Annotated in this window: 98 protein-coding genes and 1 tRNA gene (2 of these 99 running past the window's edge); 41 read left to right on the top strand and 58 right to left on the bottom strand. The window is 65.1% G+C overall.

Annotated features, from left to right (window positions below):
- The 6 genes in view from KP010_RS14560 to KP010_RS14535 are tightly spaced (at most 23 nt apart) and all read right to left on the bottom strand, a layout consistent with a single transcriptional unit that may run on beyond the window.
- On the bottom strand, positions 1–1,970 hold the 5' portion of the coding sequence (locus KP010_RS14560) for a bi-domain-containing oxidoreductase (RefSeq protein ID WP_142861897.1). It extends 151 nt beyond the left edge of the window; the window shows 1,970 of its 2,121 coding nt (coding positions 1–1,970); its start codon is at positions 1,968–1,970; its stop codon lies off the left edge, out of view.
- A gap of 17 nt (positions 1,971–1,987) precedes the next feature.
- Positions 1,988–3,646 (bottom strand): heparinase II/III family protein, encoded by a 1,659-nt coding sequence (locus KP010_RS23345; protein ID WP_371824238.1) that lies wholly within the window; start codon positions 3,644–3,646, stop codon positions 1,988–1,990.
- 23 nt (positions 3,647–3,669) lie between these two features.
- Positions 3,670–4,962 (bottom strand): glycosyltransferase family 4 protein, encoded by a 1,293-nt coding sequence (locus KP010_RS14550; protein ID WP_246659727.1) that lies wholly within the window; start codon positions 4,960–4,962, stop codon positions 3,670–3,672.
- A gap of 8 nt (positions 4,963–4,970) precedes the next feature.
- Complete coding sequence (gene wecB, locus KP010_RS14545; protein ID WP_108916109.1) at positions 4,971–6,131, bottom strand: non-hydrolyzing UDP-N-acetylglucosamine 2-epimerase; 1,161 nt, start codon at positions 6,129–6,131, stop codon at positions 4,971–4,973.
- Entirely contained in the window at positions 6,131–8,023 is a 1,893-nt protein-coding gene (gene asnB, locus KP010_RS14540; RefSeq protein ID WP_253203633.1) for an asparagine synthase (glutamine-hydrolyzing), read from the bottom strand. Before asnB ends, wecB begins: the two co-directional genes overlap by 1 nt.
- Positions 8,007–9,359 (bottom strand): nucleotide sugar dehydrogenase, encoded by a 1,353-nt coding sequence (locus KP010_RS14535; protein ID WP_142861931.1) that lies wholly within the window; start codon positions 9,357–9,359, stop codon positions 8,007–8,009. Before KP010_RS14535 ends, asnB begins: the two co-directional genes overlap by 17 nt.
- 763 nt (positions 9,360–10,122) lie before the next feature.
- On the opposite strand from KP010_RS14535, the gene KP010_RS14530 reads away from it, so the two are divergent.
- Genes KP010_RS14530 through KP010_RS14515 form a run of 4 tightly spaced genes read left to right on the top strand, consistent with a single transcriptional unit; the run spans position 10,123 to position 14,161 of the window.
- Positions 10,123–11,622: a UbiA family prenyltransferase gene (locus KP010_RS14530; RefSeq protein ID WP_142861893.1), complete on the top strand. Its 1,500-nt coding sequence runs from the start codon at positions 10,123–10,125 to the stop codon at positions 11,620–11,622.
- A gap of 17 nt (positions 11,623–11,639) precedes the next feature.
- Positions 11,640–12,971: an FAD-binding oxidoreductase gene (locus KP010_RS14525; protein WP_142861892.1), complete on the top strand. Its 1,332-nt coding sequence runs from the start codon at positions 11,640–11,642 to the stop codon at positions 12,969–12,971.
- Complete coding sequence (locus tag KP010_RS14520) at positions 12,968–13,717, top strand: SDR family NAD(P)-dependent oxidoreductase (RefSeq protein WP_108916115.1); 750 nt, start codon at positions 12,968–12,970, stop codon at positions 13,715–13,717. Before KP010_RS14525 ends, KP010_RS14520 begins: the two co-directional genes overlap by 4 nt.
- A 9-nt stretch (positions 13,718–13,726) precedes the next feature.
- A complete protein-coding gene (locus KP010_RS14515) occupies positions 13,727–14,161 on the top strand; it encodes a GtrA family protein (protein ID WP_142861891.1) in 435 nt (144 codons plus the stop codon).
- An 83-nt stretch (positions 14,162–14,244) separates the two neighbouring features.
- Here KP010_RS14515 and KP010_RS14510 read toward each other — a convergent pair whose 3' ends face one another.
- Complete coding sequence (locus tag KP010_RS14510) at positions 14,245–15,909, bottom strand: hypothetical protein (RefSeq protein ID WP_142861890.1); 1,665 nt, start codon at positions 15,907–15,909, stop codon at positions 14,245–14,247.
- Positions 15,910–16,279: 370 nt separating this feature from the next.
- On the opposite strand from KP010_RS14510, the gene KP010_RS14505 reads away from it, so the two are divergent.
- Both KP010_RS14505 and KP010_RS14500 read left to right on the top strand, forming a co-directional pair.
- Positions 16,280–16,471, top strand: a complete 192-nt coding sequence (locus KP010_RS14505) for a twin transmembrane helix small protein (RefSeq protein ID WP_185966405.1) — start codon at positions 16,280–16,282, stop codon at positions 16,469–16,471.
- Positions 16,472–16,482: 11 nt separating this feature from the next.
- A complete protein-coding gene (locus KP010_RS14500; protein WP_142861889.1) occupies positions 16,483–17,061 on the top strand; it encodes a cob(I)yrinic acid a,c-diamide adenosyltransferase in 579 nt (192 codons plus the stop codon).
- Positions 17,062–17,064: 3 nt separating this feature from the next.
- On the opposite strand, the gene KP010_RS14495 is transcribed toward KP010_RS14500, so the two are convergent.
- Positions 17,065–17,643, bottom strand: coding sequence for a TlpA disulfide reductase family protein (locus KP010_RS14495; protein WP_246659726.1), 579 nt, complete (start codon positions 17,641–17,643; stop codon positions 17,065–17,067).
- Between the two features lie 189 nt (positions 17,644–17,832).
- On the opposite strand from KP010_RS14495, the gene KP010_RS14490 reads away from it, so the two are divergent.
- The 6 genes from KP010_RS14490 to KP010_RS14465 all read left to right on the top strand — a co-directional run bounded on the left by KP010_RS14490 (position 17,833) and on the right by KP010_RS14465 (position 24,508).
- Positions 17,833–19,236 (top strand): cation diffusion facilitator family transporter, encoded by a 1,404-nt coding sequence (locus KP010_RS14490; protein WP_142861888.1) that lies wholly within the window; start codon positions 17,833–17,835, stop codon positions 19,234–19,236.
- A gap of 102 nt (positions 19,237–19,338) precedes the next feature.
- Positions 19,339–20,004, top strand: coding sequence for a hypothetical protein (locus tag KP010_RS14485; protein ID WP_142861887.1), 666 nt, complete (start codon positions 19,339–19,341; stop codon positions 20,002–20,004).
- Positions 20,005–20,069: 65 nt separating this feature from the next.
- Positions 20,070–21,056: a hypothetical protein gene (locus tag KP010_RS14480; protein WP_142861886.1), complete on the top strand. Its 987-nt coding sequence runs from the start codon at positions 20,070–20,072 to the stop codon at positions 21,054–21,056.
- 9 nt (positions 21,057–21,065) lie between these two features.
- Positions 21,066–22,691: a hypothetical protein gene (locus tag KP010_RS14475; protein ID WP_142861885.1), complete on the top strand. Its 1,626-nt coding sequence runs from the start codon at positions 21,066–21,068 to the stop codon at positions 22,689–22,691.
- A gap of 143 nt (positions 22,692–22,834) precedes the next feature.
- Positions 22,835–24,190: a cytochrome P450 gene (locus tag KP010_RS14470; RefSeq protein ID WP_142861884.1), complete on the top strand. Its 1,356-nt coding sequence runs from the start codon at positions 22,835–22,837 to the stop codon at positions 24,188–24,190.
- Positions 24,191–24,259: 69 nt separating this feature from the next.
- Positions 24,260–24,508 carry an exodeoxyribonuclease VII small subunit gene (locus KP010_RS14465; RefSeq protein ID WP_108916125.1) on the top strand — a complete coding sequence of 83 codons (249 nt, stop codon included), beginning with the start codon at positions 24,260–24,262 and terminating at the stop codon, positions 24,506–24,508.
- Between the two features lie 7 nt (positions 24,509–24,515).
- On the opposite strand, the gene KP010_RS14460 is transcribed toward KP010_RS14465, so the two are convergent.
- The 3 genes from KP010_RS14460 to KP010_RS14450 all read right to left on the bottom strand — a co-directional run bounded on the left by KP010_RS14460 (position 24,516) and on the right by KP010_RS14450 (position 29,522).
- Positions 24,516–25,793, bottom strand: a complete 1,278-nt coding sequence (locus KP010_RS14460; RefSeq protein ID WP_142861883.1) for an efflux RND transporter periplasmic adaptor subunit — start codon at positions 25,791–25,793, stop codon at positions 24,516–24,518.
- Positions 25,790–28,978: an efflux RND transporter permease subunit gene (locus KP010_RS14455; protein ID WP_142861882.1), complete on the bottom strand. Its 3,189-nt coding sequence runs from the start codon at positions 28,976–28,978 to the stop codon at positions 25,790–25,792. Before KP010_RS14455 ends, KP010_RS14460 begins: the two co-directional genes overlap by 4 nt.
- A 67-nt stretch (positions 28,979–29,045) precedes the next feature.
- Positions 29,046–29,522, bottom strand: coding sequence for a MarR family winged helix-turn-helix transcriptional regulator (locus tag KP010_RS14450; RefSeq protein ID WP_108916128.1), 477 nt, complete (start codon positions 29,520–29,522; stop codon positions 29,046–29,048).
- A gap of 230 nt (positions 29,523–29,752) precedes the next feature.
- On the opposite strand from KP010_RS14450, the gene KP010_RS14445 reads away from it, so the two are divergent.
- The gene (locus KP010_RS14445) at positions 29,753–29,995 is read left to right on the top strand and encodes a cysteine rich repeat-containing protein (protein WP_108916179.1); all 243 of its coding nucleotides are present in this window, start codon (positions 29,753–29,755) and stop codon (positions 29,993–29,995) included.
- 6 nt (positions 29,996–30,001) lie between these two features.
- On the opposite strand, the gene KP010_RS14440 is transcribed toward KP010_RS14445, so the two are convergent.
- Entirely contained in the window at positions 30,002–30,310 is a 309-nt protein-coding gene (locus tag KP010_RS14440; RefSeq protein ID WP_108916129.1) for a hypothetical protein, read from the bottom strand.
- Positions 30,311–30,598: 288 nt separating this feature from the next.
- On the opposite strand from KP010_RS14440, the gene KP010_RS14435 reads away from it, so the two are divergent.
- Complete coding sequence (locus KP010_RS14435; protein WP_142861881.1) at positions 30,599–31,453, top strand: hypothetical protein; 855 nt, start codon at positions 30,599–30,601, stop codon at positions 31,451–31,453.
- Positions 31,454–31,591: 138 nt separating this feature from the next.
- A complete protein-coding gene (locus tag KP010_RS14430) occupies positions 31,592–31,966 on the top strand; it encodes a hypothetical protein (protein WP_108916131.1) in 375 nt (124 codons plus the stop codon).
- A 72-nt stretch (positions 31,967–32,038) separates the two neighbouring features.
- Here the strand turns inward: KP010_RS14430 and KP010_RS14425 are convergent, their stop codons facing one another.
- Positions 32,039–32,920: a response regulator transcription factor gene (locus KP010_RS14425; protein WP_142861880.1), complete on the bottom strand. Its 882-nt coding sequence runs from the start codon at positions 32,918–32,920 to the stop codon at positions 32,039–32,041.
- A 755-nt stretch (positions 32,921–33,675) separates the two neighbouring features.
- Here KP010_RS14425 and KP010_RS14420 point away from each other — a divergent pair.
- Positions 33,676–34,077: a DUF1190 domain-containing protein gene (locus KP010_RS14420; protein ID WP_142864617.1), complete on the top strand. Its 402-nt coding sequence runs from the start codon at positions 33,676–33,678 to the stop codon at positions 34,075–34,077.
- A 33-nt stretch (positions 34,078–34,110) separates the two neighbouring features.
- On the opposite strand, the gene KP010_RS14415 is transcribed toward KP010_RS14420, so the two are convergent.
- Positions 34,111–34,953 (bottom strand): DUF3108 domain-containing protein, encoded by an 843-nt coding sequence (locus KP010_RS14415; RefSeq protein WP_142864618.1) that lies wholly within the window; start codon positions 34,951–34,953, stop codon positions 34,111–34,113.
- Between the two features lie 97 nt (positions 34,954–35,050).
- Positions 35,051–35,467 (bottom strand): hypothetical protein, encoded by a 417-nt coding sequence (locus KP010_RS14410; RefSeq protein WP_166140877.1) that lies wholly within the window; start codon positions 35,465–35,467, stop codon positions 35,051–35,053.
- Between the two features lie 141 nt (positions 35,468–35,608).
- Between KP010_RS14410 and sseA the strand changes: the two genes are divergently transcribed.
- From sseA to glnA, 4 genes are all read left to right on the top strand, one after another.
- Positions 35,609–36,481 carry a 3-mercaptopyruvate sulfurtransferase gene (gene sseA / locus KP010_RS14405; protein ID WP_216280980.1) on the top strand — a complete coding sequence of 291 codons (873 nt, stop codon included), beginning with the start codon at positions 35,609–35,611 and terminating at the stop codon, positions 36,479–36,481.
- Between the two features lie 334 nt (positions 36,482–36,815).
- Positions 36,816–37,835, top strand: a complete 1,020-nt coding sequence (locus tag KP010_RS14400) for a glutamine synthetase beta-grasp domain-containing protein (protein ID WP_142864603.1) — start codon at positions 36,816–36,818, stop codon at positions 37,833–37,835.
- A gap of 249 nt (positions 37,836–38,084) precedes the next feature.
- Positions 38,085–38,423: a P-II family nitrogen regulator gene (locus KP010_RS14395; protein WP_108916135.1), complete on the top strand. Its 339-nt coding sequence runs from the start codon at positions 38,085–38,087 to the stop codon at positions 38,421–38,423.
- A gap of 99 nt (positions 38,424–38,522) precedes the next feature.
- Positions 38,523–39,932: a type I glutamate--ammonia ligase gene (glnA, locus tag KP010_RS14390; RefSeq protein WP_108916136.1), complete on the top strand. Its 1,410-nt coding sequence runs from the start codon at positions 38,523–38,525 to the stop codon at positions 39,930–39,932.
- 255 nt (positions 39,933–40,187) lie between these two features.
- On the opposite strand, the gene prfB is transcribed toward glnA, so the two are convergent.
- The 8 genes from prfB to KP010_RS14350 all read right to left on the bottom strand — a co-directional run bounded on the left by prfB (position 40,188) and on the right by KP010_RS14350 (position 50,328).
- Positions 40,188–41,319 (bottom strand): peptide chain release factor 2 gene (prfB, locus tag KP010_RS14385; protein WP_166140875.1). Its coding sequence is split into 2 segments (ribosomal slippage): positions 40,188–41,249 and positions 41,251–41,319, totalling 1,131 coding nucleotides; the frame shifts between segments, so codons are not numbered across the junction.
- A 137-nt stretch (positions 41,320–41,456) separates the two neighbouring features.
- Positions 41,457–43,085, bottom strand: coding sequence for a rhomboid family intramembrane serine protease (locus KP010_RS14380; RefSeq protein WP_142864648.1), 1,629 nt, complete (start codon positions 43,083–43,085; stop codon positions 41,457–41,459).
- Between the two features lie 90 nt (positions 43,086–43,175).
- Entirely contained in the window at positions 43,176–44,732 is a 1,557-nt protein-coding gene (locus KP010_RS14375) for a pyridoxal-dependent decarboxylase (RefSeq protein WP_142864649.1), read from the bottom strand.
- Positions 44,733–45,105: 373 nt separating this feature from the next.
- Complete coding sequence (locus KP010_RS14370) at positions 45,106–45,795, bottom strand: fumarylacetoacetate hydrolase family protein (protein ID WP_142864650.1); 690 nt, start codon at positions 45,793–45,795, stop codon at positions 45,106–45,108.
- A 10-nt stretch (positions 45,796–45,805) separates the two neighbouring features.
- Complete coding sequence (locus tag KP010_RS14365) at positions 45,806–47,002, bottom strand: DUF1624 domain-containing protein (RefSeq protein ID WP_142864651.1); 1,197 nt, start codon at positions 47,000–47,002, stop codon at positions 45,806–45,808.
- A gap of 188 nt (positions 47,003–47,190) precedes the next feature.
- Entirely contained in the window at positions 47,191–48,156 is a 966-nt protein-coding gene (locus KP010_RS14360) for an Hsp33 family molecular chaperone (protein WP_142864652.1), read from the bottom strand.
- A 37-nt stretch (positions 48,157–48,193) separates the two neighbouring features.
- Complete coding sequence (argF, locus tag KP010_RS14355; RefSeq protein ID WP_142864653.1) at positions 48,194–49,144, bottom strand: ornithine carbamoyltransferase; 951 nt, start codon at positions 49,142–49,144, stop codon at positions 48,194–48,196.
- Positions 49,141–50,328 carry an aspartate aminotransferase family protein gene (locus KP010_RS14350; protein WP_142864670.1) on the bottom strand — a complete coding sequence of 396 codons (1,188 nt, stop codon included), beginning with the start codon at positions 50,326–50,328 and terminating at the stop codon, positions 49,141–49,143. Before KP010_RS14350 ends, argF begins: the two co-directional genes overlap by 4 nt.
- A gap of 613 nt (positions 50,329–50,941) precedes the next feature.
- Here KP010_RS14350 and KP010_RS14345 point away from each other — a divergent pair.
- A complete protein-coding gene (locus KP010_RS14345; RefSeq protein WP_108916144.1) occupies positions 50,942–51,478 on the top strand; it encodes a GcrA family cell cycle regulator in 537 nt (178 codons plus the stop codon).
- 15 nt (positions 51,479–51,493) lie between these two features.
- On the opposite strand, the gene KP010_RS14340 is transcribed toward KP010_RS14345, so the two are convergent.
- The 4 genes from KP010_RS14340 to pdxH all read right to left on the bottom strand — a co-directional run bounded on the left by KP010_RS14340 (position 51,494) and on the right by pdxH (position 53,613).
- Complete coding sequence (locus tag KP010_RS14340; protein ID WP_246660009.1) at positions 51,494–52,000, bottom strand: hypothetical protein; 507 nt, start codon at positions 51,998–52,000, stop codon at positions 51,494–51,496.
- Between the two features lie 22 nt (positions 52,001–52,022).
- A complete protein-coding gene (locus KP010_RS14335) occupies positions 52,023–52,280 on the bottom strand; it encodes a hypothetical protein (RefSeq protein WP_108916145.1) in 258 nt (85 codons plus the stop codon).
- A gap of 81 nt (positions 52,281–52,361) precedes the next feature.
- Positions 52,362–52,787: a TIGR02301 family protein gene (locus KP010_RS14330; RefSeq protein WP_246660010.1), complete on the bottom strand. Its 426-nt coding sequence runs from the start codon at positions 52,785–52,787 to the stop codon at positions 52,362–52,364.
- Positions 52,788–53,004: 217 nt separating this feature from the next.
- On the bottom strand, positions 53,005–53,613 hold the full coding sequence (gene pdxH / locus KP010_RS14325) for a pyridoxamine 5'-phosphate oxidase (RefSeq protein ID WP_142864655.1): 609 nt from the start codon (positions 53,611–53,613) through the stop codon (positions 53,005–53,007).
- Between the two features lie 60 nt (positions 53,614–53,673).
- On the opposite strand from pdxH, the gene KP010_RS14320 reads away from it, so the two are divergent.
- On the top strand, positions 53,674–54,183 hold the full coding sequence (locus tag KP010_RS14320; protein ID WP_142864656.1) for an RT0821/Lpp0805 family surface protein: 510 nt from the start codon (positions 53,674–53,676) through the stop codon (positions 54,181–54,183).
- Positions 54,184–54,387: 204 nt separating this feature from the next.
- Positions 54,388–55,356 carry a DnaJ C-terminal domain-containing protein gene (locus tag KP010_RS14315; protein ID WP_142864672.1) on the top strand — a complete coding sequence of 323 codons (969 nt, stop codon included), beginning with the start codon at positions 54,388–54,390 and terminating at the stop codon, positions 55,354–55,356.
- Positions 55,357–55,377: 21 nt separating this feature from the next.
- On the opposite strand, the gene KP010_RS14310 is transcribed toward KP010_RS14315, so the two are convergent.
- The gene (locus tag KP010_RS14310) at positions 55,378–57,501 is read right to left on the bottom strand and encodes a S9 family peptidase (protein ID WP_142864657.1); all 2,124 of its coding nucleotides are present in this window, start codon (positions 57,499–57,501) and stop codon (positions 55,378–55,380) included.
- A 238-nt stretch (positions 57,502–57,739) separates the two neighbouring features.
- Between KP010_RS14310 and KP010_RS14305 the strand changes: the two genes are divergently transcribed.
- Genes KP010_RS14305 through KP010_RS14285 form a run of 5 tightly spaced genes read left to right on the top strand, consistent with a single transcriptional unit; the run spans position 57,740 to position 63,846 of the window.
- Entirely contained in the window at positions 57,740–58,837 is a 1,098-nt protein-coding gene (locus KP010_RS14305) for a formylmethanofuran dehydrogenase (RefSeq protein WP_216280979.1), read from the top strand.
- Positions 58,831–60,465: a formylmethanofuran dehydrogenase subunit A gene (locus KP010_RS14300; protein WP_142864659.1), complete on the top strand. Its 1,635-nt coding sequence runs from the start codon at positions 58,831–58,833 to the stop codon at positions 60,463–60,465. Before KP010_RS14305 ends, KP010_RS14300 begins: the two co-directional genes overlap by 7 nt.
- Positions 60,466–60,505: 40 nt before the next feature.
- Positions 60,506–62,140 (top strand): formylmethanofuran dehydrogenase subunit A, encoded by a 1,635-nt coding sequence (locus KP010_RS14295; RefSeq protein WP_142864660.1) that lies wholly within the window; start codon positions 60,506–60,508, stop codon positions 62,138–62,140.
- On the top strand, positions 62,128–63,033 hold the full coding sequence (gene fhcD, locus KP010_RS14290) for a formylmethanofuran--tetrahydromethanopterin N-formyltransferase (RefSeq protein ID WP_142864661.1): 906 nt from the start codon (positions 62,128–62,130) through the stop codon (positions 63,031–63,033). Before KP010_RS14295 ends, fhcD begins: the two co-directional genes overlap by 13 nt.
- Complete coding sequence (locus KP010_RS14285) at positions 63,034–63,846, top strand: formylmethanofuran dehydrogenase subunit C (protein WP_142864662.1); 813 nt, start codon at positions 63,034–63,036, stop codon at positions 63,844–63,846.
- Between the two features lie 39 nt (positions 63,847–63,885).
- Here the strand turns inward: KP010_RS14285 and KP010_RS14280 are convergent, their stop codons facing one another.
- Positions 63,886–64,368 (bottom strand): MarR family winged helix-turn-helix transcriptional regulator, encoded by a 483-nt coding sequence (locus KP010_RS14280; RefSeq protein ID WP_108916155.1) that lies wholly within the window; start codon positions 64,366–64,368, stop codon positions 63,886–63,888.
- Positions 64,369–64,451: 83 nt separating this feature from the next.
- Here KP010_RS14280 and KP010_RS14275 point away from each other — a divergent pair, with 83 nt between their 5' ends.
- From KP010_RS14275 to KP010_RS14260, 4 genes are all read left to right on the top strand, one after another.
- Entirely contained in the window at positions 64,452–64,847 is a 396-nt protein-coding gene (locus KP010_RS14275; protein WP_158271759.1) for an ester cyclase, read from the top strand.
- Between the two features lie 279 nt (positions 64,848–65,126).
- Positions 65,127–65,210, top strand: coding sequence for a pyrroloquinoline quinone precursor peptide PqqA (pqqA, locus tag KP010_RS23340; protein ID WP_036292796.1), 84 nt, complete (start codon positions 65,127–65,129; stop codon positions 65,208–65,210).
- Positions 65,211–65,579: 369 nt separating this feature from the next.
- Positions 65,580–67,019 carry a PepSY domain-containing protein gene (locus KP010_RS14265; RefSeq protein WP_142864663.1) on the top strand — a complete coding sequence of 480 codons (1,440 nt, stop codon included), beginning with the start codon at positions 65,580–65,582 and terminating at the stop codon, positions 67,017–67,019.
- A gap of 106 nt (positions 67,020–67,125) precedes the next feature.
- A complete protein-coding gene (locus tag KP010_RS14260) occupies positions 67,126–68,163 on the top strand; it encodes a cytochrome-c peroxidase (RefSeq protein ID WP_142864664.1) in 1,038 nt (345 codons plus the stop codon).
- A 61-nt stretch (positions 68,164–68,224) separates the two neighbouring features.
- On the opposite strand, the gene KP010_RS14255 is transcribed toward KP010_RS14260, so the two are convergent.
- Positions 68,225–68,590, bottom strand: coding sequence for a TIGR02300 family protein (locus tag KP010_RS14255; RefSeq protein WP_142864665.1), 366 nt, complete (start codon positions 68,588–68,590; stop codon positions 68,225–68,227).
- 241 nt (positions 68,591–68,831) lie between these two features.
- Between KP010_RS14255 and KP010_RS14250 the strand changes: the two genes are divergently transcribed.
- Positions 68,832–68,905, top strand: a tRNA-Gly gene (locus KP010_RS14250).
- Positions 68,906–68,921: 16 nt separating this feature from the next.
- On the opposite strand, the gene KP010_RS14245 is transcribed toward KP010_RS14250, so the two are convergent.
- From KP010_RS14245 to KP010_RS14230, 4 genes are all read right to left on the bottom strand, one after another.
- Positions 68,922–71,237, bottom strand: coding sequence for a Tex family protein (locus KP010_RS14245; RefSeq protein WP_142864666.1), 2,316 nt, complete (start codon positions 71,235–71,237; stop codon positions 68,922–68,924).
- 107 nt (positions 71,238–71,344) lie between these two features.
- The gene (locus KP010_RS14240) at positions 71,345–72,877 is read right to left on the bottom strand and encodes a hypothetical protein (RefSeq protein ID WP_142864667.1); all 1,533 of its coding nucleotides are present in this window, start codon (positions 72,875–72,877) and stop codon (positions 71,345–71,347) included.
- Positions 72,878–72,883: 6 nt separating this feature from the next.
- A complete protein-coding gene (locus KP010_RS14235; RefSeq protein ID WP_142864668.1) occupies positions 72,884–73,822 on the bottom strand; it encodes a glycosyltransferase family 2 protein in 939 nt (312 codons plus the stop codon).
- Positions 73,819–74,247 (bottom strand): GtrA family protein, encoded by a 429-nt coding sequence (locus KP010_RS14230; RefSeq protein WP_142864669.1) that lies wholly within the window; start codon positions 74,245–74,247, stop codon positions 73,819–73,821. The genes KP010_RS14235 and KP010_RS14230 overlap by 4 nt, the downstream gene beginning before the upstream one ends.
- 477 nt (positions 74,248–74,724) lie before the next feature.
- Between KP010_RS14230 and KP010_RS14225 the strand changes: the two genes are divergently transcribed.
- Positions 74,725–77,976, top strand: a complete 3,252-nt coding sequence (locus tag KP010_RS14225) for a helicase-related protein (protein ID WP_142864673.1) — start codon at positions 74,725–74,727, stop codon at positions 77,974–77,976.
- A 254-nt stretch (positions 77,977–78,230) separates the two neighbouring features.
- Positions 78,231–79,637 carry a mannose-1-phosphate guanylyltransferase/mannose-6-phosphate isomerase gene (locus KP010_RS14220; protein WP_216280978.1) on the top strand — a complete coding sequence of 469 codons (1,407 nt, stop codon included), beginning with the start codon at positions 78,231–78,233 and terminating at the stop codon, positions 79,635–79,637.
- 42 nt (positions 79,638–79,679) lie between these two features.
- On the opposite strand, the gene KP010_RS14215 is transcribed toward KP010_RS14220, so the two are convergent.
- The 12 genes from KP010_RS14215 to KP010_RS14160 form a co-directional block, all read right to left on the bottom strand.
- Positions 79,680–80,180, bottom strand: a complete 501-nt coding sequence (locus tag KP010_RS14215) for a hypothetical protein (RefSeq protein ID WP_142862196.1) — start codon at positions 80,178–80,180, stop codon at positions 79,680–79,682.
- A gap of 2 nt (positions 80,181–80,182) precedes the next feature.
- Complete coding sequence (locus tag KP010_RS14210; protein WP_142862199.1) at positions 80,183–80,668, bottom strand: SRPBCC family protein; 486 nt, start codon at positions 80,666–80,668, stop codon at positions 80,183–80,185.
- A gap of 47 nt (positions 80,669–80,715) precedes the next feature.
- Entirely contained in the window at positions 80,716–81,714 is a 999-nt protein-coding gene (locus tag KP010_RS14205) for a vWA domain-containing protein (RefSeq protein ID WP_142862195.1), read from the bottom strand.
- The gene (locus tag KP010_RS14200) at positions 81,711–82,313 is read right to left on the bottom strand and encodes an MxaK protein (RefSeq protein WP_142862194.1); all 603 of its coding nucleotides are present in this window, start codon (positions 82,311–82,313) and stop codon (positions 81,711–81,713) included. The genes KP010_RS14205 and KP010_RS14200 overlap by 4 nt, the downstream gene beginning before the upstream one ends.
- Positions 82,310–83,341 (bottom strand): vWA domain-containing protein, encoded by a 1,032-nt coding sequence (locus KP010_RS14195; protein WP_142862193.1) that lies wholly within the window; start codon positions 83,339–83,341, stop codon positions 82,310–82,312. The genes KP010_RS14200 and KP010_RS14195 overlap by 4 nt, the downstream gene beginning before the upstream one ends.
- Positions 83,338–84,249 (bottom strand): nonribosomal peptide synthetase MxaA, encoded by a 912-nt coding sequence (locus KP010_RS14190; RefSeq protein WP_142862192.1) that lies wholly within the window; start codon positions 84,247–84,249, stop codon positions 83,338–83,340. Before KP010_RS14190 ends, KP010_RS14195 begins: the two co-directional genes overlap by 4 nt.
- Positions 84,250–84,255: 6 nt before the next feature.
- Positions 84,256–85,104 carry a DUF58 domain-containing protein gene (locus KP010_RS14185; protein ID WP_142862191.1) on the bottom strand — a complete coding sequence of 283 codons (849 nt, stop codon included), beginning with the start codon at positions 85,102–85,104 and terminating at the stop codon, positions 84,256–84,258.
- 13 nt (positions 85,105–85,117) lie between these two features.
- Entirely contained in the window at positions 85,118–86,149 is a 1,032-nt protein-coding gene (locus tag KP010_RS14180; RefSeq protein WP_216280977.1) for a MoxR family ATPase, read from the bottom strand.
- Positions 86,150–86,306: 157 nt separating this feature from the next.
- A complete protein-coding gene (locus KP010_RS14175) occupies positions 86,307–86,558 on the bottom strand; it encodes a methanol dehydrogenase [cytochrome c] subunit (RefSeq protein WP_244594534.1) in 252 nt (83 codons plus the stop codon).
- 130 nt (positions 86,559–86,688) lie between these two features.
- On the bottom strand, positions 86,689–87,270 hold the full coding sequence (moxG, locus tag KP010_RS14170) for a cytochrome c(L), periplasmic (RefSeq protein WP_142862188.1): 582 nt from the start codon (positions 87,268–87,270) through the stop codon (positions 86,689–86,691).
- A gap of 36 nt (positions 87,271–87,306) precedes the next feature.
- Positions 87,307–88,200, bottom strand: a complete 894-nt coding sequence (moxJ, locus tag KP010_RS14165) for a methanol oxidation system protein MoxJ (protein ID WP_142862187.1) — start codon at positions 88,198–88,200, stop codon at positions 87,307–87,309.
- A gap of 120 nt (positions 88,201–88,320) precedes the next feature.
- Positions 88,321–90,186, bottom strand: coding sequence for a methanol/ethanol family PQQ-dependent dehydrogenase (locus tag KP010_RS14160; protein ID WP_142862186.1), 1,866 nt, complete (start codon positions 90,184–90,186; stop codon positions 88,321–88,323).
- A gap of 444 nt (positions 90,187–90,630) precedes the next feature.
- Between KP010_RS14160 and KP010_RS14155 the strand changes: the two genes are divergently transcribed.
- Positions 90,631–90,876 carry a hypothetical protein gene (locus KP010_RS14155; protein ID WP_142862185.1) on the top strand — a complete coding sequence of 82 codons (246 nt, stop codon included), beginning with the start codon at positions 90,631–90,633 and terminating at the stop codon, positions 90,874–90,876.
- Between the two features lie 435 nt (positions 90,877–91,311).
- Positions 91,312–91,905: a phosphatase PAP2 family protein gene (locus KP010_RS14150; RefSeq protein WP_108915243.1), complete on the top strand. Its 594-nt coding sequence runs from the start codon at positions 91,312–91,314 to the stop codon at positions 91,903–91,905.
- On the opposite strand, the gene KP010_RS14145 is transcribed toward KP010_RS14150, so the two are convergent.
- Positions 91,876–93,273, bottom strand: coding sequence for a VOC family protein (locus tag KP010_RS14145; RefSeq protein WP_142862184.1), 1,398 nt, complete (start codon positions 93,271–93,273; stop codon positions 91,876–91,878). The two genes, KP010_RS14150 and KP010_RS14145, sit on opposite strands and share 30 nt — an antisense overlap.
- A 24-nt stretch (positions 93,274–93,297) precedes the next feature.
- Positions 93,298–94,830: an aldehyde dehydrogenase family protein gene (locus KP010_RS14140; RefSeq protein WP_142862183.1), complete on the bottom strand. Its 1,533-nt coding sequence runs from the start codon at positions 94,828–94,830 to the stop codon at positions 93,298–93,300.
- A gap of 213 nt (positions 94,831–95,043) precedes the next feature.
- On the opposite strand from KP010_RS14140, the gene rocD reads away from it, so the two are divergent.
- Both rocD and KP010_RS14130 read left to right on the top strand, forming a co-directional pair.
- Complete coding sequence (gene rocD, locus KP010_RS14135; protein WP_142862182.1) at positions 95,044–96,276, top strand: ornithine--oxo-acid transaminase; 1,233 nt, start codon at positions 95,044–95,046, stop codon at positions 96,274–96,276.
- 79 nt (positions 96,277–96,355) lie between these two features.
- On the top strand, positions 96,356–97,219 hold the full coding sequence (locus KP010_RS14130; RefSeq protein WP_142862181.1) for a dimethylarginine dimethylaminohydrolase family protein: 864 nt from the start codon (positions 96,356–96,358) through the stop codon (positions 97,217–97,219).
- Here KP010_RS14130 and KP010_RS14125 read toward each other — a convergent pair.
- A complete protein-coding gene (locus KP010_RS14125; RefSeq protein WP_142862180.1) occupies positions 97,194–98,324 on the bottom strand; it encodes an ATP-binding protein in 1,131 nt (376 codons plus the stop codon). The genes KP010_RS14130 and KP010_RS14125 overlap by 26 nt on opposite strands.
- Positions 98,325–98,394: 70 nt before the next feature.
- Positions 98,395–100,659: a response regulator gene (locus tag KP010_RS14120; protein ID WP_142862179.1), complete on the bottom strand. Its 2,265-nt coding sequence runs from the start codon at positions 100,657–100,659 to the stop codon at positions 98,395–98,397.
- 188 nt (positions 100,660–100,847) lie between these two features.
- Here KP010_RS14120 and KP010_RS14115 point away from each other — a divergent pair, with 188 nt between their 5' ends.
- Positions 100,848–105,182, top strand: a complete 4,335-nt coding sequence (locus KP010_RS14115) for a DEAD/DEAH box helicase (protein WP_142862178.1) — start codon at positions 100,848–100,850, stop codon at positions 105,180–105,182.
- Between the two features lie 27 nt (positions 105,183–105,209).
- Here KP010_RS14115 and KP010_RS14110 read toward each other — a convergent pair whose 3' ends face one another.
- The 3 genes from KP010_RS14110 to KP010_RS14100 form a co-directional block, all read right to left on the bottom strand.
- A complete protein-coding gene (locus KP010_RS14110; RefSeq protein WP_142862198.1) occupies positions 105,210–106,196 on the bottom strand; it encodes a sulfate ABC transporter substrate-binding protein in 987 nt (328 codons plus the stop codon).
- A 144-nt stretch (positions 106,197–106,340) separates the two neighbouring features.
- Complete coding sequence (locus KP010_RS14105) at positions 106,341–107,276, bottom strand: extensin family protein (protein WP_142862177.1); 936 nt, start codon at positions 107,274–107,276, stop codon at positions 106,341–106,343.
- Between the two features lie 152 nt (positions 107,277–107,428).
- Positions 107,429–107,917, bottom strand: coding sequence for a DUF2852 domain-containing protein (locus KP010_RS14100; RefSeq protein WP_108915252.1), 489 nt, complete (start codon positions 107,915–107,917; stop codon positions 107,429–107,431).
- 204 nt (positions 107,918–108,121) lie between these two features.
- Between KP010_RS14100 and clcA the strand changes: the two genes are divergently transcribed.
- Entirely contained in the window at positions 108,122–109,708 is a 1,587-nt protein-coding gene (clcA, locus tag KP010_RS14095) for a H(+)/Cl(-) exchange transporter ClcA (RefSeq protein WP_142862176.1), read from the top strand.
- A 95-nt stretch (positions 109,709–109,803) separates the two neighbouring features.
- On the opposite strand, the gene KP010_RS14090 is transcribed toward clcA, so the two are convergent.
- The 5 genes from KP010_RS14090 to KP010_RS14070 all read right to left on the bottom strand — a co-directional run.
- The gene (locus KP010_RS14090; RefSeq protein ID WP_142862175.1) at positions 109,804–110,415 is read right to left on the bottom strand and encodes a TetR/AcrR family transcriptional regulator; all 612 of its coding nucleotides are present in this window, start codon (positions 110,413–110,415) and stop codon (positions 109,804–109,806) included.
- A gap of 128 nt (positions 110,416–110,543) precedes the next feature.
- A complete protein-coding gene (locus KP010_RS14085; RefSeq protein WP_142862174.1) occupies positions 110,544–111,236 on the bottom strand; it encodes a hypothetical protein in 693 nt (230 codons plus the stop codon).
- Between the two features lie 164 nt (positions 111,237–111,400).
- Positions 111,401–112,924 (bottom strand): SpoVR family protein, encoded by a 1,524-nt coding sequence (locus KP010_RS14080; RefSeq protein ID WP_216280976.1) that lies wholly within the window; start codon positions 112,922–112,924, stop codon positions 111,401–111,403.
- Positions 112,924–114,231, bottom strand: coding sequence for a YeaH/YhbH family protein (locus KP010_RS14075; protein WP_166143561.1), 1,308 nt, complete (start codon positions 114,229–114,231; stop codon positions 112,924–112,926). The genes KP010_RS14080 and KP010_RS14075 overlap by 1 nt, the downstream gene beginning before the upstream one ends.
- A 33-nt stretch (positions 114,232–114,264) precedes the next feature.
- A protein-coding gene (locus KP010_RS14070) for a PrkA family serine protein kinase (protein WP_108915256.1) crosses the window boundary here: on the bottom strand, positions 114,265–115,343 show its 3' portion. It continues 865 nt past the right edge of the window; the window shows 1,079 of its 1,944 coding nt (coding positions 866–1,944); its start codon lies beyond the right edge, outside the window; the stop codon is at positions 114,265–114,267.

The raw sequence follows: 115,343 nt of genomic DNA, 5'->3' as shown, positions 1-115,343 counted from the left end.
CCTTTGTCCTGCGCGCGCTTGGTGACGATGCTCTTTCCGCCGTTGGTCACCGTCAGCCGTCGAAAATCGTCGAGCTGAATGGCCTTGCCATCGGCGAAGGCTTCGAGAAATTCTTTCGCCACGCCCGGATCGCCGATCGATGTGTAGATGATCGAGCCGGTCGAGCCGTCGGCGAAGCGAATGAGGATCGAAACGGCGTCGGCATGGTCGCGCGCCGTGATCGCCTGCGCCTCGATCGGAAGACTTCCCGATAGAAACGTGAGCGCGTCGACGAAGTGGCAGATTTCGCCGACGATACGCCCCCCCCCCTCCTCGCGCTGGATCCAGCTGTCGCCGGGAATCACACCGGCGTTGATCCGATAGAGCATCACGAGAGGTCCGGTGCGCGGCTCCAACGCGGATTTCGCATCCCGTAACAGCGGCGCGAAGCGTCGATTGAAGCCGACTGTCAGCACGCCCGACGAAATCTCCGCCGCGGCGAGCACATCGGCCAGCCCCGGCGCATCGATCGCGAGTGGCTTTTCGCAAAATACATGCTTGCTGGCGCGAAGGCCGGCCGCCGTCAATGGCGAATGCGTGTCGTGCCTGGTCGCAATGAAAACGGTATCGGTATCGGGATCGTCCAACGCCGCCGCCGGATCGGTCGCCGCGACGGCGAATCCGTGCTTTTGAGCGGCATGTCCTGCGCTCACGCCGGTCGTCGTGACCACCGTGGTCAGCGACGTCTTGCCGACCTTGCGCACGGCGGGCGCGAGCACGCCTTTGGCGTAATTGCCGAAGCCGATGAAGGCGACGCCATTCGCCGCTTTGCGGGGAGGCGGCGCGAGCCGCAATCGTCTCTCGAACTGGCGCGCCTTCGGCTCGGGATATGTAATCAGGATCGCGAGATGGGGCGCTCCGCTGCCCATCAGCGAATAGGCCTTTTCCGCCTCTTCGATGCCGAAACGATGCGTCACGAGCCGCTTCGGCGTGACCTTTCCGTCGGCGACAAGGGCAAGAAATGTTTCCATATTGCGCTGCTCTGTCCAGCGCACATAGGAGAGCGGATAATCGACGCCGCTCTGCTCGTAGCTCGGATCGTGGCGCCCTGGACCATAGGACAAGGACAATTTCAATTCGAGCTCGCGCTTGTAGAAGGGTTCGCGATCGATCGTCATTCCCACCATGCCGACCACGACGATTCGACCTTTCAGGCGACTGATCTCCGCCGCGACATTGATCGGCTCATTGGATTTGCTCGATGCGGTGAGGATCACTGCGTCGGCGCCGTAACCGCTCGTGAAACCACCCGCCGCCTCGCGCAGCCCGTCACGCACAGCAACGTCTGCCCCCAGCTCCTCGGCGAGCTTCACGCGGTCCGCATTGGGATCGAACCCCAGCACACGGCAACCATTGGCCTTCAGCAACTGCACTGTCAACAGGCCGAGCAGCCCCAATCCGATGACCACGATCCTTTCGCCGAGCGTCGGCGCAGCGAGCCGCACGCCCTGCAAGGCGATGGCGCCGAGCGTCACGAAGCTCGCGTCCTCGTCGTCGACGGAGCCGGGGATCGCCGCCGTGAGATTTTTCGGCACAGCGTTGATCTCGGCGTGATTGGCGAGCCCCGCACCTGCGCAGGCGATGCGATCACCGACGGCGTGTGCGCCGCCCCGACGTCCGATATCGATCACCTCGCCGGCCAAGCTGTAGCCGAGCGGAATCGGCGTGTCGAGCTTTGCGAACACTTTTTCGATCGTCGGTCGCAGGCCGTCGCGCTGCACATTGTGAAGCACGCGGCGCACGAGATCGGGACGAGCGATCGCCTTGCCGGCGAGCGACGCCTTGGCGAGATCGATCAGCTGCTTCTCGGTCCCGGAACTTATCAATGACACGCGCGTCGCCACCAGGACGCCACCCTCCGGCGCGCGTGGCGCAGGAACTTCGGCGATTCTCAGCGCGCCGGTTCGATAGTTTTGCTCGACTTGCTTCACGCTATCTCCATTCGCTTCTAGGCGCCTACCGAATGCGACGACACGCGCAAAATGGTCGTAATTTCGCTACGATCCGATCCGAGCCGCACGCGCAGTCGCGTCGTTTCGCGCTCGCGCCCCATGTCGGGCCACCACACCGCTCTTTCGATCTCGATTTTCTGCGCGCAGATCATGAGAATTTCGCTTCCGCCGCGCCTGATGCGCGCGCCATTGTCAGCAACTTCCGCCAGCGCCTCTGGATGCAGGAGAAAGCCGAGCGCCGCCGGTCGTTTCGAGAACGGCTCGATTCGATCACGAATGACGACCTCGCTCGACCTCACCGACAAACGACGGACATGGATGGGGCCGCCGGGAAGGTTCGCGAAACCATTGTGCGATCCCTCGAGGACGAAGCCGTCCTTTGTCCTATCGTAGAATCGCACGTTCAAATCAGGTCGGCGGCCACATCGAAAGGCGCTGAAAAAATCGGCCTGATCGGCATTCTCGAAACAAAGTGTGTTGTGATTGGCGGCCGAGCGTGCGCGCCGGCGTTTCTCGCCCGCGACATATTCGAAGACACCTTGATCGACGAAGATGCGCTCGCCTGCGACCGACCATTCGAAACTGCCGATGTCTCCATGAGCGTGGGCCGGCAGATCATCTGGACCGATGCGGCCGAAATCCGCGACGAAATAATCCGCGCCATTGCGCAGGCCGAAGTAGCCGCCCTGCGGATAGGCGAAAACGCGTTGCGGCGTCGGTCGGCTGCCGAACAATCGCGCATAGACCTCGAGACATTCACCGGGTTCATATGACATGGACAGTCCGGCGTCGTTGAACAAGGCGACGCGGCCGTCTGGATGCGCCAAATCGGCGGTGGCCTGCGCCATTCGTTCTAGCGCCTCGTCGATTCGGCCGGTCGATGGACCCACGCCGAGAGCGCGCCGGCACTCGAGAACGTCAGCGAAGACCTGACAATGATAGGATGGCGAGCGTTCATAATGTACGCCGTCGAGTGGGATTTGCCGCGCCAATTCGTCGATCAGCAAACGCGTTCCGAGCGCACGCCAGCGGTCGGCCATCGGCCCCGCGAAAAATGCAGAGGCCCAGATCAGAGCCTTGATATTCTTCACGAGGTGATTGCCGCCGAGGTCCGTTTCGAGATTCTTCTCGAGATGGCAAATTTGGCTCGCCAAAGATGTGATCAACGGCGCCGCGGCTTCGGAGAGGCAAAGGCGCCGGGCGGCGAGCTGTTGCATCCAGACGACGACCCGCAACGAAAGAGAATAGCTGTTCCAGCTGTCCTTCCAGCACTCGGGTTCGTCTCCGAGATTGCCGCCGATCCACTGGCGCGCCAAATCTGTGAAGAGCGCGTCGTCGACCTCCTCGAGATATTCCATATAGTGCAGATTCATCCGCCAGAGCTGACTGGCGGAGTCTTCATGCCGGCAGCGCCAATCGACATTCGGCCCCGTCTCGAACGACTGTCCGAGAAATATGAGCAGAAACTTGTCGCCGACGCGCTCTAGCCGTCCATGCCTCGGAGCGAACAGAGGGAGTGGGGGTCTCGCCGCGAGCGGCGGAACGACGACGGGCGCTGGCGACCTCCTTGGAGCCCGGCGCCGTAGATCCCTTTCTATGCGACTCACCAGCTTGCGAAGAGGGACGCGTCGTCCGAAGGCGATCGCGCGCGTCATTTTCTGGAAGGGACCGACATCTTTCATCGATCCGCAATCCTTTCCAGCGCGACGCGGCGTCGCCGAGCGCCAGGTCGAGCCGTAGCGATCGCATCATTGAGCACGTCGATATATTTCGCGGCCAACTCGGCGCGATCGAAGTGCCGTCGCACATGCGCATAGCCGGCGGCGCCGAGCCGCTTCGCCAATTCACGATCCTGCGAGAGCCGCATCACGGCCGCCGCCAGCTCCTCGGCGCTCTCTGGAGTGATCGCGACTCCAGCGCCCGCCTCCTCCAGAAGCGTGCAGGCTTCGCCTTCCACTCCGAGAATGATAGGTCGACGCATCGCCATGGCCTCGAACATTTTGGATGGCAACACGGTCCTGAACAAATCGTCTCGACGAAGAACGATGAGGCTCGCATCAATGGCCTCCCAAACCCCCGGCATCGCCTCCTTGGGCTGCTGCCCGAGCATTACGACATTGCTCAATTGCTTCTCGTCCCTGATCTTCTGCAAATGGCGCCGCGCCGCTCCGTCGCCGACCAGGAGAAACGCGATCTGCGGGCGATCTCGAAGGATTTCGGCCGCATCCAGCACGGTTTCCAGACCATGCGCCATCCCATGCGTGCCGACATAGGCGGCCACGAAGCAGTTTTGGAGCCCGAGGCGTCGCTTGACGTCGCTTGCTCCCTCCGAAGGCGTGAAGCGCGTGAGATCGGCGCCGTTCTTGATCACCGATATCTTTTCGGGAGTCCCACATCGCGACGAAATGTGCGAGACGAAGGACTCGGTCACGGAAACGATCCGGTCCGCGCGACGATAAGCGATCCGCTCCAGCCACTCCAGACAACGCACGACGACGCCGTTGCGTATCGCCCCGACAGCGACGATGCTCTCCGGCCACAAATCTCTGATCTCGAGCACCCAGGGCGTGCGTTTGAAAGTCTGCGCCACCAGGCCGATCAGACCACAAAAAAATTGTGGGGATGTCGTGACGACGACATCGGGGCGCCCGAGCCAGAACATCGCCAAGCTGGCCGACGCCGCATAGGAGAGATAATTGATCGTGCGCAGCATGACGCCTTCATTGGCTGCGATGCAGGTCCACACTCGGACGACGCGCACCCCATCGACCGTCTCGCTCTGATAGAGCGCGTTCCTGTGGCCAGGATAAACCCGGCCCTCCGGATGGTTGGGGGCGCATGTGACCACGACGACATCGTGTCCGCTGCGGGCCCAAACGCGCGCATGTTCCGCGGTCCGGGACGCCGGCGCATTAACTTCCGGGGGATAGTAATGGGTGAAGAACATGATGCGCACGTCGTGATCTCGCAATATGCCATTCACGCCGGCAATAGAGCGTGTCTACCGCCGAGATGAGCATCGATCGCCGCGACAATTCGTTCCGCCGCCTTGCCGTCCCACATCGGCGGAATTTGTCCCCTCTTTCCGCCGCCCGCGAGCGTATCGTCGACCGCGCTCGCGAGCGCCTCGATGGATGTTCCCACCAGAATATTCGTTCCCTGCTGGACCGTGACGGGACGCTCGGTGCTGTCGCGCACCGTCAGACAGGGAATCCCGAGCGCTGTGGTCTCCTCCTGGACGCCGCCGCTGTCCGTGATCACGAAACGCGCCTCCTTCATCAATCCAATCGCACGAAGATAGCTGAGCGGCGGCGTGACGATGATGGAGGAGGTCAGCAGCAGCGCATCGAGCCCCGCGCTCTCGATCATCGCCCTGGTGCGAGGATGCAACGCGAAAACGAGCGTGATCTTCCGCGCTATGCGCGCCAATGCGTTCAACAGTGATTCGAGCCTTTCGGGGTCGTCCACATTGGAGGGACGATGAAGGGTCACAAAGGCGAATCCGAGCGCCGCCGCCTGCTCGCTCAGCGCGGGGTCCGCTCCCGCTCCCGACAGCGTCGAACGCACGGGAGCAGCTCTCGTCGAGCAGGCGCGCAGAGTGTCGATCATTACATTGCCGACGAAGACGATGCGCCGAGGCGAGACGCCTTCGGAAATCAGATTGTCGATTGCGGACTGCTCGCTCGTGAACAGCAAATCGGAAAGCCTGTCGACGACGAGACGATTGACTTCCTCCGGCATCGAGCGATCTCCGCTGCGCAGCCCTGCCTCGACATGTGCGAGCGGAATGCCGAGCTTGGCGGCGACGAGAGCCGCCGCCAGCGTCGAATTCACGTCGCCGACGACAATCGCCATATCGGGCGGGCGCGTCGATAGGATTGGCTCGAGCCCCAGCATGATGCGCGCCGTCTGCTCGGTCCCCGTGCCGGAGCCCACCTCGAGATTGATATCCGGCCGTGGAATCTCGAGCTCGTCGAAGAAAATCGAATTCATGGCGACGTCGTAATGCTGCCCGGTGTGAATGAGTTGAGGAGTGAGTCTGTCGCAGTCCGTCAGCGCGCGCATGATCGGCGCGATTTTCACGAAATTCGGCCGCGCTCCGACGATGCAGCAGATGGTTCGCGCTCGCGGATCCGACATTATCGCTCCGTCAATTCGATCGGCGTCGACGCATGCATCGACGAAACGCATCGCGCCCAGACCCGGCTCCAGGGAACGCCACGCTCCGCGGCGAATTTCAAAGGATCGTTCCCTGCCGAGGCTTCGCGCATCCACGCATGGACCGGAATTCCGAAGCCCGTTTTCGGTCGATTCACGATTTCTTCCGGCAGCGCCCGACTTGGCGCATTCGCGAGCAGCGACTTTCCGTTCGGCCGATGGCGACGCCCGAGCAATGGCGCGACGCGACGCAAAAGCCTGCAGTCCACCAATGGCGTGCGTATCTCCAAAGAGTGCGCCATGCCGGCCCAATCCGCGTCGCGTAGCAACTGATTGCGGAGATAGAAGCTCGACTCGAGCGTCGCGACCTCGCCGAACGACGATGTCGGCCCATCCTCGAGCGCCGCGGCGACATGCGCGAGCGGATCCAGCCGCACGAGCCCCTCGCGCAAAAAGTCCACGTCGGCGATCTCGCTGTCGAGCTCTGTCGGAAGAAACAGACCACGAGAGAGCAAATAGGCTCCGGCCGCGCTGCCGCCGTAGGCCAGGAGGCCGATCGCCTTCGGATGCAGACGCACGCCAGATCTGCGCGCCGTTTCCACGAGACGCGCGAAAGCCGTCCCCTTCCCGGCGATGCGCGTGGCGAGGCCGAACCATTTGACGCAATGCGGCACCCTATGGAAGGTGCTATAGCCGCCGAGCAGCTCGTCGCCCCCGACGCCTGAGACCGCCACTTTCAGTCCGAGCTCATGCGCCGCTTTCGCGACGAACCAGCAGTTGATTCCATCGACGCTCGGCTGATCCATCGCTGCGATGATCTGCGGAAGATCGCGCTTGAATTCGGCGGCGCCGATCCGCCTTTTCGTATGATCGGCGCCGTATCGCCTCGCGAGCCGCTCTGCAGCGGGGGCTTCGTCGCTCGCCCCGCCTACGAATTCATCGAACTCGAGAGTGATCGTCTTGATTTGCGTCTGACCGAGATCGCGCATCAGACCGAGCAGCGCCCCGGAGTCGACTCCGGCCGACAGGAAGGCGCCCACCGGGACATCTGCGACGAGGTGATGCCGGACGCTGTCGAGAAGCGCTTCCCGAAACCATTCGTCGCATTCTTCGTCGCTCGCTTTGAGCGCCTCATCCTCGGCGTCCCGAAGAATGCGAGCGATCGAGGCGTAGCGCCGCTCCTTCACACCATCGCGCCCGACAATGATCGTCGTCCCGGCGGGAACAGCGCTGATCGCGCGGTAGACGGTGAATGGCTCCGGCACGCTGCCGAACACATAGAAGCCGATCACGCCCGCAGGATCGGGAACACGCGACGTCAGACCGCCGGCGATCAGCGCTTTGACGCTCGATGCGAACTGAAACACTTTCCCGTCGTCCGCATAATAGAGCGGCTTGATCCCGTAAGGATCTCGCGCGAGCAAAAGCACGCCGCGCTCCGAGTCCCAGAGAGCGAAGGCGAACATCCCACGTAGCTCGCGGACCATCGCTTCGCCCATTTCGGCATAGAGATGCAGCAGCACCTCCGTATCTGATCGGCTGACGAACCGACGCCCCTTTTTCTCGAGCCTGTCGCGCAACTCGAGATGATTGTAGATTTCGCCATTGAAGGTGACGACGAGCCTCCCGTCCGCGCTCGGCATCGGCTGCGCTCCGGCGGGCGAGAGATCTATGATCGACAAGCGACGATGACCCAAGCCGACGCGCTGGTCGCCGGAGATCCACTCGCCGGCCCCGTCCGGCCCACGTTCGGCCATATGGTCCCGGGTGCGAACGAGCGCTTCCCGATCGATCGGGCCGGCGCTCGCCGCGTAAGCGTAAATGCCGTTGACGCCGCACATAGGAGAATGATTCTCGTCAGGCCAGAACGACATTCGAGCTGGTCACGCCCGCCCGCCGGCAAGCGTTGCGCGTATCGACAATCAGCTTTGCGTTCGACGCGAGAGCGGCGTAGTCCACGTCGTCGTGATCTGTTGCGATGAGAACCGCGTCATAATCGGCGAGTCGAACCAGATCCCAGATCTCGGAGCGCCGGCCAGACAGCGATTTGTGCTCGCGTGAGTCCGGAAGGACGCTCACGAAGGGATCGTAGAACCGCACCTGCGCGCCGCGCGCCTCGAGCAATTCGATCATTCGAAGCGCAGGGCTCTCGCGTGTGTCGTCGACGTTCTTCTTGTAGGCGACGCCCGCGACCAAGATCCGCGACCGGCTCAAGCCGCGACCAGATGCACGATCCAACGCGCCCGCCAGCTCGTTGACGATATGCTGCGGCATACTCGAATTGATCTGCCCCGCGAGTTCGATGAACTTCGTCGCGACGCCATATTCACGCGCTTTCCAGGTCAGGTAGAACGGATCGATCGGGATGCAATGCCCGCCGAGACCGGGCCCCGGATAGAAAGGCATGTAGCCGAATGGCTTCGATTTTGCGGCTTCGATGACTTCCCAGACGTCGACGCCCATCGCGCCGTAAACGAGCTTCAGCTCGTTGACGAGCGCGATATTGACGGCGCGGAAAATGTTTTCGGTGAGCTTGACCGCCTCGGCCGTCGCGCTCGACGACACGACCACCGTTCGCGGGACGAATTGATCGTAGAGAATGGCGGCGAGATTGGATGCGTCGACGCTGTCCGCGCCGATCACTTTAGGAATGCGCGAGGTCGAGAATTCGAGATTGCCGGGATCTTCCCGCTCGGGGGAAAAGGCGAGGTAGAAGTCACGATCGCAGACGAGACCGCTGGTCTCCAGAATGGGCCGCAACACCTCGAAGGTCGTGCCCGGATAGGTGGTCGACTCGAGGATCACGATCTGGCCGCGGCGAAGGCGGGGCGCGATTTGCTCGCCTGTCGCCACGACGAATGACAGATCGGGATCGAGATGCGCGTCGAGCGGCGTCGGCACGCAGATCAGCAATGCGTCCGGCTCCGACAAGCGATCGAAATTGGTCGTCGCATCGAATCGGTTCTCGCTCAGCAGCGATCGAATGCGGTCGTCGGGAATATGCTTGAGATAGCTTTTGCCGCGGACCAATGCGTCGGGCTTGGCCGGATCGACGTCGAAACCCAGCACCATCGAGCCCGCCTCAGCGGCGGCGATACAGATCGGAAGGCCGACATAGCCGAGCCCGATCACTCCGATCACCGCCTGCTTGTGTCGCAATTTGTCTTCGAGAATCTGAATGGGAGCGCGTTGCAATGTCGTATTGAGCATCGTTCCGTCCTGTAGGAGCGTTTCGATAGGCATTTCGCGTGCGTAAGGACATCTGGCGCAGGGGCTGGCCGGTCGAGAAATTTTCGATCCGCCACGCTACCGCACTTCGGGTGAATCACATCCCCGAGCGTCGACCTTCGTCGTCGCGCCGCCGATTCGGCGCCGTTGCGCGGCGATCGCACGCCCTATGATCGTGCGTCGCCGAAGAGAGAAGCCGTCAGGCGACCGGGATTCGTCGGTCTGCGATAGAAATTATTCATCGGTCGATTCTGCCGCTTAATCGATTTCGACCGGCCGCGGTTCGCGCAGAGAGTGTCGGAGCGCGATCGATGTCGAACTCCAGCGATGTTTCCCTTACGCGCGAGGCGGCTTCGCGATCAAAGCGAGAGCGATGATCAGCAGATGTGATTGTCGCAACTCCGTATCCTCGAAGCGAAACGAATAATTGTAGAAAATATATGCTATCGATAAAGCTCAGCGGAATGATAGGGGCTCTGCTCATCGTCTTCATTGAAGAAGATACTGCACATCGGCGTTAAGCGCTCGTTAGGAAAATTACTCGGTGGGCGCAATCGCGAAATCGCTTATTAATTCGTTGCGACGCGGCGTTCGGCGCACGCAGGCGGAGGCGATCGCGGCCTCGGCCGGTGGATGAGATCGAATGCGCGGCGCCGGCGTCGGAGGCGTTTCGAGACGCCGGCGCAGATTGGATCGTGAACGGTTTCGATGAATTTCATGTCCGATTTCGTGCAGGAGAGACGAAATGGCGCAAGCATCGGCAGTTGCGGCGGGCGCGGCCATCGAAATGGACAGCCTCGACATTCCCGCCCTGCGTCATGATCTCAGCGTTCCCCTGGTCATCGATCTCGACGGCACTCTCGTCACCACCGACACGCTTCACGAGGCGCTGCTGCTGCTCATCAAGCGAAAGTGGTGGCAGGCGTGGCGGGTTCCGGCTTGGACATTGAAGGGGCGCGCCGTCGTCAAAGAGAAATTGGCGGCGATCGTCACCGATGACGATGTCGCCGGCTTTCCTTGCAATCCCGCGCTTCGAACCTTCGCGGAGCGTGAAGCGCGATTTGGGCGACCGATCGTGCTGGCGACAGCCGCCGATCATGCGATCGCCGAAAAGGTCGCGAGGCGTTTTCCCTTCATTTGCAAAGTCGTCTCTTCCGACGGGCGGATCAATATGAGAGGACGCGCGAAAGCCGATGCATTGACGCAGCTCTACCCGAACGGCTTCGTCTACGCTGGCGATTCCTTTCCGGACATCCATGTCTGGCGACATGCTTCGGCGGCGGTGTTCGCGGGAGCTTCGCCGCGCATCGTCGAGAAGGCGCGCGAGGTGACGGAGATCGTGGCCTCCTTCCCGAGGCGCGCGCTCGGCCTGAAGGGAATCCGGCGCGGTCTGCGACTGCACCAATGGGCGAAGAACGCGCTGGTCTTCATTCCGCTCATACTCGGCGGTAAAGCCCTCGACATCGGCGCTTGGATCTTCGCATTCGAGGCCTTCCTGGCCTTCGGCCTGCTCGCATCGGGCGCCTATCTGCTCAACGATCTTTGCGATCTGGCCGACGACAGGCGGCATTGGTCGAAGAAAAATCGTCCGCTCGCCAGCGGAGAGCTGCCGATCGTCTGGAGCATCGGACTTATCGCGGCCTGCGGCGCAGCGGCGTTCGGACTGGCGTGGATCGCCGGCCAGGCGTCGGTCATCCTGCTCGCGATCTATCTCGTCGTCAGCCTATCCTATTCGTTCCGCTTGAAGCGCGAGCCGATCATCGACGTCTTTTTGCTCGCCTGCTTGTTCACCATGCGCCTCGCTCTCGGAGTCGTCGTCGCCGATGTGGCCTTCTCGCCATGGCTGTTCGTGTTTTCGATGTTCATCTTTCTTTCGCTGTCCCTGGCCAAACGGCAAACGGAAATCACGCGAATGGCGGCGCATGGGCAGGAGCGCACGCCGGGCCGCGGCTATCACGCCGGCGATGCGCCTTTCGTGCTGGCGACGGGAATCGGCGCCATGATGGCGACGATCCTCGTCATGGTCATCTACCTCGTCGAAGACGCCTTTCCCAAGGGCTTCTACAAGCATCCGGATTTCCTCTGGGGCTTTGCGGTCGTCATCTTCCTGTGGCTCGCGCGCGTTTGGCTGCTGTGTCACAGGGGCGAGCTCGACGACGATCCGGTGGCGTTCGCATTGAAGGATCGCGTGAGCCTGCTCTATGCGGCTGCGATGGGCGCAATTTTCGTCGCCGCGATCTGGTGACAAAGGGAAGCAATTCCATGTCCTCTGATTTCGCGAGGCGCGATGGCGTGTGGTCCTGGGGGCGCACGTCGAATCATTCGCAGCATGTGGCGCGTCCGCGGTTCCGCGACGAGCTGAACAGTCTGATCGGCGACGCCGAAGCGAGCAGCCGTCTGGCGTCGGGCCTGCGTCGGTCTTATGGAGATTCATGCCTCAATTCGGACGGGGCGCTGATCGACATGCGCGGCCTCGATCGATTGATCGCCTTCGATGACAGAACCGGAACGCTCTGCGCCGAAGCCGGCGCATCGCTCTCGCAGATTCTGGCCTTCTCGGCGCCGCGTGGCTGGTTCCTGCCGACGACGCCGGGAACGCGGTTCGTCACATTGGGCGGCGCGGTCGCCAATGACGTGCATGGCAAGAATCACCATGCGGCCGGATCATTCGGACGACACATCGAATCGATCGGGCTATTGCGCAGCGACGGCAGTCGGCGCATCCTCTCGCCAACTGCCGAGCCTGACCTGTTCGCGGCGACGATCGGCGGCCTGGGCTTGACTGGAATCATCGAATGGGCCGAGCTCCGGCTCGAGCGGATCGCGAGCGCTTATCTCGATGTGGAAACCATTCCCTATCGCAGCCTCTCCGAATTCTGGGCGCTCGCCGAGCAGAGCGCCGAAAATTTCGAACACACGGTCGCCTGGATCGATTGCGTGTCTCGCGGGACGAAATTCGGTCGCGGCCTCTTCTCCCGGGCGAATTGGCGCGCCGACGATGCGCTGGACGCCCATGACGATCGCACTTGGAAAAGCATTCCATGCGATGCGCCGGTCTTCCTTCTCGATCGGCTCGCCATCGCCGGCTTCAACGAACTCTACTACAGGACGAATCGCGCCCGCAGAGGACTGAGGCGACAGCATTATGCGAGCTATTTCTATCCGCTCGACGCGCTCCGCGGTTGGAACAGGCTCTATGGACGGCGCGGAATGTTCCAATATCAATGCGTCATTCCGAGAAGCAAGGCCCGCGAGGCCATCGCTATCCTGCTCGACGAGATCACGCGTTCGGGCCAGGCCTCCTTCCTCGCCGTTCTCAAGACTTTCGGCGAGCTGGCGTCGCCGGGCCTTCTGTCCTTCCCGCGGGCGGGCGTGACGCTGGCGCTCGACTTCCCCAATCGTGGAATGGACACATTGCGCCTGATGTCGCGGCTCGACGCGATCGTCGAAGAGGCGCGCGGCGCGCTCTACCCGGCCAAGGATGGTCGGATGACGGGAAAAATGTTCCGACATTCGTTTCCCCGATGGCGGGAATTCGTCGTTCACAGGGATCCCGCCATGAGCTCGGATTTCTGGCGAAGGGTGAGCTCGTGACTCGAGCGGGCAAGCGTATCGTAATTCTGGGCGCCGCCTCTGCGATCGCCGAAGCGACGGCGCGGATCTGGGCGCGCGAAGGAGCGCGCTTCATTCTCGTCGGCCGCGAAAAATCTCGACTCGACGCGATAGCGGATCATTTGAGACTTTTAGGCGCAGCGCAGGCGCATCCGCTGGTCCTCGATTGCGCGACGGCCGATGCGGGCGCGGAACTCGCCGCCATGCTGAAAGCCCTCGGCGGTCTCGACGTCATGCTGCTCGCCTATGGTCTGCTCGGCGAGCCGAAGCGCTTGGAGACGGAGCCAGCTGCGGCGGCCGAGCTGATGCAGACGAATTTTTGCAGCGCCGCCGCCTGGTGCCTCGCGGCCAGCGCCATTTTGGAGCGGCAGCGCTCCGGCGTTCTTCTCGTCATCGGCTCGGTCGCCGGCGACCGCGGGCGCCGATCGAATTTCGTCTACGGCGCCAGCAAGGGCGGACTCGCGCGGCTCGTCGAGGGGATAGCGCACAAGCTCGCGCCTGTCGGAGCGCGCGCGGTCGTCGTCAAGCCCGGCTTCGTCGATACGCCCATGACGGCCGGCGTCGCGAAGAAGGGCTTGCTATGGGCCGATCCCGACACGATCGCGCGGGTCATCGCGCGAGCGGCGGAGAGAGGCGGCCCCACCGTCTATGCGCCGGCCTTCTGGCGCTGGATCATGCTGGCGATTCGGCATCTTCCAGCCCCGGTTTTCAACAAGCTCGATATTTGAGGTTCGTCCATGACGACGCAAAGCGACAGCGACATGAGAGCCGATGCGAACGCGCGGCAATTCGCCTGCTTTATCGCGCTCGGCGGCTGCGCCGCTCTGGCGAATTGGCTTTCGCGCTTTGCGCTGGAGCGGATCGTGAGCTTTCCGCTCGCCGTCGCCATCGCCTATATGATCGGCATGGTCGTCGCCTTTGCGCTGTTTCGTCGTTTCGTCTTCCCGGCCTCGCCTCAGCCGCTGGAGCGGCAGGTGAAGTTTTTCGTTCTCGTCAATCTGGCGGGCGTCGCTCAAGTGTGGGCGGTCTCCATGGCGCTCGTCTATTATGTGTTTCCCGCCCTCCATTTCGCCGGCGCGCTGGCCGAGCCGATCGGACACGGCGTCGCGATCGGCGTCCCGACGCTCTCGAGCTATTTCGGGCACAGACTCCTGACCTTCAGAGCGGCCTGAAGCCGCAGGCTCCGCTAAAACACCATCACATCATCATGCTCCGCGCGCAGGCAAAGCTCGCGGAACGAATGCGCGAGCGGAGCTTATTGCGTCCCGTGACCCGAGGTCGGCTCGGTGGTCCGGCTGGTTGAGCACGCGTCGCCGGGACGCGAGGAGGAGCGATCGACGGTTCGCTGAACTTTCACGATCCTCGGCCGGATCTTCGTGTAGGTGACGCCCGGGCGCGCCACCGACTCCCCCACCGCGAGCTCCGCGAGATCGGCGATCGACCAGACGGATCGAGCGCGGTCGAGGCTCGGGAATTCCAGCAGATAATCGATCTTCGTATCGATCACATAGCCGTCATGATCGACCCAGCCGTCGCAAAGATAGCGGAGCAGGCGAGAATCGGTGATGCCGTCGAGAGAGCGAACTTCGAAATTATCCGTCAGCTCATAACGTGTATCCACTTCCTGCAGGCCGAGCGTCGCCCGCGCTCCGACCGCGAGCCCGAGCGACTGCGCGAGCTTGGCAGAATTGGCTTCGCGCCGCTCGGGCGCCGCCTGGACCGAATAGAGGCTATCGGAATTGCGCGAGACGTCGCGCCGCAAGCCGAGCTCATAGATGGCGACTCCGACAAAGCCGAGGCTCGATGTCGCGATCATGCCCATGGCGAGCCCGCGCCGCGGCCAATGCGACTGCGCGACGGCCTGCAATCCGAGCGCCGCCGCGAGCATTCCGAACGGCCATATGAAGATCGTGTAGCGCGCGAAATGAAACGACGGCAGCACATTGAACAGATAGGCGGCGAGAAAGCCGAAGAAGGCCGCGGCTAGCGCTATGATCGTCAGGCGCTCGCTCCGGTCGGACGAATTGCGAAACAGCGCCCATCCGACGACCGCGAGCGCGGGGACGACAATGCTGAAATAGGCGGCGATCCGAACCAGGACTTTGATGTTGACCGGGACTTTCCCGATCCAGGCGCTTTCCAGATGCGACGACATCAGCCGGCGCGCCTGTCCGGCGCCATAGGGAAGTTCATGCGAGAAATGCACGAAGATCGCGATATAGGCGAGGATGGCGGCGCCGAAGACGCCGAGGAGAACGCCGAGCTGGGCGAGCTCCCGAACCATGCGCCTCCCGAACCAATGGGCTCCCGCGAGCCGCACGGTCACGAGAATGAGCAGCAGCGGAAGCGCTTCCGGGCGCAGCCAGAAGAGCGCGCCGGCGAGCAGGCCCGCGATCGCGTCCTGGCGGAGCGTCGGCCCCTGTCTCTCATCGTACCAGCGAAATAGGAGCGTGAGATAAAAATAGGCGCAGGCGAAGGCGGCGAACACCGCATTCTCGGTGCCGCTCATGCCATTGTAGACGCTGCCCGGCAACCACAGAGTGAGGAGCGCCGCGAGCTCGCGCCAGGGGCGGCGCAGACCAATTCGCCCGGCGACGAGAAAGGTGACGCCGGCAGTCGCATAGAGGCCCGCGAGGCAAATGATTTTCACGGCGAGCGGAGTCATGGCGGCGCCGACGACCCACATGGCCAGAGCGTCGATCAGCATGAACCCCATGGAGGTTTCGCCGCTGTTAGGCTGATCCAGATTGAATTCCAGCGGATGGCCGCGCAAGAGATTGCGCGCATAGACGAGGTGAATTTCCGCATCGCCGGAGAATACGGACCAATACAAGAGAGGATGGAGCAATCCGACGATCGCCACGAAAGCGATCAGATAGGCTTCCCCCCTGAAACGGCGTTCGTAAAAAGACGCGAGCATCTCATTCTCCAAATTGAAGAATTGCCGGACGATGAACCGGCCCGTCGAATAAGGATTATGGTCCTCTTCGTCCATTCCGAAGAGACGAATTGCGCTCGGAGCGCAGCGGAGAAATCAGCTTCGCTCTTTGGGCCGATCAATGTCGCGCGGATGGCCGCTCCGCCGAAATGCGGACTATTACCGGTGAGCCGAAAAGCGGGAGCCGAGACGCGGCGCGCGGCTCCTCGGCAGGCCCGGGCGAGCCGGTCGAGGCGCCGGAGTGCGAGCGGCTGCGGCGTCGTCGAGGGGCGCCGTTCCCCGCTTGCTCATCGCCCTGCGCTCCATTAGTCATGAAAGCGCAACAGAGCGCATCCGGGAGGGCGCGGGCCCCATGATGTCCAGCTGGTCCAATATCGCCGTCATGGGCGCGGTCGCCGCCGTCGCGATCGTCGTGCTGCTCGGCCTCGGCAATGTGCTGCGCGGGGGCGACGGCAATCTCTCGCAAAAGCTGATGCGCTGGCGCGTGGGCTTGCAATTTTGCGCGCTGCTGCTGATCCTGGCGATCCTCGCCTTCCGTCATTAGAGGAGCCGCCGATGGTCCGCCTCGACAAAATCTACACACGCGGCGGCGACGCCGGCGCCACCTCTCTCGTCGGCGGCCAGCGCCGCCGCAAAGACGATCTGCGCGTCGAGGCCTATGGCGCCGTGGACGAGACCAACGCCGCCGTCGGCCTCGCCCGCCTCGCCACGGGCGAAGATGCGGCCCTCGACGCCATGCTGGCGCGCATCCAGAACGACCTCTTCGATCTCGGCGCCGAGTTGGCGACGCCGGTCGCGCCCGGCGAGACTTTGCCCGAGCACAGCCTCGCCATCGTGCAATCGCAGGTCGATCGGCTGGAGCGCGAGATCGACGCGCTCAACGCCCCGCTCGCGCCGCTCAAATCTTTCGTGCTGCCGGGCGGAACGGCGGCGGCCGCGCATCTCCACCTCGCCCGCACGGTGAGCCGCCGCGCCGAGCGGATAATGGTGGCGCTCGCCAACGCCCCGGACGAATCCGTCGGCGAGACGGCGCTGCGCTATGTCAACCGCCTCTCCGATTTCCTCTTCGTCGCCGCGCGCTACGCCAATAAGGACGCGGGCGATGTGCTGTGGACGCCGGGCGCGACGCGATGAAGCTCAGCGCTCGGCCTTGTCCGCGAGCCAGCTCGCGAGCTTCAGATCGGAGAGCGCGCCGATCTCGGTGACCAGTCGGCCATTGGCGGCGACCAGCGCGGTGAAGGGCAATTCGCCCGCCCAGGCCTGATCCACCTCGAAATAGAGCCGCTCCACGAAACGATCGGCGAAAGCGAAATTGGCGGCCTGCCGCAGCCCCGCCTTCTCCATGCGGGACAAGGCGCGATGGCGGTCGCTCTCCGGATCGGCATTGACGAAGACGAAATCCACGCCCGATGTCTCCCGGGCGAGCTTCGCCCAATCGGCCAGCTCGGCGACGCAGATGGAGCAGGTCACCGACCAGAAATGCACGATGAGCGGCCGGCCGGCATGGGCCTTGCGGATGGCGTCGAAAGAGCCGCGCCCGAAAGGCGCGATCTCCGGCTTCGAGACCGCCTGCCCCGAGGCGGCCTCGCCGGTTGCGATTTGCGGCGCGGTGGCCTGCGACCAGCCGACTTGCGACCAGCCGACTTGCGGCCAACCGACTTGCGCCGTGGCGCAGGCGACGGCGGCGAACAGCGCCCGTCTCATCCTCGCGCGCATGTCTGACACTCCTGTTTCTGCCGCTCTTTTCCACCACATAGCGGAAATCACAAAGAGATGCGAGCCCGAGACGGCGCGGCGGCCACGACGCGGAAAAGGGCCGCCGACCATCGATTTGCGCCCGTCGCACTGTGTTGTTAAGTCTGGGATCAGCGGCGCGGCGGCGCGCCGACCAACCGATCCGCCCCCATGTCCGACACGACCCATACAGCCACCGACCCGGCCGCCCGCAAGGCCGCGGCCGCAAAAGCCTCGATCGCCGCCAGCGCCGCGCTGACGCTCGCCAAGCTCGTGGCCGGCCTCGCCTCGGGCTCGCTGGCGCTGATTTCGGAGGCCGGCCATTCGGCCGCCGACGTCGCCGCCACAGTGCTCACCTATGTCGCCGTGCGCCAGGCCGAGAAGCCGGCGGACGAGCGGCACCATTATGGCCATGGCAAGGTCGAATCGCTCGCCGCGCTGATCGAGACCGGGCTGCTCTTCGGCCTCGCGCTGGTCGTCGCCGGCCAGGCGGCGCGCCGGCTCGGCGAGCCGGAAGTCGAGATCGACGCCGGCTGGCCGATCTTCGCCGTGCTCTTCTTCTCTATCGTCGTCGATTTCGTGCGCGCCCGGGGCCTTCGCGCCGTGGCCGAAGAGACGCAGAGCGACGCGCTCGCCGCCGACGCCCTGCATTTTGCGAGCGATCTCGTCTCCTCGGCTCTGGTCATTCTCGGCCTCGCCGCGACGCGCGCCGGCTTCGCCCAGGGCGATGCGCTGGCCGCAATCGGGGTCGCCGCCTTCATCGCTATCGCCGGCTACAGGCTCGGCCGCCGCACGGTGGCGACGCTGCTCGACGCCGCGCCGCAGGAGCTGGTGCCGCAAATTCAGGAAATTCTGCGCGCCACGCCCGGCGTCATAGCGGTGGAGAGCCTGCGCCTGCGCACCGCTGGACCGAAAGTGATGGGCGAGGCGGTCATCGGCGTCGCGCGCACGCTGCCTCTGGAGCGCGCGGCGCGCATAAAGGAGGACGCCAATTCCGCGATTCTGCGCGCCATTCCCGGCGCGCAGATCGCGCTCGCCACACGTCCGATCGCGCTCGACGACGAGACCGTAATCGAGCGCATTCTGCTCGTCGCCGCGCGCCGCCGCATTCAGGTGCATCACATCATCGCGCAAACGGTGGGCGAGCGCCTCTCCATCACGCTGGATATGGAGCTCGACGGCGGCATGTCGCATGGGCGCGCGCATCAGATCGCCTGCGATCTCGAGCAGGCGATTCGCGAGGAATTCGGCGAATCGATCGAAATCGAAACGCATATCGAGCCTTCGGAGCCGCAATTGCTCGCCGGCCAGGATGCCGAGCCGCAGACGCAGCGCGCGATCGCCGACGCCCTCGCGCGTCATGCCGCGCGCGGCGGAAAAGTCAGCGACGTCCACGATGTCCGCGCGCGCGAGACGGCGGAGGGGCTGGTCGTCAATTATCATTGCTGCGTCGATCCGCAGCTCTCCGTCGACGCCACGCACGCGGCCGTCGACGAAGTGGAGCGCGCCATGCGCGGCGAATTTCCGAACATCCTGCGAATTGCGGGACATGCGGAAATAAACGACCATTCTTGAGCGCGCCGGAGCGATTTGCGCCGCGCTTCGCATATTGTCTTTTGGAAAAAATGCGGCTATCCGTAGCCGGAAATAATCGAATATTTTTTCGAGGCCGCGATCATGTCGAATGTCACGGGCAAAGCCTATGGAATGAACGTCATTACGCCGATGAAACCCTGGCGGACATGGTTCAATCGTTTCAGCTTCATGATTTCCCGATCGATTCCCACCTCCCTCGGCGGTTTGCTCGGCCTCTCCTTCATTCATTTCGCGCGCTGGGCCATCGTCAAGCGCGACCAATGGCCCGATCTCGGCCAGGGCAAGCAAAATCTCGCCAATGACTATCTGCTGTTCTGCAGCAATTTCAACGGCACCTGGGATCAATATATCGACGCTTTCGCCGACGGCCTGCCCAACGGCCTCGATCTTCTGTGGTACACGAGCACGAAATATCCGCATTCCGTGCCGATCACGCCGTTCAAGAATTATATTCGCGCCAATCAGATCGACACGAATTATTACTACAATTCCGTTCCCGGCGCCGCGCAGCCCGATGTGAAGGCGGCGCTGCGCGTGCGGCGCGCGCTGCTCGCGCTCGCGCAAGCCCACGCCTCTTCGACGCCCGAGCAGTTCCGCGCGCTCTATGTGCGCCACCTCGTCTCCGTGCAGAACGACCTCGGCTATGAGGGCTATGCGCCGGTCGCCAGCAACGACACCGAGAATGCGGAAAGAGACCGCGCGGATTATCTGGCCAACGCCGGCGCTCTCGCGCTGGCCGCCCGCTGATCCATTTCGTTCGACGATCAAGAACTCCCTCGCGACGATCGAGAATTTTTCCGAAAGAGGACGCCATGCCGACCTTCGACAGCGGAGCCTATTTCCTCACGACCCTCATTCCGATCAGCACCGCGCCGATCTTCGAGGAGAGCGGCGGCTCGGCTTCTCCCGCTCATGCGCTGCGCAAGCGGCTGTCGCTGCTGCCGCGCGGAGAGCGCAGCCCGTTCGCGCGCAGCTCGCGCAATCATTTCGCCCGTTTCGTCGTCATCGACGATGTCGCCTATAATGGCCGCGAGCAACCCAACACGCTGCTGGTCGCCGCCGCTCCGGCGCTGTCCATCGACCAGAAATACAAGGATATGCTCAATCCGGTGATCGCGCAGCCGCAAGATCGCCTCTCCTGTCCCTTCCTCTTCTTCTCCGCTGATTTCGACGCGGCGAGCGGCGCGGATTCCGAGCGCGACGCCTATCTTCGCGATCTGTGGATTCGCTCGGAAGCGGAGCTGAAGGAGATATTCAAATATTGCCTCGGCTTCGAGGCGCGCGTCACCGACGCCGCGAGCTTCGCCAAATATATCGCCGACTGCCAGATCGAGACGACGATGCCGTTCCACGATTACTGGCTCGACGGCGTGCCGGCGGACCAGCTGCCGAATCTGTCGCTACAAAAGCTCGGCCTCGTCGGGCTGGGCATTTTGGCGGCCGTCGCGGCGCTCGTCTATTTCTGGCTGCTGCCCGCTTTCCTGCAGGGTTTCCTCGGCGCGCTGATCGCGCTCGTCGCCGGCGTCGCGGCCGCTGGAGCCTCCATCTATTTCTACGTTCTGGACTTCGGCAAGAAGCCCTTTCCAGCGGCGCCGAACTCCACTCTGCCGGAGGTTCTCAAGGCGCTCTATCTGCGTCGCGAATTCACGCGCTTCGCCATCGATCGCCAGTTCGACGCGGCGGGCTCGGACGAAGCCTCGGCGCAGAGCCTCTACGACTCGTTCAAATCTTTCATCGACGCCAACAAGCCGGACGACGTCGCAGAACCGACGCAAAAGGCCGGGGCCATCGGAATCTAGGGGCGGAAAATGTCAGTCGTTCTCGACCTCGCGGATATTCAGGGCAATATTCTCGAAGCCTATCCCAAGCAGGGCTATTTCAAAGGCCGCACCATATTGCTGAACATCGGCGGCGACGCGGCCGATCGCGCCGCCAATGGCCGCCATTTCGTGACGCAGCTGCTGCCGCGCGTCACCTCGGCGCTGGACAGCAAGGGATCGGGCGGCGCGGTGGAGCCGCCGGCGATCACGGTCAATATCGCCTTCACCTTCTACGGCCTGCTCATGCTCGGCGTGCCGACGCGCACGCTGCGCGGCCTGCCGGACGAGTTCATCGACGGCATGGCCAAGCGCGCGCGCATGTTGGGCGATGATTTCTCCGGCAGAAATTGGCAGGACAAATGGGACAAGGTCTGGCAGCCGGCCTCGCCGGAGACCGCCGTCCACATTCTCATCGTGCTCAACCAGCGCTATACGGCGAGCGCCGCCGATCTCGACGCGGCGACGGAGTCGATCGTCGCCCTCGCCGCGGAAAATCAGGTGAGCGTGCTCGGCGGCCATAATCCGCCGGACTATCCGCACCAGCCGCTCTATCAGGACCTCACCGCTCTCTTCGACGCGCAGGGACGGCCGACGCCCAAAGAGCATTTCGGCTTTTCCGACGGAATCAGCGATCCTGTGTTCGAGGGACAATATCCGGCGGACAAGGAACAGGCGGCGGCGGTCGGCCAAGGCGCGGTCGACGGCAATGGCGTTTGGCGGGCTTTGGCCGCCGGCGAATTCCTGCTCGGCTATCCCGACGAAGCGCAGGAGATTCCGGGCGCCGCCATGCCGCTCTCCTTCAGCCGCAACGGCACTTTCCTCGCCTATCGCAAATTGCACGAGAACGTCGCCTCCTGGCGCAAATTCATCGACGATCAGGCCGAGAAATTCGCCGCCGTCCGCGGCCTCACAGTAGAGGTGGCGCGCGAGACCCTGGTCGCCAAAATGGCGGGCCGCTGGTCCGACGGCGTGCCGCTGATCAAGGCGAAGGATTTCGCCGCCTGGCAGGCGTTCAACGAGAAATATCCAGAAGGCTCGCCGGAGCGCGAGCGCGAGCTCGTCGATTTCACCTATCGCGACGACCCCGACGGCGGCGCCTGCCCGATGACCTCGCATACGCGCCGCGTCAACACGCGCGACGCGCTCGACCCTTGGGTCGCGGCCGGCCAGCCCAAGCAGGCGGCAGGGTCCGTGCTCAACAATCGCCGCCGCATCCTGCGTCGCGGCCTGCCCTATGGCTCCTCCGGCCCCGACACGACGGATGCGGACGAGCATGGCATCGTCATGCTGGTCGTCTGCTCGAGCCTCGCCCGCCAGTTCGAATTCGTGCAGCAGCAATGGATTCACTATGGCGTCGACGCGCGCGCGGGCAATGACACCTGCCCGATCGTCGGCAATCATTCGCAAGGCGCCGACACGCCGGACGATTATGCCCGCGATCGCAATGGGCCCAAGGCGAAATTCGTGGTGCCGTCCGACCCCGCGTCGGGCAAGCCGCCTTATATCGCCGAAGGTCTGCCGCAATTCGTGGAGACGCGCGGCGGCGAATATTTCTTCGTGCCGAGCCTCACCGCTCTGCGCATGATCGGCATGGGCACGGTCGATCCGACCTGACGAGTAGGCAGGCGCTCGGGAGCGGGGTGACACGTCCCCAAGCTCTGGGAACAACCCCACCCCGGACGGCTTCGCCGTCTCACCTTCCCCCAGAAGGGGAGGGTGAGACGGCCTTTCCGGCGATAGACAGCGGGACAGAGACGATGACTTTGCTGAAAAACATTATGGCCTCTCTGCGCGCCTATGCGCTGACGCTCGCGGACGCCGTCGTCGCCTTTTTCTCGCTGCTCGCGGTGGCGGCGCGCGCTCTCCTCTCCAGCAAGGGACCACTGAAGGAGCGACTCGTCGGCGCGCTCACTCTTCCGAGTTCGCAGATCAAGGTCTTTGCGGTGCTGCGCGCCGTGCTGCCCAATTTCTTCATCGCCAAGCAATTGATCATTAGCTACGAGAACAATGGCACGGCCTTCGTCACCCGCGCCACGGATGTGATCGAGGTGCTCGATCGAGAGGAAGATTTCGCCGTCGTCTACGAGCCGAAGATGCGCGCCATCACAGGCGGCCCCAATTTCTTCCTCGGAATGCAGAATACGGCGCAATATCAGCACGACACCTCGCTGATGAAGCTCGCTATGCGCCGCGACGACGTCGAGACGCTGGTGACGCCGCTGGCCCGCGCCCGCGCCGAGGCCTATGCGAGCGCCTTTCCGACGCGCATCGACGTTCCGCAGGAGCTGACGCTGCGCGTCCCCTCCGCCATCGTCGCCGAATATTTCGGCGTCTCGGCGCAGGCCGAGACCGACGCCATTCATTGGGCGACGAGCCTTTTCTGGTGGCTGTTCGTCGATCTCAAAGGCGATCCGGCGATCGAGACGAAGGCGTTGATGGCGGCCGCCGAGCTGCGCAAGGCGATCGACGCCGCCATCGCCGCGCGCAAGGCGAGCGGAGAGACGAAGGACGATGTGCTCGGCCGCGCGCTCGAGCTGCAGAAGGGCGCGCCGGAGTTCGACGATCTCGCCATTCGCAACAATCTCATCGGCCTCGTCATCGGCGCGATCCCGACCATTTCTAAAGCCTCGGTGCAGGCGCTCGACCAATTGCTCGACCGGCCGGAGGCGCTGGCCGGCGCCCATGCCGCGGCGAAAGCCGGCGACGAGGCGCTGCTCGGCGCCTATCTCTTCGAGGCGCTGCGCTTCAATCCGGTCAATCCCGTGATCTATCGCCGCGCCAACCGCTCCACGGTGATCGCCGCCAATACCTTCCGCGCCCGCAAAATTCCCGAGGGCGCCATGGTGCTCGCCGCCAATCTCTCGGCCATGTTCGATCCGCTGAAGATCGAGAAGCCGAACGAGTTCCGCGTCGATCGTCCCTGGGGCGAATATATTCTGTGGGGCTATGGCCTGCACACTTGCTTCGGCGCCTATATCAATCGCGCCGTGATCCCGGCCATTCTGCGCCCCGTGCTGGCGCGGCCCAATCTGCGCCGCGCCGCCGGGGCGGCGGGCCAGATCGACGGCGGCGGCACGCCCTTCCCGCAGCATTTCGTGGTAGAGAGCGACTGATCGCCAGCCGTCTCTCGCCCGGCGGCGCAACCGTGAGCCGAAGGGAAGACCCAATTGTCCGCAAGCCAATTGTCCGACGCCAATTCCGATATCGCGGCCCTGCCCTTCGAAAAGGCGATACAGGAGCTCGAGGAGATCGTCGGCAAGCTCGAGAAGGCGAGCGTCTCGCTCGACGATTCGGTGAAGCTCTATGAGCGCGGCGAGGCGCTGAAGAAGCGCTGCGACGCGCTGCTGCGCGAGGCCGAGGCCCGCATAGAGAAGATCACACTCGGCGCCGATGGCGCGCCCAAGGGAACAGCGCCGCTCGACGTCGAGTGACTCCCGCTCACTTGCGGATCGTCACCTTGCGGCCGTCGCGAATGTCGGCGGGCGGATCGAGCGCGATGGTCTCGTCGCCGGTCAAGCCCTGATCCACATCGACATTCGTGCCGAAATCGCGCGTGATGCCGATCTTTGCCATTCGCACCACATCGTCTTTGTCGATCACCGCGACGCGCGGTCCGTCGGCGCCGAAGAGGATCGACGGCGCCGGTATGTTCACCAGCGGCCGCGGCCGCGGAATGTCCAGCACCACGCGCACGAACATGCCCGGCCTCAGCTCGCCGGTCGGATTGGGCACGTCGACCTCGGTGAGCAGCGTGCGCGAGGCGGCGGCGAGCGAACTGGCGTTGCGCGCGATGCGCCCCTTGAAGCTCTTGCCGGGCATTTCCGGCGGCAGCACCTTGGCTTCGAGCCCATCGACGAGACCGGCCGCCTCCGATTGCGGCACCGACACCTGCACGCGCATGATATCGTCGCGCGCCATGGAGAACAGCGGCGTGCCGCTATTGGCGTCGGCGCTGACGAGATCGCCGACCTCTATGTTGCGCGCCGTCACCACGCCCTTGAACGGCGCGGCGACGTCCTTGAAGCCGACGAGCTCCTTCAGCCGATCGACATTGGCCTGCGCCGCGGCGATATTGGCCTGCGCCACCTCGACGCCCGCCTGCGCCGATTGCAGACTGGCGGCCTGCGTCTCGACATTGGCGGCGTTGATGTCGTTGTTCTGCTTGCTCTCGTAATTGTTTTTGACGAGTTGCGAGCTGCGCCCATAGGTGAGCTTGGCGAGGTTGAGATTGGCCTTGTTCTGCTCGACCTGCGCCTTGGATTGCAGGAGCTGCGCCTTGTTGAGCGCGAGCTGCGCCAGCGCCTGCGAATATTGCTGGTCGAGATCGGGCGCGGAAATGCGAACGAGAAGATCGCCCTGCTTCACCTTGCTGCCGATGTCGACGCGACGCTCGGCGATATAACCCGTCGCGCGGGCGAAAAGACGCGCCTGCTCCCAAGCGAGCGTCTGGCCCGGCAGCTCGACATGCACGGGGCCCGCGACTTTCGTCACTTTGGTCGCGCGCAGGCTGAGCGGGGCGTTGGCCTGCTCCTGCTGAAACATTTGCGCATCGTGCTCTTGCGCCGCATGGCGGCGAAAGCCGATGAGCAGCACCAGAGCGAGCAGCGCGAGCACAAGAAAGAAAGGCAACCTTCGCAGGCGCGGCGGCGGCGCCTCGCGCACGCCGACGCCGGTCGAAGCGAATCCGCGTCCCTGCGGCTGCAACGTCTCGGTCATAGATAATCCCTCGGAGGTTGCGCCTCTCCACGCCGCAGCAGCGAATAGAGGAAAGGCACGAAAAGCAGAGTCGAACATGTGCCGAAGGCGATGCCGCCCATCACCGCGCGAGCGAGCGCGGCGTTCTGCTCGGCGCCCTCGCCGAGCCCGAGCGACATGGGCAGAAGGCCGACGAACATCGCCGTCGCCGTCATGATCACCGGACGAATACGCGTCAGCCCGGCCTCGATCGCCGCCGCTTCAGCGGAGACGCCGGTCTCCTCGCGATGCTCGCGCGCGAAAGTGACGAGCAGGATGGAATTGGCCGAAGCGACGCCGACCGACATTATGGCGCCCATCAATGACGGAATGGAGAAGGTCGTGCCGGTGACGTAGAGCGCGAAGACGATTCCGCAAAAGGCGATGGGCAGCGCCAATATGACGACGAAAGGATCGCCCCAGCTCTGGAAGTTCACCACCATCAGCAGATAGACGAAGATCATCGAGGCGACGAGGCCGAGGCCGATGCGCGCGAAAGCCTGATTCTTGCTGTCGATCTGGCCGCGGATGACGATGTAGTTGCCGGGCTTCAATTCCGGCTCGATCTCGGCGATCGCCTTGCGCAAATCCCGCTCCACGCCGCCGAGATCGCGATCCTGAATATTGGCGTAGACGTCATAGGTCGGCTGCGTGTTGGAGTGCGTGGCGACGCTCTGCTCCACGCCGCGCTTCCATTGCGCGACATTGGTCAAAAGATCGACCTGCGCCGAAGAGCCGCCGGTGAGATCGGAAATTGGCGTATTGGCGAAGGCGTTGAGCGAGGCGATGCGATATTCCGGCGTCTGCACCGCCACCTGATAGGGAATGCCGGTCGTCGGATCGGCCCAGAAATTGGGCGTCACCTGGAAGGAGGAGGAGAGCGAGATATTCACATTATTGGCGACCTGCTGAACGCTGACGCCGAGCTGCTGCCCCTTCCAGCGATCTATATCGACGAAGAATTCCGGCGCGTCGAGAATCTGATGAATATGCGCGTCGACGACGCCGCGCACTTCCTTGACGCGATCCAGCAGCTTGCGCACGATCACCTTGTTGCCGGGCGCATCGCGGCCGACGACGCGCAGCGCGATCGGCGCCGGCAGGCCGAAGTTCAAAATCTGCGTGACGATGTCGGCCGGCTGGAAATAGAAGATCGAGTCTGGAAAACGCAGCGGCAGAACTTCACGCAGCTTGCGCATATAGACCGCCGTCGGCGCATGGCCATGGGCGAGCGAGATCATGATCTGCCCGTCATTGTAGCCGACCGTCGTGCCGTCCGAGAAGGCGTAATTATAGGTGATCTGCGGCAGGCCGATATTGTCGATCAGCAGAGCGAGCTCATGCTGCGGGATCACCTCGCGAATGACGCCCTCGACCTTTTGGAAGAGACGCTCGGTCTCCTCTATGCGCAGGCCGGAGCGGCCGCGCACATGCAGCGTCATCTGGCCGGCGTCGATCTGCGGATAATAATCCTCGCCGACGGAGACGAACAGAAAGGCGCCGAAAGCGAAGACGCCGGCGACAAAGGCGAGCGTGCGGCCCTTGTGGCGCAGCACCGCGACCAGCAGCAGCGCATATTGGCCGCGCAGCTTCTCGAACCCATGCTCGAAGCCGAGCTGAATGCGCGTCAGCGCCGCCGAAAATCCGAGACCCCGCGCGTCACTCTCGCGTTCGCGCTCCGCGTGATGCTCATGGATGAGCAGCTGGTCCATCAATATGGGCACCAGCGTTCGCGACAGGAAATAGGAGGCCAGCATGGCGAAGACGACGGCCAGAGCCTGCGGCACGAAGAGAAAGCGCGCGGCGTCGGTGAGGAAGAGCACGGACACGAAGGCCGCGCAAATGGCGAGCGTGGAGATCAGCGCCGGCTTGGCGATGCCGGCGGCGCCTTCCGCCACCGCATGGCGGAAATCCTTGCCCTCCTCGAACAGACGATAGGTGTTCTCGATGGCGACTGTGGCGTCGTCCACCAATATGCCGACCGCGAGCGCCATGCCGCCCAGCGTCATGATGTTGATCGTATGGCCGAGCGCGCTGAGTATGGCGAGCGAGGTGAGGATCGACAGCGGGATCGAGATGACCACGATCAGGGTCGAGCGCCAGGACCCCAGGAACAGAAGGATCATCAGCGCGGTGAGGCCGGCGGCGATGATTCCCTCGTGCAGCACGTCCGATATTGCGTTGGAGACGAAGACCGACTGGTCGAACAGCTCCGCTATGTTGGTGTCCTTGGGAATCGCCTCGCGCAGCTTGGCGATGCCGGCCTTCACATTCTCGACGACATTGAGCGTCGAGGCGTTGCCGTTCTTCAATATGGTCAAGAGCACGGCGCGCGAGCCGTCGACGCGCACAATATTCTGCTGCGGCGGGCTGCCGTCGCGCACTTGCGCCACGTCCCGGATCAGCAAGGGCGCGCCATCGGCCACGCGGATCGGAATGCTGTTGAGCGTCGACAGCGCGTCGGGCGTCGAATTGAGGCGCACGACATATTGCAGATCGCCGAATTTCACGAGGCCCGACGGCACCACCAGATTGCCGGCGGTGATGGCGTTGACGACATCGAGCGGCGTCAAGCCCCGCGCCTGCAGCGTCGCCGTGTCGAGATCGACCATGATCTGGCGCTGCTTGCCGCCCCAGGGCGTCGGCAGAGTGACGCCGGGAGTCGTCGTCAGCTGCTGGCGCACGCGATAGAGGCCCATGTCGTAGAGCTGCTGCTCGTTGAGACTCTTGCTGGAGAGCGCCAGCTGAATGACCGGCACTTGCGAGGCCGAATAGCGGATGACGGTCGGCGGATTGATGCCGGGCGGCATCAAGGCGCGAATGGAGTTCATCGCCGAGACGACCTGCGTGATGGCGAGCTCTATGTTCACATCCGGCTGGAAATAGATCTTCATCACCGCGACGCCTTGCAGCGTCTGGCTCTCCATATTGCGAATGCCGTTGACGTTGTTGCTCGTGGAGAGCTCGGCGTAAGTGGTGACGCGGCTCTCCATCTCGGCGGTGGAGAGGCCGGTGTAGGACCAGATGACCGTCACGACCGGGATGTCGACGTTGGGAAACACGTCCTTGGGCGTCGAGACGATCGCCGCGCCGCCGAGGAACGTCATCAATATGGCCAGGACGTAGAACGTCAGCCGAAATTTGAGAGCATATTTGACGAGTTCCATGAACGTCTTCCACTCTCACCCGACGCGGGCCGCTGTCCGCATCGCTCTCGCCACGTAACGCTTCCGCTCAGCCGACGGCGCTCCGCGCTTTCGGCTTCTTCGCGGAACAGCTCATTTTTTCGATCAGATTGGCGCGCGCGGTCCCCAGCACGCGCATCAATGTGGCCCGGTCCTCGTCGCTGACGCCGGCCAGCGCCTCCAGGCGCGTCGCCTCCGAGATGGGCGCGATGGCTTCGACCAGAGGCCAGGCCGTCTCGGTCAGAAACAGCAGCCAGACGCGCCGGTCGCTCTCATGCGGCCGCCGCTCGACGAGGCCCATCGTCTGCAGCCGATCCACGGTGCGGCCGAGGGTGATCGGCTCGAGATCGAGCATTTCGGCGAGCACGCACTGGCTGACGCCCTCATTGCGCGACAGATAGGCCAGGGCCTGGGTCTGCGCGCGCGTCAGGCCCAATTGGCGGGCGTTCTGCTCGAAACGCTTACGCATCAGCCGCGCCGCATCATGCAGCAGAAAACAGAAGGTCGTCGGCGGCGGCGAGGGCATTGGACACGCTTTCTATAGCCGTGCTTCTGATAAGTATGCTTATTAAATAGACGCGCCGCGCCGATTTCAAGCCCCGTCCGAGGCGGCGCCCGCCCCCGAGAGGATCACGGCCCTATTTAGGATGATCGCACGGGCCGATTGCCGCGCAGCGTCTCGCGCCTATCGTAATTATGGCAATTTCGCGCCGAGACGGGCGCGCAACGGCGCCACGCCACAGGGAGGATGACGGGATGAGGCTGCTATTGGCTTGCACATTCTTGCTGATCTGCGCGGCCTCGGCCGACGCGGCGACGCGCGGAACGGCCCGCCAGCGCTCGGCCTGCACGGACGACGCCTATAAATTCTGCGAGCGCTACGTGCCCGACGAGGCGGCGGTGGAAAGCTGCTTGAAGGCCAATTTCGGCGGGCTCAGCCGCGCCTGCAAGGCGCAGATTCGCGGGGCCGCGGCCGGCAGGAAGCGCGGCCGCCATTGACGCGGCTCACATCCGCCGCGCGGCGAAACGGCGAATGTCGACGCCGTTCTGAGCGAGAAGATCGCGCAGGGCCGGCGGGACATTCACCACGCGCGTGGCGCCGCCGTCATATTGGCAGGCGCTGCGCAGGCTCACGTAATGGCCGTAGATGCGATTGGTCTCGTGGTCGCCGATGACCGAACGCGCCTCGCTCAGAAGATAACCGACTTGATCTTCGCTGTATTGCGTCACCAGCTGACATCCGAACGCTACTTTTTCAGCGCAGGCGGGAAAAGAGATAAAAGTCACGACAGCCGCCGTTGCGAGAATCTTCATGCCACTTCCTCGAGGTTTACCGGATGAGAGCGACGTCGTGTCGCGCCTATGTCGATCCGGACGCTTCTCTTTTGCGGAGCTTCTTGTCCGAAGTTTGTCTCGACGTCGCGACTGGCGGCGCAAGCCCTGCGCCTTTGCGCCGCCCGTCCCCGCGGCGAGCGGAAACTCCGCCATGCTCAACGGAATGTTTACGCTTAACGCCAATGTTCATCGGCAGATTATGTCTCGGGACAGCGCGCCCGATCCGTATGTGAAGCCCGCGAGACGTCGGGCCGTTGGAGTTGCGTCATGAGTTTGTCGGTTTCCGGCGATGACCTCCCTTATGCCGCCGGCCCGTTGAGGGCCCGCCCGCTCGGCAATCTCGCCGCAGTGTCGATGGGCGTCGTGGCGCTTCTCGTGCTCGCCGGCTCGCTCGCCTTCGTCCGCGCGCCGCAGCAGCAGCCCGCGCCGTCGCCCGCCGCCACGCCGATGGCGCGCGCGACGCCCGCCGCCGCAACGGCGCCCGCCGCCGTCCCGGAGCGGACCGCCGCCTTTCGTCTGGAGGCGCCGGAGATCGACAAGGACCCGAAAATCGCCTTCGATCCGCCGCTGCCCTCGGGCGGGCGTCAGGAGACGCACACTTTCGGCGCCTTCGACAATGGCAGGCCCTATCTGCGGCTCGACATTCTGCAGCCGGCCGGCGAAAAGCTCGGCAATTCCGATTTCTTCCTCGATGTGGCGCGGCACGCCGCCCGGGCCGGCCTCGGCGTGGTCCGCATCGGCCAGCCGACGCCCTTGGTGACGCGCGCGGGCGCTTTCGAAGCCGCCGAAATCAAATTGTCGCTGCGCGAGGGCGGCGTCGCCGCGGCCGCCGCGGCCGCCGCGGCCGCCGCGGGCGAGCGCTCCTGCCTCGCCGTGCGCCTCGTCAACGCCAGCCTGTCGATGGAAATGGCGGGCGTCGCCTGCGGCGTCGGGACCAAGCCGATGGATCGCCGCGCCTTGGGCTGCCTGCTCGATCGGGTCTATTATCTGCCATCCGGCGACAATAGAGCGCTGGCTCGCTCCTTCCCCAGGCTCGAAGGGCCGGGATGCCTCGCCGCCGCCCCTGCGGGCGAGGCGGAGGCCGCCAAGCCGGCGCCGAAAAAACGCGCCGCGCGCCACTGAGATCGACGTTGCTTAGGGGCGATCCGGCGCTTTCGCCGGGCCGCCTTCAGCTTTCATGAGGCGCGCCGCACGGCGGCCCGTATCGCCCGGCGGCGCGATTGGTTATGATCGCGTCGATATCGGAATCAGGAGATGAGGATGCGTCATTTCGTCAATTTGTCGGCCGGACTCGCCTGCCTTCTCGCCCTCGCGACGGCGGGCGAGGCGCTCGCAAAGACTCATCGCGCGGCGCATCGTCATCCCGTCATCGCGCCGGCGGGAGTCATCGTGGCGACCGGCCCCATCCCCTATGTGCGCCAGCCGCTCGTCGTTCCGCGCCGCAGCTGGCTCGATCCGGGCCCGGTCGTGCCGGTCGGCTCCACCAATCGCTATATGGTGGAAGCGACCTATTTCGCCTATCAGCCGATGGAGGACAATCAGCGCAGCTGGTTCATGCAGGAGACGCTGCCGAACCGCCGCCGCTTCGAGGTTCTGCCCTATCGCGACGGCATCGCGCCGATCTGGTGGCCCTGATCGCCTCGTGAGGAAAAAGCTCATCGGGCCGGCCCGCGACGCGCGAGCCGGCCTCGCACGGCCCTGGAAACGCTAATCGCGCGGCGGCTTCTTGCCGCGGGCGCCGGCCGTCTCGGCGCGGCCGCCCGGCGTCGCCGCGCTCCAGGAGCCGTGCTTCATCTCGAGGAAGAGCGCGATGGCCTGGGCGCGATTGCGCACCTCGAGCTTCTCGAACAAATTCCGCAAATGGAATTTGATCGTGTTGATTGAGACGCCGAAATCCTTGGCGAGCTGGTTGTTGGTGTGTCCCGAGCCGAGCGCCGACAGCAGGCTGCGCTCGCGCAGAGTGAGATTCTCCAGCGGATCGGCGCGCATCTTGCGGATATCGACGAAGGGAAACACCATGTCGCCGGCCGCCACTGAGGCGAGCACGTCGAGCAGACGCTCCGGCGGGGCGCGCTTGCTGACGAAACCGGCGCCGCCCAATTGCAGCGTCTCCGCCGGCGCGGCCGGATCATTGGTGCCGCTATAGACGACGATCTTGGGCGCGGAGGGCTGGCGCGACAGCGCGCGCAACACTTCCCGCGCGTGAAGCGTCGGCAATTGCCAGCCGATGATGGCGATCTGAAAGCGCTGCAGCTTGGCGGCGTCGAGAAATTCCTCGCCGTCCGTGACCTTCAGCACGAGATTGAAGCGGCGGTCGTCGGCGAGCAGCGCCTCCAGTCCGGCGAGGATCAGCGGGCTCTTGTCGGCGATGGCGACGTCGATCGGGAAAGCCGCGCCCGCCTCGCCGCGGTCGTCGCCCGCGCGCTCGGCCTTTTGTCGCAGAGCGCTCGGCGCGCCCTCGGCCGCAGCCTGCGCCGCAGGGCGTCCCGAAGGACGCTCCGGGGAACGTTCGGGCGCGCGGATCGGGCCGGGACGTCCGACGGCTCGCGGTCGTTCGTCTCCGGGCCGCGTCGAAGACGTCGTGGCCATGGACCACTCCAATTGAAAGCTCCGGGTGAGAGCGCCGCCGTCGCGGACAGGATAGGCTCGGGCGGCGCGAGGCTCCCCGAGTGGGTAGGCCGGACTATATCGCCAGAGGCTGCCCTTGGAAAGCCTCGCCGCATATTTCAAACCGCCGGCAGCGGACTCTTTCAGAGGCCACGCGGCCGGGATTCGCGCCGGCAAAAAGAAGCGGCGCATCGATCGAGCCGATGCGCCGCGTCATATCCGTAGACCGGTTCTGAAGCGTCAGTCGCTCAGGACCCAGCGAGCGGCGAAATAAGCCGCAGCGCCGAGCGCGATGATCGCGATCATGCCAACCGGCGTCGCCGCATAGCTCGTAAGCTCGAGAATTGCTCCCATAACGCTTCCTCCTTTTTTAACGCCCGACCTCGTTCAGGCTGCCTATCGCGCCACGATATCACCCAAGACAGGCGATGTCTCGCCTTTGAGTGCGATACGTTCTGGTGGATATCGTCGCCGGCTCGAATTCCGAGAACGCCCTCTAGGGGCCGACCGCGATCCGAGACGCGCCGACGGTCTTTTGCGTTCGGCGCGAACTCGCACGAACCGCCGAGCGAAGCCGCGATCCACGCCCGCGACACGTTGTTGGCAATTATATTAGCCTTTGATCCTCGTCAAGATGTGGCGCCGCCGCCATCGCGGCGGAGAGGGCTTGCCGAGGCGCGCTCGGCGCGGTTATTGAAGCTGCGGCTCGACGAAGAAGAACGGAAAAAACCAAAGCCATGGCCCGCCCTTCGCTCACCTTCATCGCCGTCGCCGGCGTCGCGGCTCTCGCCGGCGCCGTCTGGTTCTTCGGCTATCGCCGCACGCCCGCCTGTTCGGGCGACGGACGCTACATGGCGACGGTCCAGCAGTGCCGCGCCTATGGCGTCGACGCCGGCATTTGCGCGAGCGCCGTCGAAAAAGCGCGCGCTCTCGCGACGAAAGTCGCGCCGCGGACCGACGCCGCCTTCGATTGCGAGGTGCGGTTCTCCGAATGTTTCGCCGGCGCCGACGGCCGCTTCACGCCGACGCCCTCCTTCTGCCTCGCGCCGGGATCTGCGGAGCCGAAGGAAGTGCGTTATCTCGAATACGAGTCCGACCGGCTGAACCGCAAGAAGACGCGCGAAATCCGCATCGACTGAAAGGCGGACGCCGAGCGCCTGTCTGTCCGCCGCCTATCTGTCCGCAGCTTGGCGCCGCCCGCTGAGGTGGAACTCGGCCGGCTCGACGGTCAACATGCCGACCGTGGTGCGCAGCGCCATGCGATAGGGCACCACGGCGTGCGCCATGGGCAAAGGCGCGAGCCAGACGGTGATGTCGTTGTTCTCCGCCATGAAGCGCGTGGAGACGCTGTCCGGCCGATGGCCGGCGATCGGATGATAGCGCGCCGCGCAGACCGAGACCGGGCCGGAATAGCCGCGCGTCTCCACATTGCGCATCTCGACGAAAGCGAGCGTCACGTCGAAGCGCGTCACGCCGTCGAAGACGGGAATGGTGCGATTGCAGGCGGCGGGGCCGACCAGCGGCTCGCTCGCCGGAACGCTCATGATCAGCGCGCTCACCGGATCGATGATGTTGGATTTGTTGGCGTCCGTCACCGGGATGCGCACAGGCATGTCCCAGGGCGTCGGCTCCACATGCACGGCGCGCGCGATATTGTTGGCGAGCGCCATGCGGACCGTGCGCGTCTCGTAAGTGTTGGAGGTGGTGTTGGCGTAGCTCGCCGGCGCGAGCCCGTCGCGCGAGAGCGCGCCGGCCGCGGTTGCGGCGCCGCGCGTGTCGTTGACGAGCGAGGCGAGGCCCGTGGTGCGCATCGAAATGTCGATGCGATAATTGCGGCCCTCGATGACGCCATTGGCGGAAGCGTGGCCGATGGAGAGGCCGAGCAGGCTCAGCGCGAAATTGGCCCTGAGCGTCTCCGCCCGGCAGGGCGCGGCGGCGATGAGCAGAGCCAGCGCCACGACGCTGCGGGTCGAGCCGCGTCCGGCCCCGCCCGGAACAGATGTGAGAAACGCCATTCTCGTGACCTGCGATCGATCGAATCAGTCCTGGGCACGATGAGCCAGGCGCGGGCGCTTGTCGATGCTCGGATCGCGCCGGAGGAGACGGCCGGGCTCAGGCCCATTCCTGCCAGCTGCCGTCGGCGAATATGCGCCAGGCGCGCAAACCCGCTTTGGCGACCACGATGCGGTCGGCCTTCGCCTCGCTCACCAGGTGCTTGAATACGAGAGGATTGCGCCAGGAAAACGGCTTTTCGGGGTCGCAGACCGCGTGATATTCGTCGCTGTCGGGATCGTCCATCAGCAGCGTGCCGACCTTGTCCGGCCGCAATTGCGCGCCGAGCGAGCGCTCTTCCTTCCAGCGGCAATGATAGTCGCGGCACACATCCGGGCGCGTGGCGTAGACGCCGCAGCCATTGGTCTTCGTGCAATGCTCGCACCAGACGCCGGCCTTCTTGGTGAACTCCTCGATCTCCAGCACCTTGCAGCAGAAGGCGCAGGGACCGCAGGCCTTGCCGGGAATCTCGAGCATGTGGCGGTTTTCGTCTTTTGGGGCGATGTCGGGAGCGAATCGATTCTGATACATTGCTACAACGATCGCGAGGTCGACGCCATCGCCGCCGCAGCGGCGGGATCGGCAGGAGAACTGCCGGGATCGACAAGGAGAACCGCCATGCCGACAGCCGCTCCGAACATCGATCAAGAGACGCTGTTCGTCTCGACGCAATGGCTCGCCGATCATCTCCATGCGCCGGACGTCGTCATTTTCGACGCCTCCTGGCACATGCCGGCCGCCGGCCGAAACGCCCATGCGGAATATTTGGACGCCCATATTCCCGGCGCCGTTTTCTTCGACATAGACGCCATCGCCGACCATTCCACCGATCTGCCGCATATGCTGCCGGACCCGGTCGCCTTCTCCTCGGCGGTCCGCAAGCTCGGCCTCGGCGACGGAATGCGCGCGATCGTCTATGACAGTCTCGGCCTGTTCTCCGCGCCGCGCCTATGGTGGACCTTGCGCGTCTTCGGCGTCGCCGACGTCTCCGTCCTCGATGGCGGACTGCTGGCCTGGAAAGCGGAAGGACGTCCGCTCGAGCAGGGTGAGACACAACGCAAGCCGCGCCATTTCACCGCGCGCATGGATCACGCCCTCGTCGCCGACGCCGCCGATGTGACGCGCGCTCTGGCGGACGGCTCGGCGCAGGTGGTCGACGTGCGATCGGCGGAGCGTTTCGCGGGAAGCGTTCCCGAGCCGCGCCCGGGCCTGCGCGCCGGCCATATGCCCGGCGCGCTCAATCTGCCCTTCGGCAATCTCCTCGCCGATGGGCGCATGAAGCCGGCCGAGGCGCTGGCGGAGGCCTTCGCAAAGGCGCAGATCGACCCTGATCGGCCAGTGATCGCGAGCTGCGGCTCCGGCCTCACCGCCTCCATCCTCAGCCTGGCGCTGGCCGCCTCGGGACGTCGCCCGGCCACTGTCTATGACGGCTCCTGGTCGGAATGGGGCGCGCGCGCCGAGCTGCCCGTCGTCGTCGGCCCGGCCGGCTGAAACAGCCTCTGCGACAAAACAAGGCGATGAGCCTAATTCGGGGGCGCCGTCGCGAATGCCGGCGCCGCTCGACGATGCGCCGTCGGCTCGCGCGCGGCGCGGCGGAGCCTCGGCTGCAATCTACGTAAAAATACTGAAAAATAAGTCATTGCAAAAAACCGCGCGCGCCGATGACGGCGCGTCCTCCGCCCTGCGACGCCTGCCGATCGGGCTGAATTCGGCTTTGGCACGAGCCGTGCTGTGGCCCAGCGCCGTCGACGGCCTCGGCGAGACCGCCGACGAAGTCGAACGGCGCCGCTTCGAGCGTCGATCAAGGGTAAGGAGGCGAATAAAAATGCCCAAATACAAGCTCGAATATCTCTGGCTCGACGGCTACACGCCCGTGCCGAACCTCCGAGGCAAGACCCAGATCAAAGAATTCGAGAGCTTCCCGACGCTGGAGCAGCTCCCGCTGTGGGGCTTCGACGGCAGCTCGACCAAGCAGGCGGAGGGCAGAAGCTCGGACTGCGTTCTCAAGCCCGTCTCCGTCTTCCCGGACATCACCCGCACCAATGGCGCGCTGGTGATGTGCGAGGTGATGATGCCGGACGGCGTGACGCCGCATGCGTCCAACGCGCGCGCCACCATTCTCGACGATCCGGGCGCATGGTTCGGCTTCGAGCAGGAATATTTCTTCTATAAGAACGGCCGTCCGCTCGGCTTCCCCGAGGCGGGCTTCCCGGCCCCGCAGGGTCCCTATTACACCGGCGTCGGCTATAAGAATGTCGGCGACATCGCACGCCAGATCGTCGAGGAGCATCTCGACATCTGCCTCGCCGCCGGCATCAACCACGAAGGCATCAACGCCGAAGTGGCCAAGGGCCAGTGGGAATTCCAGATCTTCGGCAAGGGCTCCCGCAAGGCGGCCGACGAAATGTGGGTGGCGCGCTACATTCTGCTGCGTCTCGCCGAGAAATACGGCATCGACATCGAGTTCCACTGCAAGCCGCTCGGCGCCACGGATTGGAACGGCTCGGGTATGCACGCCAATTTCTCGACGAGCTACATGCGCGAAGTGGGCGGCAAGGCCTATTTCGAGCAGCTGATGAGCGCCTTCGAGAAGGCCAAGGACGATCACATCGCCGTCTATGGCCCGGACAATCACATGCGCCTGACCGGCCTGCACGAGACGGCGTCGATCCACACCTTCAGCTGGGGCGTGGCGGATCGCGGCGCGTCGATCCGCGTGCCGCACAGCTTCATCAAGAACGAATATAAGGGCTATCTGGAAGATCGCCGCCCGAACTCGCAAGGCGACCCCTACCAGATCGCCTCGCAGATTCTGAAAACCATCTCCACCGTGCCGACCCACTGAGGAGCCCGGCGTCGCTCCGAAACGCGCTTTCCGAAGCGCGAGCTTCGGGCGGCGCCTCCGAAGCCGGAGCGGGACATGCGAGCAGGCCGACCGCAGGCGACGCCCAGAATTTAGGCGTGGCCCGCGGTTGGCCGCACAATTTTATCCGTGGAACATTTTTGCAGCAAATGCTATGAGCCCCATCGGTTCCTCGGCCGGATCGAACTTGGATTTCGGCGCGAGGGACATGAGCGATGCGGGGAAAGGTGAATGAAGAAAATCGAGGCGATCATCAAACCCTTCAAGCTCGATGAAGTAAAAGAGGCGCTCCAGAGCGCCGGCCTGCAAGGCATTACTGTCACCGAGGCGAAGGGTTTCGGTCGCCAGAAGGGGCATACGGAACTCTATCGCGGCGCGGAATATGTGGTCGATTTTCTTCCCAAGGTGAAAATCGAGATCGTGCTCGCCGACGACGCGGTGGACAACGCCATCGAAGCCATCCGTAAAGCCGCGCAGACCGGACGCATCGGCGACGGAAAAATCTTCGTTTCGAATGTCGAAGGCGCCATCCGCATCCGCACGGGAGAGACCGGCGCGGACGCCATCTGATTTCGCCCGGATATCGCCGACGCCCCGCCGCCCCCCGGCATTCATTCTCGTCTCCCGCGCTGGACTCGACCGTCCACATCGAACTGAAGGCTCCACGACATGACCACGGCCAAGGACGTTCTCAAGCAGATCGCCGACAATGACGTAAAATATGTGGATTTCCGCTTCACGGATCCGCGCGGCAAGTGGCAGCACGTCACCTTCGACGTGTCGATCATCGACGAGGACGCGCTGAACGAAGGCATCATGTTCGACGGCTCCTCGATCGCCGGCTGGAAGGCGATCAACGAGTCGGACATGACTCTCCTGCCCGATCTCTCGACGGTCACGCACGACCCCTTCTTCGCCGCCTCCACCCTCTCCATCGTTTGCGACGTCGTCGAGCCCACCACCGGCCAGCCCTACAACCGCGACCCGCGCGGCATCGCCAAAAAGGCCCAGGCCTATCTGCAGTCGACCGGAATCGGCGACACCTCTTTCTTCGGTCCGGAAGCCGAATTCTTCGTCTTCGACGACGTGCGCTTCTCGACCGATCCCTACAACACCGGCTTCACCGTCGACTCCGTCGAGCTGCCCACCAATTCCGACACCGCCTATGAGGGCGGCAATCTCGGCCATCGCGTGCGCACCAAAGGCGGCTATTTCCCGGTTCCGCCGATCGACTCCGCCCAGGACATGCGCGGCGAAATGCTGGCGGCCATGGCGGCCATGGGCGTCGCCGTCGAGAAGCACCATCACGAGGTCGCTTCCGCGCAGCATGAGCTCGGTCTGAAATTCGCGACGCTCGTCACTGTCGCCGACCATCTGCAGATCTACAAATACGCCATTCATCAGGTGGCGCATTCCTACGGCAAGACGGCGACCTTCATGCCCAAGCCCGTCTATGGCGACAATGGCTCGGGTATGCACGTCCACCAGTCGATCTGGAAGGAAGGCAAGCCGGTGTTCGCCGGCGACAAATACGCCGGCCTCTCCCAGGAGTGCCTGTGGTATATCGGCGGCATCATCAAGCACGCCAAGGCGCTGAACGCCTTCACCAATCCGTCGACGAACTCCTATAAGCGCCTGGTTCCGGGCTTCGAGGCTCCGGTGCTGCTCGCCTATTCGTCGCGCAACCGCTCGGCCTCCTGCCGCATCCCCTTCGCGACCAGCCCGAAGGCGAAGCGCGTCGAGGTTCGCTTCCCCGATCCGACGGCTAATCCCTATCTCGCCTTCTCGGCCATGCTGATGGCCGGTCTCGACGGCATCGCCAACAAGATCGATCCGGGCGCGCCGTCCGACAAGGACCTCTACGACCTGCCGCCGGAGGAGCTGAAGGCGATCCCGACGGTCTGCGGCTCGCTGCGCGAGGCCCTCGACAGCCTGAAGGCCGATCACGCCTTCCTGACCGCCGGCGGCGTCTTCAACGAGGATTTCATCCTCTCCTACATCGACCTCAAATATCAGGACGTCTATCGCTTCGAGATGGCGCCGCATCCGGTCGAGTATGACATGTATTATTCCTACTGATCGCCTCGCGATCTTGTAGAAACGAAAGGGCGGCCGAGAGGCCGCCCTTTTTGTTTGTCGTATCGTCGAGAAACAAAAAACCTCGCCCTCATGCTGAGGAGGTCGCGAAGCGACCGTCTCGAAGCACGAGGGCGAGATCCAGTAGTCGGCCTGCTGAAGGTCACGCGCGTGAAGCTTCCTCGTCCTTCGAGACGCGGCCTTCGGCCGCTCCTCAGGATGAGGAAGCTTCAACCCATCGTCACTGCCGCCGACAGATTAATCGACGTCCTCGACCTTCTCCGGTCCGCCGCCGAGCACGCGCTGAGCGAGCGAGGCCTGCATGAAATCGTCGAGCTCGCCGTCCAGCACCTCGTCCGGCGTGCCGGAGGTGTGGCCGGTGCGCAAATCCTTCACCAGCTGATAGGGCTGCAGCACATAGCTGCGAATCTGATGGCCCCAGCCGATATCGGACTTCGACGCTTCAACGGCATTGGCCTCCGCCTCGCGCCTTTCCAGCTCCACCTCATAGAGGCGGGCGCGCAGCATGTTCCAGGCGGTGGCGCGGTTCTTGTGCTGCGAGCGCTCCGCCTGACAGGCGACGACGATGCCGGACGGAATATGGGTGATGCGAATGGCCGAGTCCGTCGTGTTGACGTGCTGGCCGCCCGCGCCGGACGAGCGATAAGTGTCGATGCGGCAATCGGATTCGTTGATCTGAATGTCGATCTTGTCGTCGATGACCGGATAGACCCAGACCGAGGCGAAGCTCGTGTGCCGCCGCGCATTAGAGTCGAAGGGCGAGATGCGCACGAGACGATGCACGCCCGATTCGGTCTTGGCCCAGCCATGGGCGTTCATGCCCTTGACCAGCAGCGTGGCCGATTTGATGCCGGCCTCGTCGCCGGCCGTCTCCTCGATCACCTCGACCTTGAACTTCTTGCGCTCCGCCCAGCGGGCGTACATGCGGAACAGCATTCGCGCCCAGTCGCAGCTCTCTGTGCCGCCGGCGCCCGAATGCACCTCGATGAAAGTGTCGTTGCCGTCGGCCTCGCCCGAGAACAGCGCCTCGATCTGGCGCTCGCGCGATTCCTTCAGCAGCGCCACGAGCTGCGCGATCCCTTCCTTCTCGGTGTCGGCGTCATTCTCGGCCTCGCCGAGCTCGACGAGGGTGATGGCGTCCTCGAGGTCGCGGTCGAGCCGCGCGATGGAGGAGAGCTGATCCTCGAGCTGGGTGCGCTCGCGCATGATCTTCTGCGCGGCTTCGGCGTCGTTCCAGAGATCGGGGTCCTCGACCCTGGCGTTCAGCTCGGCGAGACGTCGCGTTGAAGTCTCGACGTCAAAGATGCCTCCTCAGCAGTCCCATGGACTGCTCGATCTGTTCTTTCAGCGCAAGCGGCTCGGCGCGCATGTCTCTCATCCCTTTTGGGCTCAGGGCCGGCGGCCCGAGGCCGGAGGTATTAGAGCAAGACGCGCAAAAGATGAAGCCCCGGCGGAAGCGCGGCGCCGGCCGGCCGCGACGACGGCGCCAAACGGCGCCGTTCACGGTCAGGGACAGAGCCCGGTCGATTTGCGGTAATTCGCGAGAGAATCCGGCAGCGCCGACGCGCATATCGGCGCGGCGATGTTGCGCGCCTGCTGCGGCTGTCCATCGTGGAGCAGCGCAGCGAGCATCAGCCGGACACGCGCCTCCATATGGTTCAAAACGGGGATGGTCAGCGCCTGCTTATCGGCGAGCGCTTCGCGCAATTCCTTTTGCGCCGCGGCTGCCGATCCATGATCGATCAGCCAGGCCGCGTGCGCGAGACGCGCGCGCGGGTCGCGCGGATGGCGCGCGAGCGTCGCAGCAGCGCCCGCCTTGGCCTTTTCCCAATCGGCAGGAAAGTCGGGAGCGAGAAGTTGGACTTGCGCGAGGCGCGGCGGGATGAGCGTTGCGGAGCCGAGCGCGACGGCGAAGAAAGCCGCGGCGAGCGCCGCCGGCAATTTGTCGAATGCCGGCCGCGGCCGATCGATCGGCCAGAGCGGCAAAAGCGCCAGCCCGCAGAGCAAGCCGCCGGCCGCGCCGCCGAAATGCGCGGCATAATCGATATGCGCGCCGTGACTGATCGAAACGAGCGGCAGCAAGGAGGGCAGCAGAATCTGAAACGAGCCGGTCAGGAGATTGTTGCGCTCCGGCCCCGGCGGAAAGCGAAAGCTCGCAACCGCGGTCGCCGCGAACAGAGCCACGACGCCGCCGGACGCGCCGACGCCGACGATATCCGGCGGATTGACGAAGATGGAGGCCGTCGAGCCGGCCAGCGCGCCGACGCAGAAAACGCCGGCGAACCAGGCCGCCCCGACGAGGCGCTCCAATTGCGAGCCGGCCGCGATCAGCGCGACGACATTGAGCAGCAGATGAAACAACCCGCCATGCAGCAGCGGCGCGGTGAACAATCGCCACCATTCGCCGTCGCGAACAACGGCGAGCGACGAGCCGCCCATGGCGACCAGAGTTCCGACTGCCGGCGTGATGGCGTCCGTCGCCGGAAAGGGCGCGAAGGCCAGCTCGCAGGCGAAGATCGCAGCGAGAACGACCGCGAGCGCAATCGAGAAATAAGGCGCGACGAGCGCGACTTTCGGCTCGGCGGGCGCGCTCTCGCGCGCGAGCGCCGCCGCTTCCGGCGTCTGCTGCGCCTTGGCCTCCTCCACTCTCGCCGCGACGAACATCGTCAATTTGTCCGGCTCGACGTCCAACATGGAGAGCGTAAAAACGATCTCGCGGCTGCGCCAACCGAAAAGTCCCCCGAGCCACGCTAAAAATCCGGCGCGCTCCAGCCGATCCGCGGCGACCGGATAGAGAGTGAGATGCAAGAGTTTCTGATTGTTGGCGACGCTCGTATAGATATTTTGCACGTCGCCCCAGGAAACCGGGCCGCTCACGATCGAGGGGCTGGAGAAATCGCGATCCGTGAGAATGAAGGCGGGCTTTCGCGCCTGGATCAGCTGCCAGAGCGCGGCCAGCACGCAGAGAGCGGAAAAGGCGAGAACCAGCACGCCCGCCGCGAGGCCGTGACGTTCGTCCGGGTGAAGCGTCATGAAGACGCCGCCTGCGGTGAAGACCAGGCTGCCGACGAAGATCAGCAAAAGCTTTTTGGTCGCACGCCGGATCTCGACGCGCGTGGATTGTTCGACCGTCATGAAATACACTCGCCGCTATATAGATGTGACGTCGGCGTAAGCTTAGCCGAAATATCTCGGGCCGCCTAGACGGCGGACTCGCGGCTTCCGTCAATCCTGCGACAGCGGCTCGCCGTCCTCGCGCGGCGCCGGCAGCGGCTCCAGCGGCGGCTCGCCCCTCGCCCGCTGCGCGGCGCGCTCCAGCATCTGCATGAAGGCGTCTATGTCCTCCTCGCGCGTGCGGTGATTGAAGATCGCCGCGCGAATCGTCGGATGGCCGTCAAGCAGCGTCAGCGACGGCGCCGCCTCGCCGCTCTCATGCAGCTCCATCACGATCTCGCGATTGAGGCGGCCACTCTCGTCGTCGTCCTTCACGCCGAAGCAGACGACATTGAGCGCCACCGGCGCGCGCATCTCGAAGGCGCCGGAAGCTTCGATGTGGCCGCGCAGCCGCTGAGCCAGAACGCAGCTTTTCTCTATGCAGGCGCCGAGACGCTCCGTCCCGAACACCTCTATCGTGAACCAGGTCTTCAGCGCGCGAAAGCCGCGCGAGAGATCGGCGCCGAGATCGCAGGGCCAAATCTCGCCCGCCGCCAGCCCGCGCGGCGCGCGCGTGAGATAGGCGGCGTTGGCGGCGAAGGCGCGGCGGTGGACTTCCGGGTCGCGCACCAGGAAGAAGCCCGCATCATAGGGGACATGCAGCCATTTGTGGAAATCGAAGGCGATGGAATCGGCGCGCTCGAGGCCCTTCACCAGCGGCTTCAGCGCCGGCGAGAGAACGGCGAGCGCCCCGAAGGCGCCGTCTATGTGGAACCAGAGATCTTCCGCCTCGGCGATATCCGCGAGCGCGTCGAGATCGTCGATCGCGCCCGTGTCGACCGAGCCGGCCGTGCCGACGACGAGAAACGGATGCAGCCCGGCGGCGCGATCCTCGGCGATGGCGCGCTTCAGCTCGTCCACGCGCAGCGAGCGGGCGCCGTCCGATTCGATGAGCCGCAAATGGCGCGCGCCGAGGCCGGCGAGCTCCATCGCCTGCCGCACGCAATTATGCGCCTCGCGCGAGGCATAGGCGACGAGCTGTTCCTCGAGCGCCTTCAACCCGTTCTTGCGCACATTCTTCTCGCCCAGCGCATGTTCGCGCGCGACCAGCAGCGAGAGGAAATTGGCGATCGACGTGCCGGTGACGAAGACGCCGCTGGCGTCCGAAGGAAAGCCGAAAGCCTCCGCCATCCAGGCGGCGATCTGCCGCTCGACATCGAGCGCGATATGATTGCGGCCGCCGCAATTGGAGTTGAGCCCGGCCGCGAGCATTTCCGCGACCATGCCGACCGGCGTGCCCGCCCCCTGCGCCCAGCCCATGAACAGCGGATGGATATTGCCATTGGCGTAGGGCTGGATGAAACGCTCGAAATCCGCGAGGGCGGCCGAAAGGCCCCGGCCCTCGGCCGGCAGCGGGCGCCGGAAGCGCTCGCGCGCCTCGGTGGAGGGCTCGCGCCAGACCGGCCGCTCGCGCAGCGTCGCGAGATGGTCGATCATCTGGTCGAGCGCGCGATGGCTCTCGGCGCGAAACGCCTCCCAATCCGTCGGATCGAGATCCGCGGGCGAGGCGTCGGCGGGCGCCGGGACGGCCGCGCCGATCGACTTCGGCGGCCGCTGTGAGTGGTTCATTCCCGCTTCATCCCCGGGAGCTTCGTAAGTGGGACGGACTAATCAGCTTTCGCGCTGCGAAGCAATGAAGCAATATCGCCGCCGGAAACGGCGCGGCGCGGCGACCCTCCCGCTCGAGGACGATCGGATTCACTGCGGCCGTCCTGGCCGGGCTTGTCCCGGCCATCCACGCCAAGCAGCTGAGATACCCAAAGAAATGGCCCGCCATCGACGGATTCGTCCCCCGGCGGGCGCCGGCGGAGCTTCGGCGTCACGCGAAATTTCCGAGACGCCTCGGCGCACGGTGGCGTGGATGGCCGGGACAAGCCCGGCCATGACGCAGCGGTGGCGAAGAAGAGCCGCGGTGGCGAAGAAGAAACGTGCATTCATAAACTTACGCCACCGTCAGCGCGACCGTCCCGACGCCCTCGATCTCGCCCGTCACATGGTCGCCCGCGACGATCGGCCCGACGCCGGCCGGCGTGCCGGTGAAGATGAGATCGCCCGCCTCGAGCCGCACAAAGGCCGACAGGATCGCCACGATCTCGGCGACGCTCCAGATCATTTCGGAGAGATCGGCGTCCTGCCGCACGGCGCCGTTGACGGCGAGGCTTATGCGCCCGGCGGCCGGATGGCCGATGCGCGCGGCCGGGGCCAGCGCCCCGAGCGGGGCGGAATTGTCGAAGCCTTTGGAGAGGTCCCAGGGCCGGCCGGCCTTGCGCGCCTCGCTCTGCAGATCGCGGCGGGTCAAGTCGATCCCCGCCCCATAGCCGAACACATGGGCGAGCGCATCCGCCCGCGCTATGTCCGCCCCGCCGCTTCCGATCGCTGCGACCAGCTCGATCTCGTGGTGAAGGTCCGAGGTGCGCGGCGGATAGGGGATGGTCGCGCCACTGGCGACGACGGCGTCGGCGGGCTTGGTAAAAAAGCACGGCTGCTCGCGCGAGGGGTCCTTGCCCATTTCCCGCGCATGAGCGGCGTAATTCTGCCCGACGCAGAAAATACGCCGCACCGGAAAGCGCCGCGCGTCTCCCGCTATGGCGAGCGAGGCCGGCGCCGGCGGCGGAAACAAAAATTCGCTCATCGCGCTCCCCTCACAAATAGCTCAGCCACCAGTCGCGCCGCCGCCGCTTGACGCCGGCGAACCAGACGCAGGCGGGATAGATCGCCGCCATGATCAGCATCCACATGACATAGGCGCCGGCGAGGCCGAGGCCGTAATTCTCGGGCGGCGGGCCGCCGCTCTCGAGGCCTTTCAGATCGACGCCCTTGGCGAGGGCGACGATGAGAGCGGCGACGAGAATGACATAGAGATGCAGCACATAGGCGAAGAGCGGAACGCGGCCGAATGTGGCCAGCACGCGCCCCACGGCGCCGCCCGCCCGCTCCAACGCCGGCAGCAGCAGCAGGCCGACGCCGAGCGTGACCAGCGCATAATGCAGCGAGGGCGGATATTTGCTGACATTGAGGAAGGAGAGCGCGGTTCTGGCGCTGTCGGGATAGGTCAGCCAGAGCCGCGCGTCGCCATAGACGCCGGCGAAGCGCAAGGCGGCGAATCCCGCGAGAAAGGCGATGCCGAGCGCGACGAACGCCCGCGTCCGACGCTCGTGCGGCCACAGGAAGATCGGCGCGAGCCCATAGCCGAGCGCGATGACGCCGATCCAGGGCAGCACGGGATAATAGACCTGGCCGCTGAGGCCGAAAGGCAGCGGCCCTTTCTCGTGCAGCACATTCCATAAGGGCGCGAGATCGCCCAATTGCGCCGCGTGAACGCCGTCGAAGAGATTGTGCAGGAGAAGGATCGCCGCGCCGATCGCCAGCACGGCCCGCGTCGGCAGAGAGACGAGCGCCGAAAGCGCGATCATGCCGCAGCCGATCGCCCACAGAGTCCCGAGCTCGATCGCGCCCGAGCCGACCGTCCACACCGGGCTGACGACGAAAATATCGAGCAGGATCAGCCATAGCCCGCGCGTCCACAGAAAGCGCGCGCTCTCGCTGCGATCCGCGAGCGAGAGACCGTGCAGATAGGCGGAGACGCCGGCGAGAAAGGTGAAGGTCGGCGCGCAGAAATGCGTGACGAAGCGCGTGAGGAACAGCGCCGGATAGGTGTGGTCGAGATCGGTCGGATCGAAACGCAGCGCATCGGCGTCGAAGAAATCGCGCACATGGTCCAGCGCCATGACGATGATGACCAGCCCGCGCAGGCGATCGATGGAGAGGAGACGCGCGCGGGCGGGGAGCGAGACATGCTCGCGCGTTGCGCTCGGGGCTTCGTCCAGCATGATCGTCATGACGTGTCTCCGATCGTCGACGGCCGAAAATTCGTCGCATGAAACAGCGGCCACACCCTCCCCTTCAGGGAGAGGGTCGGCCTGCGAAGCAGGACGGGGTGGGGTGAACATCCCCAGTCTGCGGGCGTCACCCCCTCCCGAGCGCCTTCGGCGCTCGACCTCCCCCCTCGAGGGGGAGGTGGGGCGCGCTAATCGAAATCGACCGGATCGAACTCGCGCAGCGTGCGGCAGAATTCGCAGGTCACGCCGATGCGGCCATTGTCGCCGATCATGTCATGGCGATCCTGCGGCGTGAAGCTGCGCAGCATATTGGCGATGCGATCGGTCGAGCAGCGGCAGGATTCGACGATCTCGCGCGTCGGATAGACGGTGACGCCGCGCTCGTGAAACAGCGAATAGAGCAGGCGCTCGCCCGAAAAGCCCGGATCGACGAGCTCATGATCCTGCGTCGTCGCCGCCAGCGACAGGCCTTCCACCCAAGCGTCGTCCTCGCCCTCTTCCGGCAGGCCCGCGCTTTCGGGCGCGTCGCCGGGGTCGAGATCGCGCGGGCGCAAAGGCGCCTCGGGCAGATATTGCAGCAGCAAGCCGCCCGCGCGCCAGCTGCGGCCGGCGGGCGTCACGCTCTCGGCGACGGCGAGACGCACATAGCTCGGGATCTGCTCGGACTGGCGGAAATAGCGATGCGCCGCCTCGGCGAAGCCGTCGCCCTCCAGCGGCACCACGCCTTGATAGCGCGCGGCGTCGCGGTCCCGCTCCATCGTCAGCGCCAGATGGCCCTGGCCGATGAGCGCGCCCGGGCTCATGCCGGCGAGAATGCGGCTCTCGTCATAGCGCGCGAAGCCGCGCAGCTTTCCCGGCGCGTCGAAATCGACGACGATCATATCGACCGGCCCATCGCTGCGCGTCTGCAATTGAAAACGCCCATGCGACTCGATGAGCGAGCCGAGCAGCGCCGTCAGCGCCGCCGCCTCGCCGAGCAGGCGCGCCACGGCGGGCGGATAATCATAATGGGTGAGAATGGAATTCACCGCCGGCCCGAGCCGCACCAGACGCCCGCGCAGATCGAGCGGCTCGACGGCGAAGGGAAGCAGATTGTCGTCCTCGGCGAAGGGTGACGCCGGCCGGACGTTGGCCTCGTCCGCCCGCCCGATCATCTGCTCGCCTGTTCGTTCAATTTGCGCGCATGTGCGTTCATGGCGAGCCCGCTCCGAACACCCAGGCGAGCACGCCCTTTTGCGCGTGAAGTCGGTTTTCCGCCTCGTCGAAGACGACCGATTGCGGGCCGTCGATGACCTCGTCGGTCACTTCCTCGCCGCGATGCGCCGGCAGGCAATGCATGAAGATCGCGTCCTTATTCGCCGCGTCCATCAGCTTGGCGTTCACCTGGAAAGGCGAGAGCAGCGCATGGCGGCGCGCCTCCTCCTCCTCGTCGCCCATCGACACCCAGCAGTCGGAGATGACCGCGTCGGCGCCGGCGACGGCCTCGAAAGGATCGGCGGTCAGATTCATCCGCACGCCATTGGCGCGCGTCCAGGCGATGAGCTCCTCGCTGGGCGCGAATTCCTTCGGCGTCGCGACATTGATGGTGAAATCGAAAGGCTTGGCCGCATGGACCCAGCTCGCCAGCACATTATTGGCGTCGCCGGTCCAGGCCACTGTGCGCCCCTTTATGGGGCCGCGACGCTCTTCGAAAGTCAGCACATCGGCCATCACCTGGCAGGGATGCGAGAGCTTGGTGAGCCCATTGACCACAGGCACGCTGGAAAAACGCGCGAGCTCAGTGAGATCGTCATGCGAGAGAATGCGGATGACGATGGCGTCGACGAAGCGCGACAGCACGCGGGCGGTGTCCGCTATGGTCTCGCCGCGGCCGAGCTGCATCTCCTGTCCCGTCAGCATGATGGTCTCCCCGCCGAGCTCGCGCATGGCGAGATCGAAGGAGACGCGCGTGCGGGTCGAGGGCTTGTCGAAGATCATCGCCAGCGTCTTGCCGGCCAGCGGCTGGAAGCTCGAGCGCGCGCCGCGCACGCGCGCCGCCTTGATGGCGGCGGCGGTGTCGAGAATGCGTCGCAGCTCCGCGGCCGGAACTTGCGAAATATCGAGGAAGTGACGGACTCCCGTCACCGGCGTATGGGCGGTCATCGCGCAGCTCCTGCGCTCTCGAGCTTCACACAAGCGGCGTCGAGCCGCCGCGCGGCCTCGGCGAGCTCGCTCTCGCCGATGATGAGCGGCGGCAGCAGGCGCACGACATTGTCGCTCGCCGGAATGGTGAGCAGCCTGGCCTCGCGCGCCGCGGCGGCGAACTCGACATTGGGAACGCGCGTCTTGAGGCCGAACATCAGCCCCTCGCCGCGCACGCTCTCGATGATGGCGGAATGGCGATCCTCGAGTTCGGCGAGCTTTTGACGAAAGAGCACGCCGAGGCCGGCGACGCGCTCGATGAAACCCGGCTCCAGCACGACGTCCAGCACGGCGTTGCCGACCGCGGTGGCGAGCGGATTGCCGCCATAGGTGGAGCCATGCGCGCCGACGGTCATGCCCTTGCCGGCCTCCGCCGTGGCGAGACAGGCGCCGAGCGGAAAGCCTCCGCCTATGCCTTTGGCCAGAGCGGCGATATCCGGCGTCACGCCGGAATGCTCGACCGCGAGGAAACGGCCGGTGCGGCCGATCCCGGTCTGCACCTCGTCGACGATGAGCAACAAGCCGAGCTCGTCGCAGAGCTCGCGCAGGCCGGCCAGGAAGCGCGGCGGAGCCGCGCGCACGCCGCCCTCGCCCTGGATCGGCTCCAGCAGCACGCCGGCCGTCTGCGGGCCGACGAGCGCGCGCACGGCTTCGAGATCGCCATAGGGGGCCTGATCGAAGCCGTCGGTCGGCGGGCCGAAGCCGTCGAGATATTTGGGATTGCCGCCGGCGGCGATGGTCGCCAGCGTGCGGCCGTGGAAGGCGCCCTCGAAAGTGATGAGGCGGTAACGCTCCGGCCGGCCTTCCACAGCATGGAATTTCCGCGCCGTCTTGATCGCGCATTCGACCGCCTCGGCGCCCGAATTGGTGAAGAAGACGAGATCCGCGAAAGTCGCCTGGACGAGGCGGCGGGCGAGGCGCTCGGCCTCCGGAATCTGAAAGAGATTGGAGACGTGCCAGGGCTTCGCCGCAGCGGCGGAAAGCGTTCCGACGAGATGCGGATGGCCATGGCCGAGCGAATTGACCGCGACGCCGGCGCCGAAGTCGAGATAGCGCTCGCCGTCGCTGGCCGTGAGCCAGGCGCCCTCGCCCCGCTCGAAAGCGAGATCGGCCCGCGCATAAGTCGGAAACAGCGCCGAAACCACCTGGCGTCTCCCCTCGGAGAGACCCCGCTCGCAGGCGCCGCGGACAGCGCCGGACCCATGCAGCGAGGGTCTATGCAGCGAGGGTCTGAAAATCAAAGTGCCGCCCTTCGGGGGCGGCAGCTTTCTCATGGAAACATTCTAGGTCCTCCCCTTGCGCCGGTCAAATCCGTTTCGCCGTGGCGGACGGCGCCGAGACTGCGGCGAAAGGACGGCGCTGGAAGGGCGGCGATCGTCGAGCGCCGGGGCCGCCCCGCAAAAGACCCGCGACGAGGATTGCGACGAGGCTCGCGACGCGCCTCTCGAAAAGACGTTGGCGCGTGGCGAAATGCGGCGTCATACGTGAAATTCCATGCGATGCGACGCCCATAGTGAGTCTTTCGCGCAACACCGGCGCGGAATGATCGGCATTAGCTTGTGGGGAACGCCGTTTCGCTTGCCAGGGACTCTTGCGCGTGATTCAACTGGTAGAGTAGCGTTCGCGTCATCGCCCACGATATCTCGTGTGGCGCCTTCAATCGAGTGTGTGGTGCGTCTTGTCGACTCCGGCTTCGCCGGTTGCGCGAACGTTCGCCGATTCTCTCGGCTGAAGCCGGCTTAATCGAGGAGGACCTTTATGTCCTGGACCGACGAGCGCGTCGAGATGCTGCGCAAGCTCTGGAACGACGGCCTCAGCGCCAGTCAGGTGGCGGCCGAGATCGGCGCTGGCATCACGCGCAACGCCGTCATTGGTAAAATCCATCGTCTCGGCCTCGCCCAGCGCGCCAAGACGCCCCTGGCGGCGCGTCCGCGCGTCGCGAAACCACAACGTCCGCAGGCGCCTCCGGCGCGCGTGCATCACGGCCATGCGCCGGCCGTCATCGGCAATGTGGCGCTCGCCCTCGCGCCGCGCGCATTGGTGATGCCGGACGCCCGGCCGCAAGAGGAAGTCGTCATTCCAATGTCCGAACGCGTCACGCTGATGGAGCTCCGAGAGTCGATGTGCCGTTGGCCGATCGGCGATCCGACCTCCCCGGAGTTTCGCTTCTGCGGCGCGAAATCGCCGGGCGGCGGCGGCCCCTATTGCGGCTATCATTCGCAGATCGCCTATCAGCCCGTGCAGGATCGCCGCCGCGCGCGCGATCAGCTGCGCTCCGCCGCGCGTCTCGCCTGAGACGCGTTCGCAATATCAATCCGCGTTCCAGAAATAGTGCCAGACGCCATCCGCGCCGACGCCGATCCGCATCACCTTGGGACGGCCGTCGGCATTGGACGCCGCAAGATCGGCAAAGCGCACGCAGGCCCATAGCGCGAGCGCTTCCTCCTCACTCGCCGGCGGCGCCGGACGCCGCGCGGAAGCCGGCCATTCATAGCTCTCGAACGGCCCGCGCGTGATGCGCAGAAAAGGCTGCGACAAGACGGCGCGCGCGATGGAGAGCATCTCGCGGCCCGCGCGGTCGAAAGAGAGCGACTTCAAGGTTTCGATCGGATCGGCGCCCGCCGGCCGCCGCGCGCCGCGCTCGAACAAGGGGCGCAGCTCGTTCCAGTCGATGGGAATGCGCAGCGCCTCTATGTCGCCGGTCGCGCAGGCGGCGAGGATCTTCTCGCGCAACGCCCGCGCCGGCGCGGGCAGAGCGGCAAGATCGCGCATCGGCTCGGAGAGGGTTTCGACCGCGGCTCTGCTCGGCTTTTTCACACGCGCGCTCTGCGGGGTGCGCTCAATGGCGCAGGCCGCTCGAGAATTCGCCGTCGCGCAGGCGGCGCGGCAGGCGCTCCACGAATACCGCGACCTCCTCCTCGCCATAGGTGGCGACCAGCTCGTGCAGCGCCGCGGAGAGCGCCACATAAGCGAAGGAATCGCCTTCTATCCCGGCGAGCGCGGCTTCCGCGAAAGCCTCGGCGAGATAGGCGAGCGCCACGCGCCGTTGCTCGGAGCCGGCGACGTCGTCCAATGTGGAGGAAGGAAAGCCCGTCATGTGAACCACTCTAATCAACGGCGGCCGAACGCGCGAGACGTGTCCTTGCCGGAGGGTTAACGCCCTTGCGCGTATCCGACGTCAGGAATTACCGTAGCGATAGGCGATGTCATGGGCGATGCGGCCGCCCTCGTCGAGATAGCGCGAGATCGCCGAGCGCGCATTGGGCGTGCAGGAGCGATAGGTCGTCTCATAGCCGCGAAAGCCGCGATTGAAGGCGCCCGTCAGCTTCGACCGCCGCTGCCCTGTCTTGGCCTCCGCCTCCAGCAGCGCGCTCATTTTGACGCGCCAATCCTCGCCGTCTTCCGGGCCGCAGAGATCGCGCAGATAGGAGAGCGCCCCCAAAATCTCGGAAAGTCGCAGCAATTGCGGCTCGTAGGGCGGCGGCGGCCCTTCGGCGGCGGATGGCGGCGCGGCGGACTGCGCCGGAAGCTGCTTGCCCGCCTGAGGCGTTTTCGCCGCGTTCTTTTTCTTCGGCTTGGGCTGCGGCGACGCTTGCTCGATCACGCGCGGTGCTGAATGCTGCTGGCCCCAGCCGAACAGACTTTGAAGGAAATCCTGGGCCCGGGCCGGCGAAGCGAAAGCGCAACAGAGCGCGAGCGGAACGGCGAGCCTGAAGGCTCGCGGTCCGAGCCGCGACTTGGACCGCGAGCCTTCAGGCTCGCTCGCCCGGACACATCCACCATCTGACCAGCGTCTCATCGCTTCGCCGCTTTCTTAGACGTCAAGGATAGAGCCGCGACTTGGCCCAGCCGGCCCCGTCGCGCGAAAATTGCACGCGCTCATGCAGGCGGAAAGGCCGATCCGCCCAGAATTCGAGCGCGACCGGAACGATCCGATAGCCGCGCCAATGCGGCGGCCGCGGCACCTCGCCGAGCCCGAAACGCGCGGCCTGAAAAGCGACCGCCTTCTCGAGCGCGAAACGGCTCTCCAGCGGCTGCGACTGGCGGCTGGCCCAGGCGCCGATGCGGCTGTCGCGCGGGCGGCTGGCGAAATAGGCGTCGGCCTCGGCCTCGGACACGAGCTCGACCGGACCGCGCAGCCGCACCTGACGGCGCAGCGATTTCCAGTGGAAAAGCGCCGCCGCCTTCATCGTGGCGGCGAGCTCGCGGCCCTTGGCGCTCTCGGCGTTGGTATAGAAGGTGAAGCCGGATTCGCCCCAATCCTTCATCAGAACCATTCGGGAATCCGGCAGGCCGGTCTCGTCCACAGTGGAGAGCGCCATCGCTTCGGGAACGTCGGGCTCGCTCGCCTTCGCCGCTTCGAACCATTCGCCGAACAATGCGTAGGGCTCGGAGGCCTCGCAGAAGTCACTCTGTGTTAACTCCTTCACGGGAAAATCCTCAGCTGCCGCCCGAGCGAAGGCGGTTGGTCCTGGTGGTAAGGCAGCGCATTGCACGATCTGCGAGACACACATAACGCCGCCGCGGCCGCTTCTCAAATCGGCCTCGCCGAACCGCGCTCGGCCGCTGTTCGCCTGCTCGCGATCGCCCTCGCGGCGGCGACGCTCGGCGGCTGCTCCTTCGCCATCCCCGGCGGCGAGCCGGCCCCGGCCTGGAAGAATGTCGGCGACGATGTGACCGGCTCCATTCCGCACAAGACGACGCCCACGCTCTCCTATGCGCTGGACCAGGAGGACTGGCGGCGCGCCAGCGCGGCGCTCGGCGTCGCGCTCGATCCTCAAGGCGCCGGCGCGACCGTCAATTGGGACAATCCCCAAAGCCATGCGCGCGGCTCCTTCACTCCGGTCGGCCAGCCCTATCCGTCCGACGGCAAGGTCTGCCGCGCCTTTCTGGCGGAAGTCGGGACCAAGGACAAAAACGAGCAGCTCCAGGGCACCGCCTGCCGTGACAAATCGGTCGATTGGACGCTGATCGACGTGAGGCCCTGGCGCAAGGCCTAGAGCGCATTCCGATCGAACGGAATCGTTCGGTCGATCAGAATTCGCTCAGCTGGAGCGTATTTGATCCAATCGGATCGGATAGCGCTCCAGACATCCGACCTGCGGCGCATCCTTGCGCGCGGCGGCCTCTTCTCCCAAATAGACATGTCGGACATGAGCGTCCGCGCCGCACGAGGCGGACGCCACGATGGGCTTTTGAAGAAAATGCGCGATCCATATGACGTCCTGGGCGTCGCCAAGACGGCGAGCGCCCCCGAGATCAAAAAGGCGTTTCGCAGTCTCGCGAAAAAATATCACCCGGACCAGAACAAGAACGACCCCAAGGCGAAGGAGAAATTCGCCGAGGCCAATTCCGCCTATGAGATTCTCGGCGACGAGAAGAAAAAGGCGCAATTCGACCGCGGCGAGATCGACGCCGAAGGCAAGCCGCGCTTCACCGGCTTCGAGGGTTTCGGCGCGGGACCGGGCGGCGGCTATCGCGGACAGCGCGGCCCCGGCGGCCCTGGCGGGGCCGAGCATTTCGAATTTCATTTCGGCGGCGACGCTCCGGGCGGCGGCCGCGCCGGCTTCGACCCCTCGGATATCTTCGCCGATCTCTTCGGCGCCGGAGGCGGCGCCCGCCGCGGAGCCCGCGCGCCGCGCCGCGGCGAGGATGTCGCGCTGCAAGTGACGATCTCGCTGGCCGAGGCGGTGAAGGGCGGCAGCACGCGCGTCTTTCTGCCCACCGGCCGCACGCTCGACGTGAATATTCCGGTCGGCATAGAGGACGGCAAGCAGATCCGCCTACGCGGCCAGGGCCACGCCGCCCCGCCCGGCGGCGAGCCCGGCGACGCCATCGTCACCGTGAAGGTCGCGCCCGACCCACTGTTCACGATTGCCGGCCGCGATCTGAAGCTCGACCTGCCGATCGCCTTCTACGAGGCGGTTCTCGGCGCCAAAGTCGCGGCGCCGACTCTCTCCGGCCAGGTGGAGCTCACCGTTCCGGCGGGCTCCAATGGCGGCCGCGTGCTGCGCCTGCGCGGCAAGGGCCTGCCCGCCGCAGATGGCAAGCCGGCCGGCGACCTCTATGTGACGCTGCGGGTCGTGCTGCCCGAAGCCGCGGATGCGGAACTCGAAGCCTTCGCGCAGAAATGGCGCACGGCCAAGCCCTATGATCCGCGCAAGGGCATGTGAGAGAGGGAAAACCGGGGGCCGCTACGCCTTCGCCTTCCCCGCGCAGGCGAGCGCGAAGGCCCATTCCAGCGCCACTTCCTCCAGCCGCTCGAAACGGCCCGAGGCGCCGGCGTGGCCGGCTTCCATATTTGTGCGCAGCAGAACGGGACCGCCGCCGGCCATGCGCTCACGCAGGCGCGCCACCCATTTCAGCGGCTCCCAATAGGTCACGCGCGGATCGGTGAGGCCGGCGAGAGCGAGAATCGCCGGATAGGTCTTCGCGCCCACATTGTCATAGGGCGAGTAGGACGCGAGCCGATCATAGGCGACGACGTCGGCGATCGGATTGCCCCATTCCTCCCATTCGGGCGGCGTCAGCGGCAGGTCGTCGCGCAGCATGGTGCTCAGCACGTCGACGAAAGGAACGCCGGCGATGATTCCCGAAAACAGCTCCGGCGCCTGATTGGCGATGGCGCCCATCAACATGCCGCCGGCGCTCGCGCCTTGCGCGACGATTCCGCCTCGGCTCGCATAACCCGTCGCGACGAGATGGCGCGCCACAGTGATGAAATCGGAGAATGTGTTGGGCTTATGCTCGAGCTTGCCGTTCTCGTACCAGCTCCAGCCCTTGTCCGTGCCGCCGCGCGTATGAGCGAGCGCATAGACGAAGCCGCGATCGACCAGCGACAGCGCATGAGGATCGAAGCTCGCCGACAGCGGATGCCCATAGGCGCCATAGCCGTATAGAAGGGTCGGCGCGCCGGCGCCGGGCGTGAAATCGGCGCGATGCAGCAGAGTGACCGGAACCTCCGCGCCGTCGGCGGCGCGCGCGAAGAAGCGGCGCGTCACATAATTTTTCGGATCATGTCCCGAAGGGATTTCCTCGCGCTTCAGCAGAGTGCGGGCGCGCGTGCGCATGTCGTAATCATAGGTCTCCTCCGGAGTCGTCATGGAGGAATAGGTGAAGCGCAGCGTGTCCGTGTCGAATTCGAGGCCGGGCAGAAGATAGAGCGCGTAAGCCTCCTCATCGAAGGCGATGGCGTGCTCCTCGCCGCCCTCCAGCGCGCGAATGAGAATGCGCGGCAGGCCATTGGCGCGCTCCACCCAGACGAGATGACGCGCATAGACAGTGCCGACGACGATGAGCCGTCCCGCCACATGCGGAACCACCTCGCGCCAATCGGCGCGCGTCGTGGTGGTCAGAGGCGCGCGAAAAATCGCGAAATCCTCGGCGCCGTCGGCGTTGGAGCGAATGTAGAGATCATCGCCATGCGACTCGACGTCATAGCGCAATTTGGGCTCGCGCTTGGCGACGAGGCGGGGCTTTGCGTTTTTGTCGCGCAGATCGACGAGATGGCATTCGCTGGCGTCATGGCCGCGAATGGAGACGATGGCGAAGCGCCCGCAGCGGCTGCGATCGAGCGAGACGAACCAGGCGGGATCGAGCTCCTCGACGATCAGCGTGTCCGCGCTCGGATCGGCGCCGATATCGTGGCGGAAGACTTGCGCGGTGCGGTGATTGTCGTCGACGCGCACATAATAGAAGCTGTTGGAATCGGCGCTCCAGACGAGCGAGCCGTCCGTATGCGGGACGACATCGGCGCGGTCCTTTCCGTCGGAGAGCGCGCGGGTGCGGATCGAATAATATTCCGAGCCCATGTCGTCGACGCTCCAGGCGAGCTGCGCATGGTCGGGCGAATGATCGATCTCGCCTATATCGAAGAAATGCTCCTCGCCGGCTTCTTCATCGCCGTCGAAGAGGATCGTCTCCGCGCCGCCGTCGCGCTTCGTGCGGCAATAGAGCGCATGCTCGCCGCCCTCGCGATAGCGCTCGAAATAGGCGAAAGCGCCGTCCGGCCACGGCGGCTCGCTGTCGTCCTCCTTGATGCGGCCGCGCAGCTCCGCCTGCAGCGTCTCGCGGAGCTTGCCCAGCGGGGCGAGGACTTGCCCGCAATAGGCGTTCTCGGCCCGCACCAGCGCGGCTATGTCCTCCGGCAGCGTCGCCGGGTCGCTCAGCACGTCGCGCCAATTCTCGGCCGCGAGCCAGGCGTAAGGGTCGTCGAGGACCCGGCCATGGGTCACGCGCCGGCTCTCCCGCTTCTCGGCGGTCGGCGGCGTCGCGCCGGAAAGGGCGAAGGCGGTGGGCCGGTCGGCGGATGCCGCCATTTTGTGTCTCCTCGCTGGTGGCGCGCCCGCAGGCTCGCAAAGCCTCGGGAGCCGGAGAATAGAATTGGGGCGCTTCGATGTCTCGACTTCCTGCGCCGTGGCTGATAGGCATAGCGCGCGACGCAGGCTCCGGCGAGGGGCCGCGCCGCTCTTGCCTTCGCTTTCGGCCGTCGCGCCGGGAGCGGACAAAAAATGCCTGGGCGCAAACCCGGGCGTGGTGGAAACATCGGTTGGGGCAATGAGCAACGCGACGCTCGACGGCAAATCCATTTCTTCCGAAGACGCCTACGAAAAAGCGGCCGAAATCCTGCAAGCCGCGAATTTCCCCCTCGTCGCCGGTCTCGGCGCCGATGTGGCGGGAGCCCAGGCCGCAATCCTGCTGGCCGAGCGGCTGAGAGGCGCTTTCGATCATCTCGCCTCGCGCGATTCGCTGGCCGACCTCGAGGTCGTCCGCTCGGCGGGGATTTTCGTGACGACGCCCAATGAGGCCCGCGTGCGCGCCGACCTCGTGCTGCTGGTCGGCCCCGGACTGACGGGCTATTGGCCGGCGATCTTCGATCGCCTCGCGCTCGACAAGGAGACTGTCCACGGCGGCAAGACCGCGCGCCGCGTGATCTGGGTCGGCCCCAAGCGGGGCGAGGCCAAGATCGAGGGCGTCGAGGTCGAGACCATTCCGGCGACGGAAGCGGAGCTTCCCGGCATGCTGGCGGCGCTGCGGGCGCGCGTCGGCGGACGGCCCGTGGCGCTTCCGGCGGCCGCGACCAAGAAGCTCGACGCTGCGGCCGAGGCGCTGAAATCGGCGCGATTCGGCGTCGCCGTCTGGTCGGCGGCCGGGCTCGATTCGCTGATGGTGGAAATGCTGCAGGGCATGATCACCGAGCTCAACGCCACGACGCGCTTCACCGGCGTGCCGATCGGCGGAAGGGGGAACGCCACCGGCGTGCTGCAGACCTCCGCCTGGATGACCGGCTTTCCGCCGCGCACGGGCTTCGGCCGCGGCTATCCCGAGCACGACACTTGGCGCTTCGAGGCGAGCCGGCTGGTCGAGAACGGCGAGGCCGACGCCGCGCTGTGGATTTCCGCCTATAGCGGCGAGGCGCCGCCGTGGGAGGATGTCGATATTCCGCTGATAACGCTGGGGCCGCCGGGCTCGGCCCCCAAGCATGGGCTGTTCATCGCCGTCGGCAAGCCGGGCGAGAATTACGACGCGGTGGAATTCGCGCAGGAGACCAGCTCCATGGTGCTGCGGCGGGCGAGCGCGCCGGCCGAGCTGCCGACGGTCGCCGAGGCGATCGCCGCCATCAGCGCCAAATTTTCGGAGGATTTGCCGTGCTGATCCGTCTGCGCGGCGGTCATGTCGTCGATCCCGCGACGGGCGTCGACGGCGTCGCCGACGTCTATTTCGAGGATGGGCGGATCGTCGCTCCGCCGCAGGGCCGCGAGCCGGACGAGGATTATGACGTCTCCGGCCATATCGTCATGGCCGGCGCGATCGACATCCACTCCCATATCGCCGGCGGCAATGTGAATTCGGCGCGGCTGCTGCTGCCCGAGATGCACCGCTCGATCCGCGCGCGCCTCGACGGAACGCCGCTCGCGACCGCCAAATGGTCGACCTTCGAGACCGGCCGCCTCTATGCGCAAATGGGCTTCACCACTGTGGTCGAGCCCGCCGTCGCGCCGCACCACGCGCTGCATTCGCATTTGGAGCTCGGCGACGTTCCGATCATCGACAAGGGCGCGCTGACGGTGCTCGGCAATGACGACTTCCTGCTCGCCGCGCTGCGCGAGCGGGAGAGCGAGACCGCCATCGCCGATTATGTCGCGCTGACCGTCGAGGCGACGGGCACGCTCGGCCTCAAATGCATCAATCCCGGCGGGGCGGACGCCTTCAAGCAGAATATGCGCGCCTTCGGCCTCGACGAGATCGTGCCCTTCTATGGCGTGACCTCGCGGCAGATCTTCAAATCGCTGCAAAAGGCGACGCAGACAGTCGGCATTCCGCATCCGCTGCATCTGCACATGAACAATCTCGGCATCGCCGGCAATATCGACACGGCGCTCGCGACGATCGACGCCGCCGAGGGCCTGCCGATGCATCTCGCCCATGTGCAATTCTACGCCTATGGGCTCGAGGGCAAGAACGCCTTCTCCTCCGCGGCCCCCGCGCTCGCGGCCAAGATCAACGCCAATAAGAACATCACCGTCGATGTCGGCGCCGTGATGTTCGGCGACACGGTGACCATCTCCTCCGACGTGCTGCGCCAGTTCAACAGCCTGTCGGGCGCGATCCCGAAGAAGGGCGTCATCTTCGACGGCGACGCCAATGGCGGCGGCGTCGTGCCCTACGCCTATCGCATCTCCAATTATTACAACGCCATACAATGGGCGGCGGGCCTCGAGCTGTTCCTGCTGATCGAGGATCCGCTGCAGGTCTTCTTCACCACCGACCATCCCAATGGCGGGCCGTTCACAACCTATCCCGAGCTGTTCGCGCTGCTGATGAGCGCGGAGCTGCGCGCGCAATGGATGGAGCGCCTGCCGGCCGATGTGCTGGAGATGACGACTCTCCCGTCGATCAAGCGCGAATATACGCTCCATGAGATCGCGCTGATGAGCCGGGCCGGACCGGCGCGGCTCTATGGCTTTGCCGATCGCGGCCGTCTCGGCGAAGGCGCCGCCGCCGATATCGCCGTCTATAAGCCGCAGAAAGACAAGGCGGGCATGTTCCGCAACGCCGCCTATGTGTTCAAGGACGGCGAGAATGTCGTGCGCGACGGCGTCGTGACGCGCTACAGCAAGGGCAAGACGCTGCGCGTGCGCCCCGGCTACGACCGCGCGATCGAGAAGCGTCTCGACGCCTATTACGACGAGTTCTATGGCCTGTCGCGCTCGATCTTCGACGTGCCCGAGGCGGCGCTCGCCGGCCGCAGCGTCTATGCGGAGGTCGCATGCCGCAATTGATTCGCCATTGGCAATCGATTCGCCCTCGGGAGCACGCGTCATGCTGACCCGTCTCTACGGCGGCCATGTCGTCGACCCGGTCAATGGCGTCGATGGCGTCAGCGACCTCTATTTCGAGGACGGCCGCATCGTCGCGCCGCCCGAGGGACGGTCGGCGGACGTCGAGCATGACGTCTCCGGCCATATCGTCATGGCCGGCGCCATAGACATCCACTCCCATATCGCCGGCGGCGGCGTGAACACCGCGCGCCTGCTGCTGCCGGAGGCGCATCGCGCCCATCGGCCGCGGCCCGCCAACACCCCGCTGTCGACGGCCGGCTGGTCCACCTTCGAGACCGGCCGCCTCTATGCGCAAATGGGCTACACGACGGTCATAGAGCCGGCGGTTTCGCCCCATCACGCGCTGCACGCCCATCTCGAGCTCGCCGATATTCCGATCATCGACAAGGGCTTCCTGACGGTGCTCGGCAATGAGGATTTCCTCCTCTCCGCCTTCCGCGACGGCGCGACCGAGGATTCGGTGGTCGATTACATCGGCGCCACGCTCGAGGCGACGCGCGCGATCGGCGTCAAATGCGTGAACGCCGGCGGCGTCGACGCCTTCAAGCAGAATATCCGCCATTTCTCGCTCGACGATGTGGTGCCGGAATATGGCCTCTCCTCGCGCGAGATTTTCCAGACCTTGCAGCGGGCGGTGAACGCCACCAAGATCCGCCATCCGCTGCATCTGCACATGAATAATCTCGGCCTGCCCGGCAATATCGAGACGGCGCTGGCGACGATCGACTCCTCGCAGGGCCTGCCGCTGCATCTCGCCCATGTGCAATTCTACGCCTATGGCACAGAGGGCAAGAACGGCTTCTCCTCGGCGGCGGCGAGATTCGCCGAGAAGATCAACGCCAATAAGAATGTCACCGTCGACGTCGGTCAGGTGATGTTCGCCGATATCGTCACCATCTCTTCCGATGTGATGAAGCAGTTCAACAGCCTGCCCGGCGGGCGGCCGAAGAAGGGCGTCATCTTCGATGGCGACTCCAATGGCCTCGGCGTCGTGCCCTATTCCTACCGCGTGTCGGACTTCTTCAATGCGGTGCAATGGGCGGCGGGCCTCGAGCTGTTCCTGCTCTGCGATGATCCGATGCAGGTGTTCTTCACCACCGACCATCCGAATGGCGCGCCCTTCACCACCTATCCGGAAGTCTTCGCTCTGCTGATGAGCGCCGACAAGCGCGCGCAATATTGCTCGCGCCTGCCGGCCGATGTGCTGGAGCTGACCAATCTTCCAGCGCTGAAGCGTGAATATTCCTTCTATGAGATCGCGACCATGACCCGCGCAGCGCCGCGCAAGCTCTATGGCTTCGAGGATCGCGGCCAATTGGGCGCGGGCGCGGTCGCCGATATTGCGGTCTACAAGCCGCAGCCCGACAAAGCGGCGATGTTCCGCAGCGCCGCCTATGTCTTCAAGGATGGCAATCTCGTCGTGCGCGACGGCAAAGTCTCGCATTACACCAAGGGAAGGACGCTGCGCGTGCGGCCCGAATACGATCGCAAGATCAACAGTCGCCTCGACAAATATTACGACGGCCTCTATGGCCTGCCGCGCTCCATGTTCGAGGTGCAGGATGCGGCGCTCCCCAATGCGGACGCCTTCGCGGAGGTCCCATGCCGCAGCTGATCCGCAAGGGAATTCGCATCGACGAGAGCTTCGCCGAAGCCTTTCCGATGACCGGCTCCGGCGTGGTCGTCACCGCGCCGACCCGCAAATGGGCCTTGCAGGCCGCGACCACCATGACCGGCTATGCGACGTCGGTCATCGGCTGCGACTGCGAGGCCGGCATAGACCGCGAGCTGTCGACGCGCGAGACGCCGGACGGACGTCCGGGCGTGCGCGTGCTGCTCTTCGGCTTCTCGCCCAAGAGCGTCGAGAAAGCGCTGGTCAATCGCATCGGCCAATGCGTGCTGACCTGTCCCGGCTCGGCCGTCTTCTCCGCCTTCGACGGCGAGGCGAAGATCAAGGTCGGCGACTCCATGCGCCAATTCGGCGACAAATGGCAGATTTCCAAGGCGATCGACGGCCGCCGCTATTGGCGCGTGCCGGTGATGGACGGCGAGTTCCTGGTGGAATCGGCCGTCGGCCTCACCAAGAAATCGGTCGGCGGCGGCAATCTGCTCATCATGGGCGAGGATTGGGCCAAGACGATGCGCGCCACGGAGGCCGCCGTGGAGGCCGTCCACAATACGCCCGACGCCATCGCGCCTTTCCCCGGCGGCGTGGTGCGCTCCGGCTCCAAGGTCGGCTCGAAATATAAGGGCATGGGCGCCTCGACCAATGACGCCTATTGTCCGACGCTGCGCGGCGCGACCAATAGCGCGCTCGACGCCGACATCGGCTGCGTGCTGGAGATCGTCATCGACGGATTGACCAGCGAGGCGGTCGCGGCGGGGATGCGCGCCGGCTTGAAGGCGATCATCGCGCTCGGCCCCAAGAATGGCGCCAAGCGCGTCGGCGCCGGCAATTACGGCGGGAAACTCGGCCCCTTCCACTATCATTTGAAGGATCTCGTGTAAGTGAAGCCGCTTCTCTTCACGCTGAAAGCCGAGCCCGACCAGCGGCTCGACCTCTCGCCCCTGACGCCCGATCGGCTCGTCGGCCGCTCGGCGAAGGAAATCGAGTCCCTCTCCATCGGCACGACGCGCGAGAGCGTGACGGTCGGCGACATCTTCAAGGTCAAGCTCGGCGACGCGACCTCGGTGCGCTTCGACGGCGGCTCCGATCGCTTCGATCTTCTCGGCGCCAAGCTGCTGCCGGGCTTCGAGATTCATGTCGAGGGCGATGTCGGCGCGCAGCTCGGCCGCGCGGCCAAGGGCGGGACCATCACGGTCGCCGGCGACGCCGGCCCCTATGTCGCCTCGCAATCCGCGGGCGCGAATATCGATATTTACGGCGACGCTGGGGATTTCCTGGGCGCGCCGCTGGCGGGCGAGATTCCCGGCATGTCGGGCGGGCGCGTCATCGTGCGCGGCAGCGTCGGCGCGCGTTGCGGAGATCGGCTGCGCCGCGGCATCATCATCGTCGAGGGCGATGCGGGCGAGGATTTGGGCGCTAGAGCCATCGCCGGCACCATCATCGTGCTGGGGACGGCGGAGGGCGAGCGCATCGGCTATCTCAACAAGCGCGCATCCATCGTGCTCTCCGAGCAGCGCGAGCTCGGACCGACTTACGTGGATTGCGGCGCGCATAATCTCGGCTTCGCCAAGCTCTTCGCCAAATCTCTCGCGGCAGAGAGCCGCGGCGCCTCGCGCCTGCTCTCCGGCCGCCTGCAACGCTTCGCCGGCGACACGGCGGTGTTCGGCAAGGGCGAGGTGCTGCTGCCGGCGTGAGGCACGCGCAGCAGCATCCGAAGCGCCGACATCGAACCATCAGCCGTCCGACGCGCGCTCGCGCCCTTGCGCTGCGTGTTGCGTTCGGCCTTCTTCCAGCCCGGACGCGAGCGTCGCGAGCAGCGCCCGCGCCGCGGCAATGTTCTCGACCTGCATTTTCGCCGATAGAGCGTCCATCCACTCGGCTTGCAGCTTCATCACCTCTCGATACGCCGCCGCGCCCTGCGGCGTAGGGCCGAGCAGCTTGGCGCGCGCGTGCTTCGGATTGGGGCTGTAGAGCGCAAAACCCTCCCGCGCCAGCTCGTCGCCCAAGCGCTGGACGCCCTGCCGGCTCTGCGACAGGCGGCGGCCGATTTCCGCTATGGTCGCCGCTCGGTGGACGATGACGCCCATGACCTGCCAACGGGCGGCGGTCAGGCCAAAGGGCGCGGTGAGCCTATTGCCGAACTCCGTCAGGCGGCCCGCGGTCAGCAATATCTCCCATACGAGCCCGCTCAGGGCTTCGCCGCGTGAAGTCGGCATGATCGATCCTCCCTGAACAACCTGGATATTGACAATATACTGTCAAAATGCAAAAAGACAGTATGTTGTCAATGGAGAGCGCCATGACTCCGGCGGAGCTCGTCGAAGGCCTGTATGAGGATTGTCTGAATAAACGCCAGCTCGACCGGCTTGCCGAATATCTCGCCGCGGAATTCATCGGCGCCAATGGCGAAAGCGGCCCCGAGGGCTTCCGGCGGACGATCGAGCGCATAGTCTCTGCGTTTCCCGACCTCCGATTCGAGATCGAGGATTTGTTCGCGGCCGACGAAAAAGTGTGCTTGCGATGGCGTTTTCAGGCGGCGCAGCTCGGGCCGCTGGCCGGCGTCGCTCCTTCCGGCAAAACCGTCGTTCAAGAGGGGATCGCCATCTATCACGCCGCCGGCGGCAAGCTCTCCCGAGCATGGCTGCAGGTCGATCGATTGGGCGTCTTGCAGCAGATCGGAGCGGTGACGCTTTGACCGCGCCCGCCGCCGCCGGCCTCATATGGGAGGATTGCCCGATCGCAGCCGCGCCGGGCCGCCGCGGCGAACGACCTTCCTCTCGAAACTTCCATAGGTTGCGGCGACGTCGGGAAGATTTGACGACACGCCGTCTCAAATTGCCGAATTGCGTGGGGCAGAGCTTCATGCTAGTCAATCGCCTAGCTCAAACCTGCCGGCTCATGCGGCCAAGCGCAAAGCAGCGAGAAGCGGGATGAGACATTCGCCTCGAAAGGGCGATTTCTTCGAACGGAGGAGATGAACATGGCCTGGACCGCCCCGGTGATCGTCGAAGTCTGCGTCGGCATGGAAATCACCAGCTACGAATCCGCCGAAATCTGAACGGATTTCGTGCTCGCCGCTTCTCTCGTGAAGCGGCCGAATTCAGCGAGCCGGTAGGAAGACCGCTCTCCTAACGGAGGCGACCTTCTTACCGGCTCGTAATTTTTGGTGCGCCATCGCCTGAGGCGGTCGGGCGCTGCACGCTCCCGCCCTACGCCATAATGCGCGAACGCTCGCGTCGGCGCCTCTCGCGCGACGCATGCGACCTCTTCGCACGCGACCTCTCCTCATGCGCGATCTCGACAATCGCACGCCGCCGGCGTTACGCTCGCAGTGAGACGGCCGAGCTTTTCATCGCGCCATCGCATCGAAGTGAGAAAAGACACGACCGGCCCGCGGCGGGCGCCGGCGTCGTCGAGGAGGCCACATATGAATATGATCGTCCGCAATCTCGTCGGATCGCAGGATGCGTCCGTCCGCTCGGCAGCCTATCGCACCATCTGGCGCTGGCATTTCTATGCGGGACTGTTCTGCCTGCCCTTCGTCGTCGTGCTGTCGCTCAGCGGCGCGGTCTATCTCTTCAAGCCGCAAATCGACGCCTGGCTCGACCGGCCCTACGACCATATGGCGCTGAATGGCGCGCCGCAATCGCTCGACGCGCAAGTGGCGGCGGCGCAGGCCGCTCTGCCCGACGCGCGGCTGACCGCGCTCGAGCTGCGCGCCGATCCGGCCGACGCCGCCCGCGTGACCTTCATGACCGGGCGCCGCGGCTCCGAGGATTTCGCGATCCAGCGCGTGCTGGTGCGTCCCGACACGCTGGAAATTCTCGCGGTTCAGGACGACAAATACCGCCCGTCGCGGCTCGCCGGCGCCATTCATGGCGATCTGCTGCTGGGGACGCCCGGCCATGTGCTGCTGGAGCTCGCCGGCGCCTGGGCCATCATCATGATCGTCAGCGGCCTCTATCTCTGGTGGCCGCGCGACGCGAAAGGTCTGGCCGGCGTCGCCTATCCACGCCTCGCCGAGGGCGGCCGAATTTTCTGGCGCGACCTCCACGCCGTCACCGGCCTGTGGGTGTCGTTTTTCGCTCTGTTCCTGCTCGTCACGGCGCTGCCCTGGACATTGGTCTGGGGCGAGAGCTTCCGCTATGTGCGCAATATCGGCGAGACGATGCTCGTCCATCCCGATTGGACGACGGGGCCCGCCGACGCGCGGGAGCAGCGCAAGGAGCAGTTCCAGCAAGCCACGCCCGCGCCGAGCGAACATGCGGAGCACCATGCGCATCACGCCGCCGCCGGCGCCGCGGCGACGCGCGTCGGTTTCGATCGAATCGCGCCGATCGCGGCCGGGCTCGGCCTCGCCGAGCCGGTGATGATCTCGCCGCCAGGACCGGAGGGCGCCGCTTGGAAGGTCCAATCGCGAACGCAGAACCGCCCGCTGCGCAGGACGATCGAATTCGACCCGGCGAGCTTCGAGCAATTGCGCGAGACGGGCTTCGCCACGTCTCCGCTCATCGACCGCATCTTCGGAATCGGCGTCGCCGCGCATGAGGGGCAGCTGTTCGGCTGGCTGAATCAGCTGCTCGGCTTGCTGACTGTCGTCGCCTATCTGCTGCTCGTGGTCTCTTCCGTCGTTTTATGGTGGCGGCGGCGCCCGCGCGGCGCCCTGGGCGCGCCGCCGGCCTTCTCGCCCGAGCCGCGCCTCGCACCTTTCATGCTGAGCCTCATCCTCGCCCTCGGCCTCTTCCTGCCGACGCTCGGCCTGTCTCTCCTCGCCGTGCTCGCGGCGGAAACGGTCATCCGCCGCGCTTTTCCGGGCGCGAGCCGCTGGCTCGGATTGCGCCCGATCGGCGCTGCGCGCCAACCCTAGCTGCGAGGTATGATTTCATGAGAGCCGGCCTTGCCGGCTCTCATAAATCGATACAGGATGCGCCCGCCGGAGCCCCAGCTCCCACTACGAGAAACGGCGGACCATCATGACTTCCACCATTAAAATTTCCGCGCTGGTCGGATTTGCGGCCGCGGGATTGTGCGTCGCCGCGACCGCTGTCGCGGCCGGCGCCGACGCCGCGCTCCTTTCCGACGCCAAGCGCATTTTCGCGCCTCTGCCGGCCGCGCCGAGCGCCAAAACGGATCAGGCCGAGCTCGGCCGACGGCTGTTCTTCGAGACCAGAGTTTCCGCCGACGGCAATGTGAGCTGCTCGCACTGCCATCTTCCGGACAAGCAGGGCTCGGACGGATTGCCCAAATCCTTCGGCGTGTTCGGCAAGATCAACCCCCGCAATGCGCCGACGATCTTCAACGCCGCACTCCAATTCAAGGCGCATTGGCGCGGCGATCGCGAGACGATCGAGGAGCAGGCCGAAAAATCGCCGACCGGCGCGGTGAGCTTCGGCAATCCCGATTTCGCGACGGTGATCGCCAAGCTGAAATCCATCCCCGGCTATACGGAGGCCTTCGCCAAGGCCTTCCCCGGCGAGGCGGACCCGGTGACGCAGAAAAACTGGGGCAAGGCGCTCGGCGTCTATGAACGCACGCTGCCGCAGCCGACGCGCTTCGACGCCTTTCTGAATGGCGACGCCAAGGCGCTGACCCCGGCCGAGCAGGCGGGATTGCGCAAATTCATCGATATCGGCTGCGTCGGCTGTCACGACGGCGTCGGCATAGGCGGAGACAAATTCGCCAAATTCGGCGTCGTCGAGGATTATTGGAAGGAGACCGGCTCCAAAGACCCGGACAAGGGCCGCGCCGATGTGACCAAGAATGACGCGGACTTCTATGTCTTCAAAGTCCCGAGCCTGCGCAATGTGGCCAAGACCGGCCCCTATTTCCACGACGGCTCGGTGGCCGAGCTGCCGCAGGCCGTGCGCGTGATGGCCAAGGTCCAATTGGGCGCCGATCTCTCCGACAAGGATGTCGCGGCGATCACCGCTTTCCTCGGCGCGCTGACGCAGCCCGTGCCGGCGCATTATTCCGCGCTCACGCCCTTCCCGGACGACGCGGCAAAAAAATAACGATACGAAAGCCCTCGAAAAAAAGCGGCGGCCCCGAATTTCGGGACCGCCTTTTTGGTTCTCAGCCTTCTTCGTCCGTGTCGATGTCGCCGTCGATGAGGCCGGCGACGTCGTCGTCTTCCTCCTCCTCATTCTCGAGGAAGGTGTCGTCCTCCTCGGCCGCATCGTCGATTTCGACATCCTCGTCCACGTCGATCGCCTCGGCCTTGTTCTCGCTGGCCTCGACCTCGTCGAGAGAAACGATCTCGGCGTCCTTCTCGCCCTCAGCCGCATCATCGGGATCGGCATGGCGCGCGGCGATTCGCGACGTCACGACATGGAAAATCGCTCCGCACTTCGGGCAGACGACGGGGTCCTTGTTCAGATCGAAGAATTTGACGCCACAAGACTGACATTGGCGCTTGGCGCCGAGTTCGGGTTTGGCCACGGTCCTTGCATCCTCGAGATAGAGCGGCGTGGGACCGCCCGTGGGAGACTTTGGTCGGGCGCTCGGTTAGTTTGCCCTTGCCCGGCTGTCAAATGAGAAATGGAACGCGAGCCTGTCAAGCGGCTCGCGCCGAAAAGCCCTGGTTTGCACGGCGAATCGCCGAAAACCATGTGTTTTGCGCCGCGCCGGCCGTTCGAGGGCCATTGCCAAGCGCGGCGCGACTTGGCATATCTGCTCCGTCGCGGGTGTAGCTCAATGGTAGAGCAGCAGCCTTCCAAGCTGAATACGAGGGTTCGATTCCCTTCACCCGCTCCAGCTTTCGCTCCGCCGCTCATCGCCCATTCTTCTGCGGCGTGCGCATCGCCGCCAGCAGCGCTTCGCCCAGCGCGCCTGCGCCCTTTTGCGGCTCCGGCTGACGCATCTGGCGCGGGCTCGGGCCGCCGGCCTCGCGGCGCTGACCGCCCGACGGCGCCTGGCGCTGATCGGGCGTGTCGTCGAGCCGCATGGTGAGCGAGATGCGCTTGCGCGGCGCGTCGATCTCCAGCACCTTCACCTTGACGATATCGCCGGGCTTGGCCGCCTGCCGCGGGTCCTTGATGAAGGTCTTGGACATTGCGGAGATGTGGACGAGCCCGTCCTGATGCACGCCAATATCCACAAAGGCGCCGAAGGCCGCGACATTGGTGACGACGCCCTCGAGAATCATGCCGGGCTTCAGGTCCGAAATCTTCTCCACGCCCTCCTGGAAGGTCGCGGTCTTGAACGCCGGGCGCGGATCGCGGCCGGGCTTTTCCAGCTCGGCGAAAATGTCGGTGACGGTCGGCAGGCCGAAACTCTCGTCGACGAATTGCTTAGGGCTCAGCTTGCGCAGCTCCGTCGCATTGCCGATGAGCTGCTTTATGTCGGTCTTGGCCGCCGCGATGATGCGCCGCACCACCGGATAGGCCTCCGGATGCACGCCGGAACGATCGAGCGGATCGTCGCCGTCGACGATGCGCAGAAAGCCCGCGCTCTGCTCGAAGGCCTTCGGCCCGAGACGCGGCACTTTCTTCAAGCTTTCGCGCGTGCGGAAAGGACCATTGGCGTCGCGATGCGCGACGATATTGGAGGCCAGCAATTCGCCGACGCCCGACACGCGCGCCAGCAGCGGCGCGGAGGCGGTGTTGACGTCGACGCCGACGGCGTTCACGCAATCCTCGACGACGGCGTCGAGCGAGTGGGAGAGCTTCACCTCGGAAACATCGTGCTGATATTGGCCGACGCCGATGGCTTTCGGCTCGATCTTCACCAGCTCGGCGAGCGGGTCTTGCAGGCGGCGCGCAATGGAGGCGGCTCCGCGTAGCGTCACATCGAGATCGGGCAATTCGTGCGCGGCGTATTCCGACGCGGAATAGACGGACGCGCCCGCCTCCGAAACGACGATTTTGGTGAGCTTCAGCTCCGGGAATTTGGAGATCAATTCGCCGGCGAGCTTGTCGGTCTCGCGCGAGGCCGTGCCATTGCCGATGGCGATGAGTTCTATCGCGTGCTCGCGCGCGAGCTTGGCGAGAATGGAGAGGGATTCGTCCCAGCGGCGCTGCGGCTCATGCGGATAAATGGCCGTCGTCGCGACGATCTTGCCGGTCTTGTCGATGACGGCGACTTTCACGCCGGTGCGAAAGCCCGGATCGAGGCCGAGCGTCGCGCGCGCGCCGGCGGGCGCAGCGAGCAGAAGATCGCGCAAATTGGCGGCGAAGACGCGAATGGCTTCATCTTCCGCGAAGCGCCACAGACGCGTGCGCAGATCGACGGAAAGATGCAATTCGATCTTGGTGCGCCAGGCCCAGCGCACAGTGTCGAGCAGCCAGCGATCGCCCGGACGGCCGCGATCGGCGATGGCGAAACGCTGCGCGATCTGGCCCTCATAGCCGACGGCGCCTTCGCTCGGCTCGGGGAGCATCTCGAGATCGAGCATCTCCTCCTTCTCGCCGCGGAACATCGCCAATATGCGATGCGAGGGAAGCTTTACCAGCGGCTCGGAGAAATCGAAATAATCGGAGAATTTCGCGCCCGCCGTCTCCTTGCCCGCGCGCAGTTTCGATTTCATCAGGCCCTGCGTCCAGAAGGTCTCGCGCAGGCGGCCGATGAGATCGGCGTCTTCGGCGAAACGCTCGACGAGAATGGCGCGCGCGCCCTCGAGCGCCGCGGTCGCATCGGCGACATTCTTCTCGGCGTTCACGAAAGGCTCGGCCTGCGTCTTCGGCTCGCGCTCGGGATGGCCGAGCAGAGCTTCGGCGAGCGGCGCCAGGCCGGCCTCGATCGCGATCTGCGCCTTGGTGCGGCGCTTGGGCTTATAGGGAAGATAAATATCCTCGAGCCGCGCTTTATTATCGGCGTCCATGATCGTGGCGCGCAGCGCGTCGTCGAGCTTTCCCTGCGCTTCGATCGAATCGAGAATGGCTTTGCGGCGATCCTCGAGCTCGCGCAAATAGCGCAGGCGCTCATCGAGATGGCGCAATTGCGTGTCGTCGAGCTGGCCGGTCGCCTCTTTACGATAGCGCGCGATAAAGGGCACTGTCGAACCTTGATCGAGCAGAGCGACGGCCGCCTCCACCTGCCAGGGTTTCGCGGAGAGCTCCGTGCTGATTCGTTCGACGATCGACGCCATGCGCAATCCTTGCCGTCGGTTGATGGGACCGCGTTTCTAGCGTTCGGTGGCGCGCCAAGTCAAAAGCGAAATATCGACAGTGAAATTCTGTGGACATCCCCTTCGATTCATTTGCGCGAATCGGGGAGATGCGGATGGTCCGGCCAGCAGCTTCGCTGTTCGATCTCGAGCCGCGCGTTCGTCGCCGCGCCGAGCCAGGCCGGAACCTTTTCGAGGCGCGCGAGATAATTGGTCGGAAAATTTTGCGGATCGGTCTTGCGCCAGCCGGTGAGCAGGTCGCAATCCGATATTGCGAAGGTCGGCGCGACCAGCGCGCGTTTGATCTCCATCCCAGGCGTGGTCGCGGAGACGATCACGATGATCGATATTGCGCTGGCGAGAATTCCGCCGTCGCGCGGCGTCGCTACGGCGATGCGGACGAAAGCGAAGGCCAGCACGAAGAGCGCCGGCATGGAGGCGCGCATCGCGAGATCATTGTTGGGGCCGAAATAATAGAAGGGCAGCGCCAGCAGAACGACGACCGCCGCGCCGATCAGTGCGCGATCGCTTTTCGCGATTGCGTCGCGCGCGGCGACGAGGATCGCCACATGCGGAATCTCGACGAGAATGAAGGCGGGATAGAGCAGCGCGAATCCCGGAAGCGCCACGAGCCAGCCGTGCTTGACCGATTCCGCGTCGATCGTCAGATAGAGCGCGACCGGCAGAAAAGCGAGGCCCGCCATGACCGCCGCTATGTTGCGCGATGAGAAGAGCGCAGGTCCGAGACGCAGCGCGCAAAAGCCGATGAGCGGCGCGGCGCCGACGGCGGCGAGCGGCGACCACAGCAGCGACGCTGCGAAGAGAATGGCGACGATGGAAAGATCGATCTCGCCGCGCGCCAGCAACAGCAGCAGCAGAGCCGCCCACCAGCCCGGCAGCGCATGATTGGGCACCCAGAATAGTTGCGTGACATGCGAGGAATATTGAATCGACGAATTCCACCATTCGAGATGGTCCGACAGATCGAGCCCGTTTCGTAGAAGCTGCGGCGCGATGTCGAGGCCGCTGAACAGGATGAACAGCGCGAGAAAGGGCGCCGCGCGCACGCCGGCGAGCTTCACGACGACATAGAGACAAACGCCGAGCAGCAGCGCATTTTGCGCCAGCATGGCGATATGCGCGCCGACGAGCCCGGCGTAATGTCCGATCATGGCGGGGAGGAGATACATGCCGAGCGGCGCGCGCAGCAGATAATCCTGCCCCTCATAGCGATAGAAGAGCGGAAAGCCTTCGCGCGTCAGATCGGCGAGAACGGCGTCGCGCACCAGCCAATCGAGATTGGCGTAGAAGAGATGCGTCTCGCCGCCGAGCAGCAGCAGAGCAACGGCGAGCGCGAGACAGGCGGCGAGGGTTTTGGCGTCGATCGGCGCGGCGAGCAGGCTGTTCTGCTTCGGCCGAAAGGAGAAGAGCAGAAAGGCGCCATGCGCGCAGCCGATGAGAATGGACGCGGCGGCGGCGGCGCGAAAGCCGAAGGCGAGCGCGGCGTTAGAGAGGAGGAAGACGAGAACGCCGAGCTGCAAGAGCAGCAGATTGCGCAAAGGCGCGCGCGGCGCCGCTCGCACGGGGGCTTCGTCTTTCGCTTGCAGAGTCGTCGTGGTCATGTCGGCTCAAAAGTTGAGGCGCTCGCGCTCGAACACGACGGGCTTGCGCCGCACCTGTGAATGAATGGCGAGAATATATTCGGCGAGCACGCCTATGGAAAAAAGCTGCACGCCGCCGAAGAAGAAGACGGCGACGATGATCGTCATCACGCCGGGCGGCGCCAGCTGGCGAAAGAAGATCAACCCCAGCGCGAGGCTGACGAAAGCGTAAGCGAGCGCGAGCGCCGCTATGCCGAAACCGAGAAACAGCAGCAGGCGCAAAGGCGCCGGCGTGAAGGTGACGAGCCCGTTGAGGCCCTGGTCGACGAGGCGCGGCAGATTGTTGGAGGTGACGCCGCGGCGGCGCTCGACCCAGCGATAGGGAACGCCGACGGCGGTGAAGCCGCATTCGAAGGTCATCATGCGCATGAAAGGATAGGAGTCGTCGATTTGGCGCATGGCCTCGACGACCTTGCGATCGACGAGCTGAAAATCGCCGACGCCGGGCGGCAGCGTGAATTCGGAGAGGCCGGTGAGCATTCGGTAATAGAGGCCGCGCGCCATGCGCATGACGGCGCCCTCCTCGCGAATTTTTCGAACGCCATAGACGATCTCGTTTCCCGCCTCCCAGAGCTGCACGAATTGCGGCAGCAGCTCGGGCGGATCTTGCAGATCGGCGGGCAGGAACAGCAGAACGGCGTCGCCGCCCGCCGCCATCACGCCGTTGAAATTGGAGCGCATCGGCCCGAAATTGCGGGCGTTGAAAATCACCTTCACGCAAGGGTCCGCTGCGGCGATCTCGCGCAGAATTTCGGCGCTGCAATCCTTGGAGGCGTTGTCGCAGAACACATGCTCGCGGCGATACTCCTTCAGCTCGCCGGCGAAGAGCGCCGCGACGCGCGCATGGCATTCGCGAATATTGAGCTCTTCATTATAGCAGGGCGTGACAATGGAGATGGTTTTCATGCGCCGCCGCCTCCGGCGCGGAAGACGAAGTCACGATTGAGCAGATAGGAGAGCGTCGCGAGCACGGGCGTCAGCGCCGCCTGAGCAAGGGCCGCATCTGCGCCAAAATGCTCGAGCGCGCGCAGGGCGAACGCGTCGACGATGAAGAGCGCGGCATAGACGGCGATGAAGCGGCCGAGAAAGCGCGAATCGCTGGAGCCGAAGACGAGGCGGCCGATCGAGAGAAAGTTGAACAGCGCGCCGAGCGCGGTGGAGACGCCGGCCGCGACGATCGAGTCGAGCGTGGCGCGCCAGACGAAATAGAAGATCGCATAGCCGAAAGCCGTGTTCAGCAGGCCGACGACGAAGAATCGCAGCGCCCTTGGGCTCGGCGCGAGAGCGAGCGCCGCCGCGCTCAGCCGGAAGTCACGCTTGTTCTCGGTCAATTCGCTGGTCCGTTCGCTCGGCGTCGCTGCCGCGGCGAATCATGGCTTACGAAAGGTTAACGCTCGGCTTACGCCATCTGCGCCGCGATTCGAATATTGACAAGAGCGCGCGCCGGAGTCCGCCTCGCGCCTGCGGCGACCGGCGGGCCGCATATGCTGCAAAAGGCGAGATTTGGCAGCCATAGTGTTTGCGACGCGCGAAAGGGCCCATATCTCGAGAGAACAGAGCGTGATTCGCAGAGAGTCAGCGATTCGGCCGCGATTCGTTCGGCCCCTGTTCGAAACGTAAAATAGCGGCATCTTCGGCGTATCAATTCGGAACGATCGCGGCTATCGATTCGGGGCGCGGACGCGCTCGATGGCTCTTGGCGTCATTCCCGACACTCGGGCGACGCCGAACGATCCGAGACTGCCCGTCGGCCGGCGCTCAGGTGACGCGGGCCGGCAGGTGAAATATAACGCGGAGCCATGAGCCCGATGCTCACCGCCGAGAATCGCAACAAGAAGCCGGGCGTGCGACCGTCGACCGCCGGCGTCTCCGCGGTTCTGGGGCCGACCAACACCGGCAAGACTCACCACGCCATAGAGCGAATGCTCTCCTTTCCGACGGGCATGATCGGCCTGCCGCTGCGTCTCCTGGCGCGAGAGGTCTACACGCGAGTCGCCGAGCGGGTGGGGACGGAGAATGTCGCGCTCGTCACCGGCGAGGAGAAGATCAAGCCGCGCGCGCCCAGCTATTGGATCTCGACCGTCGAGGCCATGCCGCGCGATCTCGACGTGGATTTCGTCGCCGTGGACGAAATTCAGCTCGCCGCCGACCTCGACCGCGGCCATGTCTTCACCGATCGCCTGCTGCATTGGCGCGGCCGTGTGGAGACGCTGCTGATCGGCGCGGAAACCATGCGCTCCTTGATCGAGCGGCTGCTGCCGGGCGTTCCCATCTTCACGCGGCCGCGGCTGTCGCATCTCGCCTTCGCCGGCGAGCGCAAGCTGGCGCGGCTGCCGCCGCGCAGCGCCATCGTCGCCTTCTCGGCCGAGGATGTCTACGCCATCGCCGAATGGATCAAGCGTCAGCGCGGCGGCGCGGCGGTGGTGCTGGGCGCGCTGTCGCCGCGCACGCGCAACGCCCAGGTCGATCTGTTCCAGAATGGCGACGTCGATTACATCATCGCCACCGACGCCATAGGCATGGGCCTCAATCTCGATGTCGACCACATCGCCTTCGCCGCCGACCGCAAGTTCGACGGCTGGCGCCATCGCCGATTGACCGCGGCGGAAATGGGGCAGATCGCCGGCCGCGCCGGCCGCAACATGAATGACGGGACCTTCGGCAGCACCGGCCGCTGCCCGCCCTTCGACGAGCAGACGGTCGAGGCGCTGGAGAATCATTGGTTCGATCCGCTGGTCGCGCTGCAATGGCGCAATGGCGATCTCGATTTCGATTCGATCGAGGCGCTGATCGCCTCGCTGGAGCGCGCCTCCCCCGACGAATGCCTGCTGCGGGCGCGGACCGCCGAGGATCAGATGGTGCTCGAGGTCGCCGCGCGCGACGAGACTGTGCAGCGCAACACGAAAACAATTGCAGATATTATGAGACTCTGGGATGTGTGCCAGATTCCAGATTATCGCAAGACCTCGCCGGCCGCCCATGCGGAGCTGGCGCTCGCCGTCCATGGCTTTGTGGTGCGCCGCGGATTGATCCCAGGCGATTGGTTCGCAAAGCAAATCGCCGCCGTGGACCGCATCGACGGCGACATTCACACACTGTCCGCACGGCTCGCCCAGGTGCGGACCTGGACCTTTATCGCCAATCGTTCCGGCTGGCTCGAGAATCCAGAGCATTGGCAGAGCGTCGCGCGTCAGGTAGAGGACAGTCTGTCCGACGCGCTGCACGAACGCCTCACGCAGCGTTTCGTCGATCGCCGCACCAGCGTGCTGATGCGCCGCCTGAGAGAGAACGCGATGCTCGAAGCCGAAATCACTACTGCCGGCGACGTTATGGTCGAAGGTCAGCATGTCGGACAGTTGCAGGGATTTCGTTTCACCGCCGATCCGCAGGCGACGGGCGAAGCGGCGAAGGCGCTGAACGCCGCCGCGCAAAAGGCCCTCGCCGGCGAGATAGAGGCGCGCGCCGCCCGCGTGTTCGACGCGGTGGACGACGCTTTTCTGCTCGGCAATGACGGGACCATTCGCTGGCTCGGCGAGCCTGTCGGCAAGATCGCGCCCGGCGCCGCCGTGCTGACCCCGGTGGTCCGCCTGCTGGCCGACGAGCAATTGACCGGCGCGGCGCTGGAGAAAGTGCAGCAGCGGCTCGATCTGTGGCTGGCCCAGCATATAAAGAAGCTGCTCGGCGCGCTGGAGGAGCTGGAGAAGGGCGAGGGGCTCGAGGGCGTCACCCGCGGCATCGCCTTTCAGCTGGCCGAGGAGCTCGGCGTGTTGGAGCGCAGCCGGGTGGCGCGCGACATCAAGACGCTCTCTCAGGAAGACCGCGCCGCCCTGCGCAAGAAGGGCGTGCGCTTCGGCGCCTATCACCTCTATCTGCCGCAGCTCTTGAAGCCGGCGCCGCGCTCGCTCGCCGCCCTGCTGTGGGGCTTGAAGCACGGCGGGCTCGACAATCTCAAGGGCCTCGAGGAGGTGCCGCATCTCGCCGCCTCCGGCCGCACCTCCTTCGCCGCCGATCCGGCGATCTCCAAGGGCTTCTATCGCGCCGCGGGCTTTCGCGTCTGCGGCGAGCGTGTGGTGCGCGTCGATATATTGGAGCGGCTCGCCGATCTCATCCGCCCGGCGAGCGCCTATCGCCCCGGCGTGACGGCCGGCGATCCGCCGCCCGGCGCCGCCGATGGCGAGGGTTTCGTCGTCACAGTGGCGATGACCTCGCTCACCGGCTGCGCGGGCGAGGCCTTCGCCTCCATTCTGCGCTCGCTCGGCTATCAATCGGCCGAGCGTCAGGGACCGGCGATCACCGTGCCGCTGCTGGCCAAAGCGGCGACCGAGCCGCTCGCGCCGACGCCGGCCGCCGCCGAGGAGAGCGAATCGGCCGAGCCGGCCGCCGAAGCGCCGGCCGAGGCGGACGCCATTGTCCTGCCGCCGCAGGAAGAGCCCACGCCCGTCGCCGAAGAGCCGGCCGCGGAAGCCGCCGCGCAGCAAGAGCCGGAGGAGGCCGCGGCGCAAGAGCCGGAGGCCGCGGCGCCCGAGGCGGAGGCCGCGGAGGCGAGCGCCGAGGCGGAAGCCACGGAGCCTGTCGCTGCCGAGCCGGCGATTGTCGAGCCCGCCGCCGCCGAGCCGGTTTCGACCGAGCCGGCGCCGATCGAGGTTTGGACCTTGCAGCGCCATGTTCCGCAGGCGCCGCGCCGGCGTCCCGGCGGCGCCCCGGGACAGGAAGAGGGCGGCCGCCCGGCGCGACCCGCCGGCGAGCGCCCCCGCGGCCCGCGGCCTGCCCAAGCCGGCGGTCGTCGTTCGGAGCCGGGCGAGGGCGCGCAGGCCGAGCACCGGCCGCGCCCGGACGCCCGCAAGGAGAGCGGCTTTCGCTCCAGCGGCAAGCCTCGCGGAGATCATCCGCGCGGCGATAATCCGCGTGGGGACCGGCCGCCGCGAGACGACCGCCGCCGTGGCAATGGCGGCTATTCCGCGCCGGAACGGCGGGAAAAGGAGCGGCTTCCCGACCCCGACTCGCCCTTCGCCAAGCTGTTGGCGCTCAAGGCCGAGCTCGAAAAAAAGGGCAAGAGCTGAAATTTCGCCTCAAATGACTGGTGATGTCGAACCTGCGCCGTAGCAGCCGCGGGATGGCTCGGGGCGTAGCGTCGGCTTGTCAAATCCGGGGCGTTCGGCCTATTGCTGACATCAGCTTTGGAGCGCTGGCGCGAGCCGGCGCTATCGGGCCTCGCCGTCCCCGAACTGCGGGCGCGCGGGCGAGATTTTGTCCGCGGCCACCGTCTCGCGAGCTGCACGGCGTTGGACAAAGGCCTTCCACCGAAAGGCGAGACATGACAAAGATACTGCCGGTCATCATGTGCGGCGGGGCGGGCACGCGCGTATGGCCCGAATCGCGGGAAACTCTCCCGAAACAATTCATTCCGCTCGTCGGCGAGCGCTCGACCTTCCAGACGACCATCGCGACGCTGGCGGATGCGGCTTTCGACAGGCCGGTCGTCATTTCCAACGCCGATTATCGCTTTCTCGTCACCGATCAACTCGCGGCCATCGGCGCCGCCGCCGATATCGTGCTCGAGCCCATGCGCCGCGATTCGGCCGCCGCCGTCGCCGTCGCCGCCGGAATCGCCGCACGCCGCTCGCCGCAACAAATCGTCGTCGTGCTCGCCGCCGATCATGTCGTGCGCGATCCGCAGGGCCTCGTCGCGCTCTGCAAGAAGGCCGCTGCGGCCGCCGCCGACGGCCATATCGTCACGCTCGGCGTCAAGCCCGACAATCCGGCCACCGGCTATGGCTATATTCGCCCCGGCGAGCGCATCGCCGGCGACGTCGCCGAGCTCGAAGCCTTCGTCGAAAAGCCCGATCGCGAGACCGCGCAGCGCTATATCGACGCCGGCTATTTGTGGAACAGCGGCAATTTCATCTTCCGCGCCGATGTGATGCAGGAAGAGATCGCGCATTTCGAGCCGGCGATTTTCGAGGCCGCCGAAAAGGCGATCGACGCCGGCCGCCGCGATCTCGATTTTCTGGTGCTGGACGCCGAAGCTTTCGCGCGCGCGCCGAAGACCTCCATCGATTACGCCGTGATGGAGAAGACGCGCAAGGCCGCGGTGATCGAGGCCGACATCGGCTGGTCGGACGTCGGCAATTGGCGCGCCGTATGGGAGCTGACCGAGCGCGACGCGCAGGGCAATTCGGTGCGCGGCAATGGCGTCGTGCGCGATTCGCGCAATGTGCATGTGCGCTCGGACGAGATGCTGACCACCGTCGTCGGCGTCGACGACGTCGTGGTGGTGACGACGCAGGACGCGGTGCTGGTGCTGGGTCACGAGCATGGCGACAATGTCAAGCAGCTCGTCGATCAATTGAAGAGCGAGAATCGCCGCGAGGCCGGCGAGCACAAGCGCATCTTCCGCCCCTGGGGCTTTTATCAATCGGTCGATTCGGGCGATCGGCATCAGGTGAAGCGCATTGTGGTGAAGCCCGGCGCGCGACTGTCGCTGCAAAAGCATTTTCACCGCGCCGAGCATTGGATCGTCGTCAAAGGCACGGCCGAAGTGGGCCGCGATCAGGAGACCTTGCTCGTGCATGAGAACGAGTCGGTCTATCTGCCGATCGGCTGCATTCACCGGCTGACCAATCCGGGCAAGATCGACCTCGAGATCATCGAGGTGCAGACCGGCTCCTATCTCGGCGAGGACGACATCGTCCGCCTGCAGGACGTCTATAATCGCGGCTGACGGGATTTGCGATAGGCGAGCCTGAAGCAATTTTTCCTCCGCCTATTGTCCCCGATTCTGCGCGCAGTAACGCTCGCGCAGATCGGCGAGCGCCGAGTCTCGCGTCGCGCCCTGCTTGCGCAGATTGAAATAATGCTGGCAGAGATCGCCGAAGGTCTGCTTGCTTCCCGTCGCGGCCGCGACGCGCGCGAGGCTTTCGATCGATTCCGCTTCGTCTTCCGCCGCGCCGATCTCCGCCATCATATCGGCGAGCTGCGCCGCGCGATTGGCGAGCATCCGCGGCGATTCCAAAAAATGCGCGGCGCCGACCTCGAGCGCAGCGCGCAATCGCTCCTCCCTGCCCTCATCGACCGGCGCGCCGCCGCTCTTGCGCGCGGCGAGCCAATAGGCCGGATCGACGCGGTCGATCGGCGTCAGCCATTTCGGCAGCTCGTCCTTGCGCTTCACCTCGACGGCCGGCGGCTGCTGCGGGTTCGTGTCTTTGCAGGCGCAGAGCAGCGCCGCGAGCGTCGCGCAGAGGGCGGCGAGACGCGGCGCGCTCATCGTCACTTGCCTTGCAGCTTTTTGGCGATGCCTTGCAGGCCGTCCTTCAAGAAGGTCGTCATCGCTTCGCGCGCGGCGTCGTCATTGAGATTGTCCGGCGGCTCATTGCTGGTGTCGCCGCGATAGAGGCGGCCATACCATTGCACCTCGCTGCCGCCGCCCGCGGCCGGCTTCACCGCCAAAGTCGCCGAATAGGAGCTGATCGGCAGAGCGTCGAGATTGGCGTCCGACATGCGATAGCTGAGCTTCATCTGCTGCGGATCATATTCGTCGAGGCTCTCGGTGACGACGCCGCCCTTGCGCAGTGTGATCTCGCGCACCGCGCCATTGGCGTCGCCGCCGGTCGCCTTGACGCTGGCGACATCGGGATGCCAGTCCAGCGAGCCAAAATGGCCGACGAGCGCCCAAACGGCTTTGGGATCGGCGGGAACGGTGATTTTCTCGTCGACCTTGATCGGAGTGGGGCCATGAGCCAGCGCCGGCGTCATTGACACCGACGTCACGGACAGAAGAAAGGCGAGCGCGATTTTCAGTTTCACGGGAGTCTCCTCGAAAGTGCGGTTGCGGGACGGGAACGACGGCGCCGCGCGAAAAATTCGGCGAGCGGAACCACGAGATAGAGGATGACGAAGCCCCCGAGCGCCGCCGCCGCGTAGGCGGGACGCAGATCGACGGGCGCTCTGCTCGGCCGCCGATGCGCGACGGCGAGAAGCGCGGGCGCGATCGCCTCCGGCTTCTCCAAATGCGCGTAAGCGAGGCCCGTCGTCTCGGCGAGCTGGCGCAGATAGGGCTCGCGCACGCTGGAAAGATGTTCCGAGCCGGCGGCCATCTCGCCGCCGAAAGGCGCATTGCGCGGATTATAGCCCTCGCGCTGCTCGGAGCCCGGCGGCGGCAGGCCGAAGCGGCTCTCATGCGGCACTTCGTCGACGCCATAGAAGCCGGTCTCGCGGCCACGCTCGTCGAATTTCGGAATGGGCGCCGGCTCATAGCCGCCGGCGCCGAGAATGAGGCCGAAAACCTTTCCGTGCTCGCCCTCGAACGCCGGCGCGCCATAGGCCGGCAGCGGCGGCGCCTCCTGACCGTCGGTGATGAAGACGAGATCGGCGTCGATGCGGCGCGCCATTTCGACGGCTCGGAACAGGCCGGCGGAAATGCGACTGTCGCCCTCCCAGGCCATGCGCCAATCGAGGCCGGCGATGGCCGCGTCGATCGCCGCGAAATTCTCGCAGACGTCGATCGGCTCGAACAGAAGAAGAGGCTCGCGCTCGGTAAAAATGGCGAGGGCGACGCGCGAGGGACAGGGAAGATCGGCGACCAGACGCCGCATCGCGCGCTTCGCGAATTCGATCCGGCTCGCCGGCGCGCCGTCCAGCGCATAATCGCGCGTGTTCATGCTGCCGGTGATGTCCAGCGTCAGCAGCAGATCGGCGCCGTTGCGCGTCGCTTCGGCGCGCGGAAACAGAAAGGCCACGACAAGCATCGCCATTGCGAAGGCGAGCGACGGAAAGCGCGCGTCCCCGAGACGGGCGATCATGGCAGCCCCTTGGGCGCGCCGGGAATGTCGGTCCAGATTTTTTTGGGGTCGGCGGGCAGCTCGTCGCCGCCCGAATGCTCGAGTTCCGGATTGTCGCGCACGAGGCGCGCGGCGACGTCGAGATTATATTTCGCGTCCCAGAACTCCGGCCGAAATTGCAATGCGCGACGATATTCGCGCCGCGCCAGCTCGACGAAAGGCCCCGCCGGCTCCAGCTGGCCGCGCTCCAGGAGATCGAAGGCATGGCGCAGCAGCGCATTGCCGAGATCGTAATGGGCGATGGCGGAAAGCTCTTCGCGGCCGGCGGAATCGAGCGGCTCCAGCAGCGCGCGCGCTTTGTCGAATTGCGCGCGCGCCGCGAGAAAGCCCGCGCGCGCGGCGATCAGCTCCGGCGCGGAAGCCGAGTCGGTCTCGACGTCCCGCCCCGCCGCGAGCGCGCTGATCGCGGCATTGTCGGCGCGCGCGCGCCACGCCGCATAGGCGCCCTGCAACGCGCCGGCGAGCGCCGCGACGAGCAGCAGCGACAAGAGGCTCGATCGCCAGCGCGCGACGAGCCGCGCCAGCGGCCGCATGTTTTCGGAGCGCGCGGCGTCGTTCATGCGAGCCTCCTCGCGCGCGCGCGCGGCGCATCGGCGCGCGCGCTCTGCTTCAAGCTCGTCTCGGCGAATTTGGCGGCGACGAGCAAAAATGTGGCGAAGGCCGCGACGAGCAGCGTCTCATCGGTCAAATCCTTACGCGGAATGCGCTCGGCGTAGCGGAAAGGCCGGCGCTCGAGCCGATCGATCTCGCCTATGGCCTCGGCGACGGCGGCGGGGCCTTCCGCCTCGAAAGCGCGATAGCCGACGCCGAGCGATTTGAAGAAGAGATCGAGATGGCGCTCGGGCAGCGCCTGCGGCGTGTCGAGCTCGTCGGCGCCGGGCTTGTCGCTCAAGCCCTTCGAACCCTGCGTGCGCAGAAACAGCCAATAGAGATTGGGCTTGATCTTGCGGAAATCAGCGCGCAGCTGATCCTGTATGCGCGGATCGATGACCGCGGCGCCGTCGGAGACGAGCAATATCACGCGCGATTCGATTTCGCCGCCGGCGGGAAATTGCGAAAGCGCCATTGCGAGACCGCGGCCGATATTGGTGTAGCCGAGCCCCGGCCGGTCGATCGCCCGAATCGCCGCGCGCACCGCGTCGCGATGATCGGTCATCGGCATCACCAATATGGGCGAGGTGGAAAAGGCGGTGACGCCGAAGAGATCATGCGCGCGGCGCGCGACGAAATCGCTCATGATGCGCTTGGCGGCGGAGGCTTTCGATTCCTCGCCGCCCGCCGGCGTGCGGCCGGCGAAAGTCTCGTTCATGCTCGCGCTGCGATCGATGAGGATCGAGATTTCCGCGCCCTCGCCATAGCGCGCGATTGCGCGACCTTCGCGAAAGGGGCCCGCGACCGCGAGCGCGCAGGCGCTTATCGCGAGCATGGCGGCGACGCGCAGAGTCCATGCGACGAGGCTGGAGAGCGCATCCCGCGGCGCGGCGGCGACGGAGGAAATGGACGACGGTCGCAGCGCCGAAAAGAACAGCGGCGCCAGAGCCAGCGGCAGCAGCAAAAGCGCGAGCGGAGAGGCGACGTCGAAGCTCATCGCGCGCTCCGCTCCTGCGCCGCCAGCGACCTCGCCAGCGACAGGATTTCGCCGAGCGGCAGATCGGCGCCCGCATCGGCGACGCCGAAGAAGAGCGCGCGCGAGCTGGCGAAGAAGCGGATGAGCCGCTCTTTCGCGACGGCGAATTCCGCATGGCCGGCGACGAAGGCGTCGATATCCTCGGCGAAGATACGGCGGCCGGCGGCGTCGTCGATCGCGCGATGCAAGGCGAGCATCGCAGCGCGCCGCGCCGCTTCGTCGCCGCGCTTCGTCAGAATGGCGATGCGGCGCGCCGCGGCGGCGAAGACGCGCGCGCGACGGCGATGGAAAGGCGGCCAACCGCGATCATGCGCGACCAGCGCCAGCGCGCCCAATGCGAGCGCGACAAAGGCGCCGGCGCGAATCGCCGGAGTTGCGGCGTCGCTCGGCGCGACGCCCCTGTCCGGGCGCATGTAATCCGTGGGGTCGTCGCGACGCTGCGGCAAGACTTCGCGCAAGGGCGAAACGCCGATCGCCCAGGCGGGCGCCCGCACGGTCTCGGTCTCGCCCTCGCGCAGGAAACGCAAGGCGAAGGGCGGGATTTGCAGATCACGCACATCGAGCGCGACATAGAAGATTTGATAGACGAGATCGATGTTCCAGCGCGTGAGCCCATCGCCGACGGGCTCTTCGCGCACGCGAATGTCGCGTAGATCGAGCCGATAGTCGAGGGCGCCGGGCCGCGGCAGCGACGCGCTCTGCAAGCGCGATGCGGAATCGGCAACGATCTCGAGCCGCGCATTCACCAGATCGCCGACGAAGAATCCGAAGCCGCGCTCGGCGTAGAGACGGACGGACTTCACCTCTGCCGCCGCCGGAGCCGCGACGAAAGCGAAAAGAAAGGACAGGGCGAGGAAGCGGGCGCGCATCGCGGTTCACAGTCCGAGCAGATGGCGCGACAGCGCATCGGCGTCGAACGTGTCGTCGACGACGAAAGGCGGACGCCCATGCTCCAGCGAAAGACGGCGCAGCGCGTCGCGGCGCTCGGCCTCGCGCGCGCGCCAGCGGCGGCGCAGGCTCGGGCGCATGAGCACGAGCCGCCGCGCGCCGCTCTCGAGATCGTCGAGCTCGACGAGGCCGAAGCGCGGAAGATCGCGCTCCTCGGCGGAATCGGCGAGGAGAATGGGCGCGAGATCATGCTGCGCGAGCCGGCCGAAGAGACGCCTCGCAAAGTCCGGCGGCCAACGGAAATCGGAAATGAGCAGCACGAGCTTGCGACGGCCGGCGATGAGGCCGGCGGCTTCGAGCAGCCCTTGTGCGGAGGCGCCGCGCGGCTTTGCATCGCGCAACCGCTCGGCCGCGGCGACAGCTGCGCCCCGCGCCCGCGTGGCCGGCAGCAGAAGGTCATTGCGCAACGTCGCGTCGCAGGCGGCGAGGCCGAAGCGATCGCCGATGCGCGTCGACGAGAAGGCGAGCGCCGCACAGAGATCGGCGACGAGATCGAGGCGGCGCGCCGCACCCTGAAAGCCCATGGACGCCGACAGATCGACGAGCGCATAGACGTCGATCGAATTGCGCTGCTCGAAACGGCGCACATGGGTCTCGCCGGTCGGATCGCGCATCGTCGCGCGTATGTCGATGCGCCGCGCATCGGGAAATTGAATGAAGCGCGCGTGATCGCGAAACACGCCTATGCCGCCGACGTCGACGCCGCTATGCGCGCCGACGGAGCCGTTGGAGACGTGGCCGCGGGGGCGATAGGCGATGTCGAAGCGCTCCGTCATCACGCCTTCCGTCTCAAGGCGCCGGCACCGTGGCGAAAGCGGCGCGGCAGAGATTGCGGACGATGTCGTCGCCGCGCATCGCATAGATCGGATCGACGAAAATGCGATGCGCCATCGTCTCGAGGAAGATTTCGCGAATATCCTCCGGCGTCAGCGCATCGCGGCCCTCGAGCCAGGCGCGCACGCGCGCCGCGCGCACCAGAAAGGCGAGGCCGCGCGGGCTCGCGCCGCCGCGCACCAGGCCGCGCATCTCCACATCGGGCAGGGTGACGCCGGCCGCATACGGATCGAGCAGCGCTTCCCAGAGCTTCGTCACATAGGCTTCGAGCGTCTCGCTGGCGGCGACGCGGTTCTGGATGAGCTCGGCGACAGAGGCGAGCGAGCGATAATCGAACGCCGGCTCGCCGATGTCGTCGAGCAGACGATCGACGTCGTGATAACGCGGATCGAAGATCAGCGCGCGACGCGCGGACTCGTCGCTCGGCGTCTTCATGGAGATTTCCATGAGGAAGCGGTCGCGCGCGGCGGCGGGAAGCTCGAATGTCTCTTCGCGCTCGACGAGATTGCGATCGGCGAAGACCTGCAGCGCCGGAAAGGAATATTCGCGATTGAAGGCGGAAACGCTGCGCTCCGCCATCAGCCGCAGCAGCAGCGAATGCACCTGCGGACGCGCGCGATTGATCTCGTTGAAAAAGAAGATGGAGAGATTTTCCGCCTGCCGCAGCACCGGGCCGGGCTCGACGCGCGGGCGTCCGTCATCGGCGAGATAGGTATGATAGATGAGGTCGCTCGGCATGAGATCGACCGTGCCCTCTATGCGCGAATAGGCGCCTCCGAGGGCGCGCGCGACGGCGCGCAGAAGGGTCGTCTTGCCGACGCCGACATCGCCCTCGAGCAGCACATGGCCGCGCGCGAAGATCGCGATGGTCACGAGGCGAATGACCCGGCTCTGGCCGATGACGGCGCGCGAGACGCGCGCCTCGAATTGCTGCGCCTTGGCGCGCCAGTCGGCCAAGACGGCGTCGGTTTCGGCGGTGTCTGTCACGCTGAACGGATCCAACAGCTCGTCGGCAGAGAGGGCGTTGCGGCCACGATCCCGGGAAAGGGTCCGACGCGTTGTTGTCGATTGACGCCGGACCCGGATCGCGGCCGCATGACGACCGTCCCCGGGGGCGCGGGGACGGCATTTCTCACGCGAGCGCTCAGGGAATCTTGCTCACGTCATAGACGAACGAGCCCGTCTTCTTGAAGTGCTCGGCGCGCTTCTTGTTGCGCTCTTCCATGGCCGCGATCGCGGACTGGTTCTTGGCGAGCTCCTTCGGATCGTGCTTGGGATCGTATTTGGAGCCGGCGACCTTTTCCGGAAAGCCGGGCTTGGGCTCCCAGCAATCGCCGGGGGCCTTGCATTTGGTGCCGTCATAGGCCGAGGCCGCGCCGATCGCAGCCGCGTTCATGACGAACGCGACGCCGACGGCCGCCACAATCTTCAAAACTCCCATCGTGCCTTCCTCCAATTTATGCGCGGCTCTCGCCGCGGCCGCCGCGCCGCTCTCGCGTGCGCGACTTTCATTTTCCCGACGTCTTTCATTTTCCCGAGGTCTTGCACTGTCCGGGCGGATCGTCGGGGAATGTCTCATGTCCAGGATAGGGCTTGAACTTCGCGCGCTGCTCCGGCGTCAGCCAAGTCGCGCCGGGGGTCGGATCCTTGTAGAGATGGCGAATCCAGGCCATGACCTTCAGCATTTCGTCGAGCTGAAGATTGGCGTATTGCGGCCCCATCGACGCCTGCGCGCCGCCGAAAATGGTCGAGAAGAGACCTTCGTCGGTCGCGTTCTGCGGATAGGTCCAATAGGAATCGTTGAGGCCGGGTCCGATCTTGCCTTCGCCGAGATGGCCGTGGCAGCCGGAGCAGGCGGAGAGGAAGAGCTGCTCGCCCTGCTTCAGACAGCTCACGTCCTCATTGTAGGGATTGACGCCCGACTGCATGAATTTCTTCACGCCGGGCGTGTCTTTGCCCTCCGGAAGCGCGTCGTCGAAGTTCAGCACTTCGCCGGTGATCGTGTTGCGAAAGGTGATGCCCGCATTCTGCGCGATCGCCGAGAGGGCGATCATGCTGGCGAGCGCGCCGCCGATCAGGACATAGGGCTTTTTCTTGCTCGATTTCATTTCTGTCGGTCTCTTCGAGATTTCGCCGGCGAGCGCCTAATGCGCCGCGACCGGATTGACGATGGGCAACAGCGGAACGCCTTCGGCCGCGAGGATCTGGTCGATCTTCGGCTTGGCGCGCTCGAGGCCGGCGTTCACTTGCGCGAGCAATTCCTTGTCGGAGAGGCGCACGCCGACCGATTGATCGTAATGCTGCCCGATCTTCTGTCCGTCGCTGCGCTTGGAATCGTCGTCGATCAGCGTCATGCGCAGAGGCGTCGGCGAGGATTTGACGAAACGCGCCACATCGGGCGCGAAGGCCGACGCGAGTTCGGCGCCGCCGCTCGCCACTTCGCCGATCATGCGCGCCGGGTCGATCTGCGTATATTGATTGCGCGGCGAGCGGAAATTCACCAGCGAATAGAGATAGGCCATGTCGTTCTCATATTCGCCGATCTCCTTCAGCATCACCTCGGCCGGAGAGCCGAACGGCACGGCGATGTGATTGAAGGATTTGATGCGCGGATCCGACCAGGACTTTATGTCGAGATTCTTCTCGGCCTTGGTCACGAATACATAGCCGGTGCGGAAATAGGGCTTGCTCGTCGCGACGCGCGGATCGCCCGTGTCCAGCCCGATGACGACATCGCACTGATTTTTGTCGAGATAATCCCTCACGAGATAGATCGCCGCCTTCGACGACCAGACGAACTCCGCCTTGCGGCCCATCGCCTCGGCGAGCGCGACGGCGATACGATTCTCGAGGCCGGATTCGTCCTTGAGGGAGAGCGGCGACTGCGCTTCCGAAGCGCAGATGCGCAGAGTGTCCACCTTGCTCGTGGCGGCGGCTGCCGAAGGCTTCGTCTCTTGCGCGAGAGCGCCAGCGGCGCCGGTCAGCAGCGCGAGCGCGAAGCCGGAGGCGACGAGACGCAAAGGAGTGATACGCGACATTGGCTCGATCCGATGGGTTTGCATCCTGTGGCAAGACCGCCCGGACGCGCTTCATGCATCCGGGCGGCGCGCTGTGTCGGTCGCGAACAGGGGAGGACGCGACCGACCACTGCCGATGGATCAATGGGCCTTATATTCGCCGAGGCTCAGATCGTCGTAGGGACCCTTGCCACCCAGCGAGAAGACGACGACGCCGCCGCCCATCTGCGTGTAATTGGCGAGCTGCTTGAACGCGCCCACCGCGCCGAGGCCGGCGGTCGGGTCCTGCAGATCGAACACGAGACCCACTCCCGGCCAACCGCCGACGCCGTAGAGAATGGCGACATATTCGGTGCCCTTGTGGCTGTAGACGATCGGATAGCCGAGCACGCCGGAGGGAAGCTTGAACTTCCACAGCAGCTCGCCATTGTCGCTGTTACGGGCCTTGATGAAGCCGTCGAGCGTTCCGTAGAACACGATATTGCCGGCGGTGGCGGTGGTGCCGCCCCAAACCGCGAAGCGCTCGAACTTCTCCCATTTGAACTTGCCGGTGATCGAGTTGTAGGCCTTGATCTGGCCGAGGCCCTCGCCCTTCTGACGATCGCCCTTCGGACCCGGATACATGTTCAGCGTCGCGCCGACGAAGAACTGACCCGCGCGATAGGGAAGCATGAAGGGCTCCCAATCCATGCAGATGTGGTTCACGCCGAGGAAGAACAGCTGCTTGGTCGGATCGTAGGAATCATGGCCCTGATTGTGATAGCCCATGGCGGAAGGACAAATATCCTTGCCGAGATGGTCCATGCGGGTGCCATACTCCGGATCGCGAACGGGCAGGCCACTCTTGAGATCGACTGTCTTGAACACATTGACCGTGTCGTCGATCTTGTCCGCGGAGATCAGATCGCCATTGGTGCGGTCGAGCGTGTAGACGATGCCGTTGCGGTCAGGATGCGTCAGAAGCTTGCGCTCCTTGCCGTCCTTGTCCTTCTGCTCGGTGAGCAGCATGAAGTTCACGCCGGCGAAGTCCCACTCGTCATGCGGGGTCTTCTGATAGCCGAACTTGGCTTCGCCCGTGTCGATGTCGCGGCCGAAGATGGTCATCGTCCATTTATTGTCGCCAGGACGCATCGTCTCGTTCCACGGCGCCGGATTGCCCGAGCCGTAGTAGAAGAGATTCGTGCCCGGATCATAAGCGTACCAGCCCCAATTGGTGCCGCCGCCGATCTTCCAGGCGTCGCCTTCCCAGGTCGAAGTGCCGAGGCCCTTCTGGCCGTAATGGGGATTCTTGCTGTTGAAGTCCTTGGCCAGCAGCACGTCCTCGTCCGGGCCGGTCGCGTAAGCGCGCCAAGCCTGCTCGCCGGTGTGGACGTCATAGGCCGTGACATAGCCGCGCACGCCGAGCTCGGCCCCGGAGGAGCCGACGAGAACCTTGTCCTTCACGACATAGGGAGCGATGGTGAGCGTCGAGCCGACCTTATAGTCGGAGTTCTCCATCTTCCACACGAGCTCGCCGGTCTTGGCGTTGAGCGCCTCGATATGGCCATCGAGCAAGGTCTTGAGGATGAGCGGCGGCGTCTTGGAGTCGCCCGGCCAATAGGCCAGACCACGATTGACGAGGTCGCAGCAAGCCACCGCGCGCGCGGCCGCATTCTGCTTCGGCTTGTCCTGCCACAGGATGCGGGTCGGATCATCGAGATCGAGCGCGAAAGTGTTGTTGGGGAAAGACGTATGGATATACATCTTGCCGTCGACGACGAGCGGCGCGCCCTCATGGCCGTTGAGCAGGCCGGTCGAGAAGGTCCAGGCGACCTTCAGATCCTTGACGTTGCTCGTGTTGATCTGCGTCAGCGTGCTGTAATTGTCCGAGTGATAATTCTTACCCGGCATCACCCAATTTTCTTCGCTCTTGGAGAGCTGGTCGAGCTTGTCGTTGGCCGAGGCGACGCCGATCGGCGCAACCGTCAGCACGGCGAGCAGCGATACCGAATTCAGTAGTTTCCTCATCGACGAGTCCTCCTGCAACAGCCATCGCCCGGCGGATCGCAGAGCGGAATGGAGATGTCGCCTCGTGAAGCATCGGCTCGCGATCTCTCGAGCCATGTCTTTGTTTGTCGGCCGCCGTCCTCGACGTCGTCGCAACGCGGGTACGCGAAAATGCGAGAGGCGGGGCCGAGGAGATATAGGTTTTCGGCCGCGCCTCTGTCTGTATGATTTGTCGGTAATCTGACACGGGAAGAATCGGCATCGTCGCCGCGCCTTCGTCACGATTTGCGGGACGAGACGTCCTGTTCTCGCCGCTATCGCGCCGCGATCTGGACAAAGCGGCATGGCCTTTGATGCGACGCCGAGCCGATTGCCATTCGTTCCATTTCAAGACGGCGGGAGTCGCTCCGGTCGACCAGAACGATCCGGGACGACACAGGGACAATGGTCTCGAGAAAGATCGCGATGGAAAGCCGTATCAAGCTGATCGATGTCGACCGCCCGGACGAGCCGTTGGAAGTGGAGGTCGAGCGGGTCATGGAGTCGACGCTTCGCGTGCTCGTGCCCAATACCGTGATCCGTTTCGAATTGCGACGGCCGAGCGAGGGCGCGCCATTCGAGGGGGCTGTCGGGGGCCGCTATTTCATTTTCGAGCCCCAGCCGCGGGCCTCGGAGCCCTCGTCGTCCAAAGTCAAGACCCGGCGCAAATAGCGCCTTTCGGCCGCATCGCGGCCGAGCCCGGCGCGGCGTCGGGAAAATTTCTCCAGAAAACTTCTCCGTGGAGCGCGAGGGGCCCGTCCGCCGGTCCCGGAATGGCGCGGGCGCGCCCCCCTTTCGCCCCGGTTTGGTCGGAAATGGGACATGCCGGCGGCGCGGCTCCGAGCCGGGCGAGTCTCCCGATCCGCCGCCATTGTCGCGCTTCCGCCTTCGAGCCCGCGCCCGTCGATCCGTCTCGCATCGAAAAGCGCATCCACGAAAAAAAAAACTTCGGGCGAAGCTTCACGGCGACGCTCGCGATCTATCCCCTTTCCGCGCGCGGGCTCTCGCGTGCGATTGACAGTGATGTGACGTTCGCGGCGCGCGCTGCAATGGAAACGTCGCTCATGTGTCACGAAACGGCAGCACGCGGCGCCTAGCTTTTTCGCCATGCTGCTCGCATCCAACCGTCGTCTTTCTCTCGAACGTCTCGTTCTCGCCGAGACGGCGCTCCTGTGGCGCGATCGTCTGCTGCGCGCCGATCTCGCCGGCGTGCATCTGGTGGCGCGATCCACACGATTTTCGCTGACGCGAATGCTCGCGATCACGATCAGCAAGCTCGGCAACGGATGGATCTATCCGATCCTCGCAGCGACGATCTTCGCTCTCGTCGGTCACGAGGCCTGGCCGGTGATCGCGCTCGGCGGACTCAACGCCGCTCTGCTGCACACGCTGTTTCCGATCATCAAGAAGCGCATCGGGCGCAAGCGTCCCTTCCATGTCGATCCGCGGCTGACGTCGCTGCTGAAAATACTCGACGAGCATTCCTTCCCGAGCGGCCATATGATGACGCTCAGCGGCGTGCTGGCGCCCATCGTTCTCGCTTGGCCTTCGGCAGCCGCTTCCGCCGCTGCGCTCGTGCTCTCCATGGCGTGGTCGCGCATCGCCACGGCGCATCACTATCCCAGCGACGTGCTCGGCGGGCTGACGATGGGCGTCGCCATGGGCTATCCGCTATCGGCCTGCATTCTCGGCCATTGGTGATCGCTGGCCGAGCGTGGCCAGCGCGCGCTCGAGCGAGCTTTTCTCCTCATGCGCATAGATCGCCATCGCATCGGCGACCTTGGTTCCGAGCGCATGTTCGAAGGCCTCGCGATTGGACGCAGCCGATAGCTCGCGCCGTCCGCCCTCCCCGAGATTCGACTGGAATATGCCCGCCGCGCTCACCGGCAGGAAATCTTCGTAAGTGATCGGCTCGGCGACGAGCGCGCCGTCGCGCAGCAGCGCCTCGACATCGCACGTTCCGGCATTCGTCTGCGCGCGCGTTTCGCCGGGCGCGTAACGGAAAAACGCGAGGCCCTGCGCGCGCGAGGTCGCGGCGTCGTCGGGAAAATCGGCGAAGCGGCGCTTCAGCTCGGCGCTATAATCCGCGATGGCATCCTCGCGCGGCGGCGCGACGGCGAGCGTTTCGGCGAGCAGCCGATCATAGAGCGCGCGGCCCTTTGCGGTCAGCGCCGCGCCACGCTGCTCGATCTCGCCGAAGCGCGCGCGATGCTCGCCGCGCACATCGTCTCGCCCGGCGAAGCGCACCGGCTCGGCGACGGCCTTGAAGCTCGTCTGCCGCAGCAGAATCGGAAACTGCCGCTGCGGCGGGCCTTCGACGATCGATTTCGGATCGAGGCCATGCTCGGCGAGCGCCGCTTGCGCGGCGTCCATGTCGAGCGTCGGCAAAGTGAGATGATTGATGTGCGGTCCGTGGAAGCAGACGACATCGGCGACGAGCGGATGCGCCTTGCGATAGGCCTCATAGACGCCGGCGGTGACTGTGGCTTCGCCGCGCCAGCGGAATGTGTGCAGCGCCTCATGCACGAAATCGATCGCCTGCGCTTCGCCGAGCCCGCCATTGGCCTCGAAAAGCTCGATGAGATGCAGGCAGCGCGGCGTGAAGATGCGGCGCCGCGCGAGAATCTCCTGCGCCTCGCGACGCAGGTCCTCGCCCTCGATGAGCTCCGGCCGCAATAGCGAGGTGAAGATGCGGAAAGGGCAACGCCTGATCGACGCCGTTTCGACCGGCCGGAAGCAGGTCGAATGGACCGGCACGCCGGCAGGCGTGAGATCATAGTAGCCGACCGGATACATGCCCATCACGGCGAACAGCCGCCGCAGTCCCGTAAGCTCTTCCGGCCGTCCGACGCGAATGGCGCCGTGGCGCTCGACGCCGATGAGATCGAAAGCCCCGGAGCGCCGAAGCCGCGCCTCGAGCGCAGGATCGCGCGCCAGCGCTTCGCCGTCGATTTCGCCGACGATGCGCGCCATCTCGAGATAGCGCGGAACTTCGTCGCGATACATTTGCGTCATCGCCGCGGAGAAGATCGAGCGGATCGTGTCGGCGGAAACATGGGTCTCGGTCATGTCGGACTCCTCGAAGACGCGGACTCACACGTCGAAGACGACGCCTTGCGCGAGCGGCAGCGCGCTCGAATAATTGATCGTGTTGGTGGCGCGGCGCATATAGGCCTTCCAGGAATCCGAGCCCGCCTCGCGGCCGCCGCCGGTTTCCTTCTCGCCGCCGAAGGCGCCGCCGATCTCGGCGCCGGAAGGGCCGATATTCACATTGGCGATGCCGCAATCGGAGCCTTCCGCCGAGAGGAAACGCTCCGCCTCGCGCAGATCCGTGGTGAAGATCGACGAGGCCAGGCCATGGCTCACATCGTTCTGCATATGCAGCGCCTCGTTGAGATCGCGATATTTCATCGCATAGAGGATAGGCGCGAAAGTCTCGCGACGCGAGACCGGCGAAGGCTCGGCCAGCTCCACCAGCGCCGGCCGCGCGTAATAAGCGTCCGGCCGCTCCTGCGCGAACAGGCGTTGGCCGCCATAGATTTTTCCGCCGATGGAGGCCGCTTCGTCCAGAGCATGGCGCATGGCGCGATAAGAATCGCCGTCGATGAGCGGGCCGATGAGCGTCTTGCCCTCGCGCGGATCGCCGACCGGCGCCGAGGCGTAGGCGAGCGAGAGCCGGCCGATCAACTGATCATAGACGGACTCGTGCACGATGAGGCGGCGTAGCGTGGTGCAGCGCTGGCCGGCGGTGCCCATGGCCGCGAAGGCGATGGCGCGCACAGAAAGATCGAGCGGCGCCGACGGACAGACGATGGCGGCGTTATTGCCGCCGAGCTCGAGAATGGAGCGCGCGAAACGCTGCGCGAGACGCGGCCCGACGGCGCGGCCCATCGCGGTGGAGCCAGTCGCCGAGACGAGCGCGACACGGTGGTCGTCGACGAGCTTTTCGCCGAGCTCGCGCCCGCCGATGACGAGAGCGGAAAGTCCCTTCGGCGCCTCGCCGAAACGCGCGAGCGCACGCTCGAACAAGGCATGAGTCGCGAGAGCGGTGAGCGGCGTTTTCTCGGAGGGCTTCCAGACGAGGGCGTCGCCGCAGACGAGCGCGACGGCGGCGTTCCACGCCCAGACCGCGACGGGAAAATTGAAGCTGGTGATGATTCCGACGACGCCGAGCGGATGCCATGTCTCCATCATGCGATGGCCGGGGCGCTCCGTCGCTATGGTGAGGCCGAAGAGCTGCCGCGACAAGCCGACGGCATAGTCGCAAATATCGATCATCTCCTGCACTTCGCCGCGCGCTTCGGAGACGATTTTGCCGGCCTCTATCGTGATGAGCTCGGCGAGCTCATTCTTCGCCGCGCGCAATTCCTCGCCGAAGAGACGCACCAATTCGCCGCGGCGCGGAGCCGGAATATTGCGCCATTCGCGAAAGGCGGCGTGCGCCTCGCCGATCGCCACATCTAAAGCATCGCTGTCTTGTGTCTTCACTCTGGCGATGACTTCGCCGGTGATCGGCGTCCGCGTGTTTAATTTTCCATCATGGAATAGCGCAGACGGAACAGTAATACGGAACATCAGCTCTTCAGCTCTCGCTGCTATATCGCTGGATTTTGTACGAGATTCCATCGCTGTGCTTCCCATCTCGCCGTTTTGCTGCTTTATTTGTCTCGCAAATAGCCCGTGTTCGATGTATTTGCAACGCGAACGTCGGAGCGGCGTAACGACGCGCTCCACGAGAAAATGGCTCGCAGAGGCTTCGTGTCCGTGAGCCGCCGATCGCCCATAGATGAAAATCGTCGAGGCGACGCCCACATAACGAACAAGCGAGGTCATTCGTTCATGAACGCCAAGGTCAACTCCGCCGACAATCCGCATCGCGCGCGCAATTATGCGCCGCTTCCCGTCACGCTCTCGCGCGGCGAAGGCGCCTTTCTGTTCGATGTGAATGGACGACGCTATGTCGATATGATGAGCGCCTATTCCGCCGTCAGCCACGGCCATGCGCATCCGCGCATTCTGAAAGTTCTGACCGAGCAGGCGCAGCGGCTCGCCGTGCCCTCGCGCGCTTATTACGACGATCGTCTCGACGCCTTCCTCACCGAATTGTGCGCGCTCACCGGCCTCGATGTAGCTCTGCCGATGAACACCGGCGCCGAGGCGGTGGAGACTGCGATCAAAGCCGCGCGCCGCTATGGCCGCCGCGTGCGCGGGCTCGAGAATCCCGAGATCATCGTGGCCGAGGGCAATTTCCACGGCCGCACGACGACCATCGTCGGCTTCTCCTCGGAGCCTGCCTATCGCGACGATTTCGGTCCCTATGGCGGCGGCTTCCGCGCGGTTCCTTACGGCGATCTCGCCGCGACGGAAGCGGCGATCGGCCCCGACACGGTCGCCATTATGGTCGAGCCCGTGCAGGGCGAGGCCGGCGTCATCGTGCCGCCGGTCGGCTGGCTCTCCGGCCTGCGCAAGCTCTGCGACGAGCGCGGTCTGTTGCTGATCGTCGACGAAGTGCAGGCGGGATTGGGGCGCACCGGCGCCTGGTTCGCGTTTCAGCACGAGAATGTGAAGCCGGATGGCGTCATGCTCGGCAAGGCGCTCGGCGGCGGCGTGCTGCCGGTTTCGGCTTTCGTCGGCACGCGCGCGCTGATGGACATGTTCACGCCGGGCTCGCATGGCTCGACCTTCGGCGGCAATACGCTCGCCGCGGCGGTGGGGCTCGAGGCGCTGCATGTGATGCGCGACGAGAAGCTCGTCGAGCGCAGCCGCACGCTCGGCGAGCATATGCTGCGCCGTCTGCGCAATATGGACAGTCCCGCGCTGCGCGACGTGCGCGGCATAGGCCTTTGGGCCGGCGCCGAGATCGATCCGCGCTACGCCACCGGCCGCGAAGTCTGCGAGAGCCTTTGTGAAAAGGGCGTGCTGTCGACGGTGACTCATCACAGCGTCGTGCGCCTGTCGCCGCCGCTCGTCATCGCGCGCGAGGATTTGGATTGGGCGCTCGATCGCTTCGAGGAGACGCTCGCCGAATTCGTCGAGCGCGCGCGTCCCGCCAAGCGCGCGCTGGCGAGCTGATCGCCGCCTGTCATCATTGCGGCGCCGGGACGGAACGGTCTCGGCGCCGTCGTCATGCCGGGAAACGAAAGGACTCGAGATGACGCAGCCGCATTCCATGTTCGAGCCCGCGCGCGCGCCGCGTGAGGAGAAGCGCCAGCGCGTGCTGATGTGCGCGCCGGACGATTTCGACGTGCGCTATGTCATCAATCCCTGGATGGAGCATCAGATCGGCCGCACCGCGCGCTCGCTGGCGCGCGAGCAATGGCAAAATCTTCGCACGCTCGTCGCGGAGCGCGCCGAGGTCGAGCTGGTCACGCCGGCAGCCGGCCTGCCCGATATGGTGTTCACCGCCAACGCCGGCTTCGTGCTGGGGAACATTGCTGTCGTCAGCCGCTTCCGCGCCGAGCAACGAAGGGCCGAAGAGCCTTTGTTTCGCGCTTTTTTCGAGGCGCGCGGATTCGCTGTCGCGGCTTGGCCCGATGAGCTCGCCTTCGAAGGCGCCGGGGACGCGCTCATCGATCGCGGCGCCGATGTCGTCTGGTGCGGCCATGGAATGCGCTCGGCCGATGAGGCGCCGGCGGCGCTGGAGCGCATCATCGGGCGCCGCGTGATCGGGCTGAGGCTCGTCGATCCGCGCTTCTATCATCTCGACACTTGCTGCTGCCCGCTGGCCGGCGGCTATCTTCTCTATTATCCGCCGGCATTCGACGCCGCCGCGCGCGCCGCGATCGAGGCGGTGGTTCCGCGCGAGAAGCGCATAGCGATCGACGAAGCCGATGCGATGCGCTTTGCCTGCAACGCCGTCGATCTCGACGGATGCGTCGCGATGAACGACGCCTCGCCGCAGCTGCAGAAGCGTCTGCGCGACGCCGGCTTCGTTCCGGTCCTCACGCCGCTCTCGGAATTCATGAAGGCGGGCGGCGCCGCCAAATGCCTCACGCTGAAGCTTTCAGAGGACTGACCTTCGGCGCCGCCTCACCCTGCGGGATCGTCATTGTGAATGTCGCGCCGGCGCCGAGCTGGGATGTCGCCTCTATGCGCCAGCCATGGCGCTCGCACATGGATTTGCATAGAGCGAGACCGACGCCGGTTCCCGGATATTGCGCGAAACTGTGGAGCCGGCGCAGCGGCTCGAATATGGCCTCGGCATATTTCGGCTCGAAGCCTATGCCATCGTCGGCGACCGACAGAGCGAGCTCCGGCTCGCCCCGCATGAAAAATCGAATATTCGGCGTGCGGCCGGGCTTGCGATATTTGATCGCATTGGAGAGAAGGCTCGAAAGGCAGCGCTCGAACTGCGGCTTGTCCGCCTCCACCAGCACGCCGGGCGGAACCGAGACGACGACCCTCGCCTGCGTCTGCCGGATCAGCTCGGAGAAATCCGAGACGACGGACTCGATCTCGCGGCGAATGTCGAGCGGCTCCAGCCGCGGCGGCGTCGAGACCTGCCGCGAGAAAGCGAGCAATCCGTCGACGAGCTCCCGCGCGCGCAGCGCCGAGGCGCGCGCCACCTCGCTCGCATGGGCGGCCTCGGCGAGATCGCCCTTGGCGATCGACGCCGCGACGATATCGGCGAAGGCGGCGATCTTGCGCAGCGGCTCCTGCAGATCATGCGAGGCGATATAGGCGAAGCGACCCAGCCGCTCATTGGCGAGCTGAAGCTCATTGGCGCGCTCGACGAGCTGACGCTCGACCTCCTTGTGATGCGAGATGTCGAACACTGTCACGGCGACGAACAAGCGTCCGTCCTCGTCGCGAATCGGCGCGAGGCCGAGATGGATGGGAAATTCGGCGCCCGATTTCTTGCGCGCGCGAAGGTCCTTGTCGACGCCGAGCAAGATGCGGCGCGGCGCTTTGTAGTAATCCGCGCGCAATGCCGGATGACGCGCGCGCACCTCCTCCGGCAGCAGAATGTCGACCGTGCCGCCGACGAGCTCTTCGGCCGAATAGCCGAACATGTCCTCGGTCGCGCGATTGACATAGAGAATATGATCGTCGCCGATCAGAAATCGAGCGGCGAAGGCCGATTCGACGATCATCTTCAGCTGTTCGGGCGTCGCATTCATAGCGCTTCCCCGGCCGTTTCCCCGGGCGTTTCCCATTGCTGGCTTTCGGCGCCCTTATATGGGGAGCCTGTCACGCCGAACGAGTGGGGTGCGGCCTTTGGCCGTCGATCAGAGCCTTCAGCGTGTCCAGATCGATCGGCTTCACGAGATGGAGATCGAATCCCGCCGCCTCGCAGAGCCGCCGCACCTCGTCGCCGCCGGCGCCGGTGGCGGCGAGCAGGAGAAGATCGCGCGTCTCCGGCAGCTGGCGCAGCCTGCGCGCCGTCTCATAGCCATTGATTCCGGGCAGGCCGAGATCGAGCAAGGCGACATCCGGCTTGAACGTCTGCGCCGCCTCCAGCGCGCGCAATCCGTCGCTCGCGACGCAGACCTCGTAATTCTCGAGGCGCAGCAGCTCGGCCATGGCCTCGCAGACGGCGGCGTCGTCGTCGACGATCAGAACTTTTCGCCGCGTCGTCTTCGTCTCCGACGGGACGGCGCGCGCGCCATCGAGCACGTCGCGGACCTTGCGCGCGAGACGATCGATCGAATAGGGCTTGACGATGAGCTCGACGCCCGGATCGAGCACGCCATTATGGACGACGGCGTTCGGCGTGTAGCCGGTGGTGAAGAGTATCTTCAGATCGGGCCGGCGCTTCCACGCCTCCTCGGCGAGCTTGCGGCCATTGGTGTCCGGCATCACCACATCGGTGAACAGCAGGGAAATATTCGGGCACACCTCGAGCTGGCGCAGCGCGGCGGCGGCGCTCTCGGCGGCGAGCACATTATAGCCGAGCTCGGCGAGCGTGTCGGCGGTGAGATCGCGCACGCGCACATCGTCCTCGACGATCAATATCGTCTCGCTCTTCTCGCTGCGCGGCGTGGAGCGCGCATGAGTGGCCGCGGCCGGCGCCACAGTCGCCGGACCGTGATGGCGCGGCAGATAGAGCTTGATCGTCGTGCCGAGGCCCTGCTCCGAATAGATGCGGACATGGCCGCCCGATTGCCGCACGAAGCCATAGACCTGGCTGAGGCCGAGCCCGGTGCCGCGGCCGGCCGGCTTGGTGGTGAAGAAAGGATCGAAAGCGCGCGCGACAGTGTCGCGGTTCATTCCGGTTCCGGTGTCGGTGACGGCGATCAGCACATATTGGCCCGGCGGAATGTCCAGCTCGCGCGCGGAATAATTCTCGTCGAGATAGGCGTTGCTCGTCTCGATCGTGAGCTTGCCGCCTTGAGGCATGGCGTCGCGCGCATTGAGCGCGAGATTGAGGATCGTCGTCTCGAGCTGGCTCGGATCGGCGAAGGCGCGCCACAGGCCGCCGGCGAAGACCGCCTCGAGACACACATCCTCGCCGAGCGTGCGGCGGAGCATCTCGGCCATCGTCGAAACCATTTTATTTGGGTCGATCGGCTCTGGCGCGAGCGGCTGGCGGCGTGAGAAAGCCAGCAGGCGATGCGTCAACGTCGCCGCATGTTCGGCGCCTTCCAACGCGCCGTCGAGATAGCGCAGCGTCTCCGCCGGGTCGGTCGAAAGTCGCCGCTTGGCGAGATTGACGCTGCCGATGACGACGGCGAGCATATTGTTGAAATCATGCGCGAGCCCCCCGGTGAGCTGGCCGATCGCCTCCATTTTCTGCGATTGCCGCAATTGCTCGGCGAGCTGCTCGCGCTGCGCCGCCTCCGCCGAGAGAGCGACATTGACGTCGCGCAGCTCCGCCTGCGCGGAGGCGATTTCGTTGAGCCGGTTGCGCAGCAGGCCGATCGTCGCCGCGCCGATGAGAATGGTGACGGAAATGGCGATCGCCGCTCCTGCGCGCAGCAGCGATCCGCTCCGCTCCACGATGCGCGATTGCGTGTCGATCATCTGCTGTTGCCGCGCGGATTTGGCGTCGAGACCGACGCGCAGGCGCTCCATGCTCGCCCGGCCGGAGCCCGCGCGCACGACCGCCAAAGCTTCCTCATGCCTTCCGCTCGCCTGCAGCTCGACCGTCTTGCGCATTTCGGCGAGCTTTTCGTTGGCCAATCCGCGCAGCGCCTCCAGCGTGTCGCGCTCCTCGCCGGGCTCGCTCCCGCGCGTGAGAACGTCGAAATCCCCGGCGATATGGGCCGTCGCGGCGTCGAGCGGGGCGAGATAGGCCGCGTCATTGGTGAGCAAATATCCGCGCTGGGCCGATTCGGCCTCCTGGAGGCGATCGAGAATGCCGTGCTGAATCTGCTTTTCACCGATCAGCTGGCCGACGTCGCGATAATCGGTCGCCTGCTTGCCGACGAAAGCGAAGGCGGCGAACAAGGACGCCGCGAGTATGGCGAAGCCCGCGTAGAGAAAGGACGATGTGTCGATGAATCTGGTGCGCATGTAACTCCTTTCGGCGCAATGGCGGGTTCGTCCGCTCGACGGCGGCGTGGCGCGCCCGACGGCAATGCTGGTCGCAGTTCGCCTGCGGCTCGTCGCGCGCGGGCGAAATCTCCAATTCTCGCTGTTGGCCTGCGGGCTGTTCGCCGCTAGCCTAAGAACTCTCCGGGGCCCTTCCTCACCAGGCGGCCATGCATCTGTCGCACCTTTTTCATCCGGCGGTTACGGCATGGTTCGCCGATCATTTCCGCAATGCGACGCCGGCGCAAGCGGAAGCTTGGCCTCAAATCAAATCCGGCCGAAATATACTGATCGCCGCCCCCACCGGCTCCGGCAAGACGCTCGCCGCCTTTCTCGCGGCGATCGACGATCTCATCCGCCAAGGCCTCGCCGGAACGCTGCCGGACGAGACGCGAATCGTCTATGTGTCGCCGCTCAAAGCGCTTTCCAACGATGTGAGCCGCAATCTCGAGGCCCCGCTGGCCGGCGTGCGCGAGCGATTGCGGCAGTCCGGCCTGCCGGACGTCGACATTCGCGTGCTGGTGCGCACCGGCGACACGCCCACCGCCGAGCGCGAGCGGATGCGCAAGCGGCCGCCGCATATTCTCGTGACCACGCCCGAATCGCTCTATGTGCTGCTCGGCTCCGAATCGGGCCGCAAGGCGCTCTCGACGACGCGCGCCATCATCGTGGACGAGATTCACGCCGTCGCGCCCAATAAGCGCGGGGCGCATCTTTCGCTCTCGCTGGAGCGGCTCGCCGCGCTCTGCGGCGACGGATTGCAGCGCATCGGCCTCTCCGCCACGCAGAACCCCATTTCCTCCGTGGCGCATTTTCTCGTCGGCGCCGGATCGGAGGCGGAGCCGGCGCGGGAGCCGGGAATCGTCGATTCCGGCCATCATCGCGCCCGCGATCTCGCCATAGAGGTCCCCGGCGCGCCGCTCGAGGCGGTAATGTCGGCGGAGGTCTGGGCCCAAGTCTACGACCGCCTCGCCGAGCTGATCGCCGAGCATCGCACCACTCTGGTCTTCGTGAACACGCGCCGCCTCGCCGAGCGCATCGCCCGGGAATTGTCGGATCGTCTCGGCGAGGAGGCCGTCACCTCGCATCACGGCAGCATGGCGAAGGAGCATCGCCTGCTCGCCGAGCAGCGGCTGAAGCGCGGCGAGCTCAAAGCCTTGGTGGCGACCGCCTCATTGGAGCTCGGCATCGACATCGGCGATGTGACGCTCGTCTGCCAGATCGCCTCGCCGCGCTCCATTGCGAGCTTTCTGCAGCGCGTCGGACGTTCCGGCCATGTCGTCGGCGGCCTGCCCAAGGGGCGGCTGTTTCCCTTGTCGCGCGACGATCTCGTCGAATGCGCGGCGCTGCTCGACAGCGTGCGCCGCGGCGAATTGGACCGGCTCACGATTCCGCATCGCCCGCTCGACGTTCTCGCGCAGCAGATCGTCGCCGAGGTGGCGGCGCAGGAGTGGGGCGAGGCCGAGCTCTATGAGCGGTTCAAGCGCGCCTGGCCCTATCGCGCATTGGAGCGCGCCGAATTCGACGATGTGGTGAAGATGCTCGCCGAGGGCTATGCGACGCGGCGCGGACGGCGCGGCGCGCTGCTGCATCATGATGCGGTGAATCACATTCTGCGCGAGCGGCGCGGCGCGCGCATGACGGCGCTCACCTCCGGCGGCGCCATCCCCGAGACCGCCGATTATCAAGTGCTGCTGGAGCCGGAGAATCACATCGTCGGCACGGTGCATGAGGATTTCGCCGTCGAGAGCATGGCCGGCGACATCTTCCAGCTCGGCAACGCCTCCTATCGCGTGCAGCGTGTGGAGCGCGGCACATTGCGCGTTGAAGATGCGCAAGGCCAGCCGCCGACCATTCCCTTCTGGCTCGGCGAGGCGCCGGCGCGCGCCGACGAGCTGTCCCTCTCCGTCTCGCGGCTGCGCGCCGAGATCGCCGAGCGTCTGCGCCGGGACCCCAGCGGCGGCGAGGCGCAGCGCTGGCTGATGGAAGAGGTCGGCGTCGCGCCGCCCGCCGCGGAGCAGCTGGTCGAATATCTCGCCGGCGCGCTCGGCGCTTTCGGCGGCGTGCTGCCGACGCAGGATTGCCTCGTGCTCGAACGCTTCTTCGACGAGGCGGGCGGAATGCAGCTCGTCGTGCATTCGCCTTTCGGCGGGCGCATCAATCGCGCTTTCGGCCTCGCGCTGCGCAAGCGTTTTTGTCGCAAGTTCAACTTCGAGTTGCAGGCCACGGCGACGGAAGACAATATCCTCCTCTCACTCACCACGGCGCATAGTTTCGAGCTGGCCGAGGTGGCGAAATATCTCCACTCGAGCAGCGTGCGCGGCGTGCTGGTGCAGGCGATGCTCGCCGCGCCCATGTTCATGACGCGCTGGCGCTGGACGGCGGGAATCTCGCTCGCTCTGCCGCGCTTCCAGGGCGGCAAGAAAACGCCGCCGCAATTTCTGCGAATGCAGGCGGAGGATCTGGTCGCCGCCGTCTTTCCCGATCAGATCGCCTGCGCCGAAAATCTCGCCGGCGAGCGCGAGGTCCCGGACCATCCGCTGACCAATCAGACGATTTGGGACTGCCTGCACGAGGCGATGGATATCGAAGGGCTGGAGCGCCTGCTGCGACGCATGGAGTCGGGCGAGGCGCGCGTCGTCGCCTGCGATCTCACCCAGCCGTCGCCGCTGGCGCTGGAGGTGCTGTCGGCGCGGCCTTACGCTTTCCTCGACGACGCCCCGCTCGAGGAGCGCCGCGCGCAGGCGGTGATGGCGCGCCGCTGGCAGGACCCGCAGAGCGCATCCGATCTCGGACGGCTGGACGAGGACGCGATCGCGCGCGTGAAGTCGGAAGCCTGGCCAGAGCCCATCGACCCGGAGGAGCTGCATGACGCTCTGCTGTGGATCGGCTGCCTCACAGAGGCGGAGGTCGCCGCCGCGCCTGACTGGGCCGGCTGGCTCGACGCGCTGGCCCGCCAAAGGCGCGCCACGCGTTTCGAGGCCGGGGCGGCGAGCTTCTGGGTGGCGGCCGAGCGGCTGACGCAATTTCACGCGCTCTGGCCCAAGGCGCGACTGGCGCCGAAGATTTCGCCGCCCGACAGCGAGGCGCCGGCGCTATGGTCCAGCGAGCAGGCGCTGATCGAGATTTTGCGCGGCCGGCTCGAGGGGCTGGGCCCGGTCACCCAGACAGGGCTCGCTTCAGCGCTCGGCCTCGAGCCCGCGAGTCTGGCGACGGCGCTCGTGGCGCTGGAGGCCGAAGGCACGATCATGCGCGGGCGCTTCCTGCCCGGCGCCAATGACGAGCAATGGTGCGACCGTCGCCTGCTGGCGCGCATCCATCATTATACGATCAAGCGTCTGCGCGCGGAGATCGAGCCCGTCGCGGCGCGCGATTTCCTCCGCTTCCTCTTCGATTGGCAGCATGTCGCCGAGGACGCGCGGCTGAAAGGTCCGGAGGCGCTGCCCGCCGCGCTCTCGGGCCTCGAAGGATATGAAGCGCCGGCGGGCGCCTGGGAGACGGAAATCCTCCCCGCGCGCCTCTCCGATTACGAGACCGGATATCTCGATTCGCTCTGCCTCTCCGGCCGCATCGCCTGGGCGCGGCTGACGCCGCCCGCCGCCGCCAAGGGCGCCCGCGCCGTCTCGCCGATCAAAAGCTCGCCGGTGGCCCTTTTGGAGCGGCGACGGCTGGCCGATTGGACCTCGATCGCCACCCCCACCGAGCCGCCGGCGCTGAGCGGCCGCGCGCAATTGGCGCTCGAGACGCTGCGCGCCGAGGGGGCGCTGTTCTTCGAGGAGCTGGTCGACGCCTCGCGCCTGCTGCGCTCGGAGCTGGAGACGGCGCTGGGCGAGCTGGCCGCGCTCGGCCTCGTCACCTCGGATAGTTTCGGCGGGCTGCGCGCGCTGCTCGTGCCCTCCGAGAAGCGCAAGCCTTTCGACGGCGCGCGGCGGCGCGGCAAAGTGCTCGCCTTCGGCATGGAGAGCGCCGGCCGCTGGTCGCTCATTCGCCGCGCCTATGCGGCGCCGGGCTCGCAAGCGCGTCACGCCTCGGTCGAACATGTCGCGCAGGCGCTGCTGCGCCGCTATGGGGTCGTCTTCTGGCGGCTTTTGGCGCGCGAAGGCGGCTGGCTGCCGCCCTGGCGCGATCTCTTGCGCGTCTATCGAAGGCTCGAGGCGCGCGGCGAAATTCGCGGCGGCCGTTTCGTCGCCGGCTTCTCCGGCGAGCAATATGCGCTGCCGGACGCCGTCGGCCTGCTGCGCGAAATCCGCCGGCGGCCGGCCGACGGGCGATATGTGTCGCTGTCGGCGGCCGATCCGCTCAATCTCATCGGCGTGCTGACCCCGGGCGGCAAGCTCGCCGCGCTCACCGGCAATCGCCTGCTCTATCGCGACGGATTGCCGATCGCCGCGCTCGCGGGCGGCAGAATCGAGTTTCTGACGAGCGTCGACGAGGCGACGCGATGGGAGGCGGAAAAGCGCCTCATCCGCTCGGCGGCGCGGGGGCAGCTCGCGGATCTGGCGTGAGGAGGCGCTGGTCGCACGCCGCCGATGTCAGGGCTTCTGCATCTCGTCGAAGATGGCGCCGTCGACGAAGAATTTCTTCTGCGCCGCCGGCCAGCCGCCGAAGCTCTTGTCGATCGTCACCAGCTCGAGCTTGTGGAAGCGCTTCAAATCCTCGGGCGCCGCGAATTCCGGCCGCGACGGGCGATAGCCGTGCTTGGCGATGAGCGCCTGGCCGGCCGGCGTATAGAGAAAATCGAGATAGGCTTCCGCCGCCTTGCGCGTCCCCTTGGCGTCGACATTGCCGTCGACGATGGAGACGGCCGGCTCGGCGAGAATGGAGAGCGAGGGAACGACGATCTCGAATTTGTCCTTGGCGAATTCGCCGAGCGCGAGAAAGGCCTCGTTCTCCCAGGCGATGAGCACGTCGCCGAAGCCGCGCTGGGCGAAGGTCGTCGTCGAGCCGCGCGCGCCGGAGTCGAGCACGGGCGCGTTCTTGTAGATCGCCTTCACGAGCTCTTTCGTCTTGACCTCGTCGCCGTCGAACTTTTTCAGCCCATAGGCCCAGGCGGCGAGGAAATTCCAGCGCGCGCCGCCGCCGGTCTTGGGATTGGGCGCGACGACGACGACGCCGGGCTTGGCGAGATCGTCCCAATCCTTGATCTTCTTAGGATTGCCCTTGCGCACCAGCAGCACGATCGTCGAGGTGTAGGGCGAGGAATTATTGGGCAGGCGCTTCTGCCAATCGGACGGAATCTTGCCGGTCTTGCTCGCGATCGCGTCTATGTCATTGGCGAGAGCCAGCGTCACCACATCGGCGGCCAGCCCCTCTATGACAGACCGCGCCTGCGCGCCGGAGCCGCCATGCGAGGCTTGGATCTGCACGTCCTGGCCGGTCTTCTTCTTCCAATCGGCGGCGAAGGCCTTGTCGACGGCTTTGAACAATTCCCGCGTCGGATCATAGGAGACGTTGAGCAGGGTCTCGCAAGAGGCCTCGGTCGCGATACTCACGAAAAAGGCGAGGCCGATCGCGCGCATGAGCGTGCGGAACGGGAAAAGGCCGGAGGTCGTCTGCATGTCGCTCCTCGAATGACGATCATCAGTTACTCTATTGGATTGATATCCATATCGGCAAAGCAGAGTCGCGCGCAACCGGGCCGAGGGCGAAAAGCGCTTCGAAGGTCAGCGATTGCGGGGGCGGATGCTGGAGGTGATGTCCCAATCCTTGGGCGCGCCCTCCGCCGGGGCGAGCGCCGTTGGCCTCGGCCGAATGGGCGGCAAGGGAGCCGCCAGAATGAGGCTGTCATTGACGCCGCGCGAGGCCTGCGCCTGAAAGGCGGCGAGCGGCGGCTGGCCGCCGGGCGTGTCGACATCGTCGTCGTCCGGCCCATGGGCGACGAGCTGCGGGTCCTGCCCCGGCGGCGGCGAGACGTCGCGCGGAACCGGCTTGCAGATGCGCCGATCGCCATGACGCCCATGCATGGCGAGATCGACGTGAATATGATTGTAGTGGAAGGCGTTGGAGCCCGGCGACAGCACGGTGGTGAAATGCCGGCAGGAGCCGCCATGCACTTCGGCGAGAAAATCCTGCACCTGCTGATCGCCGCGCGTCCAATCGCGCACGATGGAGATTTCACGTCCGTCGGCGAGCACGAAGCCGCCTATGTCCAGCGCATTGCCGAAGGAATGTTCCGAGAGCGGCGCGCCGGCCTGGGCGTTCATGCCGCGGCAGGCGTAGGAGCCCATGGAATTGATCTGCGCCACCGGCTGGCCGAAGCGCGCCATGGCCGAGGGCTGCACGACGTCGGCGAGCCATTGGTCGAGCTCGGCCACCATGGAGCAATCGAGCGTCGCCCGTGCGTTGAAAGCGACGGCGCCGCCCTGCAACGCCGTGACTTTCAGCGGCCGTGTCATGCCGCAAATGCCGGGGCCGTCGATTTCCGGCGCGAATTGCACATAGGCGGAGGGCTGCACGCGCTTTTCGGCGAGGCAGGCGTTCTCCGCCTGCGCGCGCCAAGCCGGGCGCTGCGGCTTGGCCATGAAGCCGCAGCCCGACAGTCCCGCCGCGGCGAGCGGCGTCAGCAGGAGAAGCAGCAATGGCGTTACGCGACGAGCCATAGCCGCGACAATGGCGGGGGAGCGTTAACGCGGCGTCGAAAAGCTTGGTTAACGCCAACGCTTTCTCGGCTTTGCGGCCCGCGGCGACGACGAAAAAGCAGCGCCGCGGACGTCTTCGTCCGCGGCGCATTCGTCGAATTCGCGGGAGGCGATCAGCCCTGCGGCTGCTCGCGGTCGCGGCGCGCGCGCATGAAGGATTCGAACTCCGCGCGGTCGCGGGCGCGACGCAGCTCTTCGATATGCTCGGCGAATTCGCGCTCGGCTTCCGCGAGCTTGCGCCGCTCCTCCTCGAGGCGGGCGAGCTCGCTCTCGCGCCAATCGTCGAAGGCGACATTGCCCGAGGAACGCATGAAGCCGGGGCCGCGCCAGCCGCCCGAGGAGCGGCCGCTCTGCCGCCCGCTGGCCTCGTTCCAGCGAGCCTGGACATCGGCCGCGCGCTCCTGCGCGAAAGCGAAGAGATCGCCCTCATAGCCGAATTTGCGCTGCCAGACCTTGAAGAGGACGATAGCGAGCCCGATCGGCCAGAAGACGATGAAGCCGAGAACCATCGCGAAAATTTCGAGCGGCTTCCACGGCCGTCCGCAATCTCCGAAGCGATCTTGCGGATCGTAGCCCATGCGGGAGTGACGATGACAGCCCATATTAGGACTCTCCAGTTCCTTCGCCCATCGCAGGCGCGCGCGGACGATCCACGCGCCGCCGCTGCGATGTAAATGTAATATACATTAACATCACTGTTTCGCCAAGGGGTCCCCGCCATTGGTCCCCGCCATTTCGGCCGCCCTCATTTCGATTCCGGCGCGCCGGCGCGCTATGCTGCGCGCGGCTCTCTGGCGAATCGCATCATGCCCGAATTTTCCGAGGAGAACGCCCGCGCGCTCCTCGCTCTGGCGACCTTCGTCGGCGCTGCGGCGCTGCCTTTTCTGTTTCGCCTCGCCTTCGGCCGGCGCAGGCGCAAGGGTCGTTCGCGCGCTTTCGTCTCGGTCGCGCTCGCGCTCGGCCGGCAGCGACGCCTCGTGCTGCTGCGCACTGCCGGGGCCGAGCGGCTCCTCCTGCTCGGCGAAAAGAGCGATCTCGCCGTCGAAGCCGATGTCGCCGCCGCCGCGCCGCCGCCGGCCGAAGAGCCGCAAGAGCCCTCTCAGCTCCAGGGGCTGTTTCCGCTCGGCCTCGTCTCGCTCTTCGCCGGCGTCGCCGTGGGGACGCTCTGCGGCGCCTTCCGCCTCGCGCTGGACGCCGCCGGACGTTTGCGCTCCTCGATCCCCGATTGGTTCGCGGACCGCCCTCTGCTCGGCGTCGCGATCATGGCGGCGGGCGCGGCGCTCGCCGCGGGGCTCGCCGCCTTTCTGGTGCGCCGTTTTGTTCCGGCCGCGGTCGGCAGCGGCATTCCGCATGTCGAATCGGTGATCGACGGCGACGAGCCGCCTTCCCCGCCGCTGCTGCTGCCGGTGAAATTCGTCGGCGGCCTGTTGGCGATCGGCGCAGGCCTCGCGCTCGGCCGGGAGGGGCCCTCGGTGCAGATGGGCGCGACGCTCGCCCATCAGTTCGGCCGCTATTTCCGCTATGACTGGCGCGATCAGCAATCGCTGCTGGCCGCCGGAGCCGGAGCCGGGCTCGCCGCCGCCTTCAACGCCCCGCTCGCCGGCGCGGCCTTCGTGCTCGAGGAACTGCTGCGCCGCTTCGATATGCGCCACGCGACCATAGCGCTCGGCGCTTCGGTCGGCGCCATATCGGTGGTGCGATTGATGGACGGGCCGACTCCGGAGCTGAGCGTCGCCACACATTATCAGACCGGAACATTGGACGTTCCCCTCGGCCTCGCGCTCGGCGCCGCCATGGGGCTCGCCAGCCTCGCCTATAATCGCGCCATTCTCGGCGCGCTGGACATCGCCGATCGCTCGCGCTGGCCGGCCGAGACAAAAGCCGCGCTCGTCGGCGCCGGCGTCGGCGCCATCGGCTTTCTCGCGCCCGACCTCGTCGGCGGCGGCGATAATCTCACGCAAAAGACGCTGGACGGCGCCTTTGCGCTCGACGTTCTGCCGCTCGTCTTCGCATTGCGCTTCGCGCTCGGAGTCGTCTCCTATGCAGCAGGGACTCCCGGCGGCTTGTTCGCCCCGCTGCTGGCGCTGGGCGCCGAGATCGGCCTCTTCTTCGGCCTGCTGATCGCGGGCCTTTTCATTCCCGGCGAGGATGCGCAGGCGATGGGCATGAAATTCGCGCTCATCGGCATGGCGGCCTTTTTCGCCGCCGTGGTGCGCGCGCCGCTGACCGGCATGATACTCATCACCGAGATGACGGATAATTCCGAGCTTCTGCTGCCCATGCTGGCGGCCTGCTTTTCCGCAATGGCGATCGCCGCCGTCTGCCGCAACGAGCCGATCTACGACGCGCTGAAGGATCGCTCGGCGCGTCTCGCGCGGCGGGCGGAGACCTAGACTCTTTCCGAGTTTCATCGAAACACGGATACTCTAGGCTTTTGTTTTGCCGCGTTTCCAACGCCGAACCGGCGTCCACTTCGGCTGGAAACGCCCTAACCTTCCGCGCGGCGGACGGCGGCCTCCATCAGATTGCGCGCGGCGGCGTCGAGCACCGGCTCGGGATCGAGCCCCTTGGCGGCGTCGAGATGGCCGGAGATGGACAGCATGGCGACGCCATGGGCGAGCGCCCAGAGCTGCAGCGCCAGCTTGCGCGCGCCCTGCGCCGGCGCTCCGCGCTGCTGGAGAAAGGCGACCACCGAGCGCCAGAGGATTTCCAGCGCATGATCGGCGGCGTCGGCGGAGGGCTCGCTCGCCAGCGTCGCCGCCGAGCCGAACATTGCGGCATAGAGGCCCGGCTCCTCGCGGGCGAAGGCGAGATAGGCCGCGCACATGCGCCACATGGCGGCGGCGGCGTCGGGGCGCCCTTCGTCCCAGGCTTTCTCGATCGCCGCGCCGAAGGAGAGAAAGCCGCGGCGCGCGACCTCGTTCAGCAAATCCTCGCGGCTGGCGAAATGGCGATAGGGCGCGGCCGCGGTCACGCCGACGCGCTTGGCCGCCTCGCCGAGGCTGAGATTGGCCGGCCCGCCTTCCGCCAGCAGCTCGAGCGCAGCCTCGACCAGCGCCTCCTTGAGGGCGCCATGGTGATATTTGCGCTTGATGGTCATTCCAGGCGGCGTGCGTCGTGGCGAAAAGTTCGGCGCAGGGGTCGCACAGATGGGCGAGGAAGGGAAGTGCGTGCTCAACCGAGATGGGCTGTCCGCAGCTTCCTCAGTCCACCAAGTGGATTATCTCTTCAAAACCAAGCCATGCCCGACGGGCGATTAGTGAGAATAGACCGGCCTGTGAGATGGTTGATAAATTCACCAACATGGAAATCGAAATATTCTGTAATTCTCGTGATGTCGCCACCTTGCTGCACCGTCAGAGATGGCGCATAGAAAAGATGACCACCAAACTTCTCGGGCCTCATCGTTGCAATTGGCGTTAGAACTCCTTTATCCGGAGATCTATAATTAATTAGCTTCCAGATAGTTGTTACAGAAAAATGCATGAAGTCTATTTGCTTAAAATTTAAATCATCTCTTGCGTCAGGCCGAAAAAATCTGACAGCTGGAGAGGACACGAAATTTGAAAAAACAAGAGTTTGCAATATCGGATTATATTCACCAATATATATTTCTGTTGCCCGTCTTTTTGATGGAATAAAGCAGTCTGCGCTCATATCTGGCATCATTCTCGAAAAAATTGGACAAAAGTTAATATTTTTCTTAATGCAATTTGTGACGCAATGCGTCTCTATTTTTTCTCCATTCACAAGAGATTTAGTCTGTTTTATCTTATTTAGACCATCCTTGCTATCGTTGCTTCGATGAAGTGAAAATCGATTTTCGCTTGTTGTCGTACCAATTAGGTCAGCAGAGCTATTAAAATGTAGGGGAGCACATTTGACATTGATTATCACGTCACCGCTACGCTGCTCGTACATAGAAAGTATCGATCTGTCTAGACCATTAACTTTAAACATTAGTTTAACATTCATCATTTGTAAGCCTATGCCCCCAACTTTAACCTATAAGACGCCTTGTAAAACTTGCTTATGACCGCGGCCAATTACCGTTGACCTATAATAAGGGCTGCCTTCCCCCGTGCTCACCCCGCCTCCGGTCGCACCATATGCTCTTTGAGCACCTGCTCGGTGCCGGCGTCGATCTCTTGCAGCAGCACCTCGTAGCCCCAGAGATTGGCGAGATGCCCGAGCACCATTGCGGCGTTGGTCAGCTCCAGCATCTTGCCGTCGCGCACGCGATGATGCAGCACGAGCTTGCGATTGCCGGCGAGATCGACATCGACGATCTGAATGTCCGGCGCATAGCCGCCGACGTCATATTGCGCGGAGAGGCTGCGGCGCAGATCGCGATAGCCGCGCTCATTATGGATCGCCGACACCTCGAGATTCGGCTGCTCGCGATCGTCGACGACATGGAACAGCCGCCAATTGCGAATGAGCCGCGGGCTCAGGAATTGCGCGATAAAGCTGTCGTCGCGATAATTCGCCCAGACATGGCGCAGCACTTCCATCTCGTCGCCGGTTCCGGCGATCTCGGGGAACCAATAGCGGTCCTCCTCGGTCGGCTCGCGCACGATGCGCTCTATGTCGCGCATCATGTCGAAGCCGAGCGCATAAGGATTTATGCCGCTATAGGAAGGGCTGTCGTAGAAGGGCTGCCGCGTGGCGTTGGTGTGCGAGGTGAGAAACTCGAGGAAGCTGCCGTCGTCGATCTGTCCCGTCTCGTGCAGGCGGCCCAGCAGACGATAATGGCAATAGGTGGCGCAGCCCTCGTTCATCACCTTGGTCTGCTGCTGCGGATAGAAATATTGCGCGATGAGCCGCACGATGCGCAGCACCTCGCGCTGCCAGGGTTTTAGACGCGGCGCGGCCTTCTCGAGGAAATAGAGGATGTTCTCCTGCGGCAGGCCGAGCAGGGCGCGGCGCTTGTCGCCCGCCATCTGCTTTGCGCCGCGCGCGCGGCCGGGCACGGTGCGCCAGAGATCGTCATAGACGCGCTCGCGCTCCTCCTTGCGATCCTGCTCGCGCTTCTCCTCCATATGGAGATTGAGCGGACGCTTGCGCGGATAGCGGTCTATGCCTTGCGGCATCAGCGCATGGGCGGCGTCGAGCAGGCGCTCCACTTCCGCATGGCCGTAGCGCTCCTCGCAATTGGCGATATAGGCCTTGGCGAAAGAGAGATAGTCGAGAATGCCTTCGGGATCGGTCCATTGCCGGAACTGGTAATTATGCTTGAAGAAGTGATTATGGCCGAAGGCGGCGTGCGCGATCACCAACGTCTGCATAGTGGCGGAATTCTCCTCCATTATGTAGCTGATGCAGGGATCGGCGTTGATCACGATCTCATAAGCGAGGCCTTGCAGCCCCATGCGATAAATGCCCTCGTGCTGGGCGAAGCGCTTGCCGAACGACCAATGCTTGTAGAAGAGCGGCATTCCGGTCGAGGCATAGGCGTCGAGCATCTGCTCGGCGGTGATGATCTCGATCTGATTGGCGAATGTGTCGAGGCCGAGCTCCTTGTGCGCAATGTCCGCGACCGCGTCGTGGATGCGCTGGATCGTGCCGAAATCCCAGTCCTTGCCTTCATAGAGCAGCTCGCCGCGCATCAGCCGACCTCCGCCGTCTTGGCCACGCGCCGCTGAAACAATTGCCGGAACACGGAATAAATATGCTCGCGCCGCGAGACTCGCCGCATCTGGAATTTCTCATTTTCCTTTTGCAGCGCGGCATAGGTGAGCCACAGCGAGCTCTGCCCGTGATGCGGCACATAGCCATGCGTCTCGGCATTCGGCCCGCTCACTTCCACATAGGCGAAATATTGGCACAGCGGCAGAATGTGATTTTGCAGCAATTCGCGCGTCTGCGGATTGTCGCTGGAGAGATTGTCGCCGTCGGACGCCTGCGCGGCGTATATGTTCCAGACGCCGGGATCATAGCGCTCGCGAATGACCTTCAGCATCTCCTGCAGCGCGGAGGAGACCATTGTGCCGCCGGTCTCGGCGGAGCGGAAGAATGTGTCCTCGTCCACCTCGCCGGCGCGATCCGTATGGCGGATGAAGACGATCTCGACGCGCTTGTAGCGGCGCGTCAAAAACACATGCAGCAGCATGAAGAAGCGCTTGGCGAGATCCTTCATATGCTCGGTCATGGAGCCGGAGACGTCCATGAGGCAGAACATCACCGCCTGCGTCACCGGCTTGGGAAAACGCTCGAAGCGGCGATAGCGCAGATCGATGGGATCGAGATAGGAGATGCGCGCCCTTTTGTGGCGCAGCGCCTCGAGCTCGGCGGAAAGGCGCTCGACCTCCGCCTCGTCGCGGCTCTGCGCCTCCGCGAGGCGGCGCTCGAGATCGTCGACCGCCGATTGCTTGGGACGCTTCAGCGCGATGCGGCGCGAGAGCGATGTTTGCAGCGTGCGATGCAGCGCGAGATTGGCCGGCGTTCCCGTGGTGGTGTAGCCGGCGCGGCGCAGCCCTTCCTTCTCTGTCTGCGCGACGCGTCTTTTGGCGAGATCGGGCAGCTCGAGATCGTCGAGGAATATGCTCAAAAATTCGTCACGTGTCAGGATGAAGCGAAAAGCGTCCTCCTGGCCGTCGCCGCGGCCGACCTGTCCGCCGGAGCCGTCGCCATCGCCCTCGCCACGCGGACGCTCGATGAGATCGCCCTCGACATAATCCTTGTTGCCGGGCAGCACGAGATCGCGCCGCGAGCCTTGCGTATGGCGGAAAGTGGGCTCGCGCGTGCCCTCGGAGGGAATGGAAATCTCTCCGGGGCTATCGAGGTCGCCGATCGCGCGGTCCTTGCTCGCCTCGCGAACCGCCTTCTCCACCATATCCTTGGCGCGGCGCAAGAAGCGCTGGCGGTTCGCGAAGCTCTTGCCTCCGGGATTGAGCCGACGATCGACGATGTGCATCGTTCCATCACCCGTTCTTCGCCGGCGCTGCGTTCAGCCGGCCTGCTTTACACGCATGTACCACTCGACCAGACGGCGCACCTGGCGCTCCGTATAGCCGCGAGCCATCATGCGGCTTACGAATTCTGCATGTTTTTTTTCTGTCTGCGTGTCTTTTTTCGATCCGAAGGAAATGACCGGCAGCAGCTCCTCGACTTGCGAGAACATGCGCCGCTCGATGACGTCGCGGATCTTCTCATAGCTCGCCCAGGAGGGATTGCGCCCCTCGTTCGCCGCGCGCCAGCGCAGCGCGAACTTCACCACCTCATTGCGGAAGTCCTTGGGATTGGCGATGCCCGCGGGCTTCTCGATCTTGGTCAGCTCCTGATTCAGCAGGTCACGGTCGAGCATTTGGCCGGTGTCCGGATCCTTGAAGTCCTGATCCTCGATCCAGGCGTCGGCGTAGTCGATATAGCGGTCGAACAGATTCTGGCCGTAATCCTGATAGGACTCCAGATAGGCCTTTTGAATCTCATTGCCGATGAATTCGGCGTAACGCGGCGCGAGCTCGGCCTTGATGAACTCGAGATAGCGCTTCTCGGTCTCCGGCGGCATCTGATCGCGGCGCAGCGACTGCTCCAGCACATACATGAGATGCACGGGATCGGCCGCGACCTCGACCGTGTCGTGATTGAAGGTCGCCGCCAACACTTTGAAAGCGAAGCGTGTGGAGCAGCCGTCCATGCCCTCGTCGACGCCGGCGGCGTCCTTGTACTCGAGCATACTGCGCGCGCGGGGGTCCACCTCCCGCAGGCTCTCGCCGTCATAGACTCGCATTTTGGAGAAGAGATTGGAGTTCTCATGCGGCTTCAGCCGCGAGAGCACGATGAAGCGCGCGAGCATCTCCAGCGTGCTCGGCGCGCAGCTCGCCTCGGCGAGCTCCGAGCCGCGCAGCAGCTTCTCGTAGATATGCTGCTCCTCCGTCACCCGCAGGCAATAAGGCACCTTGATCACATAGATGCGATCGATGAAGGCCTCATTGTTGCGGTTGTTCTTGAAGCTCTGCCATTCCGCCTCGTTGGAATGGGCCATGACGATGCCGGAGAAGGGAATTGCGCCGATATTCTCGGTGC

Source organism: Methylosinus sp. KRF6 (assembly GCF_018887255.1).
Taxonomy (GTDB): domain Bacteria; phylum Pseudomonadota; class Alphaproteobacteria; order Rhizobiales; family Beijerinckiaceae; genus Methylosinus; species Methylosinus sporium.
The sequence above is the reverse complement of the archived record's forward strand: the minus strand, read 5'-3'. Positions and strand labels throughout refer to the sequence as shown.

Excerpts from the sequence above, each read along its gene's own strand:
- KP010_RS23345 (WP_371824238.1), bottom strand. The coding sequence starts at position 3,646 with ATGACGCGCGCGATCGCCTTCGGACGACGCGTCCCTCTTCGCAAGCTG.
- wecB (WP_108916109.1), bottom strand. The coding sequence starts at position 6,131 with ATGTCGGATCCGCGAGCGCGAACCATCTGCTGCATCGTCGGAGCGCGG.
- asnB (WP_253203633.1), bottom strand. The coding sequence starts at position 8,023 with ATGTCGTTCTGGCCTGACGAGAATCATTCTCCTATGTGCGGCGTCAAC.
- KP010_RS14535 (WP_142861931.1), bottom strand. The coding sequence starts at position 9,359 with ATGCTCAATACGACATTGCAACGCGCTCCCATTCAGATTCTCGAAGAC.
- KP010_RS14530 (WP_142861893.1), top strand. The coding sequence starts at position 10,123 with ATGGCGCAAGCATCGGCAGTTGCGGCGGGCGCGGCCATCGAAATGGAC.
- KP010_RS14525 (WP_142861892.1), top strand. The coding sequence starts at position 11,640 with ATGTCCTCTGATTTCGCGAGGCGCGATGGCGTGTGGTCCTGGGGGCGC.
- KP010_RS14515 (WP_142861891.1), top strand. The coding sequence starts at position 13,727 with ATGACGACGCAAAGCGACAGCGACATGAGAGCCGATGCGAACGCGCGG.
- KP010_RS14510 (WP_142861890.1), bottom strand. The coding sequence starts at position 15,909 with ATGCTCGCGTCTTTTTACGAACGCCGTTTCAGGGGGGAAGCCTATCTG.
- KP010_RS14505 (WP_185966405.1), top strand. The coding sequence starts at position 16,280 with ATGATGTCCAGCTGGTCCAATATCGCCGTCATGGGCGCGGTCGCCGCC.
- KP010_RS14500 (WP_142861889.1), top strand. The coding sequence starts at position 16,483 with ATGGTCCGCCTCGACAAAATCTACACACGCGGCGGCGACGCCGGCGCC.
- KP010_RS14495 (WP_246659726.1), bottom strand. The coding sequence starts at position 17,643 with ATGCGCGCGAGGATGAGACGGGCGCTGTTCGCCGCCGTCGCCTGCGCC.
- KP010_RS14490 (WP_142861888.1), top strand. The coding sequence starts at position 17,833 with ATGTCCGACACGACCCATACAGCCACCGACCCGGCCGCCCGCAAGGCC.
- KP010_RS14485 (WP_142861887.1), top strand. The coding sequence starts at position 19,339 with ATGTCGAATGTCACGGGCAAAGCCTATGGAATGAACGTCATTACGCCG.
- KP010_RS14480 (WP_142861886.1), top strand. The coding sequence starts at position 20,070 with ATGCCGACCTTCGACAGCGGAGCCTATTTCCTCACGACCCTCATTCCG.
- KP010_RS14475 (WP_142861885.1), top strand. The coding sequence starts at position 21,066 with ATGTCAGTCGTTCTCGACCTCGCGGATATTCAGGGCAATATTCTCGAA.
- KP010_RS14470 (WP_142861884.1), top strand. The coding sequence starts at position 22,835 with ATGACTTTGCTGAAAAACATTATGGCCTCTCTGCGCGCCTATGCGCTG.
- KP010_RS14460 (WP_142861883.1), bottom strand. The coding sequence starts at position 25,793 with ATGACCGAGACGTTGCAGCCGCAGGGACGCGGATTCGCTTCGACCGGC.
- KP010_RS14455 (WP_142861882.1), bottom strand. The coding sequence starts at position 28,978 with ATGGAACTCGTCAAATATGCTCTCAAATTTCGGCTGACGTTCTACGTC.
- KP010_RS14450 (WP_108916128.1), bottom strand. The coding sequence starts at position 29,522 with ATGCCCTCGCCGCCGCCGACGACCTTCTGTTTTCTGCTGCATGATGCG.
- KP010_RS14445 (WP_108916179.1), top strand. The coding sequence starts at position 29,753 with ATGAGGCTGCTATTGGCTTGCACATTCTTGCTGATCTGCGCGGCCTCG.
- KP010_RS14440 (WP_108916129.1), bottom strand. The coding sequence starts at position 30,310 with ATGAAGATTCTCGCAACGGCGGCTGTCGTGACTTTTATCTCTTTTCCC.
- KP010_RS14435 (WP_142861881.1), top strand. The coding sequence starts at position 30,599 with ATGAGTTTGTCGGTTTCCGGCGATGACCTCCCTTATGCCGCCGGCCCG.
- KP010_RS14430 (WP_108916131.1), top strand. The coding sequence starts at position 31,592 with ATGCGTCATTTCGTCAATTTGTCGGCCGGACTCGCCTGCCTTCTCGCC.
- KP010_RS14425 (WP_142861880.1), bottom strand. The coding sequence starts at position 32,920 with ATGGCCACGACGTCTTCGACGCGGCCCGGAGACGAACGACCGCGAGCC.
- KP010_RS14420 (WP_142864617.1), top strand. The coding sequence starts at position 33,676 with ATGGCCCGCCCTTCGCTCACCTTCATCGCCGTCGCCGGCGTCGCGGCT.
- KP010_RS14415 (WP_142864618.1), bottom strand. The coding sequence starts at position 34,953 with ATGGCGTTTCTCACATCTGTTCCGGGCGGGGCCGGACGCGGCTCGACC.
- KP010_RS14410 (WP_166140877.1), bottom strand. The coding sequence starts at position 35,467 with ATGCTCGAGATTCCCGGCAAGGCCTGCGGTCCCTGCGCCTTCTGCTGC.
- sseA (WP_216280980.1), top strand. The coding sequence starts at position 35,609 with ATGCCGACAGCCGCTCCGAACATCGATCAAGAGACGCTGTTCGTCTCG.
- KP010_RS14400 (WP_142864603.1), top strand. The coding sequence starts at position 36,816 with ATGCCCAAATACAAGCTCGAATATCTCTGGCTCGACGGCTACACGCCC.
- KP010_RS14395 (WP_108916135.1), top strand. The coding sequence starts at position 38,085 with ATGAAGAAAATCGAGGCGATCATCAAACCCTTCAAGCTCGATGAAGTA.
- glnA (WP_108916136.1), top strand. The coding sequence starts at position 38,523 with ATGACCACGGCCAAGGACGTTCTCAAGCAGATCGCCGACAATGACGTA.
- KP010_RS14380 (WP_142864648.1), bottom strand. The coding sequence starts at position 43,085 with ATGACGGTCGAACAATCCACGCGCGTCGAGATCCGGCGTGCGACCAAA.
- KP010_RS14375 (WP_142864649.1), bottom strand. The coding sequence starts at position 44,732 with ATGAACCACTCACAGCGGCCGCCGAAGTCGATCGGCGCGGCCGTCCCG.
- KP010_RS14370 (WP_142864650.1), bottom strand. The coding sequence starts at position 45,795 with ATGAGCGAATTTTTGTTTCCGCCGCCGGCGCCGGCCTCGCTCGCCATA.
- KP010_RS14365 (WP_142864651.1), bottom strand. The coding sequence starts at position 47,002 with ATGACGATCATGCTGGACGAAGCCCCGAGCGCAACGCGCGAGCATGTC.
- KP010_RS14360 (WP_142864652.1), bottom strand. The coding sequence starts at position 48,156 with ATGATCGGGCGGGCGGACGAGGCCAACGTCCGGCCGGCGTCACCCTTC.
- argF (WP_142864653.1), bottom strand. The coding sequence starts at position 49,144 with ATGACCGCCCATACGCCGGTGACGGGAGTCCGTCACTTCCTCGATATT.
- KP010_RS14345 (WP_108916144.1), top strand. The coding sequence starts at position 50,942 with ATGTCCTGGACCGACGAGCGCGTCGAGATGCTGCGCAAGCTCTGGAAC.
- KP010_RS14335 (WP_108916145.1), bottom strand. The coding sequence starts at position 52,280 with ATGACGGGCTTTCCTTCCTCCACATTGGACGACGTCGCCGGCTCCGAG.
- KP010_RS14315 (WP_142864672.1), top strand. The coding sequence starts at position 54,388 with ATGCGCGATCCATATGACGTCCTGGGCGTCGCCAAGACGGCGAGCGCC.
- KP010_RS14310 (WP_142864657.1), bottom strand. The coding sequence starts at position 57,501 with ATGGCGGCATCCGCCGACCGGCCCACCGCCTTCGCCCTTTCCGGCGCG.
- KP010_RS14305 (WP_216280979.1), top strand. The coding sequence starts at position 57,740 with ATGAGCAACGCGACGCTCGACGGCAAATCCATTTCTTCCGAAGACGCC.
- KP010_RS14295 (WP_142864660.1), top strand. The coding sequence starts at position 60,506 with ATGCTGACCCGTCTCTACGGCGGCCATGTCGTCGACCCGGTCAATGGC.
- fhcD (WP_142864661.1), top strand. The coding sequence starts at position 62,128 with ATGCCGCAGCTGATCCGCAAGGGAATTCGCATCGACGAGAGCTTCGCC.
- KP010_RS14280 (WP_108916155.1), bottom strand. The coding sequence starts at position 64,368 with ATGCCGACTTCACGCGGCGAAGCCCTGAGCGGGCTCGTATGGGAGATA.
- KP010_RS14275 (WP_158271759.1), top strand. The coding sequence starts at position 64,452 with ATGACTCCGGCGGAGCTCGTCGAAGGCCTGTATGAGGATTGTCTGAAT.
- pqqA (WP_036292796.1), top strand. The coding sequence starts at position 65,127 with ATGAACATGGCCTGGACCGCCCCGGTGATCGTCGAAGTCTGCGTCGGC.
- KP010_RS14265 (WP_142864663.1), top strand. The coding sequence starts at position 65,580 with ATGAATATGATCGTCCGCAATCTCGTCGGATCGCAGGATGCGTCCGTC.
- KP010_RS14260 (WP_142864664.1), top strand. The coding sequence starts at position 67,126 with ATGACTTCCACCATTAAAATTTCCGCGCTGGTCGGATTTGCGGCCGCG.
- KP010_RS14245 (WP_142864666.1), bottom strand. The coding sequence starts at position 71,237 with ATGGCGTCGATCGTCGAACGAATCAGCACGGAGCTCTCCGCGAAACCC.
- KP010_RS14240 (WP_142864667.1), bottom strand. The coding sequence starts at position 72,877 with ATGACCACGACGACTCTGCAAGCGAAAGACGAAGCCCCCGTGCGAGCG.
- KP010_RS14235 (WP_142864668.1), bottom strand. The coding sequence starts at position 73,822 with ATGAAAACCATCTCCATTGTCACGCCCTGCTATAATGAAGAGCTCAAT.
- KP010_RS14225 (WP_142864673.1), top strand. The coding sequence starts at position 74,725 with ATGCTCACCGCCGAGAATCGCAACAAGAAGCCGGGCGTGCGACCGTCG.
- KP010_RS14220 (WP_216280978.1), top strand. The coding sequence starts at position 78,231 with ATGACAAAGATACTGCCGGTCATCATGTGCGGCGGGGCGGGCACGCGC.
- KP010_RS14215 (WP_142862196.1), bottom strand. The coding sequence starts at position 80,180 with ATGAGCGCGCCGCGTCTCGCCGCCCTCTGCGCGACGCTCGCGGCGCTG.
- KP010_RS14210 (WP_142862199.1), bottom strand. The coding sequence starts at position 80,668 with ATGACGCCGGCGCTGGCTCATGGCCCCACTCCGATCAAGGTCGACGAG.
- KP010_RS14205 (WP_142862195.1), bottom strand. The coding sequence starts at position 81,714 with ATGATCGCCCGTCTCGGGGACGCGCGCTTTCCGTCGCTCGCCTTCGCA.
- KP010_RS14200 (WP_142862194.1), bottom strand. The coding sequence starts at position 82,313 with ATGAACGACGCCGCGCGCTCCGAAAACATGCGGCCGCTGGCGCGGCTC.
- KP010_RS14195 (WP_142862193.1), bottom strand. The coding sequence starts at position 83,341 with ATGAGCTTCGACGTCGCCTCTCCGCTCGCGCTTTTGCTGCTGCCGCTG.
- KP010_RS14190 (WP_142862192.1), bottom strand. The coding sequence starts at position 84,249 with ATGCGCGCCCGCTTCCTCGCCCTGTCCTTTCTTTTCGCTTTCGTCGCG.
- KP010_RS14185 (WP_142862191.1), bottom strand. The coding sequence starts at position 85,104 with ATGACGGAGCGCTTCGACATCGCCTATCGCCCCCGCGGCCACGTCTCC.
- KP010_RS14175 (WP_244594534.1), bottom strand. The coding sequence starts at position 86,558 with ATGAACGCGGCTGCGATCGGCGCGGCCTCGGCCTATGACGGCACCAAA.
- moxG (WP_142862188.1), bottom strand. The coding sequence starts at position 87,270 with ATGAAATCGAGCAAGAAAAAGCCCTATGTCCTGATCGGCGGCGCGCTC.
- moxJ (WP_142862187.1), bottom strand. The coding sequence starts at position 88,200 with ATGTCGCGTATCACTCCTTTGCGTCTCGTCGCCTCCGGCTTCGCGCTC.
- KP010_RS14160 (WP_142862186.1), bottom strand. The coding sequence starts at position 90,186 with ATGAGGAAACTACTGAATTCGGTATCGCTGCTCGCCGTGCTGACGGTT.
- KP010_RS14155 (WP_142862185.1), top strand. The coding sequence starts at position 90,631 with ATGGAAAGCCGTATCAAGCTGATCGATGTCGACCGCCCGGACGAGCCG.
- KP010_RS14150 (WP_108915243.1), top strand. The coding sequence starts at position 91,312 with ATGCTGCTCGCATCCAACCGTCGTCTTTCTCTCGAACGTCTCGTTCTC.
- KP010_RS14145 (WP_142862184.1), bottom strand. The coding sequence starts at position 93,273 with ATGACCGAGACCCATGTTTCCGCCGACACGATCCGCTCGATCTTCTCC.
- KP010_RS14140 (WP_142862183.1), bottom strand. The coding sequence starts at position 94,830 with ATGGAATCTCGTACAAAATCCAGCGATATAGCAGCGAGAGCTGAAGAG.
- rocD (WP_142862182.1), top strand. The coding sequence starts at position 95,044 with ATGAACGCCAAGGTCAACTCCGCCGACAATCCGCATCGCGCGCGCAAT.
- KP010_RS14130 (WP_142862181.1), top strand. The coding sequence starts at position 96,356 with ATGACGCAGCCGCATTCCATGTTCGAGCCCGCGCGCGCGCCGCGTGAG.
- KP010_RS14125 (WP_142862180.1), bottom strand. The coding sequence starts at position 98,324 with ATGAATGCGACGCCCGAACAGCTGAAGATGATCGTCGAATCGGCCTTC.
- KP010_RS14120 (WP_142862179.1), bottom strand. The coding sequence starts at position 100,659 with ATGCGCACCAGATTCATCGACACATCGTCCTTTCTCTACGCGGGCTTC.
- KP010_RS14115 (WP_142862178.1), top strand. The coding sequence starts at position 100,848 with ATGCATCTGTCGCACCTTTTTCATCCGGCGGTTACGGCATGGTTCGCC.
- KP010_RS14110 (WP_142862198.1), bottom strand. The coding sequence starts at position 106,196 with ATGCGCGCGATCGGCCTCGCCTTTTTCGTGAGTATCGCGACCGAGGCC.
- KP010_RS14105 (WP_142862177.1), bottom strand. The coding sequence starts at position 107,276 with ATGGCTCGTCGCGTAACGCCATTGCTGCTTCTCCTGCTGACGCCGCTC.
- KP010_RS14100 (WP_108915252.1), bottom strand. The coding sequence starts at position 107,917 with ATGGGCTGTCATCGTCACTCCCGCATGGGCTACGATCCGCAAGATCGC.
- clcA (WP_142862176.1), top strand. The coding sequence starts at position 108,122 with ATGCCCGAATTTTCCGAGGAGAACGCCCGCGCGCTCCTCGCTCTGGCG.
- KP010_RS14090 (WP_142862175.1), bottom strand. The coding sequence starts at position 110,415 with ATGACCATCAAGCGCAAATATCACCATGGCGCCCTCAAGGAGGCGCTG.
- KP010_RS14085 (WP_142862174.1), bottom strand. The coding sequence starts at position 111,236 with ATGTACGAGCAGCGTAGCGGTGACGTGATAATCAATGTCAAATGTGCT.
- KP010_RS14080 (WP_216280976.1), bottom strand. The coding sequence starts at position 112,924 with ATGCGCGGCGAGCTGCTCTATGAAGGCAAGGACTGGGATTTCGGCACG.
- KP010_RS14075 (WP_166143561.1), bottom strand. The coding sequence starts at position 114,231 with ATGCACATCGTCGATCGTCGGCTCAATCCCGGAGGCAAGAGCTTCGCG.